The sequence below is a fragment of the Umezawaea sp. genome (genome assembly GCF_036375055.1).
Taxonomy (GTDB): domain Bacteria; phylum Actinomycetota; class Actinomycetes; order Mycobacteriales; family Pseudonocardiaceae; genus Umezawaea.
The window spans coordinates 1-92,289 of record NZ_DASUSQ010000107.1 but is presented as its reverse complement, the minus strand read 5'-3'; the positions used below and the strand labels follow the sequence as shown (position 1 = coordinate 92,289).

Annotated in this window: 74 protein-coding genes and 1 pseudogene; 36 read left to right on the top strand and 39 right to left on the bottom strand. The window is 73.2% G+C overall.

Annotated elements, in window-relative coordinates; all coding sequences use genetic code 11:
* From VFZ92_RS27660 to VFZ92_RS27640, 5 genes and pseudogenes are all read left to right on the top strand, one after another.
* Positions 1–589: pseudogene (locus VFZ92_RS27660) on the top strand (GAF domain-containing protein); the annotation flags it as partial.
* Between the two features lie 34 nt (positions 590–623).
* The gene (locus VFZ92_RS27655) at positions 624–1,157 is read left to right on the top strand and encodes a flavodoxin family protein (protein WP_330878974.1); all 534 of its coding nucleotides are present in this window, start codon (positions 624–626) and stop codon (positions 1,155–1,157) included.
* Positions 1,158–1,311: 154 nt separating this feature from the next.
* On the top strand, positions 1,312–1,980 hold the full coding sequence (locus VFZ92_RS27650; RefSeq protein WP_330878973.1) for a CBS domain-containing protein: 669 nt from the start codon (positions 1,312–1,314) through the stop codon (positions 1,978–1,980).
* 45 nt (positions 1,981–2,025) lie between these two features.
* Positions 2,026–2,307: a DUF1918 domain-containing protein gene (locus VFZ92_RS27645; protein WP_330878972.1), complete on the top strand. Its 282-nt coding sequence runs from the start codon at positions 2,026–2,028 to the stop codon at positions 2,305–2,307.
* Positions 2,308–2,426: 119 nt separating this feature from the next.
* The gene (locus VFZ92_RS27640) at positions 2,427–2,750 is read left to right on the top strand and encodes a hypothetical protein (RefSeq protein WP_330878971.1); all 324 of its coding nucleotides are present in this window, start codon (positions 2,427–2,429) and stop codon (positions 2,748–2,750) included.
* A gap of 69 nt (positions 2,751–2,819) precedes the next feature.
* Here VFZ92_RS27640 and VFZ92_RS27635 read toward each other — a convergent pair whose 3' ends face one another.
* From VFZ92_RS27635 to VFZ92_RS27625, 3 genes are all read right to left on the bottom strand, one after another.
* A complete protein-coding gene (locus VFZ92_RS27635) occupies positions 2,820–3,665 on the bottom strand; it encodes a patatin-like phospholipase family protein (protein WP_330878970.1) in 846 nt (281 codons plus the stop codon).
* A gap of 104 nt (positions 3,666–3,769) precedes the next feature.
* Entirely contained in the window at positions 3,770–4,789 is a 1,020-nt protein-coding gene (locus VFZ92_RS27630; protein WP_330878969.1) for an aldo/keto reductase, read from the bottom strand.
* A gap of 67 nt (positions 4,790–4,856) precedes the next feature.
* Positions 4,857–5,240 (bottom strand): hypothetical protein, encoded by a 384-nt coding sequence (locus VFZ92_RS27625; RefSeq protein WP_330878968.1) that lies wholly within the window; start codon positions 5,238–5,240, stop codon positions 4,857–4,859.
* 410 nt (positions 5,241–5,650) lie between these two features.
* Here VFZ92_RS27625 and VFZ92_RS27620 point away from each other — a divergent pair, with 410 nt between their 5' ends.
* Positions 5,651–6,034 (top strand): hypothetical protein, encoded by a 384-nt coding sequence (locus VFZ92_RS27620; protein ID WP_330878967.1) that lies wholly within the window; start codon positions 5,651–5,653, stop codon positions 6,032–6,034.
* 313 nt (positions 6,035–6,347) lie between these two features.
* Positions 6,348–6,983 (top strand): response regulator transcription factor, encoded by a 636-nt coding sequence (locus VFZ92_RS27615; RefSeq protein WP_330878966.1) that lies wholly within the window; start codon positions 6,348–6,350, stop codon positions 6,981–6,983.
* A gap of 337 nt (positions 6,984–7,320) precedes the next feature.
* Here the strand turns inward: VFZ92_RS27615 and VFZ92_RS27610 are convergent, their stop codons facing one another.
* Positions 7,321–8,484, bottom strand: coding sequence for a hypothetical protein (locus VFZ92_RS27610; protein ID WP_330878965.1), 1,164 nt, complete (start codon positions 8,482–8,484; stop codon positions 7,321–7,323).
* A gap of 478 nt (positions 8,485–8,962) precedes the next feature.
* Between VFZ92_RS27610 and VFZ92_RS27605 the strand changes: the two genes are divergently transcribed.
* From VFZ92_RS27605 to VFZ92_RS27550, 12 genes are all read left to right on the top strand, one after another.
* Positions 8,963–9,601: a response regulator transcription factor gene (locus VFZ92_RS27605; protein WP_330878964.1), complete on the top strand. Its 639-nt coding sequence runs from the start codon at positions 8,963–8,965 to the stop codon at positions 9,599–9,601.
* Positions 9,602–9,752: 151 nt separating this feature from the next.
* Positions 9,753–10,118: a 6-carboxytetrahydropterin synthase gene (locus VFZ92_RS27600; RefSeq protein WP_330878963.1), complete on the top strand. Its 366-nt coding sequence runs from the start codon at positions 9,753–9,755 to the stop codon at positions 10,116–10,118.
* A 52-nt stretch (positions 10,119–10,170) separates the two neighbouring features.
* On the top strand, positions 10,171–10,758 hold the full coding sequence (gene folE / locus VFZ92_RS27595; protein ID WP_330878962.1) for a GTP cyclohydrolase I: 588 nt from the start codon (positions 10,171–10,173) through the stop codon (positions 10,756–10,758).
* Positions 10,759–10,864: 106 nt separating this feature from the next.
* Positions 10,865–12,121 carry an ATP-grasp domain-containing protein gene (locus tag VFZ92_RS27590; protein WP_330878961.1) on the top strand — a complete coding sequence of 419 codons (1,257 nt, stop codon included), beginning with the start codon at positions 10,865–10,867 and terminating at the stop codon, positions 12,119–12,121.
* Position 12,122: 1 nt separating this feature from the next.
* Positions 12,123–13,343, top strand: a complete 1,221-nt coding sequence (locus VFZ92_RS27585; protein ID WP_330878960.1) for an MFS transporter — start codon at positions 12,123–12,125, stop codon at positions 13,341–13,343.
* Entirely contained in the window at positions 13,340–14,110 is a 771-nt protein-coding gene (locus tag VFZ92_RS27580) for a class I SAM-dependent methyltransferase (RefSeq protein ID WP_330878959.1), read from the top strand. The genes VFZ92_RS27585 and VFZ92_RS27580 overlap by 4 nt, the downstream gene beginning before the upstream one ends.
* Before the next feature lie 32 nt (positions 14,111–14,142).
* Positions 14,143–15,405 (top strand): diaminobutyrate--2-oxoglutarate transaminase, encoded by a 1,263-nt coding sequence (ectB, locus tag VFZ92_RS27575; protein WP_330878958.1) that lies wholly within the window; start codon positions 14,143–14,145, stop codon positions 15,403–15,405.
* Positions 15,406–15,416: 11 nt separating this feature from the next.
* Complete coding sequence (locus VFZ92_RS27570; RefSeq protein WP_330878957.1) at positions 15,417–16,406, top strand: isopenicillin N synthase family dioxygenase; 990 nt, start codon at positions 15,417–15,419, stop codon at positions 16,404–16,406.
* A 19-nt stretch (positions 16,407–16,425) separates the two neighbouring features.
* Positions 16,426–17,082, top strand: a complete 657-nt coding sequence (locus tag VFZ92_RS27565) for a 7-cyano-7-deazaguanine synthase (protein ID WP_330878956.1) — start codon at positions 16,426–16,428, stop codon at positions 17,080–17,082.
* A gap of 63 nt (positions 17,083–17,145) precedes the next feature.
* Positions 17,146–17,859: a 7-carboxy-7-deazaguanine synthase QueE gene (locus VFZ92_RS27560; protein WP_330878955.1), complete on the top strand. Its 714-nt coding sequence runs from the start codon at positions 17,146–17,148 to the stop codon at positions 17,857–17,859.
* A 129-nt stretch (positions 17,860–17,988) separates the two neighbouring features.
* Positions 17,989–19,176, top strand: a complete 1,188-nt coding sequence (locus VFZ92_RS27555; protein WP_330878954.1) for an MFS transporter — start codon at positions 17,989–17,991, stop codon at positions 19,174–19,176.
* On the top strand, positions 19,173–29,435 hold the full coding sequence (locus VFZ92_RS27550) for a non-ribosomal peptide synthetase/type I polyketide synthase (protein ID WP_330878953.1): 10,263 nt from the start codon (positions 19,173–19,175) through the stop codon (positions 29,433–29,435). Before VFZ92_RS27555 ends, VFZ92_RS27550 begins: the two co-directional genes overlap by 4 nt.
* A gap of 46 nt (positions 29,436–29,481) precedes the next feature.
* Here VFZ92_RS27550 and VFZ92_RS27545 read toward each other — a convergent pair whose 3' ends face one another.
* From VFZ92_RS27545 to VFZ92_RS27455, 19 genes are all read right to left on the bottom strand, one after another.
* The gene (locus VFZ92_RS27545) at positions 29,482–31,011 is read right to left on the bottom strand and encodes a trypsin-like serine protease (protein WP_330878952.1); all 1,530 of its coding nucleotides are present in this window, start codon (positions 31,009–31,011) and stop codon (positions 29,482–29,484) included.
* 384 nt (positions 31,012–31,395) lie between these two features.
* The gene (locus VFZ92_RS27540) at positions 31,396–32,388 is read right to left on the bottom strand and encodes a phosphotransferase enzyme family protein (protein ID WP_330878951.1); all 993 of its coding nucleotides are present in this window, start codon (positions 32,386–32,388) and stop codon (positions 31,396–31,398) included.
* 62 nt (positions 32,389–32,450) lie between these two features.
* Positions 32,451–34,499, bottom strand: a complete 2,049-nt coding sequence (locus tag VFZ92_RS27535) for a PhoX family phosphatase (protein ID WP_330878950.1) — start codon at positions 34,497–34,499, stop codon at positions 32,451–32,453.
* Positions 34,500–34,548: 49 nt separating this feature from the next.
* On the bottom strand, positions 34,549–35,676 hold the full coding sequence (locus VFZ92_RS27530) for a GNAT family N-acetyltransferase (RefSeq protein WP_330878949.1): 1,128 nt from the start codon (positions 35,674–35,676) through the stop codon (positions 34,549–34,551).
* On the bottom strand, positions 35,673–40,586 hold the full coding sequence (locus VFZ92_RS27525; RefSeq protein WP_330878948.1) for an amino acid adenylation domain-containing protein: 4,914 nt from the start codon (positions 40,584–40,586) through the stop codon (positions 35,673–35,675). The genes VFZ92_RS27530 and VFZ92_RS27525 overlap by 4 nt, the downstream gene beginning before the upstream one ends.
* Positions 40,587–40,616: 30 nt before the next feature.
* Positions 40,617–41,660 (bottom strand): MupA/Atu3671 family FMN-dependent luciferase-like monooxygenase, encoded by a 1,044-nt coding sequence (locus VFZ92_RS27520; protein ID WP_330878947.1) that lies wholly within the window; start codon positions 41,658–41,660, stop codon positions 40,617–40,619.
* 33 nt (positions 41,661–41,693) lie between these two features.
* Positions 41,694–42,473, bottom strand: coding sequence for an ABC transporter permease (locus VFZ92_RS27515; RefSeq protein ID WP_330878946.1), 780 nt, complete (start codon positions 42,471–42,473; stop codon positions 41,694–41,696).
* A complete protein-coding gene (locus tag VFZ92_RS27510) occupies positions 42,473–43,309 on the bottom strand; it encodes an ABC transporter permease (protein ID WP_330878945.1) in 837 nt (278 codons plus the stop codon). Before VFZ92_RS27510 ends, VFZ92_RS27515 begins: the two co-directional genes overlap by 1 nt.
* Positions 43,306–44,313: an ATP-binding cassette domain-containing protein gene (locus VFZ92_RS27505; RefSeq protein WP_330878944.1), complete on the bottom strand. Its 1,008-nt coding sequence runs from the start codon at positions 44,311–44,313 to the stop codon at positions 43,306–43,308. Before VFZ92_RS27505 ends, VFZ92_RS27510 begins: the two co-directional genes overlap by 4 nt.
* Positions 44,310–46,598 carry a lantibiotic dehydratase gene (locus VFZ92_RS27500; RefSeq protein WP_330878943.1) on the bottom strand — a complete coding sequence of 763 codons (2,289 nt, stop codon included), beginning with the start codon at positions 46,596–46,598 and terminating at the stop codon, positions 44,310–44,312. Before VFZ92_RS27500 ends, VFZ92_RS27505 begins: the two co-directional genes overlap by 4 nt.
* A gap of 10 nt (positions 46,599–46,608) precedes the next feature.
* A complete protein-coding gene (locus VFZ92_RS27495; RefSeq protein WP_330878942.1) occupies positions 46,609–48,564 on the bottom strand; it encodes an aminotransferase class I/II-fold pyridoxal phosphate-dependent enzyme in 1,956 nt (651 codons plus the stop codon).
* Positions 48,561–49,754, bottom strand: coding sequence for a radical SAM protein (locus tag VFZ92_RS27490; RefSeq protein WP_330878941.1), 1,194 nt, complete (start codon positions 49,752–49,754; stop codon positions 48,561–48,563). Before VFZ92_RS27490 ends, VFZ92_RS27495 begins: the two co-directional genes overlap by 4 nt.
* Positions 49,751–50,806 carry a thioesterase domain-containing protein gene (locus VFZ92_RS27485; protein ID WP_330878940.1) on the bottom strand — a complete coding sequence of 352 codons (1,056 nt, stop codon included), beginning with the start codon at positions 50,804–50,806 and terminating at the stop codon, positions 49,751–49,753. The genes VFZ92_RS27490 and VFZ92_RS27485 overlap by 4 nt, the downstream gene beginning before the upstream one ends.
* 28 nt (positions 50,807–50,834) lie before the next feature.
* Positions 50,835–51,653 (bottom strand): phytanoyl-CoA dioxygenase family protein, encoded by an 819-nt coding sequence (locus VFZ92_RS27480; protein WP_330878939.1) that lies wholly within the window; start codon positions 51,651–51,653, stop codon positions 50,835–50,837.
* Positions 51,646–52,626 (bottom strand): NAD-dependent epimerase/dehydratase family protein, encoded by a 981-nt coding sequence (locus tag VFZ92_RS27475; protein WP_330878938.1) that lies wholly within the window; start codon positions 52,624–52,626, stop codon positions 51,646–51,648. Before VFZ92_RS27475 ends, VFZ92_RS27480 begins: the two co-directional genes overlap by 8 nt.
* Positions 52,611–54,053: a glycosyltransferase gene (locus VFZ92_RS27470; RefSeq protein WP_330878937.1), complete on the bottom strand. Its 1,443-nt coding sequence runs from the start codon at positions 54,051–54,053 to the stop codon at positions 52,611–52,613. Before VFZ92_RS27470 ends, VFZ92_RS27475 begins: the two co-directional genes overlap by 16 nt.
* Entirely contained in the window at positions 54,050–55,315 is a 1,266-nt protein-coding gene (locus tag VFZ92_RS27465) for a nucleotide sugar dehydrogenase (RefSeq protein ID WP_330878936.1), read from the bottom strand. Before VFZ92_RS27465 ends, VFZ92_RS27470 begins: the two co-directional genes overlap by 4 nt.
* Positions 55,316–55,388: 73 nt before the next feature.
* Complete coding sequence (locus VFZ92_RS27460) at positions 55,389–56,078, bottom strand: PIG-L deacetylase family protein (protein WP_330878935.1); 690 nt, start codon at positions 56,076–56,078, stop codon at positions 55,389–55,391.
* Positions 56,075–56,920: a class I SAM-dependent methyltransferase gene (locus VFZ92_RS27455; RefSeq protein ID WP_330878934.1), complete on the bottom strand. Its 846-nt coding sequence runs from the start codon at positions 56,918–56,920 to the stop codon at positions 56,075–56,077. The genes VFZ92_RS27460 and VFZ92_RS27455 overlap by 4 nt, the downstream gene beginning before the upstream one ends.
* Before the next feature lie 277 nt (positions 56,921–57,197).
* Here VFZ92_RS27455 and VFZ92_RS27450 point away from each other — a divergent pair, with 277 nt between their 5' ends.
* Positions 57,198–58,196, top strand: a complete 999-nt coding sequence (locus VFZ92_RS27450) for a GDSL-type esterase/lipase family protein (protein WP_330878933.1) — start codon at positions 57,198–57,200, stop codon at positions 58,194–58,196.
* Between the two features lie 10 nt (positions 58,197–58,206).
* On the opposite strand, the gene VFZ92_RS27445 is transcribed toward VFZ92_RS27450, so the two are convergent.
* The 9 genes from VFZ92_RS27445 to truD form a co-directional block, all read right to left on the bottom strand.
* Positions 58,207–58,863 (bottom strand): class I SAM-dependent methyltransferase, encoded by a 657-nt coding sequence (locus tag VFZ92_RS27445; RefSeq protein ID WP_330878932.1) that lies wholly within the window; start codon positions 58,861–58,863, stop codon positions 58,207–58,209.
* 1 nt (position 58,864) lies between these two features.
* A complete protein-coding gene (locus tag VFZ92_RS27440; protein WP_330878931.1) occupies positions 58,865–59,803 on the bottom strand; it encodes a hypothetical protein in 939 nt (312 codons plus the stop codon).
* On the bottom strand, positions 59,800–61,167 hold the full coding sequence (locus tag VFZ92_RS27435) for a glycosyltransferase (protein WP_330878930.1): 1,368 nt from the start codon (positions 61,165–61,167) through the stop codon (positions 59,800–59,802). Before VFZ92_RS27435 ends, VFZ92_RS27440 begins: the two co-directional genes overlap by 4 nt.
* An 86-nt stretch (positions 61,168–61,253) precedes the next feature.
* A complete protein-coding gene (locus VFZ92_RS27430; RefSeq protein WP_330878929.1) occupies positions 61,254–61,898 on the bottom strand; it encodes a hypothetical protein in 645 nt (214 codons plus the stop codon).
* The gene (locus VFZ92_RS27425) at positions 61,899–62,543 is read right to left on the bottom strand and encodes a hypothetical protein (RefSeq protein ID WP_330878928.1); all 645 of its coding nucleotides are present in this window, start codon (positions 62,541–62,543) and stop codon (positions 61,899–61,901) included. It lies immediately after the preceding gene.
* On the bottom strand, positions 62,540–63,415 hold the full coding sequence (locus VFZ92_RS27420) for a radical SAM/SPASM domain-containing protein (protein WP_330878927.1): 876 nt from the start codon (positions 63,413–63,415) through the stop codon (positions 62,540–62,542). Before VFZ92_RS27420 ends, VFZ92_RS27425 begins: the two co-directional genes overlap by 4 nt.
* Positions 63,415–65,109: a B12-binding domain-containing radical SAM protein gene (locus tag VFZ92_RS27415; RefSeq protein WP_330878925.1), complete on the bottom strand. Its 1,695-nt coding sequence runs from the start codon at positions 65,107–65,109 to the stop codon at positions 63,415–63,417. Before VFZ92_RS27415 ends, VFZ92_RS27420 begins: the two co-directional genes overlap by 1 nt.
* On the bottom strand, positions 65,106–66,110 hold the full coding sequence (locus VFZ92_RS27410) for a hypothetical protein (RefSeq protein WP_330878924.1): 1,005 nt from the start codon (positions 66,108–66,110) through the stop codon (positions 65,106–65,108). Before VFZ92_RS27410 ends, VFZ92_RS27415 begins: the two co-directional genes overlap by 4 nt.
* Positions 66,107–67,315 (bottom strand): tRNA pseudouridine(13) synthase TruD, encoded by a 1,209-nt coding sequence (gene truD / locus VFZ92_RS27405; RefSeq protein WP_330878923.1) that lies wholly within the window; start codon positions 67,313–67,315, stop codon positions 66,107–66,109. The genes VFZ92_RS27410 and truD overlap by 4 nt, the downstream gene beginning before the upstream one ends.
* Before the next feature lie 505 nt (positions 67,316–67,820).
* On the opposite strand from truD, the gene VFZ92_RS27400 reads away from it, so the two are divergent.
* Genes VFZ92_RS27400 through VFZ92_RS27375 form a run of 6 tightly spaced genes read left to right on the top strand, consistent with a single transcriptional unit; the run spans position 67,821 to position 73,427 of the window.
* Positions 67,821–69,008 (top strand): pitrilysin family protein, encoded by a 1,188-nt coding sequence (locus VFZ92_RS27400; RefSeq protein WP_330878922.1) that lies wholly within the window; start codon positions 67,821–67,823, stop codon positions 69,006–69,008.
* Positions 69,005–69,805: a hypothetical protein gene (locus tag VFZ92_RS27395; RefSeq protein ID WP_330878921.1), complete on the top strand. Its 801-nt coding sequence runs from the start codon at positions 69,005–69,007 to the stop codon at positions 69,803–69,805. Before VFZ92_RS27400 ends, VFZ92_RS27395 begins: the two co-directional genes overlap by 4 nt.
* The gene (locus VFZ92_RS27390; protein ID WP_330878920.1) at positions 69,802–70,893 is read left to right on the top strand and encodes a hypothetical protein; all 1,092 of its coding nucleotides are present in this window, start codon (positions 69,802–69,804) and stop codon (positions 70,891–70,893) included. The genes VFZ92_RS27395 and VFZ92_RS27390 overlap by 4 nt, the downstream gene beginning before the upstream one ends.
* Positions 70,890–71,840, top strand: coding sequence for an ABC transporter ATP-binding protein (locus tag VFZ92_RS27385; protein ID WP_330878919.1), 951 nt, complete (start codon positions 70,890–70,892; stop codon positions 71,838–71,840). Before VFZ92_RS27390 ends, VFZ92_RS27385 begins: the two co-directional genes overlap by 4 nt.
* Positions 71,840–72,610 carry an ABC transporter permease gene (locus tag VFZ92_RS27380; protein ID WP_330878918.1) on the top strand — a complete coding sequence of 257 codons (771 nt, stop codon included), beginning with the start codon at positions 71,840–71,842 and terminating at the stop codon, positions 72,608–72,610. Before VFZ92_RS27385 ends, VFZ92_RS27380 begins: the two co-directional genes overlap by 1 nt.
* 7 nt (positions 72,611–72,617) lie before the next feature.
* Complete coding sequence (locus tag VFZ92_RS27375; RefSeq protein ID WP_330878917.1) at positions 72,618–73,427, top strand: ABC transporter permease; 810 nt, start codon at positions 72,618–72,620, stop codon at positions 73,425–73,427.
* A 29-nt stretch (positions 73,428–73,456) separates the two neighbouring features.
* Here the strand turns inward: VFZ92_RS27375 and VFZ92_RS27370 are convergent, their stop codons facing one another.
* Together VFZ92_RS27370 and VFZ92_RS27365 are read right to left on the bottom strand one after the other, a co-directional pair.
* Positions 73,457–75,361: a BTAD domain-containing putative transcriptional regulator gene (locus VFZ92_RS27370; protein WP_330878916.1), complete on the bottom strand. Its 1,905-nt coding sequence runs from the start codon at positions 75,359–75,361 to the stop codon at positions 73,457–73,459.
* Positions 75,362–75,697: 336 nt separating this feature from the next.
* Complete coding sequence (locus VFZ92_RS27365; RefSeq protein ID WP_330878915.1) at positions 75,698–76,654, bottom strand: hypothetical protein; 957 nt, start codon at positions 76,652–76,654, stop codon at positions 75,698–75,700.
* A 461-nt stretch (positions 76,655–77,115) separates the two neighbouring features.
* Between VFZ92_RS27365 and VFZ92_RS27360 the strand changes: the two genes are divergently transcribed.
* The 3 genes from VFZ92_RS27360 (at position 77,116) to VFZ92_RS27350 (ending at position 79,597) form a co-directional block, all read left to right on the top strand.
* The gene (locus VFZ92_RS27360) at positions 77,116–78,174 is read left to right on the top strand and encodes a hypothetical protein (protein WP_330878914.1); all 1,059 of its coding nucleotides are present in this window, start codon (positions 77,116–77,118) and stop codon (positions 78,172–78,174) included.
* A 196-nt stretch (positions 78,175–78,370) separates the two neighbouring features.
* A complete protein-coding gene (locus VFZ92_RS27355) occupies positions 78,371–78,577 on the top strand; it encodes a hypothetical protein (protein ID WP_330878913.1) in 207 nt (68 codons plus the stop codon).
* Between the two features lie 303 nt (positions 78,578–78,880).
* Positions 78,881–79,597: an LmbU family transcriptional regulator gene (locus tag VFZ92_RS27350; protein ID WP_330878912.1), complete on the top strand. Its 717-nt coding sequence runs from the start codon at positions 78,881–78,883 to the stop codon at positions 79,595–79,597.
* A gap of 23 nt (positions 79,598–79,620) precedes the next feature.
* Here VFZ92_RS27350 and VFZ92_RS27345 read toward each other — a convergent pair whose 3' ends face one another.
* Entirely contained in the window at positions 79,621–82,671 is a 3,051-nt protein-coding gene (locus VFZ92_RS27345; protein ID WP_330878911.1) for an AfsR/SARP family transcriptional regulator, read from the bottom strand.
* 1,050 nt (positions 82,672–83,721) lie between these two features.
* On the opposite strand from VFZ92_RS27345, the gene VFZ92_RS27340 reads away from it, so the two are divergent.
* On the top strand, positions 83,722–84,150 hold the full coding sequence (locus tag VFZ92_RS27340) for an organic hydroperoxide resistance protein (RefSeq protein ID WP_330878910.1): 429 nt from the start codon (positions 83,722–83,724) through the stop codon (positions 84,148–84,150).
* A 38-nt stretch (positions 84,151–84,188) separates the two neighbouring features.
* Here the strand turns inward: VFZ92_RS27340 and VFZ92_RS27335 are convergent, their stop codons facing one another.
* Entirely contained in the window at positions 84,189–84,752 is a 564-nt protein-coding gene (locus VFZ92_RS27335) for a TetR/AcrR family transcriptional regulator (RefSeq protein WP_330878909.1), read from the bottom strand.
* A gap of 90 nt (positions 84,753–84,842) precedes the next feature.
* On the opposite strand from VFZ92_RS27335, the gene VFZ92_RS27330 reads away from it, so the two are divergent.
* The 3 genes from VFZ92_RS27330 to VFZ92_RS27320 all read left to right on the top strand — a co-directional run bounded on the left by VFZ92_RS27330 (position 84,843) and on the right by VFZ92_RS27320 (position 87,665).
* Positions 84,843–85,439: a TetR/AcrR family transcriptional regulator gene (locus VFZ92_RS27330; RefSeq protein ID WP_330878908.1), complete on the top strand. Its 597-nt coding sequence runs from the start codon at positions 84,843–84,845 to the stop codon at positions 85,437–85,439.
* Between the two features lie 227 nt (positions 85,440–85,666).
* Positions 85,667–86,224 carry a hypothetical protein gene (locus VFZ92_RS27325; protein ID WP_330878907.1) on the top strand — a complete coding sequence of 186 codons (558 nt, stop codon included), beginning with the start codon at positions 85,667–85,669 and terminating at the stop codon, positions 86,222–86,224.
* A gap of 1 nt (position 86,225) precedes the next feature.
* Positions 86,226–87,665 (top strand): NAD(P)/FAD-dependent oxidoreductase, encoded by a 1,440-nt coding sequence (locus VFZ92_RS27320; protein ID WP_330878906.1) that lies wholly within the window; start codon positions 86,226–86,228, stop codon positions 87,663–87,665.
* A 122-nt stretch (positions 87,666–87,787) separates the two neighbouring features.
* Here the strand turns inward: VFZ92_RS27320 and VFZ92_RS27315 are convergent, their stop codons facing one another.
* Positions 87,788–88,000, bottom strand: a complete 213-nt coding sequence (locus VFZ92_RS27315) for a hypothetical protein (RefSeq protein ID WP_330878975.1) — start codon at positions 87,998–88,000, stop codon at positions 87,788–87,790.
* A 1,067-nt stretch (positions 88,001–89,067) separates the two neighbouring features.
* On the opposite strand from VFZ92_RS27315, the gene VFZ92_RS27310 reads away from it, so the two are divergent.
* The 3 genes from VFZ92_RS27310 to VFZ92_RS27300 are packed head-to-tail and all read left to right on the top strand — an operon-like array spanning position 89,068 to position 91,571.
* Positions 89,068–90,411: an SUMF1/EgtB/PvdO family nonheme iron enzyme gene (locus VFZ92_RS27310; RefSeq protein ID WP_330878905.1), complete on the top strand. Its 1,344-nt coding sequence runs from the start codon at positions 89,068–89,070 to the stop codon at positions 90,409–90,411.
* On the top strand, positions 90,408–90,929 hold the full coding sequence (locus VFZ92_RS27305; protein ID WP_330878904.1) for a pyridoxamine 5'-phosphate oxidase family protein: 522 nt from the start codon (positions 90,408–90,410) through the stop codon (positions 90,927–90,929). Before VFZ92_RS27310 ends, VFZ92_RS27305 begins: the two co-directional genes overlap by 4 nt.
* A 9-nt stretch (positions 90,930–90,938) precedes the next feature.
* A complete protein-coding gene (locus VFZ92_RS27300; RefSeq protein WP_330878903.1) occupies positions 90,939–91,571 on the top strand; it encodes a LysE family translocator in 633 nt (210 codons plus the stop codon).
* 2 nt (positions 91,572–91,573) lie between these two features.
* Here the strand turns inward: VFZ92_RS27300 and VFZ92_RS27295 are convergent, their stop codons facing one another.
* Both VFZ92_RS27295 and VFZ92_RS27290 read right to left on the bottom strand, forming a co-directional pair.
* Positions 91,574–91,798, bottom strand: a complete 225-nt coding sequence (locus tag VFZ92_RS27295; RefSeq protein WP_330878902.1) for a hypothetical protein — start codon at positions 91,796–91,798, stop codon at positions 91,574–91,576.
* A gap of 253 nt (positions 91,799–92,051) precedes the next feature.
* Positions 92,052–92,289, bottom strand: a 238-nt coding sequence (locus VFZ92_RS27290; RefSeq protein ID WP_330878901.1) for a BTAD domain-containing putative transcriptional regulator, incomplete at its 5' end; no start/stop codon positions are given.

Below are 92,289 nucleotides of genomic sequence, written 5' to 3'. Positions count from 1 at the left end.
GGTACGGGGCGTTGGGTGTGTTGGGGACCAGGGACGACCTGTCGGCGTTCGTGTACGAGGGGATCGACGCCGAGACGCGGGCGGGGATGGGGCACCTCCCGCGGGGGAGGGGGCTGCTGGGGTTGTTGATCAAGGATCCGCGTGCGTCGCGGCTGCTCGACCTGGGTGAGCACGAGGCGTCGGTGGGGTTCCCGCCGAACCATCCGCCGATGCACGGTTTCCTGGGTGTGCCGGTCCGGTTGCGGGAGGAGATCTTCGGCAACCTGTACATGACGGAGAAGCGGGGTGGGGCGGGGTTCACGCCGGATGACGAGGTGGTGCTCCAGGCGTTGGCCGCGGCGGCGGGGGTGGCGATCGAGAACGCGCGGTTGTTCGAGCGGTCGCGGATGCGGGAGCGGTGGTTGGAGGCGACCCCGCGGAGATCAATTCGGAGTTGTTGGGCGGTGCGTCGGCGCAGGACGCGTTGCGGCTCATCGCCCAGCGCATGGTGGAGCTCACCGGCGCGCACTCCTCGATGATCGTGCTGTCGGAGGAGGGCGAGCTGGTCGTCACCGCGGGCGCGGGTCCCGGTGCGGAGGAGATCGTCGGGCGACGAACGCGGGAGACCCGACGAGAGGTGTGCGATGACACGAGCGCTGGTCGTCTACGAGTCGATGTTCGGCAACACGGGGGAGGTCGCGAACGCCGTGGCCAGGGGGATCGCCGCGACGGGGGAGGTGGACGTCGTCGACGTCGGTGCGGCACCGACCACCCTGCCCGACGACGTGGACCTGCTGGTGGTCGGCGCGCCCACCCACGCGTTCGGCCTGAGCAGACCGAGCACCCGCGGGTCGGCCGCCGACCGGGCGGCGGGCGAGGTCGTGTCCACCGGGATCGGTGTGCGCGAGTGGCTGGACTCCCTGCGGCCCCTCGGCACGCCCGCGGCGGTCACCGCCTTCGACACGCGGGTCAAGATCCCGCTGGTGCCCGGCTCCGCCGCCCGCCGCGCCCTCGGCACGCTGCGCCGACTCGGTTTCCCGATGCTCGTGCGGTCCGAGAGCTTCTTCGTCACCGGCACACCGGGCCCGCTCAGGGACGGCGAGGTCGAGCGCGCCGAGCGGTGGGGCGCGAAGCTCGCGGCGGCGCACGCGGCACGCAGGCACGTGCGGGGGAGTTGACGACCGTCGGTGAGCCGCGTGCGACCCGCCCGCGGGACCTTCGCTGCCGTTCCGCGGACTTTCGCCACTGCACCAGCCGAGCCCGTCCGCCGACACTGGGGAGGAGGTCCCGTCGACGGAGGTCGTGGTGCGAGAACCGAGTGTTGACCGGGTGATGACCCGGAACGTGGTCGCCGTCCGAGCCGCCACGCCGTTCAGGGAGCTGGTCGAGCTGCTGGACGGCCGGGGGGTCAGCGCGCTGCCCGTGGTGGACGACCGCGATCGGCCCATCGGCGTCGTGTCGGAGGCGGACCTGCTGCCCGAGGAGGAGTTCCGCGGCGGCACCGAACCGCCGCCGGGGCTGTTGGTCGACCGGGCCCGCAAGGAACGGTGGCGCAAGGCCCTCGGTGTCGTCGCCGGGGACGTGATGACCACGCCGGTCATGACGATCGCCCCCGACGCGCCGGTGAGCGCCGCCGCGCGGCAGCTGGCGAGGTCGGGCGCGCGCAGGCTCTTCGTGGTCGACGCCACCGGGGCGCTCGCGGGTGTGGTCGCCCGCCGCGACCTGCTCGGCCTGTTCCTCCGCGACGACGGGCAGATCCGCTCCGAGGTGCTGGAGCAGGTGTTCCACCGCGTCCTGCTCGTCGATCCGGCGACCGTCGACGTTCGGGTCGACGACGGGGTCGTGACCGTGCGGGGACGTCTGGACCGCCGCACCGACACCGAGCTGGCCGAGCGCCTGGTCCGCGCGGTGCCGGGAGTGGTCGACGTCGTGTCCGACCTCGCGCACGGCTGGGACGACACGGCGATCAAGGTCGACTCGGGCCTGGAGCCAGGGTACTGAACCCCGTTCGACGGAAGAGCGGAAGAGCGGCAGCACCAGGAGGGGATGAGGATGCACGCGGAGACCGGTGACTGGCTGCTCGTCGAACAGCCCATCGCGGACAGGTCGGCGCGCAGGGGGGTGATCGTGGGGGTCCGGCGGTCGGACGGCCGACCGCCCTACGTCGTGCGCTGGCTGGACACCAACCACGAGGCGCTCGTCTACCCCGGCCCCGACGCGCACGTGGTGACCGCCGCCGAGCTGGCCGAGTTGGACGCGCGGGTGGCGGCGCGGGCCCGCGCGGTCCAGCGCTCCACCGATGCGGACCGCGCACCACACCCGCGCTGAGCAGGCGGTACAACACTTCCTTGGCAGATCTCCCACGTGCTTCGGTGACGCTCGGCGGCAGCACCACCCGCCCGAGACCAACCGGATTCGGGTCACCGGCACGTTCCCAAGGAGATCACGTGCAACGCATGCGGAAGTTCCTCGCCGCCGCGGTCGTCGGTTTCGTCGCCACGATCACCGTCACCCTCGGAGCCGCGCCCGCGCAAGCGGCTCCGGCCCCGGTCCCGCCGAGCCGGGAGCAGGTCACGACCCTCGGCGTCGGCGAGTGCGTCGACCACCTCATCAACAGCAACTACTACCCGAGCAACCTGCGCATCTCCATCTGCTCCGCGGCGGCGGCGATCGGCACCCCGAACGCCGCCGTCGCCTGCACGGGTGCGCTGATGGCCACCGGTGTGCGCTTCCTGGTGGCGGGGGCGGCCTGCGCCCTGGCCATCGTGTGATCGACCGGACCGGGGGTGGAGGGCTCCCGCGGGCACCGCTCCGCCCGCGGGAGCCCTTCCGCGCCGCGCTCAGCGGGCGGGCCCGTCCCACACCGCCCGCACGGCCTCCGCGACCGCCGCCGCCTGCGCCCGGCCCGCCTCGGCCGCGGCGGCTCGTCGGGCGGGGTCGAGGACGTTGCCGCCGATCGCCGCGCGCGCCGCGTCGTCCGGGCTCAGCAGGATCGACCGCGCGTCCAGCGCGGCGAGCTGGACGTCCGGGCGACCGGCGCGGCTCAACCCCCTGGTGATCGGCGCGAGGACGACGACCCGCTCGTGGCCCGCGGCCAGGTCGACGTTGGCGAGCGAGCGCATCCCGCCGTCCATGTAGCGGTGGCCGTCGATGGTCACCGGCGGCCACACCAGCGGCACGGCGCAGCTCGCGGCGACGGCGTCGAGGAACGGCACCCCGCTGTCCCGGTCGAACACCGCGAACGAGCCGTCCTCGGCGTTGACGGCCGTGACCCGCAGCGCGCGCTCCGGCCAGCCGCGCTGGGCGAGCCTGCCCTCGAACACCGCACGTCGCTCGGCCTCCGACACCGTCCGCGCGCGCAGCGCGGCCCGGCCCAGACGGGCGCGTTTGCGCTGCCCGGTGCCCGGTAGCGCGTAGGCCGCGGCGTAGCGCAGCACCATGCCGCGGGTCAGCCGGGCCGCGATCTCGTCGCGCGGCGGGCGCAGCTGGTCCGCGTACAGCCGCTCCAGGGGCGTGCCGCCCGCGAGCTGGGCCGCGACGACGGAGCCCGCCGACGTCCCGATCAGCAGGTCGGCCCCGGTCAGGTCCACCCCCGCCTCGGCCAGCCCGTGCACCAGACCGATCTCCCAGGCGATCCCGGTGACCCCGCCACCGCCCAGCACCACCGCGCGTTCCTCGTCGTCCACGGCTCCACGATGCCGGCACGGGCGTCGCGGGCCCGTACCGGTCGCTGCCTGCGGGGACTCCGCCGTTCTGCGCCGGGGGTCGACCGGGGGTGACGGCCCACCGGTCACCCGACGCGGGCCGACACCTCGTCCAGCGCCGCCGTCTCCTCCGCGGTGAGCTCGAACTCGGCCGACGCCAGCAGGGCGGGCAGCTGGTCGACCGTGCGGGCGCTCGCGATCGGCGCGACGACACCGGGACGGCCGCGCAGCCAGGCGATGGCCACCGTCGACATCGCCACCCCGCGGGCGGACGCGACGTCCTCCACGGCCTTGACGACGGCGAACCCGGCCTCGGTGAAGTACCGGCTCGCCAGGACCCGCCGGAGCCGTTCGCCGAACTCCTGCCTGTTGCTGCGGTTCTTGCCGGTGAGGAGGGCACCGATCACCGCGAAGTACGGCGCCGCCCTGCCGAGCGGGCCGACCTCGCGGTACTTGCCGGTGAGGAACCCGCTCGCCAGGGCGAAGTACGGCACGGCGGCGATCCCCTCGTCGGCGAGCAGGGGAGCGATCTCGCGCTCGTAGCGGCGGCGCGTCACGAGGTTGTAGTCCGGCTGGACGACGGCGGGCGGCTCGTAGCCCTCGCGGCGGGCGATGTCGAGCCACTCCCGGATCCGCGGGGCGCTGTAGTTCGACAGGGCCACCACGCGGATCTTGCCCGCTCGGTGCAGGGAGTCGAACGCGGCGGCGGTCTCGGCGAGCGGGGTCCTCCGGTCGTCGAAGTGGGCGTAGTAGACGTCGACGTGGTCGACCCCCAGCCGGACCAGGGACGCCTCCAGCGCCGCCGTGACGGTGGGGGCGGCGAGTCCCTTGAACTCGGGGTGCCGGCTCACCTTGGTGCCGATGACCACGCTGTCGCGGTTGCCCCGCGCCGCCAGCCACGAGCCGATGATCGTCTCCGACTCGCCGCCGGAGTTGCCGGGCACGGAGGAGGTGTAGCTGTCCGCGGTGTCGATGAAGTTGCCGCCGCCCGCGACGAAGGCGTCCAGGACCCGGTGCGAGTTCTCCTCGTCACTGGTCCACCCGAACGTGTTGCCGCCGAGCACCAGCGGGAAGACGTCGACGTCGGTGCGACCGAGCCGTGCCATCGAAGATCCTTACCTTGGGGGGAAAGCGATCCAACGCCCGGCGACCCTATCGGCCGTCGGGAGGCCGTCACAAGCCGGCGCGGTGCGCCAGGCCGTCCGCGAGGAGGCCGGGGCCCGCCTCGAACGCCGAGCCGTGGCCGACCGGCGAGAGGTCGGCGGGCAGGTCCGCGCCGCCGTCGGGACCGGGGTCCGCCTGCTCCTCCAGGACGCTGCCGACCGTGAAGCGGCCCGCGGCCAGCGCCGTCCGCGCGTGCTGCTCGGGCAGGCGTGACGAGGAACTCCAGCTTGCGGCGGAGCCGGTCGAGGTCGGCGGTGGGCGTGGTGCCCGCGTGCAGCCTCGCGCCGTCGCGGCGCGGCGGCGGCGTGCGGCGGACGCTGCGGGTGCTGTCCGGAACCACTCGCGCCAGTCGTCGCCGGGCACGGGCAGGGGTTGCGCCGCGTGGGGCGCCATCGCCGCCTCCGCCACGGCGGCGAGGAGGTCCTTCTTGGCGCGGAAGTGCCAGCAGGGCGACGGCTGCTCAACAATCCCTCGCTGACGGGGCAACCCTGAAAATCACTCACAGAGGGATTCCGGGGTGGTCATGACCGGGGGAGCACGGACGCGGTCGCCGCGGGTCCTCGTCCGCGACACCCGCACTGTTCCGGGTGGCCGCCAGATCACGCGCCGCAGCCACGACCCGACCGAGACGCGGGTGTACTTCGTGCCGAGGGAGTCCGAGGAGGCGTCGGCGGTCCACCGCGCGCCCGTGCGGCGGCGGCAGGAGTTCTGGGCGGACGGGTTCCGCGACGCGGGGTGGCGGACCGAGCGCTTCGTCGACGCGTGGGGCCAGCCCGTTCTTCCACTCCCAGGAGGTCGTCCAGGTGCGCGCCGACACCTGGTCGAGGGGGAGCGTCGTCCTGGTGGGCGACACCGCGCGCTTGCAGCGGGACGGGCGCCTCCGGCGCGCTGTCGGCGCCCACGTCCTGGCGGGAGAGGTCAACCGGCACCCGGACGACCTGCCGACCGCGCCGGCGAACCACGACCGGGTGCCGCGGCCGTTCGTCGACGCGATCCAGGGCGAGGTGGAACCGCGCCTGCTGCGCCCGGCCGTGCCGGGGACCCGGCGCGCGGTCGACGCCCTCCGGACCGTCACCGCGCCGGCGCGCCTCCTGCGCGTCCCCGACCTCGCCGCGCGCTTCGCGACGGACGACCGCGGCGGTGGCCGGCGGCTGCCCGAGGACCCGGCTCCGGTCGGCGCCGCCTGAGGCGGGTCGCGCGCGCCCGTGCCGCGCCCTGGTGCGTGCGTCACAGCGCGCCGCCCACGGGTGGTGCGGGCCGGGTCGGACACGGCACGTCACCGGCACCTCCGTGTCCGAAAAGCGGGCGATTCCTCCCCATCACGGTTACTTGACCGGTTTAGTACCTGTCGCTACTGTCGAAGTGTCCCGTTACAGTCGCATTACGCTCCGCTATGCCGTCGCGTATTCGTTGTGTTCGCCCCGCGCGTCCACCTGGTGGGCCTGCGGGGTGTTTGTCTGTTTCGGAGTGCGTGGCGGCCCAGCCCGAAGGATTGTTCTCATGGTTGTGCACAAAATCGCGGTCGTCGTGCACGGCGGTGACCCGCTGTCCCGAGCGGGCCTCGCAGGCTTCCTGGAGCAGCAGCGCTCGCTGGTGGTGCTCGACGAGGACGTCGCCGTCGCCGACCGCGCGAACGGGGTCGCGGTCGTGCTCGACGACCGGGTGGACCCCGTCGGCGTGGTCCGGTTGCGCAAGCTCGTCCTCAGCACGAACCAGAAGGTCGTGCTGGTGACCGGCGAGCTGAGCGAGCTCCAGGTCGAGATGGTGCTCGACGCGGGGGTGCAGTGCGTCGTCTGGCGGCACCAGGCCACGGGGGAGCGGCTGGTGAGGGCGGTGGAGACCGCGGCGCGCGGCGAGGGCGACGTGCCGTCCGACCTGCTCGCGCGGCTGCTGGCGCAGCTGCGGGGCGCGCACCGGCGGACGGGGACGTCGCTGCCGCCCGCCGCCGAGCCCACGCCGCGCGAGCTGGGGGTGCTCCGGCTCGTCGCCGAGGGCCTGGACACCAAGGAGATCGCGGACCAGCTCGCGTACTCCGAGCGCACGGTCAAGGGCGTGCTGCACGACGTGATGGTGCGCAGACGGCTGCGCAACCGGGCGCACGCGGTCGCGTTCGCGGTGCGCGAGGGCTACATCTGATCCGCCTCCGGGGAGCCGCGTCGCGGGAATTGCACGAAAAGACCGTCCGAATTTACATTTTCGGGCAGGCCCGCTTCGGTGAGAATGGCGATGTCCCGTCATCCCGAATCGCAGGGGTAAAGGGGCCCGAACCACGCTGTTCGAGGTGGGCGGCCCCGGCCGAGCGGAGGTGGCTTTGTCGTTCAGCCCGTACATCGGCCGAATGCTCGACGACCTCGCGCTGTACTTCTCGACCAGGCGGAGCGCTCGGCCCGTCGACGAACCGTCACCGACGGTGAACGGTCCTGTCGAGCCCGAGCCCCGCCCGGTGGAGCGGGGGGACTGATCCCGCGGCGCGTCACCGGCCGGAGCCGGAGGCCAGCACCGTGGGCAGCCCCGCCAGGAACTGGTCCAGGTGCACGGCGCGGACGTCGTCGTTGCCCGCGCACTTGTGGGACAGGTCGTAGCGAGCCGGTCGGGAGTCGTCGTGGAAGTACACCGCTCGCGGTCGCAGGTCGTCGGTCAGCTCGAACACCGGGTTCGCCACCAGGAAGTCCCGCACCGCGGGGGTGTCCCGGTTGGCCCGCCACCACACCCGCAGCCTGCCGTTGTGGTTGGGGGCCACGGTGATCGTCGGGCCGAACCGGCGCTTCCACTGGAAGATGCCCTGGCTGATCCACGCCTCCACCGCGCCGAAGTCGACGCGCGAGCAGCCGTTGTCGTCGGCCCACCCGAGCAGCAGGTGGTAGAGCGCCTTGAGGGCCCCGTCGTCGTGGTGGACCTGGCTCCCGTCGCGCACGCCCAGCAGGCGCACCGTGAGCACGGAGCCGTCCGGGCTGCGGTGGCACAGCACGCCCGCGGTCCGCAGCCCGTCGACGACGGCGAACGCGAGCAGACCCCGGCGGAACAGGCACTCGTGCGCCCGCGCCTTGGTCTCGTTGCGGGTCCGCTCGCCGTGCCGCAGCTCCATCGTCGGCACGTGCATCCGGTCGTAGAACAGGTCGAAGGACTCCTCGTCGGTGGCGACGTCGATCGCCACCTCGCGGCTGTTGCGCAGGGCGTTGAACCACTGGCGCTCCCGCTTGGAGACCCCGCGCCGCCAGGAGCCGTCGCCGGTCAGGTCGACCGACAGGTGCATCCGGTACGGCAGGACGAGGGCGCTGTCCCTCGGCAGGGAACCGATCTGCGCGGCCGTTCCGCTCACGGCCACCAGGTCGGCGTCCGGCAGACCGCCGGGCCGGAACAGCCGCCCCCGGTCCAGCAGGTGCTCGCGGCGGTCGGTGGTCGCGACACCGCCGATCTCGCGGCGCTGCTCCAGCAGCTGCCGGATCACCACGCCGTGGTGCACGCCCGCGTACCCGATGCTCGGGCCGTCCGGATCGGCCTCCGACACCGCTGACGTCGCGCGTCGGAGCCGCGTGTCGACCGCGCTGCGCAGCGCGACGAGCCGCGGGTTCTCGCTCTGGTCCCAGGAGTACCCGGCGCGCATGCGCCACCGGTGCGTCTCGGTGAGGATGTTCATGCAGGACGACTCCTCGTCTTCGTTCGAGGCTGTCGCGGAGCCCGTCGCGGTCGGTGGTCCGCTCGGTGTGCAACCGATCATGCTCACGCCGGGCGGGAGGGGGAACGTTCGACCGGACGGACTTTTCGTGCAGGGTTCCGATGGCTGGGAATTCATCTGTGGCGATGGTCACCGAAGAAGTTCCGCCCACTTGTGGCAACAATACGCCCATTCGGGTGGGGAAACGCCCGCCCTACTCGACAGCACTCCGGCCATATCGGATCCGGGCGATCGCCGCAAGGGGGCGTGCGGATTGTGCGATGGTGGGTCCCACGCTTTGGGTATTCGCAGGTGGACGCCATTCGCGGTGGTGAGGGCATTTCCCTGTAACACCCCTTGCCTGCCCAATGTCGGCAGGTTTCCGCCAGGCGTCTCGATTGGAGCCCCGGCGGTATGCGGAAGCTACTCTGGAGTCCTGTCCAGCGTTAAGGATCACCGCATGTCGACGCACAGAATCCCAGTGGTCGTGTACGACGGCGACCCGTTGTCCCGCGCGGGTGTCATCGAGTTCCTGGAGGACCGGCCCGACGTGGTCGTCCTCGACGAAGCCGGTCGGTCGGACGCCGACCGCGCGTGGAGCGTGGGGGTTGTCCTGGTCGACGTCCTCGACGCCGGCGCCGTGGTCCGGTTGCGGACGCTGGTCGCGGACATGGGCGGACGGGTCGTGCTCGTCGTCGGCGACCTCGACGAACCGCAGGTCGAGATGGTGCGCGGCCTGGGTGCCCGCAGCGTGGTCCACCTCCACCACATCACCCCCGCACGCCTGGTCAAAGCGGTGCGGAGCGTGTTCCGCGGTGGTGGCGACTCGGCGGTGAACATGCTGTCCCACCTGTCCGCGCAGGCCCGCGGCTCGCGCAGGGGCAGGCGCGAGAGCATCTCGGCCGAGGCCGTCCCCACGGAGCGGGAGCTGGAGGTGCTCAGACTCGTCTCGGAGGGGTTCGACACCAGGGAGATCGCCGAACGCCTCTCGCTGTCCGAGCGAACGGTAAAGGGCGTGCTGTCCGACGTGATGAGGCGCAAGCATTTGAGGAATCGGGCACACGCGGTCGCGTTCGCCGTGCGCGAAGGCTATATTTGACCACCCTCGGATCCGCTGATATGTGAATCGATGGCGACGGCCTGCACGAAAAGTCCGTCCGGACGGACGTTCCGTCTCCCGATCGACGTGAGCATGATCGGTTTTGCATCGATGTGAATCGCATATCTCCTCGTCGAGAGGGACGGAATCCATGCCTCTGCGCATCACCAAGAAGTTTGAATTCTCGGCCAGTCACCAACTCACGGGACTGCACGACGGCCACCAATGCGCACGGCTGCACGGGCACAACTACGTCGTCGAACTGGAGCTTTCCGCGGCCACGGTCGACGACCTCACGCCGACCGGATTCGTGCGCGACTACGGCGACCTGTCGACGTTCAAGACGTGGCTCGACAAAACGCTCGACCACCAGCACCTCAACGACATCGTCCCCGGAAACCCGACGGCCGAGAACATGGCGGTCTGGATGTTCGACCAGTGGGCCGCCGAGTACCCCGAACTCACCGCCACCCGCGTGTCCGAAACGCCCAAGACCTGGGCCGAGTACCGACCCTGACACCGGCCGTCCACTCCCCGGATCCCGCGGCACAGAGAGGCTCCACGCCACCATGACGACCCACGCCGGACGCGACATCATCGACCTGGCCGAACCACCGGACGAGGACCCGCTCGTCGACGTGGCGCGGCAACTGCTCAAGGAGATCGGCGAGGACCCCGACCGCGACGGGCTCAGGGACACCCCCCAGCGCTTCGCCCGCTGGTGGCGAGAGTTCGTCGACTACCACCCCGGTACCGTCGAGACGCTCTTCGAGTCCACGACCACCAGCCAGCTCGTGATCGTCTCCGACATCCGCGTCTGGTCGCTGTGCGAGCACCACCTCCTGCCGTTCAACGCGGCCGTCACCATCGCCTACCGGCCGACCGGGCACCTGCTCGGGCTGTCGAAGTTCGCCCGCGTCGCGCACCGCCACGCCCACAAGCTCCAGGTCCAGGAGCGGCTCGTGGCCGACATCGCGCACGACATCACCACCATCACCGGCACCCCGGACGTCGCCGTCATCGCCCGCGGCGAGCACCTCTGCATGACGATGCGCGGCATCAAGGCCAGCGCGCTGATGACGTCCACGGCCTACCACGGCGCCTTCGCCACCGACAGCGCGCTGCGCGGCGAACTGCTCTCCCTCGCCCGTCCCTGATCCGGGGGCACACCCGGCGGACCGGCCGCGCCAGGCCGGTGGCGCCGCTCCCTCCCGTGCCCCGACCACGCACCTGGACACGCCACCACTCCAGAGGAAACACCTGATGACAGAGGAAGCACCCGCGGTCCTGCTGGTCGACCCGATCCGCACCGGGGCCAGGTACAAGGCCGCAGCCCGCGAACTCGGGTTCACCGTCGTGTCGGTGTACACCGTGGAGTACAGCGCGGGCAGCCCCGGCCACGAGGTGGGCGACGACGTGTCGCTGTACGCGTCGGACGTCGACGAGGTCGCCAAGCAGGTCGCGGACCGCGGGCTGGACGTGCGCGCCGTCCTGCCGACGTTGGACACGGCCGTGTACCTGGCCGACATGATCGCGGACCGCCTCGGCCTGCCGGGCAACGACCACGCGCTCGCCTGGGCCAGGCGCAACAAGGCGGCCATGCGGCAGCGGGCGCGCGACAGCGGCCTGCGGGTGCCGGAGTTCCGGCTCGTGCCCACGGAGGGGATCGCCGAGGCGATCGGGGAGATCGGGTTTCCCGCCATCGTCAAGCCCACCATGGGGTCCTGTTCGCAGGGTGTCGTGGTGATCTCCGACGAGGGGTCGCTCGGCGCGCTGGACGGGTTGGTCACCCACGACGTGTTCGACGAGCCCATCACCGAGTGGCTGGTGGAGCACTACGTCCGGGGCCGCGAGTTCGCGGTCAACCACTACAGCGCGGACGGCGAGCACCGCCTGGTCGACATCTGGGAGTACCGCCAGCCCGGCGACGGCGACTACGACTTCCCGGTGTGGGAGACCGTCCAGATCGACGGGACGGACCCGGACTTCGCGCGGCTGAGCGACTACGTGCGCGACGTCCTCGACACCTACGGCATCCGCCGCGGCCCGAGCCACACCGAGGTGAAGTGCAACGCCGACGGCGTGTACCTCATCGAGGTCGGCGCCCGGCAGCCCGGCGGGCCCGCGATGGAGATGTGGGGCCGCTACAGCGACCTCATGCGGCCCTACCACGACTCCATCGAGTGCTACCTCGGCCGCCGACCGTCCATCATGGACCGTTCGCCGGACTTCCGGGCGGTCTTCGGCTCCCTGGTCATCCGCAACGACGAGGCCCCCGGCACGCTGCGGGCGGTGCACGGGATCGAGGCGCTGGACGGCCTACCCGGCATCGACCGGGTCATGGTGGAGTGCGCCCCCGGCGACCACGTCCCCCTGACCCGCGACAGCCTCAACATCCCGGTCAGCGTGTTCGTCACCGGTCCCGACCAGGACGCGGTGATCGCCACCCTGGCGATCGTCCGATCGCTGGTGACGCTGGAGATCGAGCCCGACCCGGTCCCCGCGGGCGTGAACGGCTGACATGACCCAGACGCGCGGCACGAGGTCGTTCGGCTTCGTGGAGACCTACCGGGACGTGCTGTCCACACCGGTCGACCGGCGGCTCGCGGTCGTGAGCCTGCTGTCGAAGATCCCGTACAGCATGTTCCCCGTCAGCGCGGTGCTGCTGCTGTCGCCCCGCTACTCCTACGGGGCGGCGGGCAGCGCGGCGGGGGTGATGCTGGTCGCGACCGCGGTGACCAGTCCGCTGCGCGGCAGGCTGGTCACCGGTCGGTCGGGCCGCGTGGTGCTGCTGCTGTGCCTGCTCGGCTACCTGCTCGGCGTCGCCGGGCTGGTCGTCGGCGCGTCGCAGCGGCTGCCGTTCGCCGTCGTGCTGCTGGCGGCGTGCGCGGCGGGGCTGTTCGTGCCGCCTGCGGGCATCCTGCTGCGCTCCCACTGGACGGCGACCGACCGGCTGCGCGGCAGGCCGTCGGGCAACGCGATGGAGTCCGCGCTGATGGACGCCACGCTCATCACCGGCCCGGTGCTGGCCACCTGGCTGAGCGTGTCCGCGCGCCCGGAGGTGCCCTTCATCGCCATCGGGGTGCTCACCGCGGTCGCGGTGCTGCTGCTCGCGGCGCCCGGCGGCGGGAGCGCCCCGACGTCCACGCCGCCCAGTTCGGCGCCCCGGTGGGCGTCCCGGTCGCTGTTCGCCGCGTTCGGGGCGCTGTTCCTCTTCGCCGCCGCGCTGTCCGCGATCGAGATCGCTCTGCCCATCCACGCCCAGCAGCAGGGCGTGACCGGCTACAGCGGTTGGTTCCTGGCCTGCATGTCCATCGGCAGCATCGTCGGCGCGCTCGCGCTCGGGGCGTCCTCGACGCTGGTGTCGGTGAAGCTGCCCGCGCTGCTCGCGTGCTTCGCCGCCGGGGCGTGCGTGCTGGGTCTGGCGATGCTGGTGTCGCCGATCGCCGTGCTGGCCGCGTGCCCGCTCGCGGGACTGGCCATCGGCACGACGTTCGCCCGCTTCTACGGCGCGCTCGGCGAGCTGACCCCGACCGGCGCCGACGGCGTCGTGCAGGGCTGGGCCACCAGCGTCACCATGGTCGGCTTCGCCGTCGGCAGCGCCGCGGGAGCGGCGCTCGCGGGCGCGCACGGAGCACCGGCCTTCCTGTTCCTGTCACCGGTCGCGGGCGCGGCCGCGACCGTCCTCGTGCTGGCGGCCCGTGCCAGGCCGACCGGCACCCACCCGGAGGGGCAACGATGAACTCGGAGTTCTACTCGAAGGTCGCGGACAGGTTCGGGGGTTACTCCAGCGGGGCCAAGCGCACCGAGGTCTTCCCGGACGGCGACCCGGAGGACGCCTTCGACGAGATCACGACGCGCCACGGCCACCCGGACGCGGCACTGCTGGACGTCGGCTGCGCCGACGGCCGCAACCTGCTGCGGATCGCCCCCGAGTTCGGGCGGGTCCACGCCATCGACATGGCGCGGGAGATGCTCGACTCAGCAGTGAGGCACCGCGCGGGCTCCGGTCTGCGCCACGTCGAGTTCGAGCTGAGGGACGCCTCGGCGACCGGCTACCCCGACGAGTCGTTCGACGTGGTCACCTCCCGCCGCGGCCCGCTGTTCACGCGGGAGTACCTGCGCGTGCTCAAGCCCGGCGGTTCCCTGGTGTACCTGGGGATCGGCGAGCAGGACGTGCGCGAGCTGAAGGAGGTCTTCGGCCGGGGGCAGCTCCACGGCCGGTGGGACGACGTGCCCCAGGCCACGCAGGCGCGCGCCGAACTGGAGGCCGCGGGCTTCACGACCGCGCGCGAGCAGAACTTCACCTACGAGGAGTTCTTCCTCGACGCGGGCGAACTCGACACGTTCCTGCACATGGTCCCGATCTTCGAGGACTACGACTCGGAAGCCGACGGCGAGCTGTTCTCCCGCTACGTCGCAGCGGCTTCCTCCGACCGCGGTGTCCGCCTCGGCAGGCACTGGTTCCTGCTGCACGTCCGGAAACCGGCGAGCCCGAGCCGCTCCTGACGCGCGCCACCCAGCGCAGAACGGATCGTGACATGACCATCTTCGAAGACCTCGAGTCCGAGGTGCGGAGCTACAGCCGGGTTTGGCCCGTCGTGTTCGACCGCGCCGAGGGCAGCACGCTCTACTCGGAGGACGGCAAGCCCTACCTGGACTTCTTCGCCGGGGCCGGAGCGCTCAACTACGGCCACAACAACCCGGTGCTGAAGGACGCCCTGCTCGACTACATCAGCAGGGACGGCGTCTCGCACGCGCTGGACATGTTCACCGTGGCCAAGCGCGACTTCCTCCAGACCCTCGACGACGTCGTGCTGCGACCGCGCGCACTCGACTACAAGGTCGTCTTCCCCGGTCCCGGCGGGGCCAACGCGGTCGAGGCGGCGCTCAAGCTCGCCCGCGAGGTGACGGGCCGCCACCAGGTCGTCAGCTTCACCAACTCCTTCCACGGCATGACGTTGGGCGCGCTGGCGGTCAGCGGCAACGCGACCAAGCGCGCCGCGGCGGGCGTGCCGCTGGCGCACACGACCCCGATGCCCTACGACGGGTACCTCGACGGCGCGCTGCCGGACTCCCGCTACCTGGAGCGGCTGCTGTCCGACGCGGGCAGCGGGCTGGACCGCCCCGCCGCCGTGGTCGTCGAGACCGTGCAGGGCGAGGGCGGCCTGGGGACCGCGCGCGCCGAGTGGCTGCGCGACCTGGCCGACCTGTGCCGCAGGCACGGGGTGCTGGTGATCGTCGACGACGTGCAGATGGGCTGCGGGCGCACCGGCGCGTTCTTCAGCTTCGAGGACGCCGGGATCGTGCCGGACATCGTGTGCCTGTCGAAGTCCATCGGCGGCTACGGCCTGCCGCTGGCGCTCACGCTCATCCGCCGCGACCTCGACGTCTGGCAGCCCGGCGTGCACAACGGCACGTTCCGGGGCGTCAGCCCGGCGTTCGTGACCGGCGCGCAGGCGCTGCGGACCTACTGGAGCGACGACGTCCTGGAGAAGTCCACCAGGGCCAGGGGCGACCGCGTCACGGCGGCGCTGGAGGACGTCGTGGCCGCCCACCGCGGCGCGGGCCTCCAGGTGCGGGGCAGGGGACTGGCCGTGGGACTGCGGCTGCCCGAACCCGGCGCGGCGAGCGAGGTGTGCGCCGCGGCGTTCCGCGACGGCCTGCTGGTCGAGACCTCCGGCGCGCACGACGACGTGGTGAAGCTGCTGCCGCCGCTGACCACGAGCGACGACGAGATCGACGAAGGACTGCGCATCATCCGGACCAGCGTGAGCTCCGTTCTCACGCGGTCACGTCATTGAGGAGAGCAGCTGTGAAGACGACCGTCCCGTCCGTCGACCTGGAGCAGTGGCTGACCGCCTCCGCCGACAAGCGAGAGCACGTCGCGGCCGAGCTGGACGCGGCACTGCGGAGCACGGGCATGTTCCTGCTCGACGGGCACGGGGTGCCGCGCGAGGTGATCGACGAGTTCCGCGCACGGGCCAAGGAGTTCTTCGCCCTGCCGCGCGAGGTCAAGGCCCGCTACGCCATCGAGGCCGCCTACGACAGCGGCTGGCTGGAGATGCACCCCGGCGGTGGCGTCGGCGTGCCGAGGGAGGAGGGCGAGGAGGCGCCGAGCGCGCCCGACCTGCACGAGTCCTTCTACGCCAGCCCGACCCACAGCACCGGCAGCCCTGACCTGGACCGGATCTACTACCCGGCCAACCGCTGGCCCGAGGAGATGCCCGAGCTGAGGGCCGCGGCCGAGGCCTACACCGGCCACATGGTGCGGGTCGCCGAGGGCGTCAACCGGCTGCTGGCCTCGGTGCTGGGGCTGCCGGAGGACTACTTCACCTCCCGCGCCACCAAGTCGACCTGGACGCAGAACGCGAGCTGGTACCCGTCGCTCAACGCCGTCGGCGGGGTCGCCAGCGGCCAGCTCCGCAACGGCCCGCACACCGACCTCGGCACGTTCACCGTCCTGAGCCGCCAGCTCGGCGTCGGCGGGCTCCAGGCGTGGAACGAGGAGGACGACTGGTTCGCGCCGCCCTACGGCCCCGACTCGCTGATCGTCAACCTCGGCGACCTCATGGAGCAGTGGACCGACGGCCGCTGGAGGGCGCTCAAGCACCGCGTGCTGGCCCCCAGCCCCACCGCACCCGACGAGGAGCTGCTGTCGCTGGTGTTCTTCTTCGAGACCGACCCGGAGACCGTGGTGGAGCCGCTGGCCGAGCCGATCGGCGGCGGCGCGGGGATGCCCACCGCGGTGGCCCGCCACGCGGTCCTCGCGAAGCTCGGCGTCGTGATCGAACCCACCTCCTGACCGGACGGGGAACGTTCCCTTGAGCAAGATCATCGCAGTGGTGTCCGGCGGGATCGACTCCGTCGTCATGGCGCACCACCTGGCCGAGCGGGGCCACACCCTGCACGTGCTGTCCATCGACTACGGGCAGCGCCACGACAAGGAGCTGGCGTTCGCGCGCGCGGCGGCCGACCGGCTCGGGTTCCCCTACGAGCAGGCCGACCTGAGCGCGGTGAAGAGCGTCTTCCGCGGCTCGTCGCTGACCGACCGGACGGTCGAGGTGCCGAAGTTCGGCACGCCGACCACCCGCAACCCGAACATCGTGCCCAACCGCAACGCGCTGCTGCTGTCGGTGGCGTTCGCGCTGGCGGTCGTGGAGGAGGCCGACGCCGTCGCGTTCGGCGTCATGGCCGACGACGTGGGTCCCTCCGACACCTCGCCGGAGTTCCTCACGCGGTTCCTGGCCATGGAGAAGGTGGCCACCGCGCGTCCCGAACTCGACCTGCTCGCGCCGCTGATCGAGCTGCACAAGACCGGCGTGGTGTCTCTGGGCGAGGAGCTCGGGGTGCCGTGGGAGCAGACGTGGACCTGCTTCCGCGGCGAGGAGCTGCACTGCGGGGTGTGCGCGGCCTGCGCCGAACGGCGCGGGGCATTCGACGAGCTCGGGGTCAAGGACCCCACCGAGTACGCCGAGTAGGGAAGTTCCAGCCGACCACCGGGCGAGCGCTCGGAGTCACGACACACGAGGAGGTGGTGCCTTGTGGAACCGGAACTCGTGGTCAACGAGATCTTCGGCCCCACGGTCCAGGGCGAAGGACGGTCGATGGGGCGCAGGTGCGCGTTCCTGCGGCTCGGCGGGTGCAACCTGTCGTGCCACTGGTGCGACACCCCGTACACCTGGGACTGGCAGGGCGTGAGCGCGAGCGGGGTGAAGTACGACCCCAAGGTGGAGCTGCACCGCAGGACGGTCGCCTCGGTCGCGGAGGAGCTGCTGGCCTTCGGGGTCGACATGGTGGTCATCTCCGGCGGAGAGCCGCTGGGCCAGCAGGCGCGGCTCGTGCCGCTGATCGACATCCTCGTGCGCAACGGGGTCGAGATCGAGATCGAGACGAACGGCACCCACGCGCCCGCGCCCGAGCTGGTCGACGCGGGCGTCCGCTTCAACGTCTCGCCGAAGCTCGCGCACTCGGGCGACCCGGAGGCGCGCCGGATCATCCCGGCGTCGCTGACGAGCCTGGCGACGACACCTGAGACGATGTTCAAGTTCGTCTGCCGGGACACCGACGACCTCGACGAGGTCGCCGGACTGGTCGACCGCTTCGCCATCACGTCGGTGTGGATCATGCCGGAGGGGCAGAGCGGCGACGAGATCGGCAAGCACATGGAGAACCTGGCCGACGAGGTCGTCGACCGGGGTTGGAACCTCACCACCAGGCTGCACACCCTGGTGTGGGGCAAGAAGCGCGCGGTGTGACGGCGGTGGGGGCGGGCCCGGCCCGTCCCCACCACCCCGCCGCCCGGACCGGAACGCAGGTGAAGAGACCCGTCGTGCTACCTGGTGACCAGACCCCGCGATGTCCCGAGACGGCACCGGGGTAGGACGGTGCGCTCGTTCGTCTTCTTCACCACCGCCTACTCGCTGTCGGTCTTCGGCACCTACCTCAACCTGATCGTCCTGAGCCTGTTCACCTTCCAGCTCACCGACAGCGCGCTCGGCACCGGTGCGGCCCTGGCTCTGCGGGTGCTGTCCGGGTTCGTCAGCGGAGTGCCCGCCGGGCGGCTGGCGGGGCGGGCGGACCGGTGGCTGATGATCGGCGCCGACCTCGCGCGGGCCGCGGCCGTGGTCGCCTTGCTGCTGTGGCCGGGCATTCCCGCCCTCGTGGTGGCGTGCGTGGTCCTCGGCGCGGGGAACACGGTGTTCACCGTCGCGCTCCGCAGCGCCGTCCCGGACCTGGTGGGCCAGGAGAACAGGACGCGGGCCAACGGCTACCTGGTGACGGGCCGGGCCGTGGCCACCGTGCTGGGCCTGGCGTCGGCGGGCACGATCATCCCGGTCGGCGGCTTCCAGGCCGCGTTCGCCATCACCGCCGCGTCGTTCCTCTGCTGCGCCGCGGCGGTGGCCCTGCTGCCCCGGCGGGCCAGGGAGGTCACCTCCGCCGACACGACCCCGCCCGCCCTGCGGCACCGGTTCGCGCTGGGCTGGGTCGTCGTCTGCCTGCTGGTGCTGCGCGCGGCCGACGCGCTCGGCTCCGCGTCGCACAACGTGGCGCTTCCGCTGTACGCCGAGCAGAACGGCGCGGTGGCGTTCATGAGCTACTTCATGACCGCGTGGGCGGTCGGCACCCTCTGCGCCCACCCCCTGGTGACCCGGTGGGTCAAGCGCCGCGGTGCACCGCCGTCCGAGCGGGCGTTCGCGGTGGGAACCTGCCTGATGTCCGTGTCGTTCGTCGTCGCGTTCACCGGGGTGCCGACACCGGTCGTGGTCGTCGCCGCGGCCGTCGCCGGCCTGGCCGACGGGTTCACCGAGATCTGTTACGTCTCACGGTTCCAGGCCATGCCCGAGCACCAGCGCGGTAGGTTGTTCGGGTTGTCCGCGAGCGTGGAGGCCGCCGGTTTCGCCGCCGGGACGGTGGCCGCCGGTTTCCTGCTGGGGGCGCTGCCGGTACCGGTGGCGGTCGGGCTGCTCCACGGTGCCACCTGCGTCGCCGCCGCGGCGTTCCTGCTGCTGTTCACCCTGCGCGGCAACCGTTCTGCACTCGACTCGAACCGCACCCAAGGGACAAACCATTGAGGACGAACCCACCGCGCGCGCTGAGCCACGGCGCCCCTCTGGAGCTGACCGACGACGACCCGCGCGACGCGGTCGAGGCTCTTGTGCGGGCTGCCGAGGGGTTTCCGGGTTCGGGAGTCCGAACCCCCGGCGGGCTGCTGACCTACGCGCGGCTGCTGGCACGGGCCAGGCGGCTGCTGACCGGCCTGCGGGAGGCTGGACTGGAGGCGGGCCACCACGTCGTCCTGCACGGTCTGCCGCCCGAGGACTTCTTCCCCGCCTTCTGGGCGTGCGTGCTCGGCGGCGTCGTGCCGGTCGCCATCACCGAACCCGCGTCGAGCGGAGCGGCGCTCGACCGCGTGCGCGGCACGTGGCGCCTGCTCGACGAGCCGCTGGTTCTCACCGACGCGGCGGGCGCGGCGGCGCTGCGCAGGCTCGGCGGACCACCGGGCGTCGACATCGCGCGGTGGGAGGACGGTCCGCCCGCGGCCGACCTGCACCGACCGGACGAGACCGACGTGGCGCTGCTGATCCTGTCCTCGGGGAGCACCGGAACGCCGAAGGCGGCCCGGCTGACCCACCGCGCGCTGGCGGAGTTCGCCGCGGGCACCCGGCGGGAGATGGACCTGCGGCCCGGCGACGTCACCCTGAACTGGCTGCCGGTCGACCACAGCGGCGCTTTCCTGCTCTACCACGTGCTCCCGGTGTTCACGGGGTGCACCAACGTGCACCTGCCGACCGGGTCCGTGGTGGCGGATCCCCTGTCCTGGCTGGACGAGCTGGCCGAACACCGGGTCAACCACTGCTGGTCGCCCACGTTCGGCCTCCAGCTCGTGGCCGACGAGCTGGCCCGCGCGCCGGACCGGTCCTGGGACCTCTCGGCGATCCGGACCCTGTTCTGCGGCGGTGAGCAGGTCCTCGTGCCCGTCGTGCGGCGGTTCCTGGACGCCACGGCGGCGTTCGGCGTGCGGCCCGAGGCGCTCATGCCGGTGTGGGGCATGGCGGAGACCACGACCGCGATCACGCTGGGGCGCTGGACCTCTCCCGGCAGCGTCCGGCACGTGGCCAGGTCCAGCCTGCGCGGCGAGCTGCGGTGGGTCGAGCCCGACGACCCGGACGGCACCGCGTTCGTCGCGGTCGGGCGGCCCGCGCCCGGTGCCGCGCTCCGGGTGGTGGACGCGGAGGGGGAGGTGCTGCCCGAGCGCTGGATCGGCGCGCTCCAGGTGCGCTCGAACCGGGTGACCGCCGGGTACGCCAACAACGCCGCGGCGACCGGGGCCGCGCTGCCGGACGGGACGTGGCTGCGCACCGGCGACCTGGCGTTCCTGGTCGACGGCGAGCTGGTGATCACCGGCCGGGAGCAGGACGTGATCGTCCTCAACGGACAGAACGTGCCCGCTCACGAGGTCGAGGAGGTGGCGGGCGCGGTCGACGGCGTGCCGGTGGGCGGGGTCGGCGCCCGCGGGATCCCGAACCCGAGCACCGGGACCGACGACCTGGTCGTGTTCTTCGAGGCCGTGGCACCCGACCCGGACGAGGTCGGCAGGCGGATCAGGGAAGCCGTGTTCACCAGGCTGCGGCTGACCGCGGCGCGCGTGGTCGCCGTCCCGGCGGGCGAGTTCCCCCGCACACCCAGCGGCAAGGTGCGCCGAGCCGCGCTGCGCGACCGGCCGGACGTCCCCGACGCCGTCGGTGCGGAGGAGCGGGTGGGTGCGCCGGTCGCGTCGGCGGTGGTGGTGGAGCAGTCGACCGTCGCGGCTGTGGTGGCGGACCCGGCCGGGCGTGTGCCGGAGGAGGTCGAATCCGCTCCGCGATCGGTTGACGTGGCGGCGGTCGTCCGCGACGCCGTCGGTGCGGACGCGGATCCGCACACGCCGTTCTACGAGCTGGGGTTGACGTCGGTGCACCTCCTCCAGCTGCGCAAGCGCGTGGAGGAGCGGCTCGGCACACCGGTCGCGACGACGGCGGTGTTCGAGCACCCGACCGTCGCGGCTCTGACGGCGCACCTGGTCGGGCGCCTGTCCGAGGACGTCGAACCCGCTCCGCGCCCGCCCGCGCTACCGGCGGACGGCGGGCCGGACAACCGGATCGCCATCGTCGGGATGGCGGCCCGCTTCCCCGACGCGCCCGACGTCGACCGGTTCTGGGCCAACCTCCGCGACGGGGTGGACAGCGTCCGGGTGTTCGGCCCCGCCGCGGACCCGGCGGTCGTGCCGGTGGGTGGTGTCCTGGCGGACGTGGACTCGTTCGACGCGGACTTCTTCGGCGTGAGCCCGCGCGAGGCCGCGTTCACCGAGCCCGCGCACCGGCTGTTCCTGGAGTGCGCCCACCAGGCGTTGGAGCACGGCGGGTACGCCGGACCGGCGCGCCCCGGCACCCGGATCGGCGTGTACGCCGGTACCGGCATGAACCTCTACGGCCACCAGGACCGGATGGACCCGGAGGCGACCGCGGTCGCCGACGTGCCCAGCGCCATGCAGGCGACCATCGGGGGCGAGCCCGACTTCCTGGCCACCAGGGTCGCCTACCGGCTGGGGCTCACCGGGCCCGCGATCGGGGTGCAGACCGCGTGCTCGACGTCGCTGGTGGCCGTGCACCTGGCGGTGCAGGCGCTGCTGAGCGGCGACGCCGACCTGGCGCTGGCGGGCGCCGCGGCCGTGCGGACCCCCCAGGACTCGGGGTACCGGCACTTCCCCGGCTCGATCCTGTCCCCGACCGGGCGCTGCCGGACCTTCGACGCCGACGCGGACGGCACGGTGGGCGGCAACGGCGTGGCGGCCGTGCTGCTCAAGAGGCTCGACCGGGCCCTCGCAGACGGGGACACCGTGCACGCCGTGATCCTGGGAACGGCCGTGAACAACGACGGCACGGCGAAGGCCGGGTTCACCGCGCCCAGCGTGTCCGGCCAGGCCGCCGTGATCCGGCAGGCGCTGGCGCGGGCCGGGGTCGACGCGGGCACCGTGTCCTACGTCGAGGCCCACGGCACCGGGACGCCGGTCGGCGACCCCATCGAGTTCGAGGCCCTGTCGCAGGCCTTCGCCTCCGCCCGCACCGGGTCCTGCGCGCTCGGGTCGGTGAAGCCGAACATCGGCCACCTCGACAGCTGCGCGGGCATGGCCGGGCTGATCAAGACCGTGCTGATGCTGGAGCACCGGGAACTGGTGCCGACCATCAACCTCAGCCGCCCCAACCCCGCGCTGCGGCTCGACGGCAGCCCGTTCGTGCTCGCCACCGAGCGCCGACCGTGGACCACCGACGGCACACCCCGCCGCGCGGGGGTCAGCGCGCTCGGCGTGGGCGGCACCAACGCGCACGTCGTCCTGGAGGAGGCGCCGCCCGTTCGCCCGACGCCGGACACCGGCGGGGCGGTCGTGGTGCCGCTGTCCGCGCGCGACCCGCGGGCGCTGGCCGAGACCGCGGAACGGCTGCGGGCCCACCTGGTGGCGCACCCGGACCTGGCGGCGGCCGACGTGGCGACGACGATGGCGCTGGGCAGGCGGCACCTGCCGCTCCGGGCCGCGGTCGTGGGACGGACCACCGCCGACCTGGTGCGGGCGCTGTCGGAGACCCCGCGGGCGGGTGGCGGCGGGCCGCTGGTGTTCGCGTTCAGCGGGCAGGGCGGCCCGGTGGCCGAGAGCGCCGAGCGGCTGCGCCGCGAGTTCCCCGTGACCGCGCCCCTGCTCGACGCCTACACCGGCCCCCTGCTCCAGCCGCGGCTGTTCGTGTACCAGGCCGCGCTGGTCGAGCTGTGGCGGTCGTTCGGCGTGCGGCCGGACACCGTCCTCGGCCACAGCGCGGGGGAACTGGCCGCGCTGCACGCGGCAGGCGTCCTGTCCTTCGAGGACGGTGTGCGGCTGACCTCGGTCCGCGGTGAGCTGATGCAGTCCACCGAACCCGGAGCGATGATCGCGGTCGCCACCGAACCCGCCGTGGCGCGGGAGGTCGCGCGGGACAGCGGGACCGAACTGGCCGCGGTCAACGGGCCCCTGTCCCAGGTGCTCTCGGGCGACCTCCCGGCGATCGAGCGGGCGAAGGCCCTGCTGGAGCGGCGGCAGGTGTCGTGGCGGGTGCTGGACGTCGACCGGGCGTTCCACTCGGCCCTGCTGGACCCCGTCCTGCCCGAGTACCGCAGGCACGCCGAGAAGGTCGACCTGCGACCGCCGCGCATCCCCGTGGTCAACGGCCTGGACGGGACCATTCTGTCCACTGTGGATGCCGATCACCTCGGCAGGCACGCCCGCCTGCCGGTCCGGTTCGACCTGGCGCTGGCACGGGTGGGCGACGCGGCGCTGGTCGTCGAGATCGGCCCCGGCGACGTGCTCACCCGCCTGGGCAGGCGCACGTCGCCCGGCAGCCGGTGGGCACCGAGCCAGGGCACCCCGGACGCCCTGCCGCTCGCGGTCGCGGAGGCCTACCGCGGCGGCGCGGACGTGGACTGGACCGCGCTCGCCCCCGGCGGGCGGGTCCCGCTGCCGGGCTACCCGCTCGAACGGAGGCCGGTGGCACGCCCCGACGTGAAGCCCGCCCCCAGCGCCGACGGCGGCACCGCGGACGCGGTCCGCGCGCTCACCGCGCGGCACCTGGGGACCGACCCGGCCACCGTCGACCAGGACCGGTCGTTCCTGGAGATGGGCGCCGACTCGCTGGTGCTGATGGCCATGGTCCGCGAACTCGACCAGGGGTTCGGCGTCCGCGTGCCGATGCGCGACCTCTTCGAGGGCACCGACACACCGCGCAAGCTCGCCGCCCTGCTCGGGCCGCGCACGCCGGTGGCGGCGGTCGAACCGCCCGCACCGCCCCCACCACCCGCACCGGTCGTGGTCGAGCCGGAGCGGCACGAGGGGGCGCGGTCCGTCGTCGACCAGCAGCTCGACCTCGCCCGGCACATGGTGGACCAGGTCACGACCCTGATGGCGCGCCAGCTGGAGTTCCTCGGCGGCGACGGGCCGACGTCGGCGCCGCCGCTCCCCGAACGCCCGCGACCGGAACCGCGACCGGAAACGCGACCGGAACCGCGGCCGACGTCCCCGCTCGGCCCGTACGACGCGCCCTACCCGGCAAGCGGTGCCGCGGTCGACTTCAGCCTCTACTTCTTCGGCGACTACCCGGACCAGGCGGGTCACGACAAGTACCGGCTCATCACGGACGCGGCGGTGTTCGCCGACGACCACGACTTCCACGCGGTGTGGTTGCCGGAGCGGCACTTCCACTCCTTCGGTTCGCTGTTCCCGAACCCGTCGGTGCTCGCGGCGGCGCTGGCCGGGCGGACCAGCCGGATCAGGCTGCACGCCGGGTCCGTCGTGCTGCCCCTGCACCACCCCATCCGGGTGGCGGAGGAGTGGTCCGTCGTCGACAACCTGTCCGGCGGCCGGATCGGGCTGTGCTTCGCCAGCGGCTGGCACTCCAGGGACTTCGCGCTCGCCCCGGAGAACTACGGCAGGCACCGCGAGGAGGTGTACACGCGCCTGGACACCGTGCGGCGGCTGTGGTCCGGTGAGAGCGTCGAGGTCACCGGCGGCGACGGCGACCCGGTCGACGTTCGGCTCTACCCCGGCCCGGTGCAGCCGCGACCGCCGATGTCCATCGCCGTGGTCGGCAACCCGGACAGCTACCGCCGCGCCGCGACCGAGGGGCTCGGCGTCGTGACCAACCTGATGTCGCAGACCGTCGAGGAGCTGGCGGCGAACATCGCGCTGTACCGGCGAACGCGCGAGGAGGCGGGGCTGGACCCGGCCGCCGGACGGGTGGTCGTGCTGGTGCACACCTACCTGGGCGACGACCTGGACGCCGTGCGCGCCGAGGCGTTCGAGCCGTTCTGCGGCTACCTGCGCTCGTCGCTGTCGTTGTTCGGCCAGGTCACCAACAGCCTCGGCGTGCGGATCGACCTGGACAACACGGCACCGGAGGACGTCGACTTCCTGCTGGAGCAGGCGTACCAGCGCTACTGCGAGTCGCGGGCGCTGATCGGGACGCTGGACAGCTCCGAGAAGGTGATGGCGGGCCTGCTCGCCGCCGGGGTCGACGAGATCGCGTCGTTCGTCGACTTCGGCGTCCCCGCCGACCGGGTGCTCGCGGGGCTGCCCGCGCTCGACGCCCTCCGCCGCCGGTACAGCGGCGGCGACCGGGCGCTCTCGGCCGCCGAGCGGCGCATCTGGTTCCTGGAGCGGCTGCACCCCGGCACCAGCACGTACAACGAGCCGAAGGCGATCAGGTTCGACGGCGTGCTCGACCCGGACGCCCTGCGCGGCGCGCTGCGGCGCGTCGTCGAGCGGCAGCCCGCGCTGCGGACGGTCTTCCGCGAGGTCGACGGTGAGCCGAGGGCCGTCGTGCTGGACCGGGTCGACGTGGACGTCCCGGTGGTGGACGTCGCGGGCGCGGACCAGGCCGAGGCGCTCGACGAGGTCCTGCGGACGACCGGGCGCGAGGTGTTCGACCTGGCCGAGGGCCCGCTGCTGCGCGCGACCCTGCTGCGGTTCGCCGCCGACCACCACGTCCTGTTCCTGGTGGCGCACCACATCGTCTTCGACTCGCCGTCCACGGTGGTGGTGACGCGCGAACTGGCCGCGCACTACCGCGCGTGGCCGCGGCAACCGGTCCTGCCGGTCGTCGCCGTGCCCGAGGTCGGCGGGGCCACCGATCCCGAGGCGGACCTCCGGTACTGGTCCGACCTGCTCCGCGACGCCCCGGAGCTGCGGCTGCCCACCGACCGGCCCCGGCCGGCCGTGCGGACGGGCGCGGGGGCGAGCGCGGTCCACGAGCTGGACGCGGAGCTGACCGAGCGGGTGCGGCGGTTCGGCCAGGAGCAGCGCGCGACGGTGTTCACGGTCCTGCTGGGCGCGTTCGCCGTGGTGCTGTCCCGGTTCAGCGGCCAGGACGACTTCGTGCTCGGCACCGGGGTGGCCGGGCGGCCACCGGGTGCCCAGGACACCGTCGGCATGTTCGTGGACACCGTGCCGCTGCGGCTCGACCTGTCCGGCGACCAGGGGTTCGCCGAGTTCGCGCGTGCGCTGAGCCTGTCCACGATGGAGTCCTACGAACACCGCGGTGTGCCGTTCGACCAGCTCGTCCGCGAGCTGAACCCGCGCCGCGACCCCCACCGCAACCCGCTGTTCCAGGTCGCGGTGGAGTACGAGCACGAGGGTTCGGTGGAGTTCGCGCCGCCGAACGTGGCCGCGACGCTGGTGGACCTGCCGAGCGAGCGGGCGCCGCTGGACCTGGTCCTGTACCTGACCCGGCGCGCCGACGGCGTGGGCTGCATCGTCGAGTTCGACACGGACCTGTTCGACCGCGCCACCGTCGACCGGCTGCTGGCGTACTTCGACCACGTGGTGCGGTTGGCGGTGGAGGGCGTCCGACTGTCCGAACTGGACGGACTGGTGGAGGGCGACCGGCTGCTGCTGGAGTCCTGGCAGGGCGCCGAGGTCGAGGACTCCCCGCTGTGCCTGCACCAGGTGGTGGAGGCGCAGGCCGACCGCGTCCCGGACGCGGTCGCGCTGACGGGTCACGACGGGGAGCTGACCTACCGCGAGCTGGACGAGCGCGCCAACGGGATCGCGCACCGGCTGATCGCCTCCGGCGTCGGGCGGGGCGACCTGGTCGGTGTCCACCTGCCCAGGGGACGGGCGCTGGTCGCCGCGGTCCTCGGCGTGCTCAAGGCGGGGGCCGCGTTCGTGCCGCTCGACCCGTCGCTCCCGCCGCGGCGCCTGCGGTTCATGGCCGACGACGCCGCCGTGGCCCTGGTCGTGACCGATCGCGGGCGACCGGTGGTCGAGGGACCGCCGTCGCTGCTCGTCGAGGACGTCGACCCGAGCGCCGAACGCCCCGACCGCGGGGTCGGGCCGGACGACCTGGCCTACTGCCTGTACACCTCGGGGTCGACCGGGCGGCCGAAGGGCGTGCTGGTTCCGCACCGCGGACCGGTGAACCTGGTCCGCTGGCACCTGGCCGAGCGCCCGCCGACGCGCACCCTCCAGTGGGCGTCACCGGCCTTCGACGGCAGCGTGTACGAGGTCTTCACGACCCTCGCGTCCGGTGCCGCGCTCGTGCTCATGCCCGACGAGACCCGGTACGACCCGGCGGCCGTCGCCGACGTGGTCCGCCAGCACGGCGTGGAGCGGTTCACCATGCCGTTCACGGCCCTGCGGCACCTGCTGGAGACCCGCCCGGTGCTGCCGTCGCTCAGGGAGGTCGTGTCGGCGGGCGAGGCGCTCGTCGTCTCGGACGCGGTCCGGGACTTCCTCGCGGGGCACCCCGACTGCGCGCTGCACAACTTCTACGGCCCCACCGAGGCGTCGATCGGGGTCACGACGTGCCGGGTCGACCCGAGCGAGACGCACCCGCCGATCGGCAGGCCCGTCCAGGGCGTCCGCGTCGAGCTGGTGGACGCGCGGGGCCGACCGGTGCCGGTGGGCGCCATCGGGGAGATCCAGCTCGGCGGTGTGTGCGTCGCCGACGGCTACCTCCGGCGGCCCGAGGAGACCGCCGCCGCGTTCGTCGCCCCCGGTCGGTACCGCACCGGCGACCTCGCCCGGTGGCGGGCAGGCGGGACGCTGGAGTTCCACGGCCGCGTCGACGAGCAGGTCAAGATCAGGGGGCTGCGGATCGAACCGGCCGAGGTCCGGCACGTCCTGTCGGGGCTGCCGGGCGTCCGGGAGGCGGCGGTGCTCGTCCGGGACGGGGAACTGGTGGCGTACGTCGCGGGCGACGCCGACCCGGCGGCGCTCACCGACCTGCTCGGCGAGCGGCTGCCGTCCTACCTGGTGCCCCGCCGGTGGGTGCTGGTGGACCGGTTGCCGGTGACCGCCAACGGGAAGCTGGACGAGGCCGAGCTGCCGCCACCCGGCACGGGGGAGGCGCGGGAGTCGGCGCCCACCACGCCCGCGGAGCGGGTGCTGCACGAGCTGTGGTGCGCGGAGCTGGACCGGCGGGAGATCGGTCTGGACGAGTCCTTCTTCGAGCTGGGCGGCCACTCGCTGACGGTCGTCCGGCTGCTCAACCGGGTCAGGGACCGGGTGGGGGCCGAGTGCTCCATGACGGAGTTCTTCCGCGACCCCACCATCCGCGGGATGGCCGCCAGGCTCGACGTGGAGGGGACGGCGCCGCTCACGTCCGCCCAGCGGCGGTTGCGGCGTCGCCACCACGCGCACGCCAACCCCGCGATCTACGCCGGTCTGTCCAGGGTGGACATCGGGGGAGACCTGGACCCGGCACTGCTGCGCGGAGCGCTCGACGAGCTGACCCGCCGCCACTCGGCCCTCCGCACGAGGATCCGCGACGACCGGCAGGAGGTGCTCCGGCCGTTCCCGGTGGACCTCGCGGTGACCGAGCTGGCCGAGGCCGACGTCGACCGCTGGTGCCTCGACCTGGCCGAGCGGGCGTTCGACCTGGGCACGGCACCGCTGTGGCGGGTGGGACTGGCCCGGATCGGCGAACGCCGGTGGGTGCTGGCCGTCGTGGTGCACCACATGGTCTTCGACGGCTGGTCCGCCTCGGTGTTCTGGAACGAGCTGAGCGCGCTCTACGCCGGGGCGGAGCTGCCGCCGCCGTCCGCGCAGTACCCCGACCACGCGAGGGCGGAACAGGAGGCGCTGCGCGACCGGCGGGCGCTGGAGTCGTTCTGGCGCACCGAACTCGCGGGGGCGACCCTGCGTTCCCCGCTGCCGACCGACCGCCCCCGTCCCGCCGTGCTGTCGGGTGCGGGCGCGACCGTGCGCACCTCGGCGTCCGCCGCGGACCTCCGCTCGGCGGCGGCCGGGGCGGGCACGACACCCCACGTGGTCATCGCGCGGGGGTTCGCCGACTGGCTGGCGGCCAGGTCGGGTCAGCCGGACGTCGTCCTGGCCGTGTCCAGCTCGCGCCGGACCCGGTCCGAGCACGAGACGATGATCGGCTACGTCGGGGAAGCGGTGCTGGTCAGGACCAGGCCCGGTGACGACCTCGCGGAGCGCCTGTACGCGGCTCTCGACCACCAGGCCCTCCCGCTGAGCGAGGTGGTCCGGGCGGCCATCCCGCACGAGGCGGACGACCCGTACCCCGCGGTGCTCTTCACGGTGGTGGCCGAACCGCCGGTCGACGTGCGGCTCGGCGGGGCCACCGGCCGCATCCGGGGGCAGGTCGTCCCAGGGCTGGCCCGCACCGAGCTGTACGTGGTGTTCACCCTGGACGGGGACGTCCTCGCGCTCGACGTCGAGTACTCGACGGACCTGTACGACGACTCCACCGCGTCCCGGTGGGCCGCCGAGATCATGGCGGCCGTCGAGGCGGTCACGGCCCGCCGCTGAGCCGACGCCGTTCGCCCGCCCCGGATCCGGGGCGGGCGAACGGGGTTCAGGGCTTGGTCAGCGCGCAGTGCGGCCGGTGCAGGTCCAGCCGCGTCCCGCGACCGAGGCAGGGTGCGATCCGGTCGACCTGCTGGCCGTAGGCGCGGCCCCGCACCGCCGTGGTCGTCCCGTCCGGCGCGACCTCGCAGGGGTTGTCGTCGGTGCACACCTCGCCCGCGGTGTTGTGGGTGTTGTGCACGCCCACCACGGTGACGCCGTCGGCGGCCAGCAGCGGCGACCCCGACCAGCCCTGTGACGGGGCGCAGTCCGCGTCGGTGGCGTAGCGGATCGAGCCCGCCATCTCGTGCGCGCCCTCCCGCAGGCGGTCGACGACGGCCTCGGCCGTGCAGGTCGAACGGCCGCTCGCGTGCACCAGGGTCAGCGGATCACCCGCGCGCACCGGCCCGGACGTGAGGCGGAAGACCTTCGCGCCCTCGGCCGCCAGCCGCGCGTAGCTCTTGTCCAGCCGGTAGAGCGCGACGTCGGTGCCGGTCATCGTGGCGTACACCAGGCGGGTCGCGCGGGCGGTGGCCCGCGGGTAGCCCTGCGCGTCGGCGATGGAGACCTCGCGGGCGGCGGGCAGGTCGACCAGCGCGCTGCCCGGCGCGGGCCGGTCGCCCTGGACGCAGTGGCCGTTGGTGAGCAGCAGCGCGCCGTCCCACGCCGCCGCGCCCGGCGGGCGGACCACCGAGCCGACGCAGCCGTCCAGGCCGACCGAGCCCTCCACGTCCGGGATCACGTCGTCCGGCGGCACGTCCGTGCCGGAGATGATGCCGTCGATCCAGTCGGTGTGCCTCGTGACGTCGGTGTACAGCACGGGCTCGCCGTCGCCGCTCGGCCCGCTGACCACCCCGGCCAGGACCCGGTCGTCGCCCTCGCGGACCAGCGCGGGCCCGCCGGAATCCATGTTCCGCGCGCCGACGCGGCCGTCCCGGCTGCCGACGCACAGCTCGCCGACGGGCGCCGCTGCCGTGCACGTCGAGATCGGCTGAACCGCGGTGTCCGCCTCGTGCAGCCTGGTGGGGAAGCAGTCGGGGTTCGTGCTGTCCTCGCAGGTCATGCCCCAGCCCAGGATGCGCGCGGGCGTGCCGTCCGCCGGGGTGGTCGAGGCGATCCGCACGGGCTCGGCCCTGACCGGGGTGCGCAGGTGCAGCAGCGCGACGTCCCTGCCCCAGAAGCCGCCCTCGTCGCGGCTGGTGGCCAGCCGGTAGTAGTGGTCGACCTCGGCGACCTCGCCGCCCGAGGTGGTGTCGAGCGACCCGACGCGGACCTTCCAGCCGCGCGGGACGCCCGTCCTGGCGTTCGTGGGGTTCTTGCCGGCGCAGTGGCTCGCGGTCAGGACCCACCGCGGCGCGAGGACCTGCACGCCGCAGCCGTGCCCGTCCGGCCTCGGTGGTTCGGGGTAGGAGGGCTGGAAGGACCCGGCGAACGGGTACGCCGCGGTCGACCCGGTGCCGCCGACGACGGCGAGCGCGGGCGTCGCGCCCAGGACGGAGAAGGCCAGCGCGGTGGCGGCCAGCAGGGTGGTGCTTCGCATGGCCCCACCGTGCTGGGCCGGTGTCCGCGTGAGGCGATGATCAGGTGGTGGTTCGGCAACGGACGCAGGCGGAACCGGAGCAGGACCTCGCTCGACGTCGCGGGGTGGGCGGCCGGTCCGCCCGAGGGTGCCGCCGGGGCGCGGGGCCCGCGACGTCGAGCCCGTCGGGAACGGGACCAAGCGGGTGCCGGGGTCGGTGAGCCCGCCGTGGCGGTGGGCCGCGCTGCCCGCGTGGAGCAGCCGGGGCACCGCTCGGACCGGTCGCGCAGGACGGACTCGCCTGCCCCGCCACGTCGGCCTCCGGTGCCCGACCCCCACCGGCCGCTCGTTGTCCGGCGCCGTGCCGGTGCGCCTGGTCGACGGGGGTGACGTGGCCGCCGGGGATCAGCCCACGCGGTCGAGCAGCGCGCGGAGGTCGTCGCGGCGGGGCAGGCGGGCGAGGTGGTCGCGGGTGCGTTGCTCCGCCGTGCGCCTGGTCGCGGCGTCCGCGTCGGTGTCCAGCGCCAGTTCCGCCTGGCAGTGCACGTAGTTCAGGTGGGTGGCGATCCGCATCCCGAACGACGACAGGCCGCGCAGCCGGGCCGTGCCACCCGCGGCCCGGTACCGCTCCACCAGGCGCGCCGCGCCCGAGGCGTCGACGGTCCCGTCCACGGCGTGCCAGTGCGCGAGCACGAAGCCCAGCTCCCGTTCGGGACTGCCGGTGTCGGTGCCGTCCCAGTCGAGCACGGCGAGTCGTCCCCCGACCACCAGGAGGTTCGACGGCTGCACGTCCAGGTGCAGGAGCTGCTGCGCGTCCGTCGGCGGTTCCGCCGTGATCGCCGCCAGGTCCAGGATCCGAGGCAGGGCGGCCACCAGGTCCGCGGTCCACTCGGCGCCCGCCCGCGCGGCGGCGGCCACCACCGTCGACCAGGCCGCCTCGTCGGGACTGGTGGAGTACCACGGGTCCGGGTCGTTGACGGGAGGAGCGCCCAGCGCGTGCATCCGGCCCAGCGCGTCGCCGACCAGGTCGGGCACCTCGCCCGCGCGGACCGGGGTGCCGTCGAGCCACTCGTAGACGCGCACGAGCTTCCCGTCCAGCTCCGGCGGCAGCCGGACCAGGTAGCCGCCGGAGGTGGACGGGACGTTCGCGGGCGACAGGATTCCGACGTCCGCGGTGAGGTCCCGGAACGTGACCTCGCGGTCCACCTCGGACTCCTGGAGCCCCCACAGGAACTCCTTCACCGCGTAGCGCGCCGCGCCGGTCTCCAGCCGCCACACCACGCCGACGGAACCCCGCCCCGCCGGGACGATGCTGCGGGGGCCTCGCCGTTCGACCGCGAAGTGCGCGCACAGGTGGTCCGCGAACTCCGCGAGCCGGTCGTCGTCCACGGCCGTCATCCCACCACCTCGTGCCGAGCGGGGTGCGGGCCGCGTCCGGGAACGGCGGGGTGGTCCACCGCTCAGCCGCCGATCCGGCCGCGGTCGGCCCGGTAGACGGCGACGACGGCCGGTCGGGGTTGGCTGGTGCCACCACCCGGCCAGTGCGAGGCCGGGTTCTCCACGGTGGCGTCGTCGACCTCGCCGGGGTGCTGCACCGAGACGAGCACGAACCGCTCCGCGACGACCGGTCCGCAGGCCTCCGCGCCGATCGGCACGGTCAGGAACTGCCGGACGTGGCCGCGTTCCGCCCCGTCCAGCGGGGTGGCGAACAGCCCGTCGTTGGAGCCGAGCGCGTTGCCGTCGGTGGTGATCCACAGGTTGCCGTGGCCGTCGAAGGTGACGTTGTCGGGGCAGGAGATCGGGCTGACGTGGGTCTTGTCGTACCCGCCGTAGTAGGTGTCGGCCGCGCTCGGGTCGCCGCACACCAGCAGCAGCCGCCAGGTGAAGCGGGTCGCGGTGTTGTCGGACAGGGCCTCCTCGATCTCCAGCACCTGCCCGTTCCTGTTGCCCACGCGGGGTGACACCTCCGTGGCGCCCTCCCGGCCCGGCTTGCCCCGGTCGGTGTTGTTGGTGAGCGCGGCGTAGACCCTGCGGGTCCGGGGGTGCGGTTCGACGTCCTCGGGGCGGTCCATCCTGGTCGCACCGACCGCGTCCGCCGCCGCGCGCGTGAAGACGTAGACCTCGTCGGCGGAGAACCCCGGCACGAAGGACCTGTCGCCGTGGGCCAGGGGGATCCACTCCCCGCTGCCGTCGAACAGGCCGTCCGACGGCGGCCTGCCCGACCCGTCGACCTCCTCGGCCGGGCTGTCGCCGGTGAACCTGGCGACGTACAGCGTGCCGGAGTCGAGCAGGCGCTTGTTGTGCTGGCGGGCGTGCCTGCTGCGCCCCGGCTTGACGCGGCCGTCGGTGACGAACTTGTACAGGTACTCGAAGCGCTCGTCGTCGCCCATGTACGCGGCCACGCGCCCGTCCCGCGCCACGATCACGTTGGCGCCCTCGTGCTTGAACCGGCCGAGGGCGGTGTGCTTGACGGGCGGCTCGTCGGGCTCGAACGGGTCGACCTCGACGACGTACCCGAACCTGTTGGCCTCGTTGGGTTCCCGCGCCAGGTCGAAGCGCTGGTCGAACAGCTCCCACTGCCGGATGCCCGCTCCGCGGGTGAAGCCGTAGCGGGCGAGCCGCGACCTCGCGACGGGATCGGCGACCGCGTCGGCGTTGGCGAAGGCGATGGTGACGTTCTCCTCGCCGGAGAGCACCGTGCCCCAGGGCGTGAGGCCGCCGGAGCAGTTGCTCTGCGTGCCCAGCACCACCGTGCCCGTCGGGTCGGCCGAGGTCGTCAGGTACGGCGACCCGGCGGCCGGTCCGCGCACCTCGAACGGCGTGGTCAGCGTGATGCGGCGGTTGTGCTCGCCGTCCACCCTCGCGTGGAGCCTGCCGGTGCGGTGGTCGAGTTCCACGAGCACGACGGACATGCCGTGGGCTGCCCAGCCGATCTCCGCCTGCTCGCGGGTCAGGGGCCGCGAGCCCCACTCGCGGAACATCAGCTCCTCGGACGAGTACTCGTGGTTGTTCACCATGAGCCACCGGTCGTCGCACCCCGGAACCGGCACCAGGGCGCAGTAGTCGTTGTTGTACCCGAACTGCGCCGCCTGCGCGGCCGCGGTCTGGTTGTCGAAGTCCCACTCCGGTGCTCCGGGGAGCACCGGGTCGCCCCAGCGGATCAGGACCTCCTGCACGTAGCCCTCCGGGACCACGACGGCGTCCTCGCGGTTGGGGGCGACGGGCTCGAAGTCCACGCCGGGGGCGCACGGGTGCGCGCCGGGCTCGGCAGGCGCGGCGGTGGTGCGGAGCGCCGCGCCACCCGCGACGGCCAGCACCACGCCCGCCCGCAGCAGACCGCGCCGCGACAGGACCCCGCCCGCGACGTCGCCGAAGTACTCGTTGTCCGACCGGTTCGGCTCGTCCCGCGCGCACGCGCTGCCGCACCGGTAGGCGCAGGTCCTCGCCGAGCGGCCGAGCGGGTGGTCGGGCAGCAGCGGGAGACCGGGGTACTGCTTCCCCTGGGACAAGGCGACCTCCGTGCAGTCGTGCCGGGAACAGCCGTGAGCGGGAGCGCCGTCACGCGGGAGCGCGTGCGGCACCCCAGACCTCCGCGCGGACGTCCACCTCCCGCCGGGCCACCGAGTCCGCGCACTCGGCCGTGAGAGAGCCGGGCCACCGCACCACGCCGTGCAGCGGCTCCAGCCTGCAACCCCGCAGCTCCTTGGCGCGGTAGGCGCCGTTCCCGAAGCGGAACCGGCGCACGCCCGCGTCGAGCCCCCACAGCAGGGGCTCGTAGAACATCAGGTTGAAGTAGACGAACGCGTCGCCGATCGCCGAGTAGTCGAAGCCCACGCTGCGGATGTGCAGGGTGTCCCCGTCGCGCAGGCAGACGCACACACCGACGGCCGTGCCGTCGCGGTCGGCGGTGAACACCAGCACGTCGTCGTCCAGCGTCGAGGCGAGGTCCCGGTAGTCCTCCAGCACCGACTCCACCGAGGCCGCCACGCCGTACTTGTCCGCCAGCCGCACCTGGAGCAGCGCGGTCCGCTCGCCCAGCACCGCGGTCGACTCGTGCACGGCGGTCGTCAGCCCGGAGGCCAGGTACTGCCCGCGCTCCCGGCGGATGCTGCCGCGCCGCCCGCGCGGGCGGCGGGCGAGGTAGCCCTCGAAGTCCGTCCACTCGACGTCGAGGACGGTGTCGGCGCCGACCACGGCGTGCTCGCGCGTCCCCAACGCCTCCGCGATCTCCTCGACCACCGCGCCGTCGGGCAGGTAGGCGAACGTCAGCACCGAGCCGTCCGCGTCGGCCAGTGCCGACGCCGCGGCGGCCAGTGCGGCGCGGACCTCGGTCTCGACACCGCCCAGGACCCGGAACAGGCAGCGCGACCCGGAGACCGCTGAGAACAGCTGCGGGTACAGCCGGTCGACCGGCACCGGGGGCGTGCCGTTCGGGCCCGGCCAGAGCAGTTCGACGACGTCGTAGTTCGCGGAGGCGCGGGACCCGTCCTCGGTCGCGCGCAACGCGGTGAGGCCGAGCAGCTCGCCGCGGTCACCCCTGGCCGTGACGTACCGCATGCGCCCCCGGGACCGCCGGTCGCAGTACCGCAGCCACGCGACGGACTCGTGCAGCGGGACGTCCGGTGCGAGCCGCCGGTACTCGGTCGCGAACGCCGCCACGTCGTCGTGGACGGCCGTCGTGATCACCGGGCACCGTCGCCGAGCGCGGACGCCAGCTCGCGGACGGTCGGGTGGTCGAACACCAGGTCCACGCTGATCGCTGTGCTCATCCTGGCCTTGATCCTCGACACCAGCCGCAGCGCGAGCAGGGAGTGCCCGCCGAGGACGAAGAAGTCGTCCTGCGCGCCGACCCGGTCGCGCCCCAGCACCTCGGCCCAGATCCTGGCCAGGTCCTCCTCCCGCTCCGACAGCGCCTCGGTGGCGGTGGGCTCCTGGTCGACCAGGAGCTCTGGGGCGGGGTCGGGCAGCGCGCGGCGGTCGGTCTTCCCGTTGGCCGAGGTCGGGATCCGGGGCAGCGGCACGAAGTCCACCGGGACCATGTACGCGGGCAGCCGTCCGGCCAGGTGGGCGGTCAGCTCCGCGCTCGCGGGCGCGGCACCGGGCTTCGGGACGACGTAGGCGACCAGGCGCACCGGATCGCCCCGCAGGTCGACCGCGCAGTCCCCGACGGCGTCGTGCGAGCGCAGCGCGTGCTCGACCTCCTCCAGTTCGACGCGGTAGCCGTGCAGCTTCACCTGGCTGTCCACGCGGTGCAGGAACTGGAGGTGGCCGTCCGCGCGCCGCCGCACCACGTCACCGGTCCGGTAGAACCGCAGGCCGGGGGCGAGTTCGACGAACCGCTCGGCGGTCAGCTCGGGCGAGGTGTAGCCCGCGGCGAGCCCGGCTCCGCCGATGTGGAGCTCACCGGGCAGCCCGACGGCCGTCGGCATCCCGGCGGGGTCGAGCACCCGGACCTCGGTGTTGGGCAGAGGCCGTCCGATCGGCACCGCGGTCTCGTCACCCCGCACGCGGTACGCGGTGGACCAGATGGTGGTCTCGGTGGGCCCGTACAGGTTCCAGCACCGGTCGACCCTGCCCGCGAGCCACGCGGCGAGGTCGGCGGGCATGGTCTCGCCGCCGCACAGCGCGGTGAAGCCGCCCTCGGGCCGCCAGTCGACCTCGGCGAGCATCCGCCACGTCATCGGGGTCGCCTGCGCCACGGTGGCCCGCGACGCGGTGAGCAGCGCGGCCAGCGCCTCGCCGTCGGACACGACCCTCGTCGGCGCGATGACGAGCGTGGCGCCCGCGACCAGGGGAGCGAACAGCTCCAGGGCGGCGATGTCGAACGTCGCCGTGGTGACGGCGAGCAGGACGTCCCGCTCGGTGATCCCGACCTGGCGGCACATCGCCCTCAGCAGGTGCGAGAGCGCCCCGTGCGGCACCAGCACGCCCTTGGGGTCGCCGGTCGAGCCGGACGTGTGCAGGACGTAGGCGAGGTCGTCGCCGCCCACCGCCGTGACGACGGGGCCACCCGCACCGCTCCCGTCGACCAGGACGACCTTCCGGCCGTCGAAGAGCCCGGCCAGCGCCCGCTCGGTGACCACGACCTCCACGGCGGCGTCGGCGAGCACGAAGTCGTTGCGCGACCGGGGGTGGCGGTGGTCCAGCGGGACGTACGCCGCACCCGCCATGGCGGTGCCGAGCAGGGCCACCACCAGCTCGCAGGACCTGTCCACGCACACCGCCACCCGGTCCCCGACCTCGACGCCGCGCCGCGCGAGCGCCCCCGCGAGCCCCGCCGCCCGGTCGTGCAGCTCCCGGTAGGTCAGGACGTCGTCACCCGCCCTGACCGCGACGGCGTCGGGCCGCGCGGCCACGCGCTCCCGGAACAGGTCGACCAGGGTCGGACCGCTCTCGTCCACGGACACCTCGGGGACGGTGGCCGCCTCCGCCTCCCGGTCCGCGTCGACGAGCATGTCCAGCGAGTCCACCGGCGCGTCCGGCGAGTCCACCGCAGAGGCCAGCAAGCGCTGGAAGTGGCCGACCATGCGCTCGGCGGCGTCGGGGTCGATCAGGTCGGTGTTGTACTCCCAGATCAGCGTGAGCCGCTCCCGCTCACCGGGAGCCCCCGAGGTCCGGAGCTGCTCGGCCCTCGGCACGACGACCACGTTGACGTCGAACTTGGCGGTGTCGTTGTGGTACTCGGTGAGCGTGCCCACCGCGTCCGGCCAGTCGAAGGGCGGCACGGGGGAGTCGTGGAAGCTGAAGCACGTCTGCACCAGCGGGTTGCGGCTGGCGTCGCGGGGCAGGTTCAGCTCGCGCACCACGTCCTCGAACGGGGCGTCCTGGTGGGCCAGCGCTTCGAGCACCGCGGTCCTGGTCCGCGAGGCCAGCTCGCGGAACGACTCGGCACCGGTGACCTCGGTCCGCAGCCCCACCATGTTGACGAGCATCCCGATCAGGTTCTCGGTTTCCACGCGGTCCCGGTTCGCCATCCACGAGCCGACGCACAGGTCCCGCGCGCCGCTGTAGCGGTGCATGAGCAGGGTGAACGCCGAGAACATCAGCACGAACAGCGACAGCCCCTCGGCGGCGGCGAACTCGCGCAGCCCGGCGTAGAGCGGTCCGGGCAGCGCGACGCGCAGCGCCCGTCCGCTGAACGTCTGCTTCGCGGGCCGGGGGCGGCTGACGGCCAGGTCGAACGGCGTCACCCCGGCGAGCTTGCGCTTCCAGTAGGGGAGCACCTCGGCGCGCCTGCCGCCGAGGTAGCGCTCCCGCTGCCAGGCCGAGAAGTCGGCGAACTGGACCGGGAGCGGGGCGAGCGCGGGCTCCGCGCCGCGGACCCACGCGCCGTAGAGCTCGGACACCTCGCGCCAGAGCACGGCGACCGACCAGCCGTCGTGCACCAGGTGGTGCTCGGTCTCGGTGATCACCCAGTCGTCGTCGGCGACGCGGTAGAGCTTCCAGACGATCAGCGGCCCGTGCTCCAGGTCGAACGAGCGGGCGATCTCCTCCCGCTGCCCGCGCGCCAGCGCGGCCTCGCGCTCGGACTCCGGGAGGTGGCGGAGGTCCTCCAGGGGGAGGGGGACCTCGGTGGGCGGGTGCACGACCTGCACCGGTCCGTCGAGGGAGTCGTGGAAGGTGGTGCGCAGGACCTCGTGCCGGGCGACGACCTCGGTGAGCGCGCGCTGGACCAGGTCCGGCCGCAGGTCTCCGGTGAACCGCACGCCGCACTGGAAGTGGTAGGCGCGGTTGCCGCCCACGAGCCGGTCGAGGAACCAGACCTGCTCCTGCCCGAACGACACCGGCGACGGCGCGCCCGCGACGGACGTCGGCACCAGGGGCGGTTCGGTGCTCGCCGCACGCGCGGGTGCCCCGCCCAGCGCGAGCGCCATGCGCTCCACGGTGGGGTGGGACAGCGCGAGCCCGGTGGGCACGTCCACGTCGAACACGCGCCGCAGCCGGGTGGCGACCTGCGCGGAGAGCAGGGAGTTGCCGCCCAGGTCGAAGAAGTGGGCCGTGCGGCTGGTGACCGGACGTCCGACCAGGTCCGCGATCAGGTCGGCGACGAGCTGCTCGACCCCCGGCCTCGGCGGCTCGTCGTCGTCGGTCCGACCGGACTCGGCGGCCAGCTCGCGCAGCGCGGAGCGGTCGACCTTCCCGTTGCCGTTCAACGGGAACGCGGGCAGCGGGCGGAGGGCACCGGGCACCATGTAGGCGGGCAGCAGCTCGACGAGGCGCGCCTCGACCCGCGCGGGGTCGAAGTCCTCGGCGACGACGAAGGCGGTGAGCCCGGTCAGCGCGGTCCGGGGACCGGTGGCGACGGCCACCGCGCCGCGGACGCCGGGGCAGGCCAGCAGCGCGGCCTCGACGTCGCCCAGTTCGATCCGGAACCCGTTGACCTTCACCTGGTTGTCGGCCCTGCCCAGGAACTCGATCGCGCCGTCGGGCATCACCCGGCCCCGGTCCCCGGTGCGGTACAGGCGCTCCCCGGTGTCGGGGCGGGTCGGGAAGCTCGCCGCGGTGCGCTCGGGATCGCGCCAGTAGCCCCTCGCCAACCCGGTACCGGTGATGCACAGCTCACCGGTCAGGCCGTCCGGCACCGGCCGCAGGTCGTCGTCGAGCACGAGGCAGCCCTCACCCGGCAGCGGGACGCCGTAGGGGATGCTGGTCCAGGTCGGGTCGACCTCGTCGATGACGTGGACCAGCGAGTAGATGGAGTCCTCGGTGGATCCGCCCATGCTGACCAGGGTGGCGTCCGGGAAGTGCGCGCGGATCCGGTCCGGCAGGTCGACGGGGATCCAGTCACCGGTCAGGATGACCAGCCGCAGCGCCGGGGGCGCGGGCGTCCCGGTGTCCTCCAGCCAGGTCAGGAGCATCCCCATCAGCGCGGGCACGCTGTGCCACACGGAGACCCCGTGCCGCAGCATCGACTCGACCCAGTGCTCGGGATCGCCCGCGGCGTCGGCGTCGGGCAGCACGACCGCGCCGCCGACGGCCAGCGGCCCGAAGACGTCGTAGACGGACAGGTCGAAGCTCAGCGACGACAGGCCGAGGGTCCGGTCGGCGGGCCCGACCCCGAACCTGCGGTCGACCTCCAGCACCGTCTCGGTGACGCCGCCGTGCTCGATCATCACGCCCTTGGGCACACCGGTGGACCCCGAGGTGAACATGACGTAGGCCAGGTCCCCTGGGAGGTCGGGGGAGGGCGGGCCCGCCACCGCGGTCAGCCGTTCGTCCACGAAGGACTGCTCCACGCCGGTCAGCCCGCAGAGCAGACCGGGCCGGGTGAGCGCGATCCGGCACCGCGCCAGTTCCAGGACCTGGCGCAGCCGGGCCTCGGGCAGGCCGGGGTCGACGGGCAGGTAGGCGGCTCCCGACTTGAGGACGCCGAGCACCGCGACGACCTGCTCCCACCCCTTGCGCAGGGCGACCGCGACGAGTTCGTCCCGGCCGACGACCGGCCGCAGCCCGACGGCCACGGCCTCGGCCAGCCCGTCGAGCTCGCGGTAGGTCAGGGTGCGGTCGGGCGTGACGACCGCGACCGCGTCCGGCGTGCGGGCGGCGGAGTCCTCGACGAGCCGGTGCAGCGACCGGGCTGAGGTGTTGTGGTCCATGAGGCGTTCCCCTTCTGGTCGGTCCGGCGGTCAGCGCAGGTCGGCGACGAGTTCCCCGAGGTGGTCCATGCCCCGCAGCACCGACTTCCGGTCGACGCCGAAGTCGACGAGGCACGCGATCTCGTCCACGCCCGCCTCCGCGAACGCGCTCACCGCGCGGTGCGCCGTGGCCAGGGACCCGAACAGCCCGCTCTCCCTCGAGTAGCGGTCGAAGGCGCGCCGCACCAGCGCCTCCGCGTCGGCCTCGCTCACCTCGTCGATGCCCTCCGTGGTCGGACCGGAGCGGGTGGTCAGGTCCAGCGAGCTGGCCAGGTAGCGGCTGAACGGCTCGCGGACCTCCTCCAGGACCTGGTCGTCGGACGTGCCCAGGTAGGTGTGCAGCATCAGGGTCACGTGGCCGCGCGCGTCGGGTCCGTGCGCGGCGCGCAGGGCGTCCCGGTAGACGCCGATGTTGCGGGCCAGCACGGCCGGTCGCTGGCCGAGCACGTGGGTGAGCAGGTTCCCGCCGAGCCTGCCCGCGGTGCGGAACGTCTCGGGGTTGCCGGAACTGGTGATCCAGAAGGGCAGTTCCGGCTGCACGGGGGTCGGGAAGATCCGCACCGTGGACGTCCCGCCGCTGCCGTCGGTCCTGGTGATGCTGTTCCCCGCCCACAGCGCGCGCACCACCTCGACGTGCTCGGCCAACAGCGCCCGCCGGTCGGCGTAGGCGCGGGTGGGGTCGGGGTGCAGCAGGAAGTCCACCGCGTGCCAGCCGGAGGCGAAGGCCACCGCGGCCCGGCCGTCGGAGAGGTTGTCGACCATCGACCACTCCTCGGCCACCCGGATCGGATCGTGCAGCGGCAGCACGACGCTGCCCGCCCTGACCCCGATCCTCTTCGTCACCGACGCCACGGCCGCGCCGGTGATCGCCGAGTTGGAGTACAGGCCGCCGAACCGGTGGAAGTGGCGCTCGGGCGTCCAGACCGCCGTCAGCCCCGCCTCGTCGGCGAAGCGGGCGCCGTCCAGCAGCAGGTCGTACCGCCCTCGGTCGTCGCCCGAGGCGTCGTCGGCGAAGTAGAACAGGCTGATGTCCATCGGGTTCTCCCTGTCGGGTCGGGACGGTCGTGGTCAGGCGGAGGCCCCGGAGTAGCGGCGCAGCCCGGCCCTCCAGAGAGCCCTGGACGCGAGCGCGAGCGCGACCGCCAGCGCGGCCTGGGTCGCGAGGGACTGGAGCGTCAGCCGGGACGTGAGCGCCTCGGCGGGGACGGTGACGGCCAGGCCGATCGGCACCAGGAAGGTCAGGCCCACCCGCAGCCAGCCGGGGTAGAGGCCCACCGGCCAGCGCGCCGCCTGGTACACCCCGGAGAACAGCTCGGCGACGTTGTCCAGCCGCACGAACCAGAACGCCGTGGTGGTGACGATCATCAGGAAGCTGTGGACGAGCACCGCGCCCAGCACCAGCGACACCGCGAACGCGACCAGGGCGAGCGGGGCGACGCCGTCGCCGAGCCACACCACGGCGACCGCGACCACCCCGGCACCGGTGAGCAGGTCGAGCCCCTGCCACAGCCGCACCGCGCGGACGCTGACCACCAGCTGCGCGTCGGCCGGTTTGGTCAGCACGTGGTCGAGGTCGCCGTCCTGGATGTCGGTGAGCAGCTTGAGCGCCGCGGGCATCACCACCATCTGCACGAAGCCGTTCATCATGGTGAACACGCCCATCACCACCAGCAGCTGCTGGGAGGTCCAGCCGTTGAGCCGGTCGACCTCCCCGAACACCAGCGCGAGCACGGCGGCGCCGGTGACCAGCGACAGCGCGGAGTTCAGCAGGCGCGCCAGGAAGTTCGCGCGGTACTGGACCTCGTTGAGCACCTGGACGCGGAGGAACCGCCACACCAGCCCGGCCATCACGCGCCCACCCCCGCGTACCGGCGCACGGCCCGCTTCCACACCACGGCCACCGCCGCCGCGCCGACCGCGATCCACAGCGCCTGCGCGGCGAGGCCGCCGAGCAGCCACGCGGTGGACCGGCTGCTCACCAGCGAGTCGATGGGGAAGCCGAACGTCCACTTGAACGGCAGGTGGTCGGCGACCGACCGCGCCCAGTCGGGCAGCAGGGCCAGTGGCACGAGCCGTCCCGACAGCAGGAGTTCGAACACCAGGTACAGCTCGAACAGCGCGCTGGCGCGGGTGGTCCAGAACGTGACGAGGCCGAGCAGCCACAGCAGCAGCGACCGGATGACGAACGCGCCCCAGATCGCGACCAGGAACACCGCCACCTGCACCGGGCGGACGTCGATCGTCGGCTCGAACACCCACGTCAGCAGCGCCGCGATCGGCAGCCACAGCACGATCCAGACGACCTTGGCCCCGGCGAACCCGGCGAGGTCGTGGTGGACGGGGTGCACCGGCAGCAGGAGCCGTCCCGACATCCGGCCGCTGGCGATGCGCCACTCGAAACCGGGGGGCGCGTAGACCAGGTTCATGTTCCGGACCAGGGTCCACAGGATGTAGTAGGCCGCCAGCGACCCCGCGGTGTAGCCGCCCACGCTGCCGCCCTTGGCCTCGGCGACGGTCCGCCACACCACGAGGTAGATCACCGGTTCCGCGAGCATGCCGACCAGGAACAGGTAGTTGGCCGCCCGGTAGCTGAAGTGCTGGACGGCGGAGAGCTTGCCCGCCTGGACGTAGAAGTCCGCCAGCGCTCGCAGCCTCGCCGCCGGACGCTCCCGCACCACCGTCATCGCGGCACCTCCGCCACCGCGCCCGCGGTCCCGGAGGAGAAGACCTGCCCGATGACGTCCTCGACGGGCGGCGCCTCCACGGTCAGGTCGAGGACGTTGTGCTCGGACAGCAGCTTCGCGATGGCGGCGGGCGCGGTCGCGCGGGGCACCCGCAGCCGGACGCGCCCCCCTTCGGAGGAGAGCACCTGACCGCAGCCCCGAAGGTCGGGGTCCACCTCGTCGAGCGTCGCCTCGATCTCCCGGTGTGCGGCGAACTCCTCGCCCAGCGCGGACAGGTCGCCGTCGAACAGCAGCCCGCCGCGGTGGATCACCACCACCCGCCTGCACAGCGCCTGCACGTCGGCCATGTAGTGGCTGGTGAGCAGGACGGTGGCGCCGTGGCGCCTGCTGTACTCGGCGACGAAGGACCGCACCCGCTTCTGCATCGTCACGTCCAGCCCGAGCGTGGGTTCGTCGAGGAACAGCACCTCCGGCCGGTGCAGCAGCGAACCGACCAGCTCCGCCTTCATCCGCTCGCCCAACGACAGCGTGCGCACCGGTTTCCTGATCAGGTCCCCGATCTCCAGCAGCTCCACCAGTTCCTCGCGCGTGCGCCGGAACCGCGCCGGGGGGACCTGGTAGATCGCGCGGTTGAGCTCGTAGGAGTCCGAGGCGGGCAGGTCCCACTGCAACTGGTGGCGGTTGCCCATCACGAGCGCCATCCGGCGCAGGTACTCGCGCTCCCGCCGGGCGGGCACGTGCCCCAGCACGGTCGCCGCACCCGAGGTGGGGTGCAGCAGGCCGGAGAGCATCTTCAGCACCGTGGTCTTGCCCGCGCCGTTGGCACCGAGGAAGCCGACCACCTCGCCGCGCGCCACGGTCAGGGTGACGTCCTCGACGGCGTGGACGGTGCGGGTCCTGCGCCGCACCAGGTTCCCCACGGCGGCCCGCAGGCCGGGTTCCCGTTCGGTCACCACGAAGGACTTCGACAGCGCCCGGACGTCGATCGCGATCTCCGCGCTCATGCCACGGCCTCCCCGTCGTCCACGAGCACCATCCGGAGTTCGGAGGTGTAACCGGCCCCGGTGGCGTCCTCCAGCCAGTTCTGCGACAGGTCGGGCAGCATCTCCGCGACCGTCACCGGCTCGGGCCTCGGCAGGCCGCCCGCCTGGCGCACCGCCTTGGCGAACCGGTCGACCAGCGGACCGGAGGTGAAGTCGAGGAAGATCGGCTTGCGTTCCCCGCGCACCCGGTAGAAGGCGAGCCTCGGCAGGCCGTGCTCGGCCCTCCAGCGCTGGGCGCCGCGGAACCGGTCCACCGGCTGCTTCGCCGTCGCCCACCCGATCTCGGCGGGCGGGAACGACCAGGTCTCCCTGGCCAGCACCAGCCGGTCGATCGAGATCCTCGGCCGGTGCGGGGCGGGCGGCAGCGGCCGGAAGGCGTCGACCACGGCGGCCGACAGCTGCTCGCCCAGCAGTTCCAGCAGGTCGAAGTCGCCGTCCCCGCGCCGGGAGCGCACGACGAGCCGCCCGGCCTCGCGGTGCACCTCCAGCGCGGCGGACGGCACCACCGGGCCGGGGGCGCCGCTGTCGTCGTCGTGCAGGCACCAGTAGCGGAACCGCTCCGACAGCAGCGCCGCCGGGTAGACCCTGGAGTTGACCTGCGGCCAGTCCTTGGTGGGCACGGAGTAGATCCGGCGGCCCGCGTGGTCCTGCTCGCTCGCGGCCAGCAGCGCGGCGCGGTCGGGGTGCCGTTCGACGAACATCCTGCTCTCGGTGGTGTTGGTCGCGAGGTGCAGTTCGCCGAGCACGACCGTGAACTCCCCGCGCCGCAGGGCGTCGAGCCCGTCGGCGGCGATCATCAGGTCGGGGGCGACGTAGCGGGCGGACGACCACGGCGGCGGGGAGGCGGGGAACAGCTCGGCCACCCGCTCGGCGATCCGGTCTGCCTGAACCCGGTGCTCGCGCACACCGGGCGGTACGGCCAGGACGCGCGCCCACCTCTCCTGGAACTCCGCCACGGCGGCGGCGACCGGGCGCGGCGGTCCTGATCGGACCACCAGGTGGGGCGTGGCCACCCCGAGCAGCCGTGCGAGCGGCACCGAGGTCCCGCCGTCGTGGGCCAGGCACGAGTCGAACAGCCGGTCCAGCAGGTCGAGGTAGTCGCGGGCCGCGCGGGCGACCAGCCAGCGGGCGCTGTCGGCGAGGAGCCCGAGCGGTGCGCCGACGGCCCGCCGCACCGGCAGGCCCAGTTCCAGGTCGACCGCCCGGCGCGAGTCCTCGTAGACGAGCCCCCGGCCCGCGTAGGACTCGCCGTGGCGCCGGGTCGCGTCCCGTCCGGTGAGGCGGTGGAAGGTCTCGCCCAGGTCGGCGACCGCCGCCAGCACCTCGTCCGCGTCGCCCGCCGCGGCGGCGGCGGTGTCGCGGGCCCGCACCAGTTCGTCGAGCTGGCCCAGTGCCCACCGCCGCGTCACCGGATCGCCGATCAGCGCCAGCTTGGCGCGCAGGGTCCGCTCCGGGTGCGCCTCCACCGGACCTTCGAGGGTGAGGTGCACGAGTTCGCCGTCCCGCCACCCCAGCAGCGTCGGCAGCGCGTCCGCACCCAGGTCGCGAACGGTCCTGGTGCCGTCGCAGGCGCGCAGCAGCGCGGCGTGGCCGGGGCTCAGGCGCACCGGGTCCCCGTGCGGCCTGCGCAGGACGTCGCCGTCCAGCCAGCAGCCGCCGACCGGGCGCGGTACCAGCCACGGCTGGACGTCGGGGTGCTCCGACAGGCGGGCGGCGAGCGCGTCGACGGCCCAGACCTCGAAGTACAGCGTCCGGTCCGTCACCAGGTCCGCACCGGGGCGCAGCCGCACCACGGCCTCGTCGTCGGTCAGCGTCGCCCAGGTCGCGGGCCCGAAGAACCCGATGGTGTCGTTCTTGGTGGTGTAGCGCTGGAGGTAGTTGGCCATCGCCAGGACGTGCCTCTGGTCGGGGCGCCTGCCGGGGACGCGGCGGGAGCGCACGCCGTCCAGCGCGTTGCGCACCACCGCGGGGTTCTGCCAGGCGACGGCCTCCCGGAAGCGCGGGTCGGCGGCCAGCGCCCGCAGCCGTCGGTCCAGCTCCCGCTGCCACCGCTCCCACTCCAGCCGGAACCCGGCCAGGTCGTCGGCGGACCGCCACGACCGCTCGGCGGACGCGGCCAGCTCGGGGTCGCCGAGCAGCAGCACGTCGGCGGCGGGGAAACCGGCGCTGCGCAGGACGAAGTCCCGCCACACGTGCCACCCGGCGCCGTCCAGCGGCACCAGGTGCGAAGCGTCGTGCGGACCCACGTGCCACCCCTCAGATCGCGGCGTGCTCGGGATTGGACATGCCGCCGAGGCGGTAGCGCAGCGACGGCAGCCCCGTGCACGCGGTCGGCACGCCGAGCCGGTCGAGCTGTTCGAGGACGACGTCGTCCTCGCCGAGCCGCGCGGCGACCTCGTCCGGGGTGCGCGGGCGGCTGAACCGCAGCAGCCGCAGCAGCCGGGTGTCGAACAGCCACGCGCCCATGTCGACCATGCCCGCCCGGACGTCGTCCCGGACGACGGTGCCCCCGGCGTCCACGACGCCCGCCCGCTGGAGCGACCGCCAGCGGTCCACCGCCTCCCGACCCGGTGGCAGCCACGGGAACCGGTCGACCGCCACCGGTCGGCTGTCGGAGCCGACCAGCGTGCGCCACGAGTGCACGGCGGGCAGGTCCCGCGACGCCAGCGCCAGCAGGCTGGCCAGGTGGTCGGGCGCCCAGACGTTGTCGTCGTCGAGGAAGGCGGTGTAGTCGGCGTCGCAGGTCTGCGCGGCGAGCTGGCGCAGTGCGGCGATCCGCTCGAACGGCGCCTCCGGCAGCACCCGCCCGGTGTCCACGGTGATCACCCGGAGTTCGGGGCGGCCCAGCACCGCGGTGTGGTCGCGAGGTGCCGGGCCGTCCCACCAGACCGTGACCCGCACGTCGGCGTCGACCCGCTGCGCGGCGACGCCCGCCAGCGCGGCCTCCAGCGAGGGGCGGTCGCCCTTGGTGACGACCACGACCTCGATCGAGGGGCGCCGGGCGACGGCCCGCGTCGGCGCGGAGGCGCCCGTCAGCGCGGCGGCGAGGGCGTCGAGCTGGTCGTCCAGCGCCAGGAAGGCGTGGTGGGGCACGACGACGTGGGTCTCGTGCCACTGGCGTGAGCGCTTGGTGGGTGCGGCGAGGTGCCCGATCCCCGAGTACTGCTTGACCGTTCCCGGTCGGTACAGCGGACCCTCCGGCACCGGTGGGTACACCCGGTCCAACGTCAGGCCGGTCGCCTCCGCGACCCGCGCGACCACCTGCTCGGGAGTGCCCGAGCCGTCGGGGACGCGGACCGCGAGGCCGTAGAAGTTGCCCGACCGCAGCGCCCAGTCGTCGGAGGGGCAGTGCCAGCCCTCGGCCGCGAGCCGGTTGACGAACCTGAGGGCGGCCCGCGACCGCAGCGCGGCCTGCGCGGGCAGCCGGTCGAGCTGGTCGAGCAGCAGGGCCGCCGACACCTCCGACACGGAGTGGTTGGCGCCGTGCAGCAGGAACGCGGGCTCCAGCTCGTTGGCGGCCGACTCGGCGGGCAGCTCCGCGCGCCTGCGGGAGTCCATGACGAGCGACTCCGCCCGCGCTGCCACCTCCTCGTCGTCGGTGAGCACGGCACCGCCCTCACCGCTGGTGAGCACCTTGGTCGCCTGGAGGCTCATGATGCTGACGTCGCCGAGGCCGCCGATGCGGCGGCCGTCCGCGGTGAGCGAGAGCTGGCTGTGCGAGGCGTCCTCGACGATCAGCGAGTCGGGGAAGCGCGCCCGGAGCGCGTCGACGTCGGCGTGCTGGGCGTAGAGGTGGATCGCGAGCACCACGGCCGGCGACTCGATCGGCGTTTCCCCCACCAGGCAGGGGGATTCCTCGTCGGCGTCGTAGAAGGCGGGCGTGGCCCCGACCCTGAGCACCGAGGTCGCGCAGCTGACCCACGTGGTCGCGGGCATCAGCACGACGTCGCCCGGACCGACGCCGAGCGCCTGGAGCGCGACCAGGATCGCGCTGGAGCCGCTGGTGGTGAGCACGCAGTGCTCGCGCCCGGCGCGGTCGGCCAGCGCCCTCGCGGCGGCGACGTTGCGCGACGCCCACGTGCTGCGGGCACCGCTGACGGCGAGCCTGCCGCTGAGCAGCGCGCCGCCCACGGCCTGCACCGACCACTCGTCGGTCTCCGGCCACCTCGGCCAACGGCGGTCGGCGGGCACCGGGACGTTCTGCTCGTTCACGGGTTCTCCTTGCTGCGGTTGCCGTTGCCCGTGGGCACCACCGCCAGGGGCAGGGTGAGGCGGGAGGGGACCTTTCGCGACGGTGCGGGCGTGAAACCCGCGCACAGGGCGGGCGTCAGCCGCACCTGGTGCGCCCGGTAGGGCTCGTAGGAGGTCTCGTCGAAGTCGACGTACCTGTTGTGGTAGCACCACTCGCACTCCTCGAACCGCTCGGACAGCGCCTCGCGGCCCCGGCCGTGCGCCGCGCGCAGCCGCTGGTAGGCGGGTCCGTTCCAGATGTCGTCGAAGCTCGTGGTGGTGAGGTCGCCGAGCAGGTGCTGCTCGGCGGGAGCGCCGATGAGGTGGTCGCAGAAGCCGACCTGGCCCCGGTGGTTGACGTAGCAGTACATCCACGGGTGGGTGCAGGTCTTGTCCGCGTGGTGGTCGTCCGCCCACAGCGGGTCCAGCGAGGCGTTGACCTGGACGGTCACGTCCTGCGCCCGCGCGGCCTCGGCCATCCTGGTCAGCTCGGTCAGCATCCTCTCCCGGTGGTGGACCAGGTTGTCCGGATCGTCCTCGGAGGTCGTCAGCGGGTTGAGCTGGACCTTGATCCCGAGGTCGGCGGCCACGCGCACGATCCGGGTCAACTCCGGCAGGGCGGCGGGCTGCACCACGACGTTGAGGTGGATGCCGTCCGTGCCGACACCGCTCACCCGCGCCTCGTCGGCGAGGATCCGCAGGTTGCGCAGGACGACGTCGAACTTGGCGCCCTTGCGGAGCACCTCGAAGGTCTCCGGTTCCCCGGCGTCGAACGACACCGCGATCAGCGCCCCGCCGCGCACCAGCTTCCGCCACAGCTCCTCGTTGGGCACGGTGAGGTTGGTGACGAGGCGGATCCGGCAGCCGTGGGCCAGGGTCTTGTCGACGAAATCGGGGAACCGCTTGAGGATGGTGCTCTCACCCCAGCCGCGCAGGTCGACGATCTCGGCGGTGGGGAACAGCTCCTCGGCCACCCGGTCGAACAGCTCCACGCTCATGTTGCGGGAGGGCAGGAAGGGGCCCGCCGACCGGCACATCGGGCAGGACAGGTTGCAGTTCTCGGTCAACTCGATGAACAGCACCCTCGGTTTGCTCGTCAGCACCACGGCCCTGCGCTCGAACTCGGCGATGTTGCGGTCGTGGTTCTCGGCTCGTGCACCGTTGTCGGTCATCCGGCGTCAGTCCTCCCGGCCAGCGCCTCGTCCACCAGCGCCGCGAAGGTCGTGCGGAACCCCTGGTCGGCGAAGATCGCGTACTCGTAGTGCTCGGCGTCGATGTCGTGCAGGTGCAGGGCACCCACGTGGGGGCGCCAGGCGGGCACCAGCTCGACCGGGGTGTCCGCGGCGAAGTAGTGCACCTCGCCGTCGTAGTGGCCCGGCTCGTACAGGCAGTCGGCCCGCAGGGTGCGCGCGAAGACCAGCAGTTGGCGTTCGAGGGTCTCGGCGTCCATCTCCTCGGCCAGCGCGTGCGAGCGCCGCAGCGCCTCCACCACACCCGCGTCGCCGGGGGACACCTCGGCGTCGGAGGTGTCGCCCACCCGGCGCAGCAGCTCCCGCAGCCTGCCCCGCTTGAGGTCCTCCTCCGACCCCAGCCTGGACAGGACCGCCGGGTCGGGCGGCTGGCTGTCGAACATGGCGAGCAGGCCGACCCGCGCCCCGGACCTCCTGAGCCTGCACGCGATCTCGAAGGCGATGGTGCCGCCCGTGGAGAAGCCGCACAGCAGGTACGGCCCGTCCGGCTGCACCCGCAGGACCTGCTCCAGGTAGATCGTGGCGAACTCGTCGATGGTCCTCGGCACGTCGCGCTCGCCGTGCAGTCCCGCCGCCCGGACCCCGGCCAACTGGACGGGCAGGTGCTTGCGCAGGGTCCTGATCGCGAACGCGTTGCCCGACGCGGAGTGGAAGTAGAACAGGTTGACCGCGCCGGGGACGGCTCCGGCGGGCAGCTGCACGCAGCTGTCCACCGGGGCCAGGGAGCGCAGGTGGGCCGCGACCCGCTCGACGGTGTCGTGCTCGACCACCGACCGGGCGGTCACCGGGGCACCGGTGACCCGCCGAACCCTGTCGGCCACCCTGGACGCGGCGGTCGCGTGCCCGCCGAGCGCCCCGAACCCGTCCCGAGGGGTGACCTCGGTCGCCCCCAGCTCGTCGGCGTAGGCCTCGGCGACCGCGGCCTCCAGCTCGTCGCGGAACCTCTTGCCGTAGTAGCCGGACACGGTGGTCACCTCCTGTTCTGCTCGCGCGCCGAACCCGTCAGGCGGGAGCGCAGATCCGGGTCAGGGCTCGGGCGTAGGACGGCGCGTCGGGGCGCGACCAGTCCGGGTCGAAGTAGGGGTAGTGCTCGGTGTCGTACTCGTGGCCCGCGCCGAGGAAGGAGACGACGTAGTCGCGGACCGCGGCCGTCTCCCGGTCGTCGCGGGGGACGGCCGCGTAGGACGCGCTCCACTGGAGGCGGTCGCGGCCCGACAGGCTCGCGTGCCAGAGGTTGACGTCGAAGGCGATGACGTCGCCGGGCGTGGAGTCGAGCGCCAGTCCCGGCCACAGCGCCGACTCCAGCTCCTCGTCGAGCACGGGCGCGCCGGGTGGGTTGTTCGCCCGGTGCGCCCGCAGCGCCTCGCCGACGTCCGCGTGGTGCGACCCCGGCAGCACCCGCAGCGCGCCGGTACCGGCGTCGAGCGGGTCGAGGTAGGCGACGACCTTGACGGCCCTCAGCTCGCGGTCGGAGGAGTCCGCGTGCCAGCTCGACGCGTCCCGGTAGAGGATTCCCTTGGCGGGCTTGGGGAGCACGTCCCGGCCGAGGAAGCCCCTGGCCGCGTCCATGATCCTCGGGTCCGCGAGCAGCGCCCGGCTCACGGGCGTCCTCGGCCCCGTCATCGGCAGGTAGAAGCCCGCGGTGCCGCTCGCCTCCACCACCTGTTCGGAGGGCAGTTCGTAGTTGGCGGACAGTGCTTCGAGCACCTCGGCGCGCAGCCGGGCGACCTCCTCCCCGTCCAGCAGGTTCCTCAGGACGACGAAGCCGTACGTCGAGAAGAAGTCCGCGCTCTCCGTCGTCCTCCGAGTCCGGTCACGCATGTTCGACCTCCAGGCGGGTCTTCCAGTGGTCGGCGACGTCGGCGATGACGTCGTCCAGGTCGCGTCGGGGGCGGAAACCGATCCGCGCCAACGCCTTGGAGGAGTCGGGGACGCGGCGGCGCATGTCCTCGAACCCCTCGCCGTAGGCCTGCTCGTAGCTCAGGTGGACGACGTCGCTCGTCGAGCCGGTGGCCGCGATCACGCGCTCGGCCAGCTCGCCGATGCTCACCCGCTCGGTGCCGCCGAGGTTGAACACGTCACCGTGCGCCCGCTCGTCGTCCAGCAGCGCCACCAGCGCGGGGACCACGTCGAGGACGTGGCAGAAGCAGCGGACCTGGCGGCCGTCGCCGTGGACGGTCAGCGGCCGTCCGGTGAGCGCCTGCCCGACGAAGCGGGGCACCACCATGCCGTAGCGGCCCGTCTGCCGCGGCCCCACGGTGTTGAACAGCCTGACGATGACCGCGGCCAGCCCGTGCTCGGTGACGTAGCCGCGGGTCATCGACTCGGCCACCGCCTTGGCCTCCGCGTAGGACCAGCGGCTCTTGAGCGGCGAGCCCAGCACGCGGTCGTCGTCCTCGCGCAGGCCGGTCCTGGTGTTCTTGCCGTAGACCTCGCTGGTGGAGGTGATCAGGACCGGGGCACCGTGCCGGAGCGCGGCGTCGAGCACGACCTCGGTCCCGTGCACGTTGGTGCGCAGGCCGTGCAGCGGCTTCTCCAGGATCTTGAGCACGCCCACCGACGCGGCGGCGTGGAAGACGCGGTCCGCACCGCGCGCGCACCGGTCCACCACCTCCCGGTCGCACACCGAGCCCACGACGAGCCGAAGACCGGGGTGGTTCGCCACGGCGGCCAGGTTGGACGGGCTGCCGGTGCTCAGGTCGTCGAGGACGACGACCTCGTCACCCGCCCGGAGCAGGTGTTCGGTCAGGTGGGAGCCGATGAAGCCCGCTCCTCCGGTCACCAGCGTGCGCACGGCCCCTCCTCCACGGCGACGGCGGTGTTCCCGCCGAGCTCGGCGGTCGGCCAGTCGATCGGGGCGCAGCGGAACGCCGTCGTCCCCTGCCCGCCGCGCTCCCACTCGGCCAGGTCGAACTGGTGCAGCTCCCGGCGCAGCCGGACGGTGAACTCCCAGTACGGGTGGTCGTGGGCGGCCAGCGCCGCGGCGAGGTCCTGGTCGGGCCGCTCGACCGGCGTGCCGCTCACCCCCGACAGGACGAGCACGTCCCGGCAGGTCCGGTGCATCTCGGCGAGGACGCGGCTGACCGTGCGCTCCGGGAACTGGCGCCAGTAGTCGGTGAGCACACCGAGGTCGAAGTGCCCGTCCTCCACGGGGATCCGGGTCCCCAGCAACCGGAGGTGCCGCTGAGGGCCGACGTCGCTCGGGTAGCACACCGTCGTGTGCCCGCGCAGGTGCTCGGGCCACCCCGCCGGGGCGCCCACCAGGAGCACCCGGCCGCTCGCCGCGATGCGCTCGACCAGCCGGGGCAGCCGTCCCAGGTGGGCGCAGTCCGACGTCTCCGCCACCAGGCCCTCGGCGAACCGCTCGACGGCGGGGACCAGTTCGCGGGAGTTCGCGATGTCGTAGCTGCACACCGCCTCCACCTCGACGGTGGGGTACGCGCGCACCAGGACGTGCTCGTTGCGGCGGTCCCGCACGACCTCGGCGTTGCGGTCGCGCTCGTGCGGCTGGTGGATCGTGATCGCGTCCGGGGCGAACACGGTGGGGAACCCGGCCTTCGCCAGCCGGTAGCCCAGTTCGAGGTCCTCGCAGCCCTTCACCTCGAAGTCGCGGTTGAACCCGCCGACGAGGTCGAAGGCCGACCTGGGCACGCTGACGTTGAGGGTCCAGAAGAACGCCCAGTCGGCGGGCCGGGGGACGGCGAGCAGCTCCGTGAGCGGGTCGTGCAGCGCCGGGGTCCGCGCGGCACGGGCGAACGTCGCCTCCGCGTCGGCGAAGTCCCAGTCGTCGCCCAGCGCCATCCGCCACGCCGCGGGCGTGGTCTCCCGGCCGCCCGCGTAGCCGCAGACCGCGACCGGGCCGCCCGCCTGCGCCCCGAGGTGCGCGCTGAGCAGGTCCGGGTGGCACAGGCAGTCGACGTCGAGGAACACGAGCAGTTCGCCGCGCGCCGCCGCCGCACCGGTGTTCCGCGCGGCGCCCGCGCCGAGCGCCGAGTCGTGGCGGACCAGCCGGACGTGGTCGCCGTCCACGAGGTCGGAGACCTCACCGGACAGCGGTGGTTCGGAGCCGTCGTCGACGACCACGACCTCGAACGCGTCGCGGGCCAGGGTCTGCGTCCTCAGGCTGCGCAGACCGTTGCGCAGCGCGGTCGACCTGTTGTGCGCGGGGATGACCACCGAGACGGCGAGCGCGCGGGTCCCGTCCGTCCGCCGCCCGTTCACAGCGCCACCGCGTTCGGGGACCTGGAGACGCCGTGCGCGTCGAACACCGCGCGCGACCGGGCGCAGACGTCGTCGACGTCGTAGGCCGCGTGGGGCTGGAGCAGCACGACGACGTCCATGGTGGACAGTTGCCCGTCGAGGTCGGCCGGTGCCACCGGGACGCCGTCGACCGACCACTCCGACAGGTGCGGGTCGTGGAAGTGCGGACGGGCGCCGCGCTCCCGCAGGATCCGGACGAGCGGGGCCGCGGGGGTCTCGCGGGTGTCGGCGATGTCCGCCTTGTAGGTCACCCCCAGCAGCAGCACCGACGCCTCCCGGAGCGGGAGGCCGCGCTCGCGCAGCGAACGCTCCAGCCTGCCCGCCAGGTAGGCGGGCATCCCCGTGTTCACCTCGTCGGCGGCCTCGACGACGCCCAGCCGCCGTCCCGACGTGCGCGCCCAGTGCGAGAGGTAGCGCGGGTCGACCGGGATGCAGTGCCCTCCCACGCCGGGACCCGGCCGGAAGCTCTCGAACCCGAACGGTTTCGTGGCGGCCGCCGAGACGACGTCCCAGACGTCGATCCCCAGCGCCTCGCAGCTCATCGCCAGCTCGTTGACCAGCGCGATGTTGACGTTGCGGTAGGTGTTCTCCAGCAGCTTGGCCATCTCCGCCTCGCGGGGCCCCGCGGTGAACACCGTGCGGTCGACGATCTTGCCGTAGACCCGCGCCGCGTGTTCGGCGCACTGCGGGGTGAGCCCGCCGATGATCTTGGGCGTGTTGCGCAGCCCGAACCTCCGGTTGCCGGGGTCGATCCGCTCCGGGGAGTACACCAGCGAGAAGTCCTCGCCCGCGGTGAGACCGCCGGTCTCCAGCAACGGCCGGAAGACCTCCTCCGTGGTGCCGGGGTACGTCGTCGACTCCAGCGACACGAGCACGTCGGCGCGCAGGAACGGCGCGATCGTGCGGGCCGCGGTGCGGACGGCGGCCAGGTCGGGTGTGCGGTCGGCGCGCAGGGGGGTGGGGACGCAGACCACGACGGCCGTGGCCGAGGCCAGGACCCCCGGTTCGGAACTCGCCTCGAACCCCAGGGCCAGCATGGCGGCGACGTCGGGGTCGCTCAGGTCGTCGACGTAGGAGCGACCGGAGTTGAGCAGGTCGACCCGTTCGCGGTCGGTGTCGTAGCCGTGGACCGACAGCCCGGCCATGACCGCCTCGTGCGCTATCCGGATGCCGACGTAGCCGAGTCCGACCACGACGACGCGATCGGTGCGTACCGCTTCCATGTGCGGTTCTCCCTCCGCCGGGCTCCGCCCGGCCGACTGCCGACTGAGGTGTGGACCTGGTGCCGTCGCGGCACTAGAGGAGGGTCCGGTGGACTTCGAACGCCTCGGCGTAGCGGACTCCTATTTCGGCGCCGCGCAGCACGGCGAGAGCCGACACCGATTCCTCGCTGCGAATGTGGGGAACCGGTCTGTGCTGGCTGGTGTATTCGCGCAACGCGGCCAGCTTCGTTTCCAGGTGGTCGCTGATGTCGATGAATGCGGTGGACAGGGCGAGCGGTTTGTTCGCCCACTGCAATTTGGACATCTCGTAGCTCATGACGTGCGGCACGAGCCACTTGCCGAAGGTGCGGCCGATGGGACGGGCGGCGGCGAACGCGGCGGAGAACGTCGCGACGTGGTCCTGGTCGTAGTCGTCCCCGCTGGGCAGCAGCAGGAGGTCGGGTCGGAGCCGGTCGACGTGGTCCTGGAACAGGTCGACGAGTTCCCGCCGGGGCAGGGTGTCGAGGCGCTCGGTGAGCTGCCGGTCGCCGTAGGCGATGGTGTGCTCGAAGCCGAGCAGCTTGCCGACCCGGTCGATCTCGGCGGTCCTCTCCCGGAAGGTGACCGGGTTCGCCAGCCCGTAGTGGCTCATCCCGTCGACCGACAGGTAGAGCACGTGGACCCGGCTGCCCGCCGTGGCGAGGCGGGCCAGCAGCCCACCGCACCCGAGCACCTCGTCGTCGGCGTGCGGCGAGATCACCAGCACGGTGTCGTAGGCGTTCACCGGGTGCCTCCCCCGTGCGGGACGGTCGAGGAGCGGCGGGCCGGTCGGGCCTGGACCAGGACGTCCCCCGGCTCTCCCGGCCCCTTGCCGAGCAGGTGCCCGACGTCCTCGACGTCGGTGACCTCGAAGCCCGCGAGCCGCAGGGCGAGGGTGATCTCGCGCGTGCGCCTGGGGCGGAGCCGGAGCTTGCGGTACCGGACCGACCTGACCTCGGCGTCCGCGTCCAGGACCTCGTACCGCATGACGCTGTCGGCCACGCCCGAGGCGCTGTCGTACGTGAGGTGCTCCTCGACCCGGAGGTGGTGGTCGCCCGTGTAGGGGAAGAAGCCGTGGGGGCGGGTGAGGCCGTGCGGTGCGGCGGCGATCGAGCCCAGTTCGACGACGTCGAACCGGGCCACGTCCAGCAGCAGGACGCCGTCGTGGCCGAGGGCGGAGCGGACGTTGGCGAACAGCCGGTCGACGGCCGCGTCGTCGACCAGGTGCGAGACGATGTCGTTCGGCAGGATGACCGCGTCCACCGGGCCCGCGGGCGGCACGTCGGGGAGGGTCTCCCTGATCAGCCTCACGCGCTCGGAGACGGCGGTGGGCTCGTCGCGGAGACGGCGTTCGAAGTGGCCGAGCATGTCCGCCGAGCTGTCGACGCCGATGGCGCGGACCCCGTTGCGGGCCAGCGGGAGCAGGACGTCGCCGGTGCCGCACCCGAGTTCCATCACGGTCGAACCGGCGGGCGCTCCCGCGAGCCTGTCCGCGTAGACCCGGTCGAAGCGCGGGGCGTAGCCGATTTTCCGGGAATACAATTCCGGGTCGTAGAAGGCGTTCGACATGTTCGTCTCCAGACTCACCCTGGATCTGCTCCTCGCCTTGTGGTGGTGATGTGCACGGAATTGCGCCTTGCTCGCCGGCCGGGCCCTGGGTGTCATGACGGGCGAGATGGTGATGTCGTCTTATTCCGTCCAAGTGGAACCCGGCCGGCAAGGCGTTCCGTGCACGGTGACGACGGTAGACATTCGTCGACCGCGATGGCAATCATCGAGATATATGAACGGTAACCGTGAAATATTCGACCGGGTCCCACCCTTTTCCGCGTCTCAACGACTCGAATCCGGATAGGGTTGTCCGGTGGACCGGTTGGTGGTGGACGTGGGCTCCGGGGTGGGAGCGGTCCGGGGTGTGGCCGAGGTCCGGCGGGACGGCGGGTGGGTGGTGCCGTCGAGGCTGCCCGCCTCGGCGTGGCCGGTGGACCCGGAGCTGGCGGAGAAGGCGCGGATGGCGGCAGGAGCGCGGGTGGAGTTCCGCACGGACGCCACCGGGCTGAGCTGGCCGGTGCGGACGGAGAGCCCCGAGGACGTCCGGCGGCCCGCCCCGTTCGACGTCGTCGTGGACGGCGTGCTGCACGCCCGGTGCGCGGTGGACGGCGACGGCGTGGTGGGGACAGACCTGCCGCCGGGGGAGAAGGTGGTGCGGATCTGGTTGCCGCAGTTCGGTTTCGCGCGCCTGGGAGCCCTGTCGCTGTTCGGCGCGAGCACCGTGGTCCCGGTCGACCCCCGCCCGAGGTGGGTGCTCTACGGCAGCTCGATCTCGCAGTGCACGGCCGCCGCGGGACCGTCGGAGACCTGGCCCGCGCTCGTCGCCGCGGAGCACGACTGGGACCTGCGCTGCCTCGGGTTCTCCGGGCAGTGCCACCTCGACCCGGTGGTGGCCCGGTTCGTGCGGGACGGCCCGGCCGACCTGATCGCGCTGTGCCTCGGGGTGAACGTGCACGGCAGGTCGTCCTTCACCCGGCGCACGTTCCGGCCCGCTGTGGCCGGGTTCCTGGCCACCGTGCGGGACGGCCACCCGGACACCCCGGTGGTGCTGATCACGCCGATCACCAGCCCGGCCCGCGAGCACGCGGTGAACGGGGCCGGGATGACCCTGGCCGACGTGCGCGGGGAGCTGGTCGGGATCCACGACGAGCTGCGGCACGTCGACCCGCGGCTGAGCCTGGTGCACGGTCCGGAGGTCCTCGGGCCCGCCGAGGCCGACCTGCTGGGCGACGGGCTGCACCCGACCGCGGCGGGCTACCGGCTCATGGCCACCAGGCTGGCCCCGCACCTGGCTCCGCGGCGGAGGACCTGACCGGGCGGGGTCACCTGCGGTGGACGACGGCGGTGAACCCGACGGACTCCCGCCCCGACCGCGTGCGCACCCGCTGCTCGGTGTAGCCGACGAGGTCCAGCGCGTCGCTCATCGCGACCTGGTCGACCACCCACCGCCTGTCGAAGTGCCGCGCGGTGTAGTCGCCCGCGGAACCGCCGGAGGGGTCGACGGCGAGGAAGGTGCCGTAGGGGCCGACCGCGCACGCGTCGTACCGGGCGGCGTAGTACGGATCGCGGTCGTTGATCAGGAAGTCCGACACGACCACGGCTCCGCCGCGCCGGGCCACCCTCGCGGACTCGGAGATGACCGAACGGCACCTCCCCTCGTCCACCACCGCCGTCAGCACGGCCTTGCACAGGACGACGTCGAAGGTGCCCGCGGCGAAGGGGAGCGCGGAGGCGTCGCCGCAGACCGCGAGGTCGCACCGCGTCGACCCGCGGGCGTTCGCGACCGCGGACAGGTTGTGGTCCAGGCAGATCCTGGTGCCCCCCGGCGTCGGCACCGAACCGGGTGCCGGTCCGCACCCGATGTCCAGCACGCGCCCGCCGGGCAGCGAGAGGAGCAGGTCGCGGTCCCACGTCAGGGTGCTGGGGATGCGGGCCGACTCCAGGGTCCGCCAGCCGAACCCGTCCAGCCCGGTCTCCACCTCACGCCCCCGTGCGCTCGACCTCCGGCCGGTGCGACCGCGCCGACCCGGCACCGGTCAGCACGGCGAGGCAGTCGTCCAGCGGTCCGGTCAGCGCGGTGGAGCGGGCGGTCAACGCCTCCACCAGTCGCACCCTGGCGCGGTGGCCCGCGTCGGTGGCGGCGGACGGCACCGGGCACAGCACGCGGCCGTCCCCGCCGAACACGAAGAACTCACCGCCGTGCAGGTGGCGCACCATGTCCTCGTAGAGCTGCACTGCGATCCGGCGCGGGTCGAGGTCGGCCACCAGCGCACCCGGCAGCGCGGCCACGAGCCGCACGAAGATCAGCCGCTCGATCGGCAGCGGCAGGGTGACGCGGTCGGCGCCGAACTCGCCGAGGTCCACGTCGACCTTGTCCTCGTAGCCGCCGGTGCTCGACCCGCTTCCCGCTCCGCCGGGCCGGTGGCGCAGCGAGCTGGCGCGCAGCTTCACGTGCCGCTTGACCGTGCCGATCGCGGTCGGCACGCCGTCCTGGAGCCCGACGACGAGCGAACCGTTGGAGATCAGCGGCCAGCCGAGCCGCTGGTGCAGGCCCAGCGCGAGGGTGGTCTTGCCCGCGCCGCTGTGGCCCCACATCGCCCAGACCCGGCGGGAGTCGCTGACGGCCGAGGTGTGCAGGACGACCCGGCCCGCGGCGTCCAACGCGCGGCAGAAGGCCTGTTCCACCACCACCTGGAGGCCGTCCCTGGTCACCTGGTGGATCGGCGCGGCGAACTCGGTCGCGTCCTCCAGGTAGCGGAAGCCGGGGGTGGCCGCGTCGGTGACCGTGACCTCGTGGGTGACGGGCGCCGCCGGGTCCGGTTCGCGGTAGTGCCGCAGCCCGGCCACCGCGGTCGCCAGTTCGTCGGGAACCCGCAGCCGCAGCACGGTTCCGACCCGTTCGAGCCGTACCTCGATCACAGAGCCTCCTCAAGTGGGTTCGAGTCCGCCGTCCACCGCATGGGTGTGCGCGGTTTGCCCGGTGCGGTGCCGAGCAGGGCGTGCCGCAGGGACAGCGCCACGGCCCAGTAGGCGGACGCGCCGTGCAGGGCGTAGGCCACCGGCGCGCCGAGCGCGGCCTCCAGCCGCTCGGCGGGCCGCACCCGCAGGCCGGAGAGCTCCGCGGCCCGCCGCAGCGCGAGGTCGTTGGCGGGCACCAGGTACACCACGAGTCCGGCCAGCACACCGGCGAACGTCGCGGGCCCGGCCGCGAGCAGCGCGCCCGCCGCCAGCAGCGGCCCGCCCGCCCAGCAGATCGCGTGGTGGAGCAGTCGGTAGGCGGGCAGGCGCAGGTCCCGGTCCGCGGCGACGCCGCTGTCGCGCAGGTCGCGCCGGTAGCGCAGCGCGCCCGCCGGTCCGTGGAACCACACCCGCTTCTGCACCAGGAGGCCGCGCAGCGAGTCCGGGCTGTCGGCCAGTTCCCAGTGCGGGTTGGGCACCACCGCCACACCGCGGGCGGCGAGCGCGACCGACAGGTGCGCGTCCTCGTTCGGGAACCGCTCGGTGAACCGGCCCGCCGCGACCAGGTCCGCCAGGCGCATCTGGAGGCCGTGGCCGATGACGTAGGCGAACGGGGCAGGCAGGCGTCGGGCGGCGGGCGCGACGCGGGCCCGTGCCGACCGCAGGGCGTGCACCCGCTCGAAGCCCAGGCTCCAGCGGCACTGCCAGGCCGCGGCGGCCCGCAGCACCGCGCGGGAGAACGGCGGTGCGGTGCCGAGGTCGTGCCAGTTGCGGAGGTAGAGGCCGTGCTGCTGGACGACGACCGGGCGCGGGTGGCGGTCCATGATCTGCGCGGCGGTGCTGAGGGTGCCCGCCGCGGGCAGCGAGTCCGCGTTGTAGATGGCGACGTACCGGCTTTCGCGCACCCGCGAGCACACGTCGAGCACGCCGTTGAGCTGCGAGGCCATCATCCCCGCCGGGTCGTCCACCTGGTGGTGGCAGATCCAGGGGTACCGGGCCGCCCAGCGGTCGCACAGCTCCGGCGTCCCCGGAAGACCGGGGACGGCGGGCTCACGGGTCGTGGAGGCGAGCACGAGGGCCACCGGTTCGCCCGCCGCGCGCAGGTCGCGCATGTGCTCGACCAGCCGGTCGAGCCGCGGTTGCTCGGCGAGCACCGGGACCACCACCGCGACGTCCGGGGAGGGCTCCGCCCCGCGCGGCGGCGGCACCCACGTCGGGGCCGACGCCGAGCGCCGCACCCTGGAGCGCCACAGCAGTCCCCGCGCGGCGAGCCCGATCCCGACGGCCGCCGCGGCCGTCACCCTGATCGGTGCGGAGGGCTTCACGGTGTCACCCCCGCGGGCCGGACCGGACGGCGGCGCGGTGACCCGCCGCGTGCCGGGGAACCGCCGGACTTCTCGTTCATCCCGCATCACCTCGTGCTCGTGTCGGTAACCCGCGTCCACAGCCCGGCAACCCGTCGCAGGAGGCTCGACGGGTCCACCCCCGCTCCGCCGCGGGCCAGCCACGACCGCACCTCGGCGGCCCGGCCATCCACATCGGACTGGTGGGGGCGGAGCACCGTCCCCGGTGGCAGGAACGCCTCCGCCGTGCGCAGCAGCGCGTCCTCCCGGTGGAACCTGGCCAGGTTGTCCTCCAGGGCACCGCGTCGGCGGCCGGTCGGCGCGTCGGCCGCGGCGCGCCCGCGCAGTTCCTCGTCACCCGCGTCGAGCACCACCAGCCCGGCGTACCGGCACTCCCCGGCGGCGCGTGCCGCGTCGACGACCGCGTCGGCCACCCGCCGGGCCCGCTCGACGGGCCACTCCGCGCAGGCGAAGGAGATCAGCGACAGCCACCCGACGTCCACGAGCACGGTGCCCTCGGGGCTGGCCGCCACCTCCGCGGCGATCCGCCGGGCGACGGCGGCCTGCCTCTCCTCGCCGGGCGGCGGCGGGTCGGGTTCGAGCAGCAGCGCCCTGAGCTGTTCGGGGACCACGGACATCCCGCCGTTCAGCACCCCGGCCAGCGTCGTCTTCCCGGCGGCAGGCGGTCCGAGCAGTTCCACGATCGTCTTCATTCAGCACCACAACTCGTCCACGAGCGCCGTCACCAGGCGCGGCGGGCGGCGGCGCGCGGACCGCGACAGCACGCGGTCCGCCACCGCCCGCGGCTCGGGGCACGGCGGGAACACGACGACCCGGTCCGGCAGGCGCTCCGCCAGGCGGCCGAGGAACGCGTCGAAGGCCCGCTGGTACTCCTCGTCCACGTAGAGGTCGGCGGTGCCGTGCCGGTCCGGGCCCGCCTCGCGCACGGCGCACCGCTCCCGCGACGCGTCGCGCTCCCCGGTGAGGGTCACCACGACATCGGGTTCCACCGCACGTCCCCGCGCCAGCCAGTCCGCCAGCCGCGACCGCAGGTCCGGACCTCCCGTGCGGTGCACGGCGTCCACGTGCGCGGCCTGGGACAGCACGGTGCGGTCGAGCACGGCGGTGGTGCCGGGACCCACCGCCCGCCCCCGCCGCTCCTCCTCGACGAGGTAGTGCCGCTGCACCCGCCAGCCGGACGGCACGTCCGCGGGCGGGGCGACGCCGGGCCCCACGCCGGGGTGCGGCGCGTACTCCGGCACGAGCACCGCCCCCAGCCTGCTCGTCAGCTCGCGGACGAGAGTGGTCTTGCCGCTGGCGACCACCCCGTCGACGCCGACCACCAGTCCCGCCGTCATCCCGGCACCGAGAGCTTGCACCGCCTGCACAGCTCCGGCGCCACGCCCGGCCTGCCGTCCTCGATCTGCCTGCGCAGCGCGGTGTAGACCGGGCCGTGCCACAGCTCCTGGATGGAGGACTCGCGCAGGTTCCCGACCACGATCTCGGCGCGCCAGTCCTGGCAGCACAGGATCACGGTGCCGTCGAACCGGACGTGCAGCCGCTCCCGGTGGCGGTTCTGCTCGCACCCGACGACCCGGTCCCGCCACGTGTTGTTGGAGAAGCTCGCCACGTTGCGGCTGCGGTCGAGCACCCCCCAGCGGTACAGCTCGAAACCGTTGTCCGCGCAGTACTTCTCGGCCAGTTCGACGTCCTCCTCGGTGACCGCGGGGTGGTCGAGGAGCACGACCCCCACGACGCCGACCGACCGGCGCCACCTGTCGTCCTCGGCCAGCGCCACCATGTTCGCCCACACCCTGTCGAACCGCAGGCCGGGCATCAGCCGGGCGTGCGTCTCCGGCGTGAACCCGAACACCGACAGGCGCAGGTCGTCCACGCGCACCTCGGCCAGCTCCGCGCGCCTGCGGTCGTCCAGCATCGACACGTTGGTCGACACCTCCACGGAGCCGGCGGGGAGCCTGTCGTTGACGAGCGCGATCCGCTCGGCCAGCCGCCGGTCGATCAGCGGCTCGCCGTTGAGGTAGGGCGCGAAGGTCAGGCCCTCCTGGTGGTCCACGCACTGCTCCACGATCGAGCCGAACAGCTCGTCGCTCATGCGACCCCTGGGCAGTTCGTTGACCACCTCGGGGTGCGGGCACACGGTGCAGGCGGCGTTGCACGCGGTCACGGTCTGCACTTCCAGAAAGCGCGGGAAGTCCGGCAGCGCGGGCATCACACCCTCCCTTCGGTCGAGGTGAAGAGGGACTCCACGGGTTCCCGGTAGCCTGCCCGCGCCACGTCGCGCGTCAGGACCGCGGCGGCCACCTCGGTTCGGCGTTCGAGCTTGGTCATGTCCTGGACGAAGGCCCTGGTGCCCGCCCGTCGGTGCGCGTCCACGAGCACCGCTTCGCGGCCCGCCTCGATCGCGGCCCGCGCGGCGTCCGGCTCGACGCCGTCGGCCACGTCGAACAGGGCGTGGCAGTAGTCCGAGACGAGGGTGCTGACCCGGTCGTGCATGGCCCGCAGGTCGTCCCACCACCGCGCGGGCACCGGCGGGGTCCCCTCGACGGCCGCCTGCCTGGCCACCAGGTGGCGCAGGAACTCGGTGCTGGTGAAGTGGTACTCCAGGAACTTCTGCCTGCCGCCGTAGTCGCGCCGCAGCGCCTGTTCCAGGCAGCGGTGCGCGACGTGCACGCGCGGGTCGCTGAAGACGTAGCTGTACGCGGCGTCGGCGGTCAGCGGGTCGCGGGGCAGCCGCATCAGCCCCGCCCGCTCCGTGTCCCGGCGCAGCTTCGTACCGGGCACCAGGCGGGCGCGCTCCAGGATCGTGCCCAGCCGGTGCAGCTGGCCGTGCCCGGCGAGGTAGTCCACGTCGAAGTGCAGCTGCGGCAGGGTGGAGAACGGGTTGAACGCGAGGAAACCGATGTGGTGGCTGATCCCGTGCGCCTCGAACCTCCGCTTGGCCTCGGCGTACTCGTCCTGCGCCGTTCCCTTGCGGTAGATCTTCAGCGTCGGGGCCCAACCGGACTCCACGCCGATGAACACCCGCACCAGCCCGGCCTCGGCCAGCAGCGCCAGCAGGTCGTCGTCGGGGAACGGCCGGGTGCGCAGGTAGACCATGAAGTACGGCCTGCGGTCCAGTTCGAGCATCAGCCCGGCGATCTCGGTGACCCGCGCGGTGTCGCGCGGTCCTGCCCAGAACAGCGGGTCGTTGAAGACGAAGTACCGCTTGCCCATCGCCTGGAGCGCGGCGATCTCGGCCACCACGGCCGCGGGTTCCTTCGCGCGGCGCTTGGGCGCGCCGACGGCGATGTCCATGGTCGGCACGTGGCAGAAGGTGCACATCGCGACGCAGCCCCTGCCCGCCTCCAGGTTCGCCATCCTGGCCGCCTCGCCCTCCTCGACGTCGCGCACCGGCAGCAGTCCGCCGTCGAGGGAGATGGTCGACGGCAGGCCGTCGCCGCGCACGGGGGTCCCGTCGTCGCCCCGCACCAGCACGCCGGGCGGGGGAGCGGAGCGCCAGTCGCCGCGCTCGACCGCGTCGAGCAGACCGGGGACGGTCGCCTCCGGCTCTCCCACCACGACGCCGTCGACGTGGGGCAGCAGGGCCAGCAGCTCCTCGGCGTTCCCGGTGGCGTACACCCCGAACAGGAACACCGCCCGGTAGTCGGCCGCCTCGCCGAGGCCGTCGACCAGCCACAGCGATTCGGCCGCGTCCTGGAAGTTCGGCTTGGCCAGCAGCACGGCGTCCGGGGGCGCGTCCGCGAGCGCTTGCGAGGCGTTGCGGTGCTCGCCCTTGGCCAGCAGGGTCAGCGTCGCGGAGCGGCCGGTGGCGCGGACCGCCGCGGCGGTCATCGCGACCGTGACGGACGCCGCGGACTGCGAGTAGAGGCTGCGGTAGAAGCAGAAGTGCGCGGAGACGCTCACGTCGTCGACCTCCCCGCCGCTCGCGGGTGCCGGTCGGCGCGCAGGTCGTCGACCACGGCCCGCGCGCACCACTCCGGTGTGCCGCGCAGGTCGTGGACGATGCCGGAGTCGAGCACGGGGCTCAGCCGCCGCGCCACCGCCACCGTCGTGGTCGGGTCGGCGAGGTCGGGCAGCGCCGGACCGATCCGGCCGTCGTCGTCGAACAGCAGCATGGTGGAGGCCCGCACGCGGCCGGTGATGTCGGCGTAGAGCCGGATCCAGGAGCGCGTGCGCGGGCTCGGGTAGCGGACGGGGTGCACCGTCGTGCCGACGCCGACGAAGTAGATCCGCCGCAGCGGCACCGCCGAGGTGCCGACCTCGATGCCCAGCTCCTCGGGCCTGGTGCGGCGGCGCTCGTGCGGTCGCAGGTCGTCCGGCTCGCCGTAGAGCTCCCGGTAGAGCTCCCGGTCGGACAGCCACATGGCCTGGCTGCGGAACGCGAACGTGTTGTCCTCGCCCGGCAGCACGACGGGTCGCGGGCCCGTGAGGTCCACGACGGCGTGGTCGTTGGCCATCATCCTGCCGCCGTGCGCGGTGCACAGCTCCAGGGCGACGCTGGTCTTGCCGGAGTCGCTGGGGCCGGTCAGCAGCACGCCCTCGCCGTCGAGGTCGACGACGGCCCCGTGCACGACGATCCTGCCCGCGCGCAGGAAGTTGCGGTCCCAGGCTTGCACGACGACGCAGCCGATGCGCTCGTTGCGCAGCCAGAAGTCCGCCGGGCCGTGCACGACGACCTGGTCTCCCGCCCTGGTGATGTGCGGCTCGCCGTCCGGCACGTGCCGGACCGCCGGTTCGGTGCCCGCGGCACCCGCCCCGACGGCCTCGACCCGGAAGCGGTCCAGCCGGATCGGGTCGCGACCGCCGTCCAGCCCGAGCCACAGCGCCGGGTCGGCTCCCGAGACGGTCAGTTCCTGGCCGCACCAGCGCACGCGGAAGGTGTGCGGGTCGACGGTGGTGGTCATGGGCTCTCGACCTTCCGGTTCGCGCCGCCGCGGGCCGCGGGCGCGTCGTGGGACAGCAGCGTGAGGAACTGGCTCACGGCGGTGGTGGCGTAGCAGCCGGAGGGCAGGAAGAACGACAGTTCGCAGGCGGAGCGGCCGGGGAAGAACTCGTCGGGCACGACACCGTCGACGGTGATCCGCGCCTGCACGACGGTGGGCCGCACGGACGTGGAGCGACGCATCTCCCCGTCCTCCCACCGGTACTTGTCGTACGGGAGGTCCGCGGCGGTCCGCAGCAGGGCCAGCACGTCCGGGGTCGAGGTCGCGAAGGCGTAGGGGATGCCGTCCCTGAGCACGGCGAGCGGTTCGCGCGCTGCCACGCGGGCCAGGGTGCGGCGCACCTCCTCGTTCCACGCGCCGGAGGAGTGCGAGCACAGGTAGAACGACACCGTCCGGGGATCGAGGGCGGAGAAGAACGCCTCGGGCGGGCCGGAGAACCCGGCCGCGGCCACCGCCTCCGCCGCACCGGACCGGAGGAGGAGGTCGAACGCCGCGGCGTGGTCGCCGTCGAGCAGCGCCCGGCCGATCAGGTGAGTCCTCTTCGGACCGCCGGGCACGCCGAAGCGCTGCGTGTCGTAGTAGTTGACGAAGAACAGGGTGTGCTCGCGGGCGCCGGACCGCAGCACCTCCGCGAGCTCCGGCGCCAGTCGTCGCACGACGAGGCGGAAGCCGTTGCCGTTGAGGCGGCCGATCCGCAGCGGTTCCCGGCCGTGCCCGGCGTCCGACAGGCGCATGTACCGCGTGGTTCCGCCGTGGAAGGCGGTGAACTCGGCGAACCGGCTCGCGTCCAGGCCCGGTGGCAGGCTGACGAGCTGCTCGGTGATCCCGTCCTCGTCCTTGAGCCCGGCGTAACCGACGTCCGCGCGGGGGACCTCGAAGAATTCACCGATGGCGGACACCGCCTCGAAGGTGGTGTAACCGAGTTTGTTCAACCGGGCCAGTCGGACGGCGGCTCCGCTTTCCTGGGTGACCGGAGGGATGAGGTTCTCGACGACGATGAAGTCTTCCGGTCGGCGCTTGAGGACGACGTCGAAAGCATTCGTCGTGGGCGTCGCCGGAGCGAGGTGGTCGAATGGTGGCGATATTTCCTCGTGGGGCAGCCCGTGGCCTCCGGTCCGACCGGGGCCGCCGACGGTCCCAGCGTCCGCGCTTGTTGATATCGACACCCGATTCCTCCTTGGCTGCTGGTCAGGCCCTGATGTCGTCGCAGGTCGACGTCGTGTGGCGGGACGTTCGAGCCGACGAGGGCCACGGTAGGGATTCGCCGACCCGTGTGGCTAACCGGAGGATCTGCAAAAGATGGTCGTCAAATATTTGACGTGGTCCCGGCCGTTCTTAGGCCGTCTCAAATAGTCTGGATCTGTTTTTCGGCGGGTTCGGGGTTGCTCGGGTTCGGGGGCGCTGCTAGCTTCGGACAAGTCGAAGTCGAGTACGGCGATCATGCGCTCCGCATTACTTCGCAATTGTCGTGCCCGATTCCCTGCTCTCCTGGTCTGGAGGTGAAGAGAATGCGTCGTCACGCCGCGAACCTGCGTCCCCGCCTGGACAAGGTCAAGGTGAAGAACAGCTGACGGACACCGTGATCCCCGGCGGATCGCGCAGTGCCGCCGTGGACCGCGACCAGGGGTCGGGGTCCACGGCGTGGGCCAGCCCGATACGGAAAGGACGACCATGGCCGACCAGGCCCCCGGACAGGTTCCCGTGCTCGGCCACGTCGACGAGAGGCTGCGGACGACGAGCCTGTGCCTCGCGGTGGCGTACGGCGCGAGGAACGACCCGGCCCACCGCGGTGGTCTCGCGCACCTGTTGGAGCACCTGCTGATGTCGGCACCGGTCGTGGGGCCCACGTCGCTGTGCGAACACGTCGAGCGCCTCGGCGGCGACGCCAACGCCGAGACCGGCCTCGAACTGATGCTGTTCACCGCCCAGGTGCACGCCTCCGACGCCGCGGACGTGACCCGCCTGCTGCGCGGGGCCGTGCTGGAGCCGCGGCTGGACGCCGCCGTGCTCGACCGGGAACGCGCCGTCGTCCTCCAGGAACTGGCCGCCGCGGCGGCCGACCCCAGCGACGTCGTCCAGGACACCTTCCTCGCCGACGTGTTCGGCTCCCACCCCCTGGGCAGGCCGGTGGGCGGCACGGCCGAGGAGGTCGGGGCGACGTCGCTCGACGACGTGCTCGACCACCACCGCGACGTCTTCCTGACCAGTCCGATGGCGCTGGTCGTCGTCGGGCCGGACCTGCCCGGCGCGACCGGGCTCCACCGCTCTCCGGCCCGGCGGTCGGGGCGTGGTGGCAGCGTCCCGATCAGCCCGCCTCCGCGAACCCGCCCCGCGCCCCGCTGGCCCGACGGGTTCGCCTGGACGTGCGTCGGGGGCCGCGGCCCGAGCGCCACCGACCCCGACCGGCTGGCCTACGTCCTGCTGTCCAACCTGATGGGCTCCAGCCCCGCGTCGCTGCTCTACCGCAGGCTGCGCAACGACGGAGGGCTGGCCTACGCGTTCCAGTCGTGGTCGCGCGCCTACACCGAGGCCGGTGCCTGGCGGGTGCTGGCGGGCGTCGACGTCGGCAACGGCGAGGCCCTGGTCGAGGTGATCACGGCCACGCTGGAGGAGTTGGCGAGCGGTGGTCCGTCCGACGAGGACCTGGCCGCCGCGCGCCGGAAGGCCGAGATGCACCTGGTGCGGGGGAGCGAGGTGCCCGCCGAGTACGCCAGGCTGATCGCGCAGCGGACGCTGGCGGGCACCGTCGAGTGGTCCGTGGACCAGGAGCTGGCCGCGTTGCGCGAGGTGACCGGTGCGCAGGTCGTGCTGGCCGCCCGGCGCGTGCTCGCCGACCTGTGCGTGTCGGTGGCGTCGTGACAGCGGCGGCGGCGTACCTGGAGGCGGCGACCTCGGCCGGGCTGCTGGCCGAACTGGACGGGGTGCCCTACGTCGCGGGCGAGTACGTCGACCCGGTCAGCAGGCGGCGGCGGGTCCTCGTCGAGTACTGCGACGGGGGCCTGGTGGGCACCGCGGCCGCACGGGACCGGCTGCGCGCCGCGCTGGCGGAGGCCTTCCCCGGCAACGATTCCGCGCTGGTGCGGGTGGACGCCACCACACCCGGCGACCTGCTCGCGGGCAGCGGGTGGACCAGGGAACTGGTCTACGTCGGCTACGAGGGCCCGGTCGGGCCGCCGACCGCCGACGTGCGGCTGGAGCGGCAGGAGGACCGGGCGTTCGTCCGGGACTGGCTGGAGCGGGCGTTCACCCTGGCGCAGCACCAACTCGGCGGTCCCGGTGACGGCGCCGCGGAGGCCGCGGCCGCGACCATGGCGCACCCGGCGCGGCGCACGTACGTCGTGGGCCCGAGCCCGGAGGCCGACCCGATCGGTCACGCCACCCTGCTCACCGACGCCGTCGACGAGGTCAGGGGAGTCGGGTTCGTCGAACTGCTGGACGCGCTCGTCGAACCGGAGCACGACGTCCGCGCGCTCGTCTCCGCGCTGGTCGCGGTGTGCGCCGCCTACGCCCGGCAGGAGGGCCGCCCCCTGGTCGGCCACGTCGTGGCCACGCCGGAGGCGGGCGACCGCGTGCTGGGCTCGCTGTTCCGCCGCGGTTGGCGGACCTGGCACAGCTTCTACCGCTGTCCGCTCGGAGACGGAGGCACCGCGCCATGAGCACCCGGTTCGACATCCCGCTGCTCTACCGGACCCTGGAGGTGGAGGAGCACGAGAGCCTGCGCGCGCTGCTGCGCAAGGCCCGCTCGACCGCGTTCACCCTGCCGCACCTGGTGCTCTCGGTCTTCGAGCAGGAGGGCGTCCGGCTGGGCAGCGGCTCGGCGGACGAGCTGCGCAGGGCGCGCGGCCGGGCGGCCGACTACGCGGCCGTGGTGGAGCACGTCTCCTCCGAGGTCCGGGTCGACGTCATGAAGGGGCCCGCGCTGGCGCGCCGCTACCCGAGCGGGATCCTGCGGCCGGCGGGCGACCTGGACCTGGTCGTGCCCGACGAGGTCGCGCTGTGGCGGGTGGCGCGGCTGGTCGACGCCCTCGCGCCCACCACGCCCGAGGTGAGCGTGTCCCTGCTGGGCGGGGGCCCGGACCGGCACGTGGTCGCCTCGCTGACCTGGCCCGCGGCCGACGCCGTGCTGGACAGGGACATCAGGGTCGACATCAGCACCATGGCCTTCCCCGGCGACCAGGCGGCGGTGCCGGTACGGGCACCGCTGCCCCCGGACCCGTGGCTGGCCGACCTGCTGTCGGTGACCGAGGAGCGGTTCCAGCGCGCGTTCACCGCCAAGGACGTGCTCGACCTGGTGGTGCTCGACGACGACGCCCCCGACGACCTGGCGTCCGTCGTGGACGCCGCGGCGCGCCACCGGGTGGCGCCGGAGCTGGCGGAGCTGGTGTCGCGCGCGGCGTCCGTCGTGGACCTGCGCGCGCTCGCCCCGCTGGCGGGATCGCTCGCCCCGCACGCCGAGCGGGAACTGGAGACCCGCGCGGCGCACGGGACCGGGCCGGGGACGGACGTCCCCCGCAGGATCGCCGCGGGCGTGCCGGTGTACGGGATGCCGCTGCGCGTGGAACGCAGGCCTGAGCGGGAGGTGGTCGCCGTGCGCCGCGCAGGCGACGCGCACCTCGCCGCCACGCCCTTCGGGGACTACCTCCTCGTGGGGTCCGGACTCGTCGACCCGCTGCTGCACGAATCGGCGCTGCGGGAACTGGACCGGCCGCACCGCCCCGGTGCCGTCGAAGGGAGCCCGTCGTGAACGCGGTGGAGATCAGGGGACTCACCAGGACGTTCCCCGGCAAGCGCAAGGGCGCGCCACCGGTGCGCGCGCTGCGGGAGGTCGACCTGGCGGTGCCCGAGGGCACGGTCCACGGGCTGCTCGGTCCCAACGGCGCGGGCAAGACGACGCTGTGCCGCGTCCTGTCCACCGTCCTGCTGCCCACGGCGGGCACCGCGTCCGTGCTGGGCCACGACGTCGTGACCGCGACGGCGGCGGTCAAGCGGTCGATCGGCATCGTGTTCGGTGGTGACAAAGGGCTCTACGGGCGGCTGAACGCCCGGCAGAACCTCAGGTTCTGGGCCGCGATGTACGGGTTGAGCGGCAGGGGGCTCGGCAGTCGCGTCGACCGGCTGCTCGACCGGGTCGGTCTGACGGACCGCGCCGACCACCGGGTGGACACCTACTCCAGGGGCATGAAGCAGCGCCTGCACCTGGCCCGCGGGCTGGTCGCCGACCCCAGGGTGCTCATCCTGGACGAACCCACCTCCGGCATGGACCCGGTGGCGGCGCACGAGTTCCGCGACCTGGTCGCCGGTCTGCGGGCCGACGGCCGCACGGTCCTGCTCACCACGCACGACATGGTGGAGGCCGAGGCCGTGTGCGACCGCGTCACCCTGATCGACCGCGGCGGGGTGCTGGCCTCCGGCGAGCCCGCCACCATCGGTCGGCTGATCTCCCACTACGAGCGGATCGAGGTCGACGCGATGCCCGAGGGCCTCGTCGACGCCGTCAGGGCGGTGCCGGGCGTGATCTCGACGTCCACCACCGGGATCAGCACGCTGATCGAGACCGAGAACGGCGCCGCGACCGCCGAGGTGCTGGGCCTGCTCGTGGCGGCCGGTGCCACCTCGCTGCGCACCGGCCGCCCCAGCCTCGAAGAGGTCTACCTGCGCCTGGTCGGCGGACGAGGGATGGTGGTGGGCTGATGCCGCGCACGGTGCTCGCCGCGTTCCGGTTCCAGGCCGCCCTGGCCTGGCGGACACCGGACACGCTGAGCGTCTTCGTCACCGCACCGCTGTTCACCGTCGTCTTCCTGGCGCTGAGCCAGTTCGCGGGCCGCACGGACCTGGCGACCCACGCCGTGCTGGCGCCGTGCCTGATGTCGCTGTGGGCCGTCGCCCTGTTCCTGGCGGGCGACCTGATCGGCAACGAGCGCTCCTGGGGCACGCTGGAGGGGCTGGTGGCCACCCCGGTGTCCTTCCCCCTCCTGGTGACCGCCCGGATCACGACCGTCACCGTGCTCGGCCTGCTGACCTTCGCCGAGTCCTGGCTGGTCGCCGCCGGGCTGTTCGGGATCGTGCTGGACGTCGCGCACCCGCTGGTGTTCGGGGCGGGCATGCTCCTGTCGGCGCTGGCGATGGCGGGCACCGCCACCTCGCTGTCGGCGGTCTTCGTGCTCACCCCGTCCGCGCGCACCGTGCAGAACACCCTGAGCTACCCGATCTACCTGCTGTCCGGGGTGATGGTGCCGATCTCGTTCCTGCCCGACTGGGTCCAGCCGCTGTCGCGCCTGGTCTTCCTGTCCTGGAGCGGCGACCTGCTGCGCACCTCGCTCGACCCGGCGCCGACGGGCAACGTGCTGCCGGAGCTGGGCGCGGTCGCCCTGCTCGGGGTGGCGGGCTACCTGCTCGGCGCCGCCCTGACCCGCCGCTTCGTGCGCCGCGCGCGCGAACTCGGCAACCTCTCCCACACGTGAGGGCCCGATGACCGAACTGCTCGCCGAACCCCGTCCGCTGGCGGTCGTCCGCCACGCCTCCCTCAACGCCCTGGCGGACCTGAGGGCCACCTACACCCCGACCAGCTGGACCGTCGGCTGGCTCGGCCGGATGCTCGCGCAGGTCGCGTTCTTCACCGTGGTCGGCCACCTGATCGGGTCGGCGGAGCACACCAGGTACCTCGTGATCGGCAACTCGCTGATGACCTGCGTCATCGAGGTCATGATGGTGGTGGCCTCCACGACGTGGGAGCGGCGCGCGGGCACCCTGCCGCTGCTCGTGGCCGCCCCCGCCGAACTGGGGCTGGTGTTCGTCGGCCGAAGCCTCCAGTGGACGATCAGCGGGTCCGGCACCTCCCTGGTCTCGCTGCTGGTGCTGGCCCCGCTGTTCGGGGTGCACTGGACGGTGGGGCAGTTCCTCACGGTGGTCCCGCTGGTGCTGCTGACCGCGTTCAGCACCTACGCGTTCGGGCTCGTGCTGGCCGCGGCCGTCCTGGGTACCACGGGCCTGCGCAACATCACCTCCAACGCCGCCTACCTGGTGATGATGGCCGTCTGCGGGGTGCAGGTGCCGGTGTCGTACTGGCCGGGCGCCGTCCAGCTGGCCGCCGAGTGCCTGCCGCTGACCCACGGCCTCCGGGCCGTTCGCGCCGTGGCCGACGCGGAGCCGCTCGGCACCGTGCTGTCCCGCGCGCTGCCCGCCGCGGTCGCGGGCGCGTGCTGGCTGGCGCTCGCGCTCGCGGTCTTCCGGCTCACCGCCGCCCGCGCCCGCCGCACCGGATCGGTGGTCTACTCCTGAGCCCGGCCCGCGGAACGGTCGTCCCGGCGTCACGCTATCCGGGACGTCGGGTCCGGCCGCTCGTAGTGGAAGCGCGCGTAGTAGCGGGCGAAGGACCACAGCAGGTGCGAGTAGCGGTACTGGCCCGGTGCGGGCGACTCCAGCACGGCCACGTCCACCAGCGACTCCACCAGGTCCTCCGCCTCCTGCTCGGCGACGCCCAGCACCGAACTCGCCGCGCGCAGACCGAATTCGGGCCCTTCCGAGGCGAGCGCCAGGAAGGCGTGGTGCTGGTCGTCGGTGAGCTGGCCCTCGATCGCGCGCAGCGCGGTGAGCATGGACCGGTCGCCGGAGCCCAACCTGGTGGTGCCCGCGGGATCGCTCACCAGCCGAGCGGTGAGCACGTCGAAGCTCCAGCCCGGCCTGGCGGCCAGGTGCGCCCCCGCGGACCGCACCGCCAGCGGCAGCAGCCCGCACGCCTCGACCAGGGCGAGCGCACCCGGTCGGTCGGCGGCGACCCGGTCCGGGCCCACCACCGCGCCGAGCAGCGCCAGCGCCTCGTCGGCGGTGAAGACCCCGAGGCAGACCCGTTCGGTGGTCGAGACCCCGAACGGGGGCGCCCAGCCGGTGATCAGCACCCCGCACCCCGCCGACCCCGGCACGAGGGACCGGACCTGCTCCGCGACGCGCACGTTGTCGAGGACGACGAGCACCTTCCGCCCGTCGAGCACGGTGTTGACCATCTTCGACCGCTCGGACACCCGTTCCGGCACCGCGTCGGCGGGCAGCCCCAGCGCGCGCAGGAACCCTTCGAGCACCCCGGCGGTGGTCGACCCCGCGTCGTCGGAGCCGAGGTCGGCGTACAGCTCGCCGTCCGGGAAGGCGTCGTGGAGCCGGTGCGCGGCCTGGAGGGCCAGCGCGGACTTCCCCACCCCGATGGCGCCGGTGATCGCGACGACCGCGGGCGAGCGGCGCGCGGGCGCGGTGAGACCGCGCACCACCGTGGCGATCTCCTCGTGCCGACCGGTGAAGTCCACGGTCCCAGGGGGCAGCTGCCTGGGTACCGGGACCGCGCCCGCGCGCACGATCCCCGGCACTCCGGCCGCCCGCCCCGGCCGCCAGGCGCTCGACTGCGGGTCGGGTGTCCCGCCTGCCAGGATCCTGTGGTGCAGCGACTTCAGGGCCTGCCCCGGCTCGATGCCCTGCTCCTCCACCAGTGCGTGGCGCAGGCGGCTGAACACGGCCAGCGCCTCGGTCTGGCGGCCTGCCGCGTGCAACGCCCGCATGAGCAGCTCGTGGACGTGCTCGCGCGACGGCTGCTCCGCGGCCAGCAGGGTCAACTCGGGCAGCACGAGCGCGTGGTGCCCCAGCGCGAGCGCGATGCGGAGCCGCTCCTCGGTCCACGCCAGCCGGAGTTCACCGAGGCGGATCCTCTGCTGCTCGGCGAACGGGCCGGGCAGGCCGGACAGCGGGTTGCCCTGCCACAGCGCGAGGGCGTCGGCCAGCAGGCCGTCCGCGAGCTCCAGCCCGCCGTCGGCGGCGGCCAGCCTGGCGCGGTGCGCGAGGTTCTCGGCGAAGTCCAGGTCCAGTCCCAGTTCCGGGACGACCAGGCGGTAGCCGTCACCGACCGACACCAGGACGCTGGGCGCTCCGCCGCCGCGCTCCAGCAGCGTGCGCCAGCGCCACGCGTGGGTGCGCACCGTGGAGACCGCGGCGTCGGGCGGGTTCTCGCCCCACAGCGCGTGCACCAGTTCGGACAGCCCGCTCGCGCGTCCGGAGTGGAGGAGCAGCGCCGCCAGGAACGCCTGCTGCTGCGGGGAACCGGTGGGGAGCGTCCTGCCACCGCGCACCGCTCGCACCGGTCCGAGGACGGTGAACCGCAGCGGGTCGGCCCCGCGCCGGTCCGGATCGCCGCCGTGCTCCTGTCGTCCGACGAAACGCTGGATGTCGCTCATGATCCTCTTTCGACTGCATTCCACTCCGGAGCCCGCCGTCGCGGCGGACGTGGGCCCTCGGATGTCGGTGAATCGCGCCGTACCGGGAGACCGGAGCGCGTCGTTCGTCCATGACCGCTGGAGTGCGTCGGACGGTGGGCGGCGAAACGCCGTCAGCTGGGGATTCCCGTGCTCGTTCGCCTTGCGAAGAGCATAGGCAGGCGTCTTCGGGAGCGGCAAGGCCGCGCACGTCGGCGGTGTCCCGCCGGCGGGACGGGCCTCCGGTCGAGGCCTGTCCCGCCCGCGCGGGCTCGGCCGCCGTGCGATCGCGTGTCCACTGTGGAGTACCGGGAGCGACTACCGGGACCACTCGTTCGGCACCACCCGCGGTGGTCCGTCGCACACCAGGCGCCCGTTCTCGACGTGGACCGGCTGCACGGGGAGCGCGCTCACCGCGCGCGAGCGCTCGGCCAGTTCGACGGTCCACTCGACCCGCGCCGCCGCCTGGTCCCCCGTCATGCGGGATATCCGACCCCGGTTCTCCTCGCGGTGGACGTAGAACGCGTTGAAGCCGCCCGAGGAGATGGCGACCAGCTCGTAGCCGCGCGCGACCAGCAGGTCGTCGAAGGCCTTCAGCGAAGCCCCCATGTACCACCGGTGCGCCGCGGAGAGGCCCGCGTCCCGCACCCGGGGGACCGACACGGCCAGGTCGGGCGCCCAGTAGTGCTGGAACTCCACCACGACCACCCGCGGACGCAGTTCGTGGAGCGCGTCCAGGATCCAGAGGTCGTCGCCGTCGATGTCGACGGACAGCAGGTCGACCTCGGTCGGGACGCCGAGGTCGGTCAGCACCGACATCGCGTCGGCGGACCTCAGGACCCGCGTGTGCAGCGCGGGCATCGTCCACCGGGTCTCGTACTGGGCGCGGAAGAACGCGCGGGCGATGCGCTGGCGGCGGGCGTCGGCGTCGACCAGCCACCCCCGCCAGCGGTGGTGCACGAGGAGGTTGGCGGAGTTGCCCATCAGGCCCTTGCCGGAGCCGATGTCGAGGACTCGTCGACCACCGTGGCCGAGGACCGAGAAGATCGCCAGCAGCAGGCCGTCCTCGTCGCCCTGGGAGAACACGCTGAACGACCAGTCGTCCTGCTCGGTCCCGGTGAGGTCGATCTCGCCGCGGTCGCGCAGCTCCCGGCCGAGGCGGTTCTGCGTCATGCGGCACGTCGCCTGGCTCGCCCTCGACGCTCCGAGGCGTCCGTAGCCGGAGTCCATCGACTCCAGGAACCGGTCGTGCGGCAGGAGTTCGGCTTCGCTCATGGTCGTCGTCCAGTCCTGTCGTGGGGTGGTCCGCGGTGAATCGTCGCGCGGGGGTCGGCTTGGACCTTCTTCGAGAGGTGGCCGTCGGTTCAAGTCCGGACCGCGGAAGCGGTGTGCCGCCGACGGGAGGGCGCGGGTCGGCCGTGTCCCGCCGGCGGGACGGCGTGCGCGCCGTCCCGCCGGCGTCCGTCGGAGGTGTTCGCGCCTGCGCGCGTATTCTGCTGTGCTCCGGACTCGGAGGACCTATCCTGCGGAAGCCTCCCGAAGGTCATCCCCCGTGAGCGGAACGCCACCCGCCACGACCCGCCCGCGGTGCGGGGTCGTGCCCGTGGCGCACTGGGCGGAGTTCGGGACGGCTGCCGTGGCGGTGACCACGTCAACTCAAGAGGAATCACGTCGATCGCCGGTGGCGGCCGGTGAGTTCGGGCGGCCGGCAGAACTGTGGAGAACGTCATGTCGCGTTGTCACGTGAAGAGATCAGCGGGGACCGGGCGGAGAGGGGCGTCGTCGTGATCGCCCAGTCCTCGCCGCCCCCGCGCCTGCTGCTCGTCCTCCCCGGCCCACCGCTCGTGCGCAAGGCCGTGCGGGCGGGGCTGGATCTGCGGGTCGTGCTCGACGGGGAGCGACGAGCCGAGGACGTGCCGCTGCCCGCCGACCGGGTGGTCCACGTGGACGCGGGGCGGGGGCCGGGGATCGCGGCGGTGGTCCGCGGGCTGGTCCGCGACCACGGCATCACCCACGTCCTCGACGGCGAGGGTTTCCCCCTGCGCGAGCCCCGTTCGGCGGCGTGGGCGGACGACGACCCCTTCGGACGCGAGCTGGTCCCGAACTGGCGTTCCGCGGTGGGGGAGTCGACCGTCGCGACGGTCGACGAGGTGCGCAAGGTGGTGGGCGACCTGGGGTGGCAGGCCGTCATCCGCACGGACCGGGACGAGGTGGTCGTCCGGTCGGACGAGGACACCGACGAGTGGGTGCGGGCGCACGAGCCGCACCGGGGCCCGTTCGTGGTCGAGAAGCTGTCCTCCGACCCCGAGGTCGTCGTCACCACGCTCACCGTCGACGGGATGCACCGGGTCGTCGGGATCACCGAGCGCGTCGAGGGCACCGGGACGAGGTCCTACGTGTACCCGGCGAGCCTGGTCGAATCCAGGATGGTGCGGGTCAGGGCCGCCGTCACGAGCATGCTCGACCTGATCGGCCACGAGTTCGGCCCCGCGCAGACGCGGGTCGCGCTGGTCGGTCCCGAGCCCCGCGTCCTGCGGTCGCGGCCGTGCTTCAGCGTCGACGGGGTGTCGGAGCTGATCGAGGTCGCCACCGGGTTCGACGTCCCGACCGAGCTGTTCCGGGCGTTGGCGGGCGCCCTCCTCCAGCCGCCGCGACCGCGGTGGTTCGCCGGGGCGCGGTTCTCCCCGGTTCCTGGCTCCCCCGAGGGGGGTCGGGAGTCGAGCGTGGTCGTGGAGGGGGTGTCGCCGGAGGTCGTCCGCACGCGTCTCGACGAAGCGGGAGCCTCGTCGAGCTGATCACCGCGTGTCCGTTTCGCACGAGTTCCCTTTTCGTTCCCGCGGGCGGGTACCGCACGCGGAACTCAGAGGAATCGCCTGCTCACAGGATTGGAGCCAAGCCGAACGACCAGTGCGAGGAGAGATCGACATGAGCGGAACGACGCGATCCGGTGGCCGGGTTGACACCTCCCGACAGGGTGTCCTCCGGAAGGTCTTGGGCACGGTGTCCCTGGCGGTGTTCGTCACGGCGGCCGCCGCGGGCTACCTGGGCACGACGCAGGAGATCCACGTTCCGCGGCACGACGTTCGCGCGGTGGCGGCGTCCGGGTTCGGCACGCTGTCGACGAGCCCGGATTCCGGGGAAGTGCCGGACTGCTGCTCGGAGGAGGGGCCGAGTTCCGCGGCCGGGGAGATGTCGTGATGCTCACCGGACGACGCCGTGGACCGCCTGCTGATGGCCGTGTGCCACGGGAATCCGGTGGATGACCCGATTTCGGGACAACGCTTACCGGCACGACCCCCGCATGACCAGACCGCCCTCACCCCGGTGTCGGAGGACGGCCGGTGCTGCGCGCCGAAGCCTGCCCGGTGCTGCGCCGGGAACGCCTGTGGGCCGCGGAAAATTTTGCCGGCTCCAGGGCGCGGTGTCCAGACCGCGGTCCCGGCGGTTGCCGGTCGGCACGCGCACCCGCTCGGGCACGTCGCGAACGAAAGGTCGAGCACGATGCCAAGCACGGTCACCCCGCCCGGCTCCGGCGGCCCGCCGCGTGCGGGGAACGGCAACGGCGCCGTTCCCCACGCCCGACCCGAGCCGCACCGCTCCGCGGACACCGCTGGGCGGGTGTTGTTCTCGCGCGTCGGGCTGACGCTCCCGACCGCCCTCACCTACGAGGGCTGGGCCAGGGCGGGCGTCCAGATCGCCCGGATCGCCGATTCGAGCGCGTGGTGCCTCGGCGACTGGCTGGTCCGCGGCCAGGAGCAGTACCGCGACCGCTACCGGCACGCCATCGACGAGGCCGGGCTGGACTACCAGACGCTGCGCAACTACGCGTGGATCGCCCGCAGGTTCGACTACTCCCGCAGGCGCGAGCAGCTCAGCTTCCAGCACCACGCCGAGGTGGCCGCGCTCCCCGACGACGAGCAGGACCGCTGGCTGGACGAGGCGGAGCTGAACCGCTGGTCCCGCAACCGGTTGCGCGAGGCCATCCGCCGGTCCCGCACCGGTTCCCGCGACCGCCGACCGGCCCAGGAGGTCGTGCTGCCCAGGGTGACCGCGCCGCAGGGCCAGGTCCGGTGGTGGCGGTCCGCGGCCGAGCAGGACGGTGTCGACTTCGAGAAGTGGATCCTGGTGGCGCTGGACAACGCGGCCCAGATGGCCCTCGGGCAGGGGCCGGACGGTGGCGGCGGCAGCGTGGAGCAGGACGACCCGGTGACGGGGTAGTGGGGGAGCGGGGCCGTCGTCGCTCAGGAGCGGGCCGCCGGTGGCACGCCCATGGCCGCGAAGCTCTCGTCGGCGCGCCGCAGGTGTTCCCGCGCCGCCTCGGTGTGCCCGAGGGCGTTCTCGGCCTCGCCGATGCCCGCCAGCGCGCGGGCCTCGGCGATGCGGTAGCCGATGGCCGCCGCCACCTCGCACGCGCTCTCGTGGTGGGTGAGGGCGTCCGAGTAGCGGCCCTGGGCCCGGCGCAGCCTGCCGACGATGTTGTCGATCTCCACCTGGCGGGTCGTGGTCCAGTGGCCGCGGTGGTTCCTCAGGGCCATGTCGGCGTAGTGGTTCGACAGGTCGTGCCTGCCGAGCCGGTGCAGGGCCAGCGCGGACAGGGCGAACACCAGGGCGGCGTTCCCCGCGGGCGCGCCGAACTCCTCGACCAGGGCCCTGGCGACGCCCAGGTGCGCGTCGGCCTTCTCGTAGGCGTGCATGCCGATGTGCGCCTGGGCCAGGCTCGCGCAGGCGATGATCTGCTGCCCGTGGATGTGGTGCTCGTCGTCCAGCGCCACCGCCCGGCTCGCGGCCTCCACGGCCTCGGGGTAGCGCCCCCACTCCTCGTACAGGGAGCTGAGGTTCACCAGCGACTCGGCCTCGGCCCTGGCCACCCCGAGCTCGCGCTTGATGCCGATCGACTCCTGGAGCATCGGCAGCGCCTCGTCGAACCGCCCGGTGTGCGCGGTGAGCAGCCCCAGCATCCCGATGCCCTTCGCGACGCCCCGCGTGTCCCCCAGTTCGCGGGCGATCTCCAGCGCCTCCGAGATGGCGGCGATCCCGGCCTCGAACCGGCCGAGCTTCCAGTTGGCCACGGCCGAGTTGGCCAGGCTCAGGTGCAGCAGCTCGCGGTCCCCGAGCCTGCGGGAGGACCGGACGGACAGTTCGGTGATCTCGGCGAACTCCGTGTACAGCCCGATGGCGTCGAGCTGGAAGACGACGTTGCGGGTGAGGTGGGCGGTGTGCCGGTCGAACCCCCGCTCGTGCGCCAGCACGGCGGCCGCCTCCAGCGTGGCCCGCTCCCGCGCCAGCCACACCCGCGCGTTCTTGTGGTCCAGCAGCTGCGGGGGAACGGGCGGCGGGTTCGCCAGCCCGGTGGGCAGGCGCACGCGGCCTGCGAAGAGGAGGTTGCACACGTGGTCGCTGGTGTGCACCAGGTAGTCGAGCAGGCTCTCCAGCGCGGTCGGCACGTCCGCCGCGTCGCCGTGGTCGGTGGAGTTCAGGGTCTGGCGCACGAAGCTGCGCACCAGGTCGTGGAACGCGTAGTAGCCGAACTCGTGCTGCTGCAACAGGTGCGCGTCGAGGAGGGTCTCCAGCGTCGTCTCCGCGGCCGACTCGGAACAGCCGAACAGCGCCGCAGCCGAGCTGACGTCGATGTCTCGGCCGGGGTGCAGCCCGAGCAGGCGGAAGGACGCCCGGTGGCGGGCGTCGAGGCCCTCGTAGGAGATCTTGAGCGTCAGCTCGACCCCGCGTTCGTCGGACCGCAGTTCGTCGAGCCGCCGCGACTCGTCGCTCATCCGGTCGACCAGGTACGCGATCGACCACCTCGGCCGGTTGGCCAGCCTGCTGAGCGCGATCCGGAGGGCGAGGGGCAGGTGGCCGCACAGCTCGACCAGGTCGGCCACGGCCTCCGGTTCGGCGGCGGCGCGCTGGTCGCTCAACACCGTGGCGGCCATGGCCGTGCTGTCCTCGCTGCTCATCGTGCCGAGCGAGATCCAGTGCGCCCCGTCGAGGTCGATCAGCCTGGTGCGGCTGGTGATCAGCACCAGGGAACGGGGGTTTGCGGGCAGGAGGGGGCGCACCTGCGCGACGTCGGAGACGTTGTCCAGCAACAGCAACACGCTCCGGTCGGCCACCGACGCCCGCCAGAACTCGACGCGCGCCGCGGGTTCGTCCGGCAGGTTCCCGGTCGGGACGCCCAGCATCCGCAGCAGCGCCTCCGCCGCCGCGGGCGCGGACATCGGCTGCTCGGCCGGGGTGAACCCGCGCAGGTCGAGGTAGAGCTGCGCGTCGGTGTACCGCTCGGCGACGCTGTAGGCGGTCCGCACCGCGAGCGACGTCTTGCCCGCCCCGCCCATCCCGTCGATCGCGAGGACGCGGGGGCCGCGGTTCGGCGGGGCGTCGATGAGCAGCCTGAGGATCTCCAACTCCTGCTTCCGCCCGATGAAGTCCGTCAGGTCGTTGGGCAGGGAACGGGTCTGCCGCGGCGGGTCCGGCTCGGGCAGCGGCCTCGGCGGGTGCCGTGCGGGCGCGGCGGGCGCGGGGACGACGAGATCGGGGTCGTTGCGCAGGATCCGCTCGTGCAGCGCGGTGAGGTCGGTGCCGGGGTCGATGCCCAGCTCGTCGGCCAGCAGCGAGCGCACCTGGCCGAACTCCTCCAGGGCGTCGGCCTGCCTGCCGGACCGGAACAGGGCGAGCATCAGCTGGCCGCGGAGCCGCTCGCGCAACGGGTGCGCGGCCACGAGCGCGCGCAGCTCGCCGACGAGTTCGGCGCTCTCGCCGCGGGCCAGGCGAAGGTTGATCAACTGCTCGACGGCCGCGGTCCGCCGTTCCAGCAACGCCGCGCCCGCACCCCTGATCAGCTGTCCGCCCTCGCCCGAGAGCACCTCGCCCCGCCACAGCGCGAGCGCCCGTTCGAGGTGGTCGGCCGCGGACTCCTCGTCCCGGTCGAGCATCGCGGTCCTCGCGCCGGCCAGGAAAGCGTTGAACTGAAGCAGATCCGCCTGGTCGGTGGTGAGAACCGCCCGGTAACCGGACGTCTCGGTGACCAGGACCCCGGAACCGCCGGGGATGAGCTGCCGCAGGCGCGCCACCGCCTTGCGCACCTGGTGCGTCGCCGTCGCGGGGGAGGAGTCCTCCCACACCGCGTCGACGAGCTGGGCGACGGACAGCACCTGACCGGCCTCCAGCACCAGCGACACCAGCACCCGCTCCTGGACGAGCCCTCCGAGCCGGACGCGTTCACCGCCGAACCAGCACTCCACCGACCCCAGGACGTTGATCCGGAGCCTGGAGTCCTGACTGCTGTCGGTGGGCATCCGCTTCACCACTGGCTTTCTGGACGGGGAACCACGTCCTGTCGACATCGGGCGCCAGGAACGCGACACGGCGCGCCTGGGAGGTGCTGCTGCCGGACAGGGGTCACTCGCAGTCTCCCAAGCACGGGCCCGCATTGCCACGTGGATGGCGCTTACTCGCCGCATTTCGACGCCGATCCTCCTGTCCCCGCCCCAGTTCTGCCGGTGGTTCTGCGTGTGGTCCTTCACCGGGCGCGGTGGGGGAGCGGTTGTGCGCGACCGACGCCCCGCACCCGTCCGGTTGGCGAAAGGGGTTGGCCGCCAACGGGATTCTTCCTCGGGTGTGTCGCGAGGTCGTGTCAGGTGTGTCGCGGTCCCGTGCACCGCGAGGACGTCCTGAGCCGGGTGCGCCACCGCGACGGTTCTCCGTCTCCAATGGAGACAGGGATGTGGAGTGCGTCCCAACTGGCACCGTCCCGGCGCGCCGATGGCCGGGGCGGAGCACTTGTCCGCCAGTGGGTCCAGCGGTGCGCGGCACCGCGAGGCGTGGACGTCGTGGTCGGGGTGCTGTCCCGTCGGGCGCGCAGTGGTCGTGGCGAGCCCTTCACCTCGATGCCCCCGCAGTGGCGGGGTGCTCGGGGAGCCGCCGTTCGTGCCGGGCCGGGACGTGTCCGGTGTCGTGGAGGAGGCCGGGTTCGGCGTCACGGCCCTGCGCGACGTGCGGCACGCCCTGGTTCCCGCGCGGCGGGCGGCTGCGCCGAGCACGTCACCGCCCCCGCGCGGCAGTTCGTCCGCGAGCCGTCGACCACCAGCCGCGAGCGGGCGGCGGCGCTGCCGCTCACCGCGTGGCGGTCCCTGGTGGACACCGCGCACGTGGGGCGGAGGCACCGGGTGCTGGTCCACGTCGTCTCGGGTGGGGTCGGTCGTCGGGCGGTCCAGGCCGTCGCGCCCGTGGCCCTGGCGGTGCAGGGGCTCCCGTTCCGGTCTGACCGCGGACGTCTGGTGCTCGCCGGGGGAGCACTGCTAGGTTCACAGGTAGAGTTACTAGTTCGTCTACCTGAGGAGCCAGGCATGGCCGAGACCCTGTACACCGCGACCGCCACCTCGACCGGCAGCGGTCGCGCGGGAGGGCGCGGGCGCACCGACGACGGGCTGCTCGACGTCACGCTGGCGCTCCCCGTGGAACTGGGCGGCCCCGGTGGGGCGACCAACCCCGAGCAGCTGCTGGCGGTGGGGTGGTCGTCGTGCTTCCACTCGGTGCTCAAGCTCGTCGCGGGACGGCGGAGGGTGCGGGTCGACGAGTCGTCGGTGGTGGCCGAGGTGAGCGTGCACCCCACCCCGGAGGGCGGCTTCGGGCTCGGCGCCGCGCTCCGCGTCCACCTCCCCGGTCTGGACCAGGCCACCGCCGACGACCTCGTCGCGGCGGCGCACGCGGGCTGCCCCTACTCCAACGCCACCCGCGGCAACGTCCCGGTGACGGTCGAGGCGGTCGCGGCCTGACCTCGACTCCACTGTGGAGGGACGGCTGACCGGTGCGGTCAGCGCCCTCCGCCGTGGATCACGCCGCGGCAGCCGCGCAGGAACGCGTCGGCCGTGCCGCTCGGCTCGCCGAGGTAACCGGCGATCATCGCGCCGTCGCGCAGCAGGAGGAGCGCTTCGGTGGCGGTGGCCTGGTCCGGCAGGCCCAGCGGGGCGAGCAGCCGGTCGTAGGTCTTCCGGTACCAGGCCCGGTGCGCGTCGACGACCCCGCGCACCGGGCTGTCGGGATCGGGGTACTCGGCGGCGGCGTTGAGGAAGGCGCAGCCGCGGAACCCCGGACCGCACACCGTCCTGCCGATCTCCTCGCCGATGAGCCGCAGCGCCGCGTCGACGTCGCCGTCGGCCCCGGCGACGGCCCGCTCGACGGCCTGGCGGTCGAGGGCGGCGCTGTGCTCCAGGTACGCCACGATCAGGTCGTCCTTGGTCCTGAAGTGGCGGTAGAACGTCACCTTCGTCGTGCCGACCCGCTCGATGATCCTGTCGGCGCTGACCGCTCGCAGGCCCTGCGCGTAGAACAGTTCGGTCGCGGCCGCGAGCAGCCGCTCTCGCATCGACGGGTTCACCGCCCCCACGATACGGATCGCGCCCGCCCGGCGATCACCGTCCGTCCCCGCCGAATGGAAGACCGAACGTTCTTTCGATAATATGGAGGCATGGTGCGCAGCACGTCAGAGGCCAGGCCGTCCGAGGCGCGAACCCGGTTGCTGACCACGGCGAGCGGGATCTTCTACGCCGAGGGCATCCACTCCGTCGGCGTCGACCGCATCCTCGCCGAGGCGCAGGTGACGCGGGCCACCTTCTACCGGCACTTCCCCGGCAAGGAGGACCTCGTCCTCGCCTACCTTCACGAGGCCGACCAGGCCATCCGCGGCCAGGTGGGCGCTGCCGCCGCGAGCGGGCTGCCGCCGGTCGAGACCCTCGTGGCCGTCGGCGAGTCGATCGCGCAGGGCATCCGGTCGCCGGGTTTCCGCGGGTGCGCGTTCCTCAACGCCGCGGCGGAGTACGCCGACCCCGACCACCCGGTGCACCGGGCCGTCCTCGCCCACCGGCAGTGGTTCCTGGACACCGTCACGGAGCTGCTGGTCCTCGTCCGGGAGGAGTCGGCCGAGGCCGCCGCCCGGCACTTCGTCATGCTGCGCGACGGCGCCATGGCGTCCGGCTGCCTGTTCGACCCGGCGCTGGTCTGCGAGACCTTCCTGCGGGGCGTCGAAGGGCTCGTGCGGGCGCACGCCGCGTCCGACCCCGCCTGACCACGGGTTTCCCGAGCGCGGTGGACCCCTCCGTCCACCGCGGGACTCCGGCCGCGCGATCCTCGGTCCTCCGTGCTGCCCTCACTCTGAGATAGAACGTTCTGTCTTGACAACGTCGAACCCCCGTCGTAATACTGGGACGAGACAGAACGTTCGGTATCGCATCAGGTCGCCACGCCGTCGTCGGACGGCGCTCCTGTCGGTGCACACCTCGGAAAGGGACCACCGTGACCACCCTCGACACGCCCGCCACCACCGGACTCGCCCCGGCGCTGCGCCGGCTGTACTTCGTGCGGTTCGCGTTCGCCATCGTCTGGGCGGGCCTGCTGTTCGCCTTCGGATCGCAGCTCGGACCGCTCGGGATCGCCCTGCTCGTCCTCTACCCGCTGTTCGACGTCGGCGCGGCGGTCGTGGACGCGCGGTCGTCCCGCGCCACCGGATCGCCGCTCGGCCTGTACGTGAACATCGGGATCAGCCTGCTCGCCGCCGTCGGTCTCGCCGTCGCCGCCACGTCCGGTGTGCCCGCGGTCCTGCGCGTGTGGGGTGCCTGGGCGATCGTCTCCGGACTCGTCCAGCTGGCCGTGGGCGTCGGCCGTCGCGCGATGGGCGGCCAGTGGCCGATGATCCTCAGCGGCGGCATCTCCGTGCTGGCGGGGTCGTCGTTCATCGCGATGGCGGGCGCGGAGAACGCGGTGCTGACCACCGTGGCGGGCTACGCGGTCGTCGGCGGAATCTTCTTCCTCGTCTCCGCGCTGCGCCTCGGCCGCGCCACCGGGGAGAGCTGACGTGGGCGCCGCGACCTACGACGTCGTCGTCATCGGCGCGGGTCCCGTCGGCGAGAACGTGGCCGACCGGGTGGTGCGGGGCGGGCTGACCGCCGCCGTGGTCGAGCGCGAGCTGGTCGGCGGCGAGTGCTCCTACTGGGCCTGCATGCCCACCAAGGCGCTGCTGCGCGGCGGTGCGGCGCTGCGGGCCGCCCGGCAGGTGCCCGGCGCGCGCGAGGCGGTGACGGGGGAGCTGGACGTGGCTGCCGTGCTCCGCCGCCGCGACGCGTTCGCCTCGAACTGGCGGGACGACGGGCAGGTGTCCTGGCTGGAGCGGATCGGCGTTCCGCTGCACCGGGGGCACGGCCGGATCACCTCCGCCCGCGTGGTCGAGGTGACCGGCGAGGACGGGGCCACGACCACGGTGACCGCCCGGCACGCGGTCGTCGTCGCGACCGGGAGCGGCGCGCTGGTCCCGGACGTCGAGGGTCTGCGCGACGCGGCACCGTGGACCAGCAGGGAGGCCGCCGCCGCGAGGAGCGTTCCCGGCAGGCTCGCCGTCATCGGCGGCGGGGTGGTGGCGTCGGAGATGGCCACCGCGTTCAACGGGCTCGGGTCGTCGGTGACGGTGCTGGCCCGTGACGGCGTGCTGCCCCTCGCGGAGCCGTTCGTCGGTGAGGCGGTCGTGGAGTCGTTGCGGGACAGGGGTGTCTCGGTCCGCGTCGGCGCCGAGGCCCGGTCGGTGGAGCGCGCCGGCGACGGAACGGTGTCCATCACGCTCACCACCGGCGAGCAGGTGGAGGCCGATGAACTCCTGGTCGCGGTCGGCCGCACGCCGAACACCGCGGACATCGGCCTGGACGCCGTCGGACTGGAGCCGGGTTCCTGGCTCACCGTCGACGACACGCTGCGGGTCGTCGGTGCCGGTGGCGAACCGGTCGACGGCGGCAGGCTCTACGCCGCAGGCGACGTGAACCGGCGCGTCCTGCTGACCCACCAGGGCAAGTACCAGGCGCGGGCCGTGGGCGACGTGATCGTGGCGCGGGCCGGGGGAGGAGCGGTCGAGGACGGTCGGTGGGGCGGGCACGCGGCCACGGCCGACGAGCGCGCGGTGCCGCAGGTGGTGTTCACCGACCCGGAGGTCGCGTCGGTGGGCCTCACCGCGTCCGCCGCCGAGGCCGCCGGGCTGCGGATCCGGGTGGTGGACCACGACCTGGCCGCCGTCGCCGGGGCCTCCCTGCACGCCGAGGGGTACCGGGGGCACGCGCGGATGGTCGTCGACGAGGACCGGCGGGTGGTCGTCGGGTTCACGCTCGTCGGCCCGGACGTGGCCGAACTCCTGCACGCCGCGACGATCGCCGTCGTCGGTGAGGTTCCGCTGGACCGGTTGTGGCACGCGGTTCCCGCGTTCCCGACCGTGAGCGAGGTGTGGCTGCGGCTGCTGGAGGCCTACGGCCGCTGACCCGTGCGGACGGTCGGCGCGGGGGCGCGGTGCGGACCGAGCGGGCCGCACCCGGCGGTGCGGTGCCCGTCCCCGTCACCGGGTGAGGCGGGCCGCGCCCGGCGGTGCGGTGCCCGTCCCCGTCACCGGGTGGGGCGGGCCACCGCCCGGTGGAGCTGGGCGTCGTCCAGCGGCGCGCGGGGCAGGTCGTGCCGGTTGGTGGCGCGGAACCCGTCGAGCACCACGTGCAGGTGCCGCCGCCAGGCCTGCGACGCGACCCCGCTGGTGGCCTCGACGATCCTGCCGCTCGCCCGCAGCGGCACGACGACGTCGGCGCTGGTGACGTCGGGGCGCAGGGCGCCCGCTCGCTGGGCGTCGGAGAGGGCGCGTTCGGCGGGCAGGCAGGGGCGGTCGTGCAGCGCCTCGGTGCGCTCGTCGTCGGGGAGCGCCGCGCGCGATCCCTTCGAGCGAGGCCGTCACGCCCTGTTCGGCGAAGGCGGTGCGGGCGTGGCCGATGAGCAGTTCGCGGTTGAGGCGCGCGTCGCGGCGGGAGGGCGGCGGCGAGCGGTCTGCGGCCGACGTGGCGCGACCCCACCAACGGTGAGCGGAGCGCCGGGTCGACGGCGGTGTGGCGCCCGACCAGGGGTGGACCTCGCTGTCGAGGACCGAGCGGCCTTTCGACCGCTCGTGGTTTCCGGGTTCGGCGGCTCGATCATTGTTTCTCGTGAAATGGTCGTCTTCCTCCTGTCGGTTCGCTCGGGTCGAGGGGAGCGGTCGACCGCGGTGGAGTCGCGTCGGAGGTGATCGAGCAACTCGTGGTGGTGAGGGTTCGGTGGTGGGTCGTGCGCCGTCGCGGGTGTTCGTTGCGGCGGTGTTGTGCACGTTTTTCCACGGTGACTTTCCGCGGTTCGAGTTCGTTAATTTTCGCGGTGGGAGTGAATCGGGTAATCGCAGTTGAAAGGCGTGCAAAGAGGCCTCACGAGGTGTTCTTCAATGCTGCTGGTCCTTCTGGGTGAACCTGTAGGGGGGTGTAGCGGAGCCCTGTTCTCGTCGCTACGTTGGGTTTCAGGACCTGCTGGGGAGCGACTCTGGGGAGTCATGGTCATGACACGCTTTTCACCGCACTGTCGGCCGGGTTCATTCGCGCTTCCGCTATTCGACGCAGATTTGGCGTGACAAGCGTCTGAGTTCAATACCTCTTTTCCCGCTGGGTTCCGCGCCGGTGTGGTTTCGCCGGTGCGGTTGTGTGGAGCGATCGAAATCGAGAGGAGGAGTGCTATGACGAACGAGGAGTTCATCGGTTCCCGCGAGGCGGGCGAGGCGGCGACCAAGTGGTGACAGCCGCCCAGTGAGTGACAACGGGCGTCGGGTGGCGACCGCAACGCCACCCGACGCTCTCACCAGCCAGAGTAGGGGAATTCACGTGTTCGGTGAACTGGTTGAGCCGGTGGCCCTGTCGACCCTCGACGACCAGGCGTACGCGGATCGGTTGAGGGGGCTGGAGGAGGCCGTCGACCGGAGCGCCGATTCCGACCCGCTGGTCCGGTACCTGTGCGACCTGACCGCGGGTCACCCCGACTGGAACGTGCGCCGCATCGCGGTCGAGGCGCTCGCCGCCCGGTTCACCGGGTCCGCCGAGGCCAGGGAGGCGATCAGCGAAGCCACGCACGACGACGTCGACTGGGTCGCGTTCACCGCGATCAAGTCGGCCGGTGAGCACCGCATCCCGGAAGCGGTCGAGCACATGATCAGGATCTCCGGGTGGCCCAGCAACTTCAGCAAGCCCGCGTACGCGCGCAAGCCGGTCGGCTGCGGCGCGGCGTTCACCAAGAGGGCGCTGTGGGACTTCTTCGGCACCCGCGACCCGGACCGGTTGCGGCGCTTGGAGGACGAGCACTTCGCCGACAAGCACGCCGCGGTGCGCGCAGCGCGACGGGAACCCGACCTGCGCGACGCCGTCCTGGTACCGGGCGGTCCCTTCATCGCCGGGGCCAACGTGCAGGAGATCGGTCCGTTCCAGATGGACAACACCGACAACCCGCTGCGGGTGGTCGAGGTCGAGTCGTTCCACATCGACCGCACCGCGGTCACCAACGCGCGGTACGCCGAGTTCCTCGCCGACGCCAGGGGCGGCGCCGAGTTCGCCCACCCCGACGAGCCACCCGGCAAGGACTACACACCCGCGCACTGGCGTGATCCGCGCTTCAACGAACCGACGCTGCCGGTGGTCGGCGTCGACTGGTACGACGCGTACGCGTTCGCCCGCTGGGCGGGCGGCAGGCTGCCGTCGGAGGACGAGTGGGAGAAGGCGGCCAGGGGCACCGACGCCCGCGTGTACCCGTGGGGCGACGAGTGGGACCGGGCGAAGGCGCAGTGCGTCCTGTCCGCGTACGAGCACGACGAGCTGCGCGACCTGGCGGAACTGGAGGAACTGCTCGTGCGCACCACCACGACCTGGCCGAAGCGGCCGGTGCTGCCCGCGGACTCGCTGCCCGCCGGGGCGAGCCCCCACGGTGCCCTGAACATGGCGGGCAACGTCTGGGAGATCACCAGGACGAACTTCTTCTCCAAGTCCGACATGGCGCCGTTCTTCCAGGGCCGCAAGGGATCGACGTTCATGAACCGGCCCGAGGCCTTCCACGTGCTGCGGGGCGGTACGTGGACCTCTCCACCGGTCTGCCTCACGACCTTCTACCGCGGCAAGGACCTGCTCACCGACCGGCACAACGAGGTCGGCTTCCGCTGCGTGTACGAGGTGGCGAGGTGACCGTCAACCGGGACATCAGGGCACGCAGGGTCCACTTCAGGCGGGAGAACGGGGTCTTCGGGCCGTTCGACGGCGCCCAGTTCGACGTGGAGCGGTTCCTCGCCCGCCCGCTGGTCGGCCGCATCGCGCTCAACGGGCCGGTGATCCGACCGTTCTGGTACATCTGGGAGGACCAGGCCTTCTGGAAGCTCACGGGGGCCTGGTCCGTCCTGGAGCAGCGACTGGCGGTCGACCCGGAGTTCGAACTGGTCATCGACACCTGTGACTACGACACGGGCGAGACCCGGCAGGTCATCGCGCACGGCAAGGCCTCGGTGGTCGACTTCGACGTGCCGCGCGGCAGGCGCATCCTCACGCGCTACGCGGGCCCGCACGAGGACGACTGGGACCCGCGCTTCCAGCTCCGCCCCGACCCGTCGGCGTTCGGCACCAAGCTGTGCAGGATGGTTCCCGACGACATCTGGACGGTGGAGCTGAGCTACCGCCCGGCGTGGCCCGATCGCCCCCGAGAGCGGTAGGCCGGGGAGATGCCGCCGCTGTCGAACGCGCTGCTCTTCACCGCCGCCACCGTCGCGCTGCTCCTGATGCCGGGCCCCGCCGTGGTCTACATCGTGACGAGGAGCGTCGCCCAGGGCCGCACCGCGGGCCTCGTGTCGGTGCTCGGCATCCACGTGGGGACCCTGTTCTACGTGGTCGCCACCGCGTTGGGCCTCTCCGCCCTGCTCTCCGCCTCGTCGACGGCCTTCCACGTCATCAAGTACCTGGGCGCGGCCTACCTCATCTGGCTGGGGATCGAGAAGCTCCGGCTCAGCAGGGACACTGCCGCGAGCACGGGCGAGCCACCGCCGTCCTCGATGAACCGGATCTTCGGCCAGGGTGTGGTCGTAGCGCTGCTCAACCCCAAGACCATGATCTTCTTCGCCGCGTTCCTGCCCCAGTTCCTCGATCCGGCCCGCGGTTCGCTGGGAACGCAGATAGCGTTCTTCTGCGCACTGTTCGTCGCGCTGGGAGTCCTCAGCGACGGCACGTACGCGGTGCTGGCCAGCGCGCTGGCGGGCAAGATCCGCAGGACCGCGCGCCGCCGTCGCACGCTGGAGGTCTCCAGCGGCGTCGTCTACGTGCTCCTCGGCGTCTTCGCGGGCACCCTGTCCGAGGCCTGAGCTCAACCGGCTCCACCGCCGCCGTGGTGGAGCCGGTGGTGCTGGGCGAGCAGGTCGCGGCCGTGGTCGTCGCCGTTGGGCGAGCGGACGATGGTGTGGACGTGGAACCGGGCGGGTTCGGGGTTGGTCTCGACGCGCGGCGACCGTCCCAGTGGGAACTCGCCCTCGCGGTCGGGGTCGGGGGTGCGGTGGAACGCCAGGGCCACCTCGGGATCGCGTCCGTCCACAGGCGCCACTCCCCGGCGGTGCCCCGACCACCCTCCGGCGGGGAGCGAGACCGTCCAGGTAGGACAGTGCCGCCGCGCTCTCGACCTGCACCACGAGCCGGACCTCCTCGTCACCGGACCGCGGGTGGTCGCCGAGCGCCGCCAGACCTCACCGGCCCGCCCGCTCGACCACCCCGTCGTGCGAGGTCGGGCTGGTCCAGCCCGACCTCGACGAACTCGAACCGGTCCTGCCGCCCGCGGGCCGGGGCCGCCGTCAGCCGAAGCTGGGTGCGCCGATGAGCCGCCACCGGTTCTCCAGGTGGTTGACCCCACCCGCGGGACGGCCCTGCGGCGGGACGCGCACGGAGTCGGGGTTGTCGGCGGTGCGCAGGATGTGCTGCTGGACGTGGCGGAGTTCTTCGCCGGGTTCGCTGCCGAGTTGTTCGACGAGCATCTTGCGGATGGTCAGGAAGGCGGCGAGGGCGTCGGATTGGCGGCCCGCGCCGTGCAGG

Coding starts and splice junctions, on each gene's coding strand:
- VFZ92_RS27365 (WP_330878915.1), bottom strand. CDS start 76,654: ATGAGCGAAGCCGAACTCCTGCCGCACGACCGGTTCCTGGAGTCGATG.
- VFZ92_RS27370 (WP_330878916.1), bottom strand. CDS start 75,361: ATGAGCGACATCCAGCGTTTCGTCGGACGACAGGAGCACGGCGGCGAT.
- VFZ92_RS27465 (WP_330878936.1), bottom strand. CDS start 55,315: ATGGAAGCGGTACGCACCGATCGCGTCGTCGTGGTCGGACTCGGCTAC.
- VFZ92_RS27410 (WP_330878924.1), bottom strand. CDS start 66,110: ATGACCACCACCGTCGACCCGCACACCTTCCGCGTGCGCTGGTGCGGC.
- VFZ92_RS27400 (WP_330878922.1), top strand. CDS start 67,821: ATGGCCGACCAGGCCCCCGGACAGGTTCCCGTGCTCGGCCACGTCGAC.
- VFZ92_RS27380 (WP_330878918.1), top strand. CDS start 71,840: ATGCCGCGCACGGTGCTCGCCGCGTTCCGGTTCCAGGCCGCCCTGGCC.
- VFZ92_RS27375 (WP_330878917.1), top strand. CDS start 72,618: ATGACCGAACTGCTCGCCGAACCCCGTCCGCTGGCGGTCGTCCGCCAC.
- VFZ92_RS27425 (WP_330878928.1), bottom strand. CDS start 62,543: ATGACGGCGGGACTGGTGGTCGGCGTCGACGGGGTGGTCGCCAGCGGC.
- VFZ92_RS27520 (WP_330878947.1), bottom strand. CDS start 41,660: ATGGACATCAGCCTGTTCTACTTCGCCGACGACGCCTCGGGCGACGAC.
- VFZ92_RS27625 (WP_330878968.1), bottom strand. CDS start 5,240: ATGGCGCCCCACGCGGCGCAACCCCTGCCCGTGCCCGGCGACGACTGG.
- VFZ92_RS27505 (WP_330878944.1), bottom strand. CDS start 44,313: ATGAGCGCGGAGATCGCGATCGACGTCCGGGCGCTGTCGAAGTCCTTC.
- VFZ92_RS27330 (WP_330878908.1), top strand. CDS start 84,843: ATGGTGCGCAGCACGTCAGAGGCCAGGCCGTCCGAGGCGCGAACCCGG.
- VFZ92_RS27510 (WP_330878945.1), bottom strand. CDS start 43,309: ATGACGGTGGTGCGGGAGCGTCCGGCGGCGAGGCTGCGAGCGCTGGCG.
- VFZ92_RS27580 (WP_330878959.1), top strand. CDS start 13,340: ATGAACTCGGAGTTCTACTCGAAGGTCGCGGACAGGTTCGGGGGTTAC.
- VFZ92_RS27630 (WP_330878969.1), bottom strand. CDS start 4,789: ATGGCACGGCTCGGTCGCACCGACGTCGACGTCTTCCCGCTGGTGCTC.
- VFZ92_RS27525 (WP_330878948.1), bottom strand. CDS start 40,586: ATGGACCACAACACCTCAGCCCGGTCGCTGCACCGGCTCGTCGAGGAC.
- VFZ92_RS27540 (WP_330878951.1), bottom strand. CDS start 32,388: ATGACGGCCGTGGACGACGACCGGCTCGCGGAGTTCGCGGACCACCTG.
- VFZ92_RS27605 (WP_330878964.1), top strand. CDS start 8,963: ATGTCGACGCACAGAATCCCAGTGGTCGTGTACGACGGCGACCCGTTG.
- VFZ92_RS27585 (WP_330878960.1), top strand. CDS start 12,123: ATGACCCAGACGCGCGGCACGAGGTCGTTCGGCTTCGTGGAGACCTAC.
- VFZ92_RS27650 (WP_330878973.1), top strand. CDS start 1,312: ATGACCCGGAACGTGGTCGCCGTCCGAGCCGCCACGCCGTTCAGGGAG.
- VFZ92_RS27545 (WP_330878952.1), bottom strand. CDS start 31,011: ATGCGAAGCACCACCCTGCTGGCCGCCACCGCGCTGGCCTTCTCCGTC.
- folE (WP_330878962.1), top strand. CDS start 10,171: ATGACGACCCACGCCGGACGCGACATCATCGACCTGGCCGAACCACCG.
- VFZ92_RS27340 (WP_330878910.1), top strand. CDS start 83,722: ATGGCCGAGACCCTGTACACCGCGACCGCCACCTCGACCGGCAGCGGT.
- VFZ92_RS27430 (WP_330878929.1), bottom strand. CDS start 61,898: ATGAAGACGATCGTGGAACTGCTCGGACCGCCTGCCGCCGGGAAGACG.
- VFZ92_RS27590 (WP_330878961.1), top strand. CDS start 10,865: ATGACAGAGGAAGCACCCGCGGTCCTGCTGGTCGACCCGATCCGCACC.
- VFZ92_RS27300 (WP_330878903.1), top strand. CDS start 90,939: ATGCCGCCGCTGTCGAACGCGCTGCTCTTCACCGCCGCCACCGTCGCG.
- VFZ92_RS27515 (WP_330878946.1), bottom strand. CDS start 42,473: ATGGCCGGGCTGGTGTGGCGGTTCCTCCGCGTCCAGGTGCTCAACGAG.
- VFZ92_RS27615 (WP_330878966.1), top strand. CDS start 6,348: ATGGTTGTGCACAAAATCGCGGTCGTCGTGCACGGCGGTGACCCGCTG.
- VFZ92_RS27480 (WP_330878939.1), bottom strand. CDS start 51,653: ATGCGTGACCGGACTCGGAGGACGACGGAGAGCGCGGACTTCTTCTCG.
- VFZ92_RS27345 (WP_330878911.1), bottom strand. CDS start 82,671: ATGCCCACCGACAGCAGTCAGGACTCCAGGCTCCGGATCAACGTCCTG.
- VFZ92_RS27350 (WP_330878912.1), top strand. CDS start 78,881: ATGCCAAGCACGGTCACCCCGCCCGGCTCCGGCGGCCCGCCGCGTGCG.
- VFZ92_RS27420 (WP_330878927.1), bottom strand. CDS start 63,415: ATGCCCGCGCTGCCGGACTTCCCGCGCTTTCTGGAAGTGCAGACCGTG.
- VFZ92_RS27655 (WP_330878974.1), top strand. CDS start 624: ATGACACGAGCGCTGGTCGTCTACGAGTCGATGTTCGGCAACACGGGG.
- ectB (WP_330878958.1), top strand. CDS start 14,143: ATGACCATCTTCGAAGACCTCGAGTCCGAGGTGCGGAGCTACAGCCGG.
- VFZ92_RS27390 (WP_330878920.1), top strand. CDS start 69,802: ATGAGCACCCGGTTCGACATCCCGCTGCTCTACCGGACCCTGGAGGTG.
- VFZ92_RS27490 (WP_330878941.1), bottom strand. CDS start 49,754: ATGACCGACAACGGTGCACGAGCCGAGAACCACGACCGCAACATCGCC.
- VFZ92_RS27600 (WP_330878963.1), top strand. CDS start 9,753: ATGCCTCTGCGCATCACCAAGAAGTTTGAATTCTCGGCCAGTCACCAA.
- VFZ92_RS27645 (WP_330878972.1), top strand. CDS start 2,026: ATGAGGATGCACGCGGAGACCGGTGACTGGCTGCTCGTCGAACAGCCC.
- VFZ92_RS27610 (WP_330878965.1), bottom strand. CDS start 8,484: ATGAACATCCTCACCGAGACGCACCGGTGGCGCATGCGCGCCGGGTAC.